General features: G+C 72.4%; 97 protein-coding genes, 3 pseudogenes and 1 riboswitch (2 of these 101 cut by a window edge). Of the genes and pseudogenes, 45 read left to right on the top strand and 55 right to left on the bottom strand.

Translation table 11 applies throughout. The annotated features are described in order from the left end of the window. Together ACNF49_RS26155 and ACNF49_RS26150 are read left to right on the top strand one after the other, a co-directional pair. A protein-coding gene (locus ACNF49_RS26155) for an MFS transporter (protein WP_482945326.1) crosses the window boundary here: on the top strand, positions 1 to 16 show its 3' portion. Its footprint begins 542 nt before the window's first position; only the last 16 of its 558 coding nucleotides appear in the window; its start codon lies beyond the left edge, outside the window; the stop codon is at positions 14 to 16. Next, positions 13 to 765, top strand: a complete 753-nt coding sequence (locus tag ACNF49_RS26150; protein ID WP_482945325.1) for a methyltransferase domain-containing protein — start codon at positions 13 to 15, stop codon at positions 763 to 765. The genes ACNF49_RS26155 and ACNF49_RS26150 overlap by 4 nt, the downstream gene beginning before the upstream one ends. Positions 766 to 779: 14 nt before the next feature. Here the strand turns inward: ACNF49_RS26150 and ACNF49_RS26145 are convergent, their stop codons facing one another. Then, positions 780 to 1487, bottom strand: a complete 708-nt coding sequence (locus ACNF49_RS26145; protein ID WP_482945324.1) for a TetR/AcrR family transcriptional regulator — start codon at positions 1485 to 1487, stop codon at positions 780 to 782. A gap of 100 nt (positions 1488 to 1587) precedes the next feature. Here ACNF49_RS26145 and ACNF49_RS26140 point away from each other — a divergent pair, with 100 nt between their 5' ends. Both ACNF49_RS26140 and ACNF49_RS26135 read left to right on the top strand, forming a co-directional pair. Next, positions 1588 to 2526: an NADP-dependent oxidoreductase gene (locus tag ACNF49_RS26140; protein ID WP_482945323.1), complete on the top strand. Its 939-nt coding sequence runs from the start codon at positions 1588 to 1590 to the stop codon at positions 2524 to 2526. A 99-nt stretch (positions 2527 to 2625) separates the two neighbouring features. Then, the gene (locus ACNF49_RS26135; protein WP_357982320.1) at positions 2626 to 2997 is read left to right on the top strand and encodes a DoxX family protein; all 372 of its coding nucleotides are present in this window, start codon (positions 2626 to 2628) and stop codon (positions 2995 to 2997) included. Positions 2998 to 3003: 6 nt separating this feature from the next. Here the strand turns inward: ACNF49_RS26135 and ACNF49_RS26130 are convergent, their stop codons facing one another. Next, positions 3004 to 4287, bottom strand: a complete 1284-nt coding sequence (locus tag ACNF49_RS26130) for an acyltransferase family protein (protein ID WP_482945322.1) — start codon at positions 4285 to 4287, stop codon at positions 3004 to 3006. A 239-nt stretch (positions 4288 to 4526) separates the two neighbouring features. Between ACNF49_RS26130 and ACNF49_RS26125 the strand changes: the two genes are divergently transcribed. From ACNF49_RS26125 to ACNF49_RS26115, 3 genes are read left to right on the top strand one after another with little or no spacing between them, the layout of a single operon-like run. Beyond that, positions 4527 to 5312, top strand: coding sequence for a tryptophan 2,3-dioxygenase (locus ACNF49_RS26125; RefSeq protein WP_357982326.1), 786 nt, complete (start codon positions 4527 to 4529; stop codon positions 5310 to 5312). Continuing rightward, positions 5309 to 6019, top strand: a complete 711-nt coding sequence (locus ACNF49_RS26120; RefSeq protein WP_482945321.1) for a hypothetical protein — start codon at positions 5309 to 5311, stop codon at positions 6017 to 6019. Before ACNF49_RS26125 ends, ACNF49_RS26120 begins: the two co-directional genes overlap by 4 nt. Next, positions 5974 to 6567 (top strand): hypothetical protein, encoded by a 594-nt coding sequence (locus tag ACNF49_RS26115; protein ID WP_482945320.1) that lies wholly within the window; start codon positions 5974 to 5976, stop codon positions 6565 to 6567. Before ACNF49_RS26120 ends, ACNF49_RS26115 begins: the two co-directional genes overlap by 46 nt. Positions 6568 to 6782: 215 nt before the next feature. On the opposite strand, the gene ACNF49_RS26110 is transcribed toward ACNF49_RS26115, so the two are convergent. From ACNF49_RS26110 to ACNF49_RS26100, 3 genes and pseudogenes are all read right to left on the bottom strand, one after another. Continuing rightward, a complete protein-coding gene (locus tag ACNF49_RS26110; protein ID WP_482945319.1) occupies positions 6783 to 8390 on the bottom strand; it encodes a CoA-transferase in 1608 nt (535 codons plus the stop codon). Next, complete coding sequence (locus ACNF49_RS26105; RefSeq protein ID WP_358000931.1) at positions 8387 to 9151, bottom strand: enoyl-CoA hydratase/isomerase family protein; 765 nt, start codon at positions 9149 to 9151, stop codon at positions 8387 to 8389. The genes ACNF49_RS26110 and ACNF49_RS26105 overlap by 4 nt, the downstream gene beginning before the upstream one ends. A gap of 94 nt (positions 9152 to 9245) precedes the next feature. Then, a pseudogene (locus ACNF49_RS26100) lies at positions 9246 to 9827 on the bottom strand (FkbM family methyltransferase); the annotation flags it as partial. Positions 9828 to 10037: 210 nt separating this feature from the next. Between ACNF49_RS26100 and ACNF49_RS26095 the strand changes: the two are divergent. Continuing rightward, complete coding sequence (locus ACNF49_RS26095) at positions 10038 to 10907, top strand: arylamine N-acetyltransferase family protein (protein WP_357982341.1); 870 nt, start codon at positions 10038 to 10040, stop codon at positions 10905 to 10907. A gap of 9 nt (positions 10908 to 10916) precedes the next feature. Here ACNF49_RS26095 and ACNF49_RS26090 read toward each other — a convergent pair whose 3' ends face one another. Then, on the bottom strand, positions 10917 to 11315 hold the full coding sequence (locus ACNF49_RS26090; RefSeq protein ID WP_482945318.1) for a VOC family protein: 399 nt from the start codon (positions 11313 to 11315) through the stop codon (positions 10917 to 10919). Between the two features lie 95 nt (positions 11316 to 11410). Here ACNF49_RS26090 and ACNF49_RS26085 point away from each other — a divergent pair, with 95 nt between their 5' ends. Then, positions 11411 to 12463: a helix-turn-helix transcriptional regulator gene (locus ACNF49_RS26085; RefSeq protein WP_482945317.1), complete on the top strand. Its 1053-nt coding sequence runs from the start codon at positions 11411 to 11413 to the stop codon at positions 12461 to 12463. Between the two features lie 10 nt (positions 12464 to 12473). On the opposite strand, the gene ACNF49_RS26080 is transcribed toward ACNF49_RS26085, so the two are convergent. From ACNF49_RS26080 to ACNF49_RS26055, 6 genes are all read right to left on the bottom strand, one after another. Next, a complete protein-coding gene (locus tag ACNF49_RS26080; protein WP_357982350.1) occupies positions 12474 to 13139 on the bottom strand; it encodes a nitroreductase in 666 nt (221 codons plus the stop codon). Positions 13140 to 13157: 18 nt separating this feature from the next. After that, a complete protein-coding gene (locus ACNF49_RS26075) occupies positions 13158 to 14561 on the bottom strand; it encodes a serine hydrolase domain-containing protein (protein ID WP_482945316.1) in 1404 nt (467 codons plus the stop codon). Positions 14562 to 14712: 151 nt separating this feature from the next. Next, entirely contained in the window at positions 14713 to 15984 is a 1272-nt protein-coding gene (locus ACNF49_RS26070; RefSeq protein ID WP_357982359.1) for an extracellular solute-binding protein, read from the bottom strand. A 22-nt stretch (positions 15985 to 16006) separates the two neighbouring features. Then, positions 16007 to 16699, bottom strand: a complete 693-nt coding sequence (locus tag ACNF49_RS26065) for a carbohydrate ABC transporter permease (protein WP_482945590.1) — start codon at positions 16697 to 16699, stop codon at positions 16007 to 16009. Next, entirely contained in the window at positions 16618 to 17868 is a 1251-nt protein-coding gene (locus ACNF49_RS26060; protein ID WP_482945315.1) for a carbohydrate ABC transporter permease, read from the bottom strand. The genes ACNF49_RS26065 and ACNF49_RS26060 overlap by 82 nt, the downstream gene beginning before the upstream one ends. Positions 17869 to 17876: 8 nt before the next feature. Then, positions 17877 to 19487 carry a beta-N-acetylhexosaminidase gene (locus tag ACNF49_RS26055; RefSeq protein WP_482945314.1) on the bottom strand — a complete coding sequence of 537 codons (1611 nt, stop codon included), beginning with the start codon at positions 19485 to 19487 and terminating at the stop codon, positions 17877 to 17879. A gap of 251 nt (positions 19488 to 19738) precedes the next feature. On the opposite strand from ACNF49_RS26055, the gene ACNF49_RS26050 reads away from it, so the two are divergent. Both ACNF49_RS26050 and ACNF49_RS26045 read left to right on the top strand, forming a co-directional pair. Next, positions 19739 to 20998, top strand: coding sequence for an ROK family protein (locus tag ACNF49_RS26050; RefSeq protein ID WP_482945313.1), 1260 nt, complete (start codon positions 19739 to 19741; stop codon positions 20996 to 20998). After that, positions 20986 to 21861, top strand: a complete 876-nt coding sequence (locus ACNF49_RS26045) for an alpha/beta fold hydrolase (protein ID WP_482945312.1) — start codon at positions 20986 to 20988, stop codon at positions 21859 to 21861. The genes ACNF49_RS26050 and ACNF49_RS26045 overlap by 13 nt, the downstream gene beginning before the upstream one ends. 24 nt (positions 21862 to 21885) lie before the next feature. On the opposite strand, the gene hemC is transcribed toward ACNF49_RS26045, so the two are convergent. Beyond that, positions 21886 to 22821, bottom strand: a complete 936-nt coding sequence (gene hemC / locus ACNF49_RS26040; RefSeq protein ID WP_358000956.1) for a hydroxymethylbilane synthase — start codon at positions 22819 to 22821, stop codon at positions 21886 to 21888. Positions 22822 to 22952: 131 nt separating this feature from the next. On the opposite strand from hemC, the gene ACNF49_RS26035 reads away from it, so the two are divergent. From ACNF49_RS26035 to ACNF49_RS26025, 3 genes are all read left to right on the top strand, one after another. Further along, a complete protein-coding gene (locus tag ACNF49_RS26035) occupies positions 22953 to 24185 on the top strand; it encodes a hypothetical protein (RefSeq protein ID WP_482945311.1) in 1233 nt (410 codons plus the stop codon). Between the two features lie 134 nt (positions 24186 to 24319). Then, positions 24320 to 24763, top strand: coding sequence for a hypothetical protein (locus ACNF49_RS26030; protein WP_357982380.1), 444 nt, complete (start codon positions 24320 to 24322; stop codon positions 24761 to 24763). Beyond that, positions 24760 to 26805, top strand: a complete 2046-nt coding sequence (locus tag ACNF49_RS26025; protein WP_482945310.1) for a M48 family metalloprotease — start codon at positions 24760 to 24762, stop codon at positions 26803 to 26805. The genes ACNF49_RS26030 and ACNF49_RS26025 overlap by 4 nt, the downstream gene beginning before the upstream one ends. A 19-nt stretch (positions 26806 to 26824) precedes the next feature. Here ACNF49_RS26025 and ACNF49_RS26020 read toward each other — a convergent pair whose 3' ends face one another. Next, on the bottom strand, positions 26825 to 27367 hold the full coding sequence (locus ACNF49_RS26020; RefSeq protein WP_482945309.1) for an SMI1/KNR4 family protein: 543 nt from the start codon (positions 27365 to 27367) through the stop codon (positions 26825 to 26827). A gap of 64 nt (positions 27368 to 27431) precedes the next feature. Between ACNF49_RS26020 and catA the strand changes: the two genes are divergently transcribed. Further along, a complete protein-coding gene (gene catA / locus ACNF49_RS26015) occupies positions 27432 to 28100 on the top strand; it encodes a type A chloramphenicol O-acetyltransferase (protein ID WP_482945308.1) in 669 nt (222 codons plus the stop codon). 141 nt (positions 28101 to 28241) lie between these two features. On the opposite strand, the gene ACNF49_RS26010 is transcribed toward catA, so the two are convergent. Then, the gene (locus tag ACNF49_RS26010; protein WP_482945307.1) at positions 28242 to 29849 is read right to left on the bottom strand and encodes a PucR family transcriptional regulator; all 1608 of its coding nucleotides are present in this window, start codon (positions 29847 to 29849) and stop codon (positions 28242 to 28244) included. 215 nt (positions 29850 to 30064) lie between these two features. On the opposite strand from ACNF49_RS26010, the gene ACNF49_RS26005 reads away from it, so the two are divergent. The 5 genes from ACNF49_RS26005 (at position 30065) to ACNF49_RS25985 (ending at position 34262) form a co-directional block, all read left to right on the top strand. Continuing rightward, on the top strand, positions 30065 to 31174 hold the full coding sequence (locus tag ACNF49_RS26005) for a serine hydrolase domain-containing protein (RefSeq protein WP_482945306.1): 1110 nt from the start codon (positions 30065 to 30067) through the stop codon (positions 31172 to 31174). A gap of 126 nt (positions 31175 to 31300) precedes the next feature. Beyond that, a complete protein-coding gene (locus ACNF49_RS26000; protein WP_482945305.1) occupies positions 31301 to 31855 on the top strand; it encodes a hypothetical protein in 555 nt (184 codons plus the stop codon). A gap of 128 nt (positions 31856 to 31983) precedes the next feature. After that, a complete protein-coding gene (locus ACNF49_RS25995) occupies positions 31984 to 32673 on the top strand; it encodes a DUF4097 family beta strand repeat-containing protein (RefSeq protein WP_482945304.1) in 690 nt (229 codons plus the stop codon). A gap of 393 nt (positions 32674 to 33066) precedes the next feature. After that, the gene (locus tag ACNF49_RS25990) at positions 33067 to 33888 is read left to right on the top strand and encodes a hypothetical protein (protein WP_482945303.1); all 822 of its coding nucleotides are present in this window, start codon (positions 33067 to 33069) and stop codon (positions 33886 to 33888) included. Then, complete coding sequence (locus tag ACNF49_RS25985) at positions 33885 to 34262, top strand: GntR family transcriptional regulator (RefSeq protein ID WP_357982425.1); 378 nt, start codon at positions 33885 to 33887, stop codon at positions 34260 to 34262. The genes ACNF49_RS25990 and ACNF49_RS25985 overlap by 4 nt, the downstream gene beginning before the upstream one ends. 38 nt (positions 34263 to 34300) lie before the next feature. Here the strand turns inward: ACNF49_RS25985 and ACNF49_RS25980 are convergent, their stop codons facing one another. From ACNF49_RS25980 to sbnB, 17 genes are all read right to left on the bottom strand, one after another. Then, positions 34301 to 34912, bottom strand: a complete 612-nt coding sequence (locus tag ACNF49_RS25980) for a hypothetical protein (RefSeq protein ID WP_482945302.1) — start codon at positions 34910 to 34912, stop codon at positions 34301 to 34303. 88 nt (positions 34913 to 35000) lie between these two features. Beyond that, a complete protein-coding gene (locus tag ACNF49_RS25975; RefSeq protein ID WP_482945301.1) occupies positions 35001 to 36329 on the bottom strand; it encodes a hypothetical protein in 1329 nt (442 codons plus the stop codon). 3 nt (positions 36330 to 36332) lie between these two features. Then, on the bottom strand, positions 36333 to 37331 hold the full coding sequence (locus ACNF49_RS25970) for a hypothetical protein (protein WP_482945300.1): 999 nt from the start codon (positions 37329 to 37331) through the stop codon (positions 36333 to 36335). Positions 37332 to 37703: 372 nt separating this feature from the next. After that, a complete protein-coding gene (locus ACNF49_RS25965; RefSeq protein ID WP_482945299.1) occupies positions 37704 to 38945 on the bottom strand; it encodes an MFS transporter in 1242 nt (413 codons plus the stop codon). Then, positions 38938 to 40320, bottom strand: coding sequence for a hypothetical protein (locus tag ACNF49_RS25960; RefSeq protein WP_482945298.1), 1383 nt, complete (start codon positions 40318 to 40320; stop codon positions 38938 to 38940). Before ACNF49_RS25960 ends, ACNF49_RS25965 begins: the two co-directional genes overlap by 8 nt. After that, complete coding sequence (locus ACNF49_RS25955; protein WP_482945297.1) at positions 40320 to 45236, bottom strand: non-ribosomal peptide synthetase; 4917 nt, start codon at positions 45234 to 45236, stop codon at positions 40320 to 40322. The genes ACNF49_RS25960 and ACNF49_RS25955 overlap by 1 nt, the downstream gene beginning before the upstream one ends. Continuing rightward, positions 45220 to 50274, bottom strand: a complete 5055-nt coding sequence (locus ACNF49_RS25950) for an SDR family NAD(P)-dependent oxidoreductase (protein WP_482945296.1) — start codon at positions 50272 to 50274, stop codon at positions 45220 to 45222. Before ACNF49_RS25950 ends, ACNF49_RS25955 begins: the two co-directional genes overlap by 17 nt. Before the next feature lie 17 nt (positions 50275 to 50291). Continuing rightward, positions 50292 to 51104: a thioesterase domain-containing protein gene (locus ACNF49_RS25945; RefSeq protein ID WP_482945295.1), complete on the bottom strand. Its 813-nt coding sequence runs from the start codon at positions 51102 to 51104 to the stop codon at positions 50292 to 50294. Continuing rightward, positions 51101 to 54025, bottom strand: a complete 2925-nt coding sequence (locus ACNF49_RS25940) for an AMP-binding protein (RefSeq protein WP_482945294.1) — start codon at positions 54023 to 54025, stop codon at positions 51101 to 51103. The genes ACNF49_RS25945 and ACNF49_RS25940 overlap by 4 nt, the downstream gene beginning before the upstream one ends. Next, positions 54018 to 55031, bottom strand: a complete 1014-nt coding sequence (locus ACNF49_RS25935; RefSeq protein WP_357982455.1) for a TauD/TfdA family dioxygenase — start codon at positions 55029 to 55031, stop codon at positions 54018 to 54020. Before ACNF49_RS25935 ends, ACNF49_RS25940 begins: the two co-directional genes overlap by 8 nt. Before the next feature lie 50 nt (positions 55032 to 55081). Beyond that, positions 55082 to 55339, bottom strand: a complete 258-nt coding sequence (locus tag ACNF49_RS25930; RefSeq protein ID WP_357982459.1) for an acyl carrier protein — start codon at positions 55337 to 55339, stop codon at positions 55082 to 55084. Between the two features lie 12 nt (positions 55340 to 55351). Further along, positions 55352 to 56215: a 3-hydroxyacyl-CoA dehydrogenase family protein gene (locus ACNF49_RS25925; protein WP_357982462.1), complete on the bottom strand. Its 864-nt coding sequence runs from the start codon at positions 56213 to 56215 to the stop codon at positions 55352 to 55354. Continuing rightward, positions 56212 to 57084, bottom strand: coding sequence for a class-II aminoacyl-tRNA synthetase family protein (locus ACNF49_RS25920; RefSeq protein WP_482945293.1), 873 nt, complete (start codon positions 57082 to 57084; stop codon positions 56212 to 56214). The genes ACNF49_RS25925 and ACNF49_RS25920 overlap by 4 nt, the downstream gene beginning before the upstream one ends. An 8-nt stretch (positions 57085 to 57092) precedes the next feature. Beyond that, positions 57093 to 57413, bottom strand: a complete 321-nt coding sequence (locus ACNF49_RS25915) for a hypothetical protein (RefSeq protein ID WP_482945292.1) — start codon at positions 57411 to 57413, stop codon at positions 57093 to 57095. After that, a complete protein-coding gene (locus ACNF49_RS25910; RefSeq protein WP_498703010.1) occupies positions 57410 to 58570 on the bottom strand; it encodes an acyl-CoA dehydrogenase family protein in 1161 nt (386 codons plus the stop codon). Before ACNF49_RS25910 ends, ACNF49_RS25915 begins: the two co-directional genes overlap by 4 nt. A 32-nt stretch (positions 58571 to 58602) precedes the next feature. After that, positions 58603 to 59574: a 3-oxoacyl-[acyl-carrier-protein] synthase III C-terminal domain-containing protein gene (locus ACNF49_RS25905; protein ID WP_357982472.1), complete on the bottom strand. Its 972-nt coding sequence runs from the start codon at positions 59572 to 59574 to the stop codon at positions 58603 to 58605. A 63-nt stretch (positions 59575 to 59637) separates the two neighbouring features. Further along, the gene (gene sbnB / locus ACNF49_RS25900; RefSeq protein WP_482945291.1) at positions 59638 to 60666 is read right to left on the bottom strand and encodes a 2,3-diaminopropionate biosynthesis protein SbnB; all 1029 of its coding nucleotides are present in this window, start codon (positions 60664 to 60666) and stop codon (positions 59638 to 59640) included. 645 nt (positions 60667 to 61311) lie between these two features. On the opposite strand from sbnB, the gene sbnA reads away from it, so the two are divergent. The 4 genes from sbnA (at position 61312) to ACNF49_RS25880 (ending at position 65813) form a co-directional block, all read left to right on the top strand. Then, positions 61312 to 62268 (top strand): 2,3-diaminopropionate biosynthesis protein SbnA, encoded by a 957-nt coding sequence (sbnA, locus tag ACNF49_RS25895; protein ID WP_482945290.1) that lies wholly within the window; start codon positions 61312 to 61314, stop codon positions 62266 to 62268. Between the two features lie 102 nt (positions 62269 to 62370). Further along, positions 62371 to 63216 (top strand): formyltransferase family protein, encoded by an 846-nt coding sequence (locus ACNF49_RS25890; RefSeq protein WP_357982481.1) that lies wholly within the window; start codon positions 62371 to 62373, stop codon positions 63214 to 63216. After that, a complete protein-coding gene (locus ACNF49_RS25885; protein ID WP_357982484.1) occupies positions 63213 to 64487 on the top strand; it encodes a Zn-dependent hydrolase in 1275 nt (424 codons plus the stop codon). The genes ACNF49_RS25890 and ACNF49_RS25885 overlap by 4 nt, the downstream gene beginning before the upstream one ends. Before the next feature lie 60 nt (positions 64488 to 64547). Continuing rightward, on the top strand, positions 64548 to 65813 hold the full coding sequence (locus ACNF49_RS25880; RefSeq protein WP_482945289.1) for a valine--pyruvate transaminase: 1266 nt from the start codon (positions 64548 to 64550) through the stop codon (positions 65811 to 65813). A 106-nt stretch (positions 65814 to 65919) separates the two neighbouring features. Here ACNF49_RS25880 and ACNF49_RS25875 read toward each other — a convergent pair whose 3' ends face one another. From ACNF49_RS25875 to ACNF49_RS25865, 3 genes are all read right to left on the bottom strand, one after another. Beyond that, complete coding sequence (locus tag ACNF49_RS25875; protein ID WP_482945288.1) at positions 65920 to 67224, bottom strand: MFS transporter; 1305 nt, start codon at positions 67222 to 67224, stop codon at positions 65920 to 65922. 354 nt (positions 67225 to 67578) lie between these two features. Then, a complete protein-coding gene (locus ACNF49_RS25870; RefSeq protein WP_482945287.1) occupies positions 67579 to 68475 on the bottom strand; it encodes a hypothetical protein in 897 nt (298 codons plus the stop codon). Then, positions 68472 to 68783: a PadR family transcriptional regulator gene (locus tag ACNF49_RS25865; RefSeq protein ID WP_357982112.1), complete on the bottom strand. Its 312-nt coding sequence runs from the start codon at positions 68781 to 68783 to the stop codon at positions 68472 to 68474. The genes ACNF49_RS25870 and ACNF49_RS25865 overlap by 4 nt, the downstream gene beginning before the upstream one ends. Positions 68784 to 69178: 395 nt before the next feature. Between ACNF49_RS25865 and ACNF49_RS25860 the strand changes: the two genes are divergently transcribed. Next, positions 69179 to 69973 (top strand): integrase, encoded by a 795-nt coding sequence (locus tag ACNF49_RS25860; RefSeq protein WP_482945286.1) that lies wholly within the window; start codon positions 69179 to 69181, stop codon positions 69971 to 69973. A gap of 348 nt (positions 69974 to 70321) precedes the next feature. Here ACNF49_RS25860 and ACNF49_RS25855 read toward each other — a convergent pair whose 3' ends face one another. Both ACNF49_RS25855 and ACNF49_RS25850 read right to left on the bottom strand, forming a co-directional pair. Next, a complete protein-coding gene (locus tag ACNF49_RS25855) occupies positions 70322 to 71263 on the bottom strand; it encodes a pentapeptide repeat-containing protein (RefSeq protein WP_482945285.1) in 942 nt (313 codons plus the stop codon). Between the two features lie 790 nt (positions 71264 to 72053). Then, entirely contained in the window at positions 72054 to 72512 is a 459-nt protein-coding gene (locus tag ACNF49_RS25850) for a hypothetical protein (protein ID WP_357981766.1), read from the bottom strand. Between the two features lie 471 nt (positions 72513 to 72983). Between ACNF49_RS25850 and ACNF49_RS25845 the strand changes: the two genes are divergently transcribed. The 3 genes from ACNF49_RS25845 to ACNF49_RS25835 all read left to right on the top strand — a co-directional run bounded on the left by ACNF49_RS25845 (position 72984) and on the right by ACNF49_RS25835 (position 75407). Beyond that, complete coding sequence (locus ACNF49_RS25845; RefSeq protein ID WP_482945284.1) at positions 72984 to 73625, top strand: TetR/AcrR family transcriptional regulator; 642 nt, start codon at positions 72984 to 72986, stop codon at positions 73623 to 73625. Further along, positions 73622 to 74992 carry a phenylacetate--CoA ligase family protein gene (locus ACNF49_RS25840; protein WP_357981772.1) on the top strand — a complete coding sequence of 457 codons (1371 nt, stop codon included), beginning with the start codon at positions 73622 to 73624 and terminating at the stop codon, positions 74990 to 74992. The genes ACNF49_RS25845 and ACNF49_RS25840 overlap by 4 nt, the downstream gene beginning before the upstream one ends. A 181-nt stretch (positions 74993 to 75173) precedes the next feature. Continuing rightward, entirely contained in the window at positions 75174 to 75407 is a 234-nt protein-coding gene (locus tag ACNF49_RS25835) for a hypothetical protein (RefSeq protein ID WP_482945283.1), read from the top strand. Positions 75408 to 75656: 249 nt separating this feature from the next. Here ACNF49_RS25835 and ACNF49_RS25830 read toward each other — a convergent pair whose 3' ends face one another. Next, on the bottom strand, positions 75657 to 78839 hold the full coding sequence (locus ACNF49_RS25830) for an ATP-binding protein (protein WP_482945282.1): 3183 nt from the start codon (positions 78837 to 78839) through the stop codon (positions 75657 to 75659). Positions 78840 to 78944: 105 nt separating this feature from the next. Between ACNF49_RS25830 and ACNF49_RS25825 the strand changes: the two genes are divergently transcribed. Next, positions 78945 to 80252: an FAD-binding oxidoreductase gene (locus tag ACNF49_RS25825; protein ID WP_482945281.1), complete on the top strand. Its 1308-nt coding sequence runs from the start codon at positions 78945 to 78947 to the stop codon at positions 80250 to 80252. A gap of 84 nt (positions 80253 to 80336) precedes the next feature. On the opposite strand, the gene ACNF49_RS25820 is transcribed toward ACNF49_RS25825, so the two are convergent. Together ACNF49_RS25820 and ACNF49_RS25815 are read right to left on the bottom strand one after the other, a co-directional pair. Beyond that, positions 80337 to 81188: a methyltransferase gene (locus ACNF49_RS25820; protein ID WP_482945280.1), complete on the bottom strand. Its 852-nt coding sequence runs from the start codon at positions 81186 to 81188 to the stop codon at positions 80337 to 80339. 76 nt (positions 81189 to 81264) lie between these two features. Beyond that, complete coding sequence (locus tag ACNF49_RS25815; RefSeq protein ID WP_482945279.1) at positions 81265 to 81669, bottom strand: M20/M25/M40 family metallo-hydrolase; 405 nt, start codon at positions 81667 to 81669, stop codon at positions 81265 to 81267. A gap of 28 nt (positions 81670 to 81697) precedes the next feature. Here ACNF49_RS25815 and ACNF49_RS25810 point away from each other — a divergent pair, with 28 nt between their 5' ends. Then, positions 81698 to 81979, top strand: coding sequence for a hypothetical protein (locus ACNF49_RS25810; protein ID WP_482945278.1), 282 nt, complete (start codon positions 81698 to 81700; stop codon positions 81977 to 81979). Between the two features lie 215 nt (positions 81980 to 82194). Here the strand turns inward: ACNF49_RS25810 and ACNF49_RS25805 are convergent, their stop codons facing one another. The 3 genes from ACNF49_RS25805 to ACNF49_RS25795 all read right to left on the bottom strand — a co-directional run bounded on the left by ACNF49_RS25805 (position 82195) and on the right by ACNF49_RS25795 (position 84298). Then, positions 82195 to 83184 (bottom strand): CU044_5270 family protein, encoded by a 990-nt coding sequence (locus ACNF49_RS25805; RefSeq protein ID WP_482945277.1) that lies wholly within the window; start codon positions 83182 to 83184, stop codon positions 82195 to 82197. Next, positions 83181 to 83747 carry an RNA polymerase sigma factor gene (locus ACNF49_RS25800; protein ID WP_482945276.1) on the bottom strand — a complete coding sequence of 189 codons (567 nt, stop codon included), beginning with the start codon at positions 83745 to 83747 and terminating at the stop codon, positions 83181 to 83183. Before ACNF49_RS25800 ends, ACNF49_RS25805 begins: the two co-directional genes overlap by 4 nt. A gap of 161 nt (positions 83748 to 83908) precedes the next feature. Then, positions 83909 to 84298 carry a MerR family transcriptional regulator gene (locus ACNF49_RS25795; RefSeq protein WP_482945275.1) on the bottom strand — a complete coding sequence of 130 codons (390 nt, stop codon included), beginning with the start codon at positions 84296 to 84298 and terminating at the stop codon, positions 83909 to 83911. A gap of 57 nt (positions 84299 to 84355) precedes the next feature. Between ACNF49_RS25795 and ACNF49_RS25790 the strand changes: the two genes are divergently transcribed. Further along, the gene (locus ACNF49_RS25790; RefSeq protein WP_482945274.1) at positions 84356 to 85588 is read left to right on the top strand and encodes an MFS transporter; all 1233 of its coding nucleotides are present in this window, start codon (positions 84356 to 84358) and stop codon (positions 85586 to 85588) included. A gap of 40 nt (positions 85589 to 85628) precedes the next feature. Next, positions 85629 to 86048, top strand: a pseudogene (locus ACNF49_RS25785) (MmyB family transcriptional regulator); the annotation flags it as partial. A gap of 237 nt (positions 86049 to 86285) precedes the next feature. Here ACNF49_RS25785 and ACNF49_RS25780 read toward each other — a convergent pair. Further along, positions 86286 to 87290 (bottom strand): annotated as a pseudogene (locus ACNF49_RS25780) (MFS transporter); the annotation flags it as partial. 154 nt (positions 87291 to 87444) lie between these two features. Beyond that, positions 87445 to 87909: an ester cyclase gene (locus ACNF49_RS25775; RefSeq protein WP_357981806.1), complete on the bottom strand. Its 465-nt coding sequence runs from the start codon at positions 87907 to 87909 to the stop codon at positions 87445 to 87447. Between the two features lie 313 nt (positions 87910 to 88222). Here ACNF49_RS25775 and ACNF49_RS25770 point away from each other — a divergent pair, with 313 nt between their 5' ends. The 6 genes from ACNF49_RS25770 to ACNF49_RS25745 are packed head-to-tail and all read left to right on the top strand — an operon-like array spanning position 88223 to position 93808. Then, entirely contained in the window at positions 88223 to 88414 is a 192-nt protein-coding gene (locus ACNF49_RS25770) for a CbtB domain-containing protein (protein WP_357981809.1), read from the top strand. Between the two features lie 9 nt (positions 88415 to 88423). Beyond that, positions 88424 to 89197, top strand: coding sequence for a CbtA family protein (locus ACNF49_RS25765; RefSeq protein ID WP_482945273.1), 774 nt, complete (start codon positions 88424 to 88426; stop codon positions 89195 to 89197). Between the two features lie 5 nt (positions 89198 to 89202). Then, positions 89203 to 89748, top strand: coding sequence for a histidine phosphatase family protein (locus ACNF49_RS25760; RefSeq protein WP_482945272.1), 546 nt, complete (start codon positions 89203 to 89205; stop codon positions 89746 to 89748). A 3-nt stretch (positions 89749 to 89751) separates the two neighbouring features. Then, a complete protein-coding gene (locus ACNF49_RS25755; RefSeq protein WP_482945271.1) occupies positions 89752 to 91848 on the top strand; it encodes a VWA domain-containing protein in 2097 nt (698 codons plus the stop codon). Positions 91849 to 91850: 2 nt separating this feature from the next. Continuing rightward, positions 91851 to 92453, top strand: coding sequence for a cob(I)yrinic acid a,c-diamide adenosyltransferase (gene cobO / locus ACNF49_RS25750; protein ID WP_482945270.1), 603 nt, complete (start codon positions 91851 to 91853; stop codon positions 92451 to 92453). An 8-nt stretch (positions 92454 to 92461) separates the two neighbouring features. Further along, a complete protein-coding gene (locus ACNF49_RS25745) occupies positions 92462 to 93808 on the top strand; it encodes a cobyrinic acid a,c-diamide synthase CobB (protein ID WP_482945587.1) in 1347 nt (448 codons plus the stop codon). On the opposite strand, the gene cobN is transcribed toward ACNF49_RS25745, so the two are convergent. Then, positions 93763 to 97395 carry a cobaltochelatase subunit CobN gene (gene cobN / locus ACNF49_RS25740; RefSeq protein WP_482945269.1) on the bottom strand — a complete coding sequence of 1211 codons (3633 nt, stop codon included), beginning with the start codon at positions 97393 to 97395 and terminating at the stop codon, positions 93763 to 93765. The genes ACNF49_RS25745 and cobN overlap by 46 nt on opposite strands. 38 nt (positions 97396 to 97433) lie before the next feature. Then, a riboswitch (cobalamin riboswitch) is annotated at positions 97434 to 97615 on the bottom strand. 31 nt (positions 97616 to 97646) lie between these two features. Here cobN and cobG point away from each other — a divergent pair. The 3 genes from cobG to ACNF49_RS25725 are packed head-to-tail and all read left to right on the top strand — an operon-like array spanning position 97647 to position 100905. Next, on the top strand, positions 97647 to 98804 hold the full coding sequence (cobG, locus tag ACNF49_RS25735; protein WP_482945268.1) for a precorrin-3B synthase: 1158 nt from the start codon (positions 97647 to 97649) through the stop codon (positions 98802 to 98804). Then, positions 98801 to 99421 carry a precorrin-8X methylmutase gene (locus ACNF49_RS25730; protein ID WP_482945267.1) on the top strand — a complete coding sequence of 207 codons (621 nt, stop codon included), beginning with the start codon at positions 98801 to 98803 and terminating at the stop codon, positions 99419 to 99421. The genes cobG and ACNF49_RS25730 overlap by 4 nt, the downstream gene beginning before the upstream one ends. Positions 99422 to 99426: 5 nt before the next feature. Beyond that, on the top strand, positions 99427 to 100905 hold the full coding sequence (locus ACNF49_RS25725; RefSeq protein WP_482945266.1) for a precorrin-2 C(20)-methyltransferase: 1479 nt from the start codon (positions 99427 to 99429) through the stop codon (positions 100903 to 100905). Here the strand turns inward: ACNF49_RS25725 and ACNF49_RS25720 are convergent. From ACNF49_RS25720 to cbiE, 3 genes are read right to left on the bottom strand one after another with little or no spacing between them, the layout of a single operon-like run. Continuing rightward, complete coding sequence (locus tag ACNF49_RS25720; protein ID WP_482945265.1) at positions 100896 to 101651, bottom strand: cobalt-precorrin-6A reductase; 756 nt, start codon at positions 101649 to 101651, stop codon at positions 100896 to 100898. The genes ACNF49_RS25725 and ACNF49_RS25720 overlap by 10 nt on opposite strands. Beyond that, positions 101636 to 102391, bottom strand: a complete 756-nt coding sequence (gene cobM, locus ACNF49_RS25715; RefSeq protein ID WP_357981836.1) for a precorrin-4 C(11)-methyltransferase — start codon at positions 102389 to 102391, stop codon at positions 101636 to 101638. The genes ACNF49_RS25720 and cobM overlap by 16 nt, the downstream gene beginning before the upstream one ends. 31 nt (positions 102392 to 102422) lie before the next feature. Then, the gene (gene cbiE, locus ACNF49_RS25710) at positions 102423 to 103631 is read right to left on the bottom strand and encodes a precorrin-6y C5,15-methyltransferase (decarboxylating) subunit CbiE (protein ID WP_482945264.1); all 1209 of its coding nucleotides are present in this window, start codon (positions 103629 to 103631) and stop codon (positions 102423 to 102425) included. 150 nt (positions 103632 to 103781) lie between these two features. Between cbiE and cobF the strand changes: the two genes are divergently transcribed. Next, complete coding sequence (cobF, locus tag ACNF49_RS25705) at positions 103782 to 104540, top strand: precorrin-6A synthase (deacetylating) (RefSeq protein ID WP_482945263.1); 759 nt, start codon at positions 103782 to 103784, stop codon at positions 104538 to 104540. A 39-nt stretch (positions 104541 to 104579) separates the two neighbouring features. Here the strand turns inward: cobF and ACNF49_RS25700 are convergent, their stop codons facing one another. The 5 genes from ACNF49_RS25700 to ACNF49_RS25680 form a co-directional block, all read right to left on the bottom strand. Next, positions 104580 to 105791, bottom strand: coding sequence for a Dyp-type peroxidase (locus tag ACNF49_RS25700; protein ID WP_482945262.1), 1212 nt, complete (start codon positions 105789 to 105791; stop codon positions 104580 to 104582). Continuing rightward, positions 105791 to 106303 carry a copper chaperone PCu(A)C gene (locus ACNF49_RS25695; protein ID WP_482945261.1) on the bottom strand — a complete coding sequence of 171 codons (513 nt, stop codon included), beginning with the start codon at positions 106301 to 106303 and terminating at the stop codon, positions 105791 to 105793. The genes ACNF49_RS25700 and ACNF49_RS25695 overlap by 1 nt, the downstream gene beginning before the upstream one ends. A 207-nt stretch (positions 106304 to 106510) precedes the next feature. Further along, positions 106511 to 107074 (bottom strand): MFS transporter, encoded by a 564-nt coding sequence (locus ACNF49_RS25690; protein WP_482945260.1) that lies wholly within the window; start codon positions 107072 to 107074, stop codon positions 106511 to 106513. 236 nt (positions 107075 to 107310) lie between these two features. Continuing rightward, positions 107311 to 108786: a trypsin-like serine protease gene (locus ACNF49_RS25685; protein WP_482945259.1), complete on the bottom strand. Its 1476-nt coding sequence runs from the start codon at positions 108784 to 108786 to the stop codon at positions 107311 to 107313. 104 nt (positions 108787 to 108890) lie between these two features. Next, positions 108891 to 111701, bottom strand: a complete 2811-nt coding sequence (locus ACNF49_RS25680; protein WP_482945258.1) for an ATP-binding protein — start codon at positions 111699 to 111701, stop codon at positions 108891 to 108893. A 152-nt stretch (positions 111702 to 111853) separates the two neighbouring features. On the opposite strand from ACNF49_RS25680, the gene ACNF49_RS25675 reads away from it, so the two are divergent. Then, positions 111854 to 112375 carry a protease inhibitor I9 family protein gene (locus ACNF49_RS25675; protein ID WP_482945257.1) on the top strand — a complete coding sequence of 174 codons (522 nt, stop codon included), beginning with the start codon at positions 111854 to 111856 and terminating at the stop codon, positions 112373 to 112375. Positions 112376 to 112393: 18 nt separating this feature from the next. Then, complete coding sequence (locus tag ACNF49_RS25670) at positions 112394 to 113500, top strand: S8 family serine peptidase (RefSeq protein ID WP_482945256.1); 1107 nt, start codon at positions 112394 to 112396, stop codon at positions 113498 to 113500. A 64-nt stretch (positions 113501 to 113564) separates the two neighbouring features. Here ACNF49_RS25670 and ACNF49_RS25665 read toward each other — a convergent pair whose 3' ends face one another. Then, a complete protein-coding gene (locus tag ACNF49_RS25665) occupies positions 113565 to 115160 on the bottom strand; it encodes a DUF1349 domain-containing protein (RefSeq protein ID WP_482945255.1) in 1596 nt (531 codons plus the stop codon). Between the two features lie 172 nt (positions 115161 to 115332). Between ACNF49_RS25665 and ACNF49_RS25660 the strand changes: the two genes are divergently transcribed. Continuing rightward, positions 115333 to 115343, top strand: the 5' portion of a protein-coding gene (locus tag ACNF49_RS25660; RefSeq protein WP_357981866.1) for a response regulator transcription factor. It continues 652 nt past the right edge of the window; only the first 11 of its 663 coding nucleotides appear in the window; its start codon is at positions 115333 to 115335; its stop codon lies off the right edge, out of view.

Below are 115343 nucleotides of genomic sequence, written 5' to 3'. Positions count from 1 at the left end.
GGCGGTCCTGCGATGACCTCCGACGTCGAGCGCTACACGCCCGGCCATGACGCCTTCGCCGTCGGCTTCATGGCCGCCAGGCGAGCCGCGACGCACGCGGGCTTCTTCCTGCCGTACCTGGCGCCGGGGATGTCGGTGCTGGATCTGGGCTGCGGGCCCGGCACCATCACCACCGACCTCGCCGCCGTCGTCGCGCCGGGGCACGTGCTGGGCCTGGACCAGCACGCCGCCCAGCTCACGGCCGCCCGCGCGGCGGCCTGGCAGCGGGACCTGGCGAACGTCGAGTTCCGGCAGGGATCGTGCTACGCCATCCCGCTGGAGGACCGATCGGTGGACCGCGTCTTCTCCCACGCCCTGCTGGAACACCTGGCCCACCCGGCCCGCGCGCTGGCCGAGATCCGCCGGGTCCTGCGGCCCGGCGGGACGGTCGGCCTGTGCAGCCCCGACTGGGGCGGCTTCCTGCTGACCCCTCCCCTGGACGACGCCCTCGGCGCCTACACCCGCCTGCAGCAGGCCAACGGCGGCGACCCGTACGCCGGCCGCAAACTCGGCCGGTACCTGCGCGCGGCGGGCTTCACCGACATCCGTCTGGACGTGCGCCACGAGCGTCATGCCGACCCGTCCCGCATCGCCGGCTACCTCGCGATCCAGCTCGACCGGGCCGAACAGCCCGCCCACGCCGGCCGGCTGCGCGCCTGGGCCACCGACCCGGACGCGCTGTTCGACCAGGCGTGGGTCTCCGCCACCGCCACCCGCCCCGGCTGACGCCGGTCGCCTGCTCACTCCGGGTCGCCGTCAGGCCCGGCGGCGGGGCGGGTGAGGCGGACCATGGCCCGGTACAGGGCGGTGGGCGCGGGGGTCGACTCCAGCGGGGGCAGGTCGGCGCCGGGGGCGGCGTAGGCGCGCAGCATCTGGCCGACGAGGCGGCGCCAGGTGTCCGGAGCGGCGTCCCCGGTGGCGGCGATGACACCGGCGTTGGCCATCAGCAGGATGACCATGTCCTGGTCGGTGAAGTCCGCCCGGAGCCGGCCGGTGGCCTTGGCGCGGGCGATGAGGTCGAGGAAGCCGTGATAGGCCGCGGCGCGGCGCTTCTCCAGCGCCTTGGCCGCGGGGAAGGTCATGGCCAGCACGTCGGCGAAGCCGCGGTCGGCGGCCTGCATGGCGCAGACGGCCTGGACGTAGCCGACGAAGCCGTGCCAGGGGTCGGGGTCGGCCAGCGCCTCGGCGACGGCGGCCGCGTAGGCGTCCATGCGGTCGGCGAAGACGGCGTTGATGAGTTCTTCGCGGGTGGCGAAGCGGCGCGACAGGGTGGCCTTGCCGACGCCGGCGGCACGGGCGATGCAGGCCATGGAGACGCCGAGGCCGTGGCTGGCGTACAGGCGGCGGGCGGTGGCCACGATGCGTTCGCGGTTGCGCTCGGCGTCGGCGCGCAGGCCCGGCCCGGGCTGCTCGCCGGAAGGTTCGGAGGCGTCGGCGGGATGATCCATGCCTCCATCCTACCCAAGTGGAACGACCTACCCATTTTTCTTGTTACGCTGGGCAGCACGAAACGGGTAGCCCGTTCCACTTTTCTGAGAGGTGCAGCTCATGCGTGCTGTCATGCTGAACTCCGTCCCCGCCGACCCCGCTCCGGCCGACCTTCCCGTCCCGCGGCCGGCGGCCGGCGAGGTGCTGGTGAAGGTCACCGGCTCCTCGGTCAACGGCTTCGACCTGGCCGTGGCCGCCGGTTACCTGCAGCAGATGATGGAGCACCGTTTCCCGCTGGTGGTGGGCAAGGACTTCGCCGGCACCGTCGAGGCGCTCGGCGAGGGCGCCGAGAGCTTCACCGTCGGGCAGCCGGTCTTCGGCGTGGTGATGAAGCCGTTCCTCGGCCCCGGCTCGATGGCCGAGTACGTGACCGTGCCCGCCGGCTACGGCATCGCCCCCCTTCCCGAGGGGCTGTCCGCGGCGGAGGCGGGCGCGCTGGGTCTGGCCGGCACCGCGGCGCTGGACAGCCTCGACGCCGTGGCCCCGGCCGAGGGCGAGACGGTGCTGATCTCCGGCGCCACCGGCGGCGTGGGCGCGCTGGCCGTGCAGCTGGCCGCCGCCCGCGGCGCCCGGGTGATCGCCACCGCCCGTCCCGGCGCCGAGGCCGACTTCGTCACCGGGCTCACCGCCACCAAGGTCGAGCTCGTCGACCACGGCGGCGACCTGCCCGCCCAGGTCCGCGCGCTGGCCCCGGCGGGCGTGGACGCCGTGCTGCACCTGGCGGGTGACGGCGCCGAGCTGGCGGGGCTGCTGCGCGGCGGCGGCCGGCTCGCCTCGACCCTCGGGCTGACCCCGGACGCCGTCCAGAACTCCACGGTCACCGTGCACACCGTCATGGCCGACCCGGACCCGCGGACCCTGAGCGAGCTGGCCGCCCGGGTCGCCACCGGTGCGCTGCGCGTCCCGGTCACCGCCACCTATCCGCTGGAGCAGGCCCCCGAGGCGTTCGCCGCCTTCCGCGCGGGCACGCTCGGCAAGATCGCCGTCACCTGCTCCTGACGTCCTCGGCCGGAAGGCCCGGGACCGTCCTCATCCGTCGACCAGCCGGTGCCGAGGCCCCTCGCCCCGGCCACACCCCCAATCCGCGAAGGAATCCTGATGAACATCGCCCTGTGGATCGTGCAGGCCGCGCTGGCCCTCCTGTTCGGCCTCGCCGGACTGGCCAAGTCCACCCAGCCCAAGGAGAGGCTGGAGCCCAGATTGCCCTGGGCCGCGGACTTCTCCGCGGGCGCCGTCCGCCTCATCGGCCTCACCGAGCTGGCCGGCGCGCTGGGGCTGATCCTGCCGGCGGTCACCGGCGTCGCGCCCGCCCTGACCCCGCTGGCCGCGGCCGGCCTGGCCGTGGTGATGGTGCTGGCCGCGCTCGCCCACGTCCGCCGGAAGGAGCCCGGCGCGATCGCCTTCAACGCGATCCTGTTCCTGCTGGCGGCGTTCGTCGCCTGGGGCCGCTTCGGCCCTCATCCTCTCTGAGCACCCCTAGACCGGGACGCGCGGGCTCTCGGCCGGCCGGCGCGGCTCGGTCTCGGCCCGCCGGGCCACCAGGCGCTCGCGCAGCCGCATCGCGGGCAGCTCGACCAGGTAGTAGCTGACCGTCGCGACGGCGACCGTGCCCACGAGCACGACCGCCAGCAGCTCCCAGAAGCCGGACTTGCCCATCACCACCGGCATCGGCACCGGAGGCGCGCCGAAGACGCTGCCGTTCTGCAACCAGAGGTACTGCAGGATGAAGTGCCACAGGTAGACGCCGTAGGAGATGCGGCCGAAGAAGCGCATCGGACGGTTGGTGAGCACGGCGTCGATGACCTTCGAGTGCACGCCGGGCACCACCACCGGGGCGATGATCAGCAGCGCGAAGATCAGGAACAGCACCATCTCGGCCATCGCCTCGGGCACCGTGGCGTAGTCGGCCATGCCGGGCTTGCCGAACGGCCGGATGCAGTTGATCACGTAGACGACCGCCGCGCCCAGCCAGAACAGCAGCGGCCGGCGGGCCACCAGGCGGTAGAAGGCGGGCGTGGTGTCCTTGGCCTCCGCGTACGCCGACAGGATCGCCAGGCCCATGCCGATGGCCAGGAAGCCGGTGAAGCCGATCACCCAGAAGTACTCGTACGGGAAGGGGCCCATCGACTCCAGGTGCGTGTACGCGGTCCAGGCCAGGCCGACGAGCACGAAGACGCCCAGCGGGACCAGCAGGCGGCGGGCCTTGGCGCCGGGGTCGGCGGCCTTCCTGGCGTACCGGTCGAAGATCCAGGCCAGGATGGGCAGCGCCAGGTAGAAGGTGACCTCGGCGGGCACGGTCCAGGTGGGCTCCAGCCCGGCGTAGCCCGCCTCGGGGCCCGGCACGTAGTAGTGCATGAGCAGCAGGGGGCTGAGCACGTACCAGAGGCCGTCGACGCTCTTGAGGTTGAGCAGCAGCAGCGCCGCCACGGCCACCAGCCAGTACGCGGGCAGGATCCGCAGCATGCGCTTGATCAGGTAGCCCTTCAGCTCAGGACGCGGCGTGCCGACGATCGTCGCCCTGGCGAACGGCCGGTACAACAGCAGGCCGGACATCACGAAGAAGGGCGGCAGCAGCACGTTGAGGCCCTGGATCAGCACGGGCCAGATGCCGACGGACGGTTTGTCGTAGAAGCCGATGACGCCGGCGGCGAAGGCGACGTGCACCACGATCACGCCCAGTGCCAGATATCCGCGCAGCCCGTCGAGCCGAGGGGCACGTTTGCCGGGGCCGCCCCTCTTGATGATCTCCGGTGAGGTCATGGCATGTTTCCTCGCAGTTCGCTCGCTGATGGGGCTCGGCGCCCCCTCGGCGCCATCGTCACGCGGGGCCGCGGGCGGCCGCATCTCGTGTCGTGCTGAATTCCCCGTGCCGCCGGACGGCCATTTCCACATCTTCCGAAATGCGTTTCCGGCGAATTGCAGGAAGCGGTCCCGGCGGGGCAGGTAGCTGCCCGGGAACGGCCTGTTCCGCGTTCCCGGTGGCGCGCATCGTTGAGGCCATGAGAGAAGACACCGTCCTGACGTACTCGTCCTACCTGGCGCTGGAGGAGATCCTCACGGCGCAGCGACCGGTTTCGGAGAGCCATGACGAGACCCTGTTCATCATCGTCCACCAGGTGTACGAGCTGTGGTTCAAACAATTGCTGCACGAATTCGCCGAGCTGCAGCTCGAACTCGCCGGCGGATTCACCGCGCACGCCATGCGGACTTTGCACCGGTCCTTGAAGCTGATGCGGCTCGCGGTCTCCCAGATGGACGTCATGGAGACGATGACGCCGTTCCAGTTCGCCGCCTTCCGCGGCAAGCTGGGCACCAGCAGCGGCTTCCAGTCGGCGCAGTTCCGCGAGATCGAGGCGGTGCTGGGCCGGCGCGACGAGCGCATGCTGCTCGGCCAGGCCGAGGGCACCCCGGCCCGCGCCCGGATCGAGGCGGCGATGGCCAGGCCGACGCTGTACGACTCGCTGCTGACGTACCTGTACCTGCGCGGCTACGAGGTGCCGCAGGACCGGCTGCACCGCGACGTACGGCTGCCGCTGGAACCGTCGGAGTCGGTGCAGGACCTGCTGCTGCGGGTCTACCGGGACGACACCGGCGCGGCCCAGCTCTGCGAGCGGCTGGTGGACCTGGACGAATGCCTCCAGGAGTGGCGCTACCGGCACCTGAAGATGGTCGAGCGCACCATCGGCGCCCGTCCGGGCACCGGCGGCTCCAGCGGTGGGGCGTACCTGCGTGCCTCGCTGACGCCGGCGTTCCCCGACCTGTGGGCGGTCAGGAGCATGGCATGAACGACATCTCGGGACGCCTGGCGCCGCACTACTCGGCCTTCCGGGCCCCGGACCGGCTGCTGCTCACCGGCCACTCCCACCAGGCCTGGCCGGACGTGGCGCTGGCCGGGCAGATCGAGGCGTTCGACGACGCCGCCAGGGACGTGGACGACAAGTGGGCCGCCGCGTTCAAGAAGGCCGACCGGGTCAGGGAGGGGTTCCGCCTCTTCCTCGGCGACCCGTACGCCGAGCTGGCCCTCGGGGCCAGCACGCACGAGCTGGTGCTGCGCTTCCTGTCGGCGCTGGACCTGCGCGGCCGGCCCCGGCTGGTCACCTCCGGCGGCGAGTTCCACACGCTGCGGCGCCAGCTCGCCCGCCTGGCCGAGGAGGACGTGGAGGTGGTCGTCGTCCCGCCGGAGCCGGTGGGCACGCTGGCCGCGCGGCTGGCGGACGCGGCCGACGGGCGCACGGCCGCCGTCCTCGTCTCGGCGGTGCTGTTCGAGACGGCCAGGATCGTGCCGGAGCTGGACGCGCTCGCCGCCGTCTGCCGTTCTCGGGGGCCGAGCTGCTGGTGGACGCCTACCACGCGCTGGGCGTGGTGCCGTTCTCGACGGCGGGCCTGGACTCGGCCTGGGTGGTGGCGGGCGGCTACAAGTACCTGCAGCTCGGGGAGGGCAACTGCGTGCTGCGGCTGCCGGCGCACGCCGACCGGCTGCGGCCCGTGGTGACCGGGTGGTACTCGGAGTTCGCCGAGCTGGCCGAGGACCCGCGGGCGGGCGGCCGGGTCGGTTACCCGTCGGGGGCGGCCCGGTTCGCGGGGGCGACCTACGACCCGGTGAGCCACTACCGGGCGGCCCGGGTGTTCGACTTCTTCGCCGCGCAGGGGCTGACGCCGCAGGTGCTGCGGGCGGTGTCGCTGCGGCAGCGCGGGCTGCTGGCGGCGCGCTTCGACGAGATCGGCGCGCCCGCGCACGTGGTCAGCCGGGACCTGGACGCCGCGCCCGAGGAGTTCGGCGGGTTCCTGGCGCTGCGCTCGCCGTACGCGGGGCGGCTGCGGGCGGGGCTGGCGGCGCGGGGGGTACAGGCCGACAGCCGGGGCGAGTACCTGCGGCTCGGGCCGGCGCCGTACCTGTCGGACGCGCGGCTGCACGCGGCCATGGACCGGCTCGCCGCGGAGGTCCGCTCACTGACGTCCGGCGGAGCGGCCGGCGGGGCGGCCCGCGGGGTGACCGGCGGCACGACCGGCGGAGCGGCCGGGGCGAGGCGGGCGGCGTGAACCGGAGGGGGCGGCGCGCGGCCGGGCACCCGCCCCCGGACCCGAATCCGGCCTTGGACCCGACCTTCGACCCTGCCTTCGCCCCGACCTTCGACCCTGCCTTCGACCCTGTCTTAGACCCGGGCCTGGTCCCGGGCTCGTTCCCGGTCCCGGGCTCGGTCCCGGTCCCGGTCCCGGGACCGGCCGCGGTCGCCCCGTGTGCTGCCCAGGCCCCGTCAGGGGCGGAAGAGCGCCGGGTCCATGGGGACGAGCGACGGCGAGACGCGGACCGGGAAGCCGATCTGGTCGAGCACGTCGCGGCGCAGGTCCACGCCGGCCGCGAGCTCCACGAGCTCCAGGCCGGCGGCGGTGACGTCGAAGACGGCCCGCTCGGTGACCACGCGCGCCCACTGCCCGCGCCGCACGCCCTCGCCCAGCTGATACGTGACGTGTCCGGCCCGCGGCACCAGCTTGCGCACCCGCCCTTCGGCCTGGATCCGCAGCCCGCCGTCGGCGCAGCTCACCTGGAGGCCGTCGGTGGTCAGCGTGCCGGCGAAGACCAGCCGCGTGGCGTTGTGCGCGATGTCCACGAACCCGCCGGCGCCGGGGTTGGCCGCGCCGAACCGGCTGACGTTCACGTTGCCCTCGGCGTCGATCTGGGCGAAGGCGAGCGCGGCGAACGGGCAGCCGCCGCCGTCGATGAAGTCGAACTGCGAGGGCCCGTCGAGCAGCGCGCGCGGCGAGTAGTTCGCCGAGAACTGCCAGCCGCTCATCACGATGCCGCCGAAGGAGCCGTGCTCGGTGGTGAACAGGTGCTCGTCCAGGCGGCCGTCGTCCAGCATGCCGTCCTCGGCCATGGCCAGGACGGCGTCGGAGGAGGCGCCGAACCCGAAGATCGAGGTCTCCCCCGGCCTGACCTCCCTGGCGACCCGGCGGGCGATCACCTTGTCGGGGCCGGACGGCAGCCGCGGCACCCGCGCGACGGCGTCGGGGACGTACCCGAGATAGCCGGGATCGTGCCGTACGCCGGTGGTCATGGGCGCGTCCGGAACCACGACGACCCGGTCGACGAGCGCCCCTGGCACGCGCATCTCCCGCGCGGGCGACGAGCCGGCGGGCACGATCCGCGACACCTGCGCGATCACGGTGCCGCCGCACGCCTTCACCGCGAGGGCGATCGCCAGCGCGCTGGAGAACAGCGGCTGGTCCTCGAAGGACAGGTTGCCGTCGGGGTCGGCGGCGCTCGCCCGGACCAGTCCGGCGTGCAGCGGCCAGGACGGGTAGAACAGGTACTCCTCGCCGCCCAGCTCGACCAGCTGCACCAGGTCCTCCTGGGCCAGGCCGGTGAACCTGCCGCCGCCGTGCCGGGGGTCGGCGTACGTGCCGAGGCCGACGCGGGTCAGGTAGCCGGGGCCGCGCCGGGCCACCTCGCGCAGCCAGTGCATGGCGGCGCCCATCGGCCAGCTGTACGCCTCGACGAGGTCGTTCTGGATCAGCTCGGTCAGGGCGGGGCGGGCGCCGGTCACCGGGTGGCGGGGGTTGATGAACGAGGCGGACACGATGCGGCGCATCAGGCCCTTCCTGGCCACGTGGTCCATGCCGCCGATGCCGACGGCGTCCCCGGTGGCGCAGGGGAAGTAGAAGGTCAGCTCGCGCGGGGCGCCGGTGGCGGCGAAGCGCTCGCCGAGCGCGGCCAGCAGGGCGTCGGGGGTGAGCCAGCCGATGACGCCGGTGCTGGCGACGGCCTGGTGGTCCTCGATGAGCGCGACGGCCTCGGCCACCCCGCACACCTTGCCCGTCCGGCCGCCCGCGACCGCCCCCGGGACCTGGTCCGGGGCGGTCATGGGCGGGCTCCGAAGCGGGCCAGGCTCTCGCGGGCCGCGGCGGAGGCGCAGTCGGCGCCGAACATCCAGGCCGTACGCGCGTCGAGCGTCTCGGCGGGCCCGCTCACCGCGTCGGTCAGCGCCCGCTTGGCGGAGGCGACCGCGTGCGGGGGCAGCGCGGCGAGCCCCGCCGCCACCTCCAGCGCGCACGCCAGGGCCTGGCCCGGCGCGGTCAGCTCGTCGGCGCCGCCGATCCCGTGCAGCTCGCGCCCGGTCAGCGGGCGGTCGCCCCAGACCAGCCGCCGCGCGGCGACGGGCCCGACCCGGGCGGCCAGGCTCTGGATGCCCCAGGGCGGCACCCAGCCGAGCCGCACCTCCGGCAGGTGCCAGCGGGCGTCCTCGGCGGTGACCACCACGTCGCAGCCGGTGGCCAGCAGGAAGCCGCCGCCGAGCGCGAAGCCCTCGACGGCGGCCACCACGGGGATGCCGAGATGCTGTACGGCCCTGGCCACGCGCCCGGTGTCGGCCTCGTGCCGCACCATGCCCTCACGCGTCATCCCGGACAGCTCCTTCAGGTCCGAACCCGCGCAGAACCCCGGCGGCGCGCCCGTCAGCACGGCGGCGCGCACCCCGGGATCGTCGTCCAGCTCGGCCAGCGCGGAGCCGAGCGCCGCGACCAGCCCGGACCCGAGCGCGTTGCGCACGCGGGGCCGGTCGAGCCGCAGGACGGCCACCGCCCCGCGGCGCTCGCAGGCCAGGCCCCCGTCCGACGGCCGGTCCATCAGAACGGCGTGGGCCGGGGGCCAGCCAGGCGACGTCCACGACGCCGGGACGCAGGTGCGGCCAGGCGGCCACCTCCCGCCAGCCGTGCGCCGTCATGTGCTCGGCGATGCTGTCGAGGGTCGAGCCGCCGCTGTAGCGGGCCGTCACGCTGCCCTCGACGACGGCGAGCCGCAGCCGGCTCAGGTCGGTCCCGGCCAGCACCTCCAGCTCGGCGCCCTGGGCGTCCACCACCAGCACGTTGCAGCCGTGCTGCACCTCGCTGACGGGGATCACCGGGACGACGTCCTGCCGGACGACGGCCATGGGCAGCAGCGGCGGCAGCATGCTCGACTGCTTGTCGTAGGGGGTGACGTTGAGGGTGGCCTGGCCGCGTTCCCGGCCGGCGCACGCCGCCACGACCTCGCGGGCCGGGTGGCCGTGCTCGGGCTCGGGCAGCCCGGCGGCCAGGTGGTGCAGCCGGAGCTGCTCGCGCAGCGCGGGCAGGTGGTCGCCGTTGGGCTCCATCATGACCAGGCGGCGGAACCCGCACCTGGTGAGTGCCTCCACCTCCTGGCCCCGGTGCGCGCCCACCTGGATCGCCCCTTCGGCCGGCAATCCCAGCTTGTCCAGCAGGTCGGGCAGGTGATCCTCCCATCGGGTGCTCACCCGCTCCGGTGCGACAGTCTGGTTGCGCATCTGGTCGTCTCCTCCCGGTGAACCGCTCAGGGCAGCGTCATCGTGGTCATCGTCGGTCGCGGCCGCGCGCCACCGCATCTCGTGGATTGCGCGGTACGGCCACCCGCCGCCCCGCTTCGTCGCCCGCATCGCCGCCGGGCGAGCAATCCGCGAGGTGCGGGCCGGCCGCGTGGCGGACCACGATGGACGCGGCGACCGAAGGGAGGGCCCATGCGGCGAACTCGTGACCGTGACCTGAACGCCTACCTCGACCGGCTGGACGTCGGCGACCCCGGCGAGCCGTCGCTCCCGGCGCTGCGCGCGCTGCACCGCGCGCACGTGGAGCGGGTGCCGTACGAGACCTTGGAGGTCCAGCTGGGCCGGCGGATCACCGTGGACCCGCGCGAGTCGGTCGAGCGGGTGCTGCGTGGGCGCGGCGGCTACTGCGTGCAGCTCAACGGGGCGTTCGCCACGCTGCTGACCGCGCTCGGCTATGACGTCACCTGGCATCGGGCCGGGGTGCAGGCCGCCGTCCGGGCGCCCGCCTCGCCGGCGTCGTTCGCGCCGCATCTCGCGCTCACCGTCGCCCTCGACGGGCAGGACTGGCTGGTGGACATCGGGCTCGGCGACGGGCTGCACGAGCCGCTGCCGCTGCGGGCGGGGACGTACCGGCAGGGGCCGTTCGAGTTCCGGCTGTCGGCCTCGGACGTGGAGCCCGGCGGCTGGCGGTTCGACCACGACCCGCGCGGGTCCATCGCCGGGCTGGACGTCGAGCGGGCGCCCGCCGAGCCGGGGGACTTCGTGGAGTGGCATCCGTACCTGTGCACGTCCCCCGAGTCCCGCCTGGTGCGGGCCGCCGTCGTGCTGCGGCGCGACGCGACGGGGGCCGACTGCCTGGTGGGCTGCATGCTGCGCCGGATCGGCGCGGACGGCAGGACCGAGCGGGAGCTGTCCACCCGGCGGGAGTGGTTCGGGGCCCTGGAGGAGGTGTTCGGGCTGCGCCTCGACGACGTCAACGGCGCCGAACGCGAGGCCCTGTGGACCAAGGTGCACGACGCCCACCTGTCCTGGCAGTCCCGCCGCCGCACCCCCGCCGCCTGACCCCGCTGGTCAGCGGGCGGACCTGGCCGCTGCGGCCGGGGTGACCGGGGTGAAGAAGTTGACGAGATTGCCGTCGGGGTCGCGGAACAGCAGCGACCGGTTGCCCCAGGGCATCGTGGTGGGCTCGTTGACGAAGTCGGTGACGAGGCCGGTCAGGTTCTCGTACACGCGGTCCACGTCGTCCACCAGGAACTCGACGATCACGCTGTGGTTGTCGGCCGGGCGAGCGGATCCCGGGGCGAACAGCGGGACGGTGCGGGTGCTCGCGATCGCCAGGGTGGCGGTACCGGTCCTGATCTCGGCGAAGTCCTCGGTGGACCAGGCCGCCGGCGTCCCGGTGGCCTTCTCGTAGAACCCGGCGAGGCGGGCGACGTCACCGGTGATGATGCGGATCGATACGAAGTTCATGGCGTTCCTCCGGTGTTCGTGCAGCTCTTGGCACCCCGCACGTTACGACGAATACTGGACAGATTCGGTCCACTATTCGCCATAGGCTTGACCTCATGTCGCCACCCACCGGTCGTGTGCTCACGCTCCTGGAGTTGCTGCAGTCGGGCGGCGTCCGGACGATGGCCGAGCTGGCCGACCGGCTCGGCGTCGACGGCCGTACCGTGCGGCGGTACGTCGGTCAGCTCATCGATCTCGGCCTGCCGGTCGAGTCGGTGCGCGGCCGCTACGGCGGCTATCGCCTGGCCCGCGGCTACCGCCTGCCGCCGCTCATGCTCGACGACGACGAGGCGCTGGCCGTGCTGCTCGGCCTGGTCGCCAACCGGCGTACGGCCGGCGACGCGGGCGACACGGCGAGCGTGACGGCGGCCGCGAAGATCCGCCGGGTGCTGCCCGAACGGCTCGTCCGCAGGCTCGACGCGCTCCTGGAATCCCTCGCCTTCACCAGCCCGCCCGGCGGGCCCGCCGGCCCGGACGCCGCCACCCTGCTCACGATCGCCGACGCCGTACGCCACCGCCGGCCCGTCTCGATCCGGTACGCCGACCGCGCCGGCCGGCGCAGTGACCGCACGCTGCACCCGTACGGGATCGTCAGCCACGCGGGCCGCTGGTACGTCACCGGCGAGGACCCCGGCCTCGGCGAGAACCGGACCTTCCGCCTCGACCGCGTCGCGGACGCCCGGGCCCTGCCCGGCTCGTTCGAGGCGCCGGCCGGGCCGGATCCGGCGCAGCGCGTCCTGTCGGGGTTCGCCACCGCGCCCTACCGGCACGAGGTGACCCTGCGGATCCACGGGACGGCCGAGCAGATCCGCACCCGCCTGCCCGCCGCCGTCGCCACCGTGGAGGAGATCACCGACGAGCCCGCCGAGGAGCCCGCTGCCGACACCGCTGCCGAGCCCGCCGTCGAGCCCGCCGTCGAGCCCGCCGGGGAGGCGGGGCCGGCGGGCGAGCGCTGGTTCCGCGTCGAGCTGCGGGCCGAACGGCTCGACTGGCTGCCCGCCGTGCTCGCCGCGCTCGACCGGCCGTTCGTCATCGAGCGTCCCGACGAACTGCGTGACCTCGTCCTCGCCGTCGCCGACCGCCTCGCGTCCCGCGCCCGCCGAGCCTGACCGCCCGGCGTCACACCCCGACGAAGCTCACCGTCTCCGCCAGGTCCGCCCGCCCGGTACGCAGCCGCGGCACGCCCTCCCTCTCGAAGCCCACCGCGACACCACAGAACAGGACAAGCCCGTCATGGGCGCCGACGGTCCGGCTGACGGTCTCGCGGTACATCGTCCACATCACCTGGGGGCAGCTGTGCAGCCCTTCCGCCCTCAGCAACAACATGACCGTCTGCAGGTACATCCCCGCGTCCCCCCACTGCCCGGGGCCCATGGCCTGGTCGAGGTAGCAGAACAGGACGACCGGCGCCCCGAACGCCGCCGAGTTCAGGGCGGCGATCTTCCTGGGCCGGTCGGGGTCGTCACGCTCGATGCCCAGCGCCTGGTACCGCTGGGCGGCCGCGGCGGCGAAACGGTCCAGGTACGGCGAGGTCAGCTCGGCCGGGTACATCGGATACTCCCGCTCGTCACCCGGGTCCCCCGCCCGCGCCCTGGCGGTCGCCCGCCGTTTCAGCTCGGCCAGCGGCTCCCCTGCCACGACGTACAGCCGCCACGGCTGGAGGTTCCCGCTCGACGGAGCCCGCGTCGCGGCGGTCAGCACACGTTCGAGCACCTCTTTGGGGACCGGCTCGTCGCTGAACGTTCGCACCGCCCGGCGGCTGTCCACGGCTTCGTACACGTCCATGCCTTCTCGCCCTCCCACTCAGCGGCCCGTGCGGGCCGCGGCGTAGAGCCGTGCGGCCGTCACCGCCGCGCCCGCGACCGCGGCCGTCACCAAGCAGATCATGAACGTCGGATAGAGATAGACCACCTGGATCCACATGATGTCGCCACCCCGGAGGAGCACCCGCATGATCGGGACGATCGTGACGCACAGCGCGAGCGGGGCCAGATACGGCAGCAGCGGCCACCGCCGCCACCCCCGGCGCACGACGGCCCAGCGCCGGGAGCGGGCCACGCCCCGTACGGCCAGCCCGGCGGTCGCCAGGGTCAGCAGGACGAACAGGATGTCGGTGACGAGGTGGGGCGGCGCGGAGGGGATCTCGGGTGTGCCGCCCTCGATCAGGGCGACCAGGCCGTCCATGAGGGCGCCGGCGTCGCCGAAGGCCGTCCCGGTGTTCGCCATGACCGCGACGCCGTACCCCGACTCCGGCATCAGCAGCTGGGCGGCCGTGGAGGTGAACAGGTCGCCGTCGTGCCGGACGACGGGGGTGCCGCGGGCGGTTTCGCCGATCTCCCAGCCGAGGGCGTACTCCCCGTCCTGCTCGGACGGCGTGCGCATCTCCTTGACACTGCGAGGGGAGAGGACGCCGTTGTTCTGCGCGATCAGCCACCGGCCCATGTCGCCGGCGGTGCTGAGGATCCCGCCCGAGCCGTTGCCGAACCCGGACGGCTCCGGCACGGCCACGGCCCGGCCGAGGACGACCAGATGGCCGCGGGCACTGCCGGGCAGGTCGCGGTCGGTGTCGACCGTCCTGCTGTCGCGCATGCCGAGGGGCGTGAAGACGTGCGCGTGCAGGTACGCCGCGAACGGCTGCCCGCTCACCACCTCGACCAGCCGCGCGGCGACCTGGTAGTTGGTGTTGTGGTAGCTGAAGGCGGTGCCCGGTTCCGTGGCGAGCCTCGCCGTCCTCAGCCGTGCCACGGCGCCTTCGAGCGTGCGGGGCTGGGGCAGGCTCTTCTCGTGGAAGGCCGAGTCGGCCATGCCGGACGTCTGGTTGAGCAACTGCCGCACCGTGATCCGGGCGGCCCTGGGATCGGCCATGGTGAACTCGGGCAGGTAGCCGCGCACCGGCCTGTCCAGCTCGACCTGGCCCTTCTCCACCAGTTGCAGGACGGCGAGCGAGGTGAAGGACTTGCTGACCGATGCCACGGCCATGGGCGTGTCCGTCGTCACCGGCTCGCCGGAGGCGGTCCGGCCGTACCCGGCGGCGTGCACGACCCGCCCGCCCTTGGTGATCGCGACCGCGACCCCGGGGAGCCCGGTCGCCTCGCGGTAGCCGGTGACGAAGGCGTCCACCGACGAGGGGGTGAGGTCCTGGGGCGGCGCCGGGCCGGACGCGAGGGGCAGGGCGAGGCAGAGCACGGCGACGATGTTTCTGAGCACCCGCCCAACGCTATGGATCACCCGCGTTCCGCGACCATGGCGAAGTCCCTCCGCTTTTCCTACGGAAAACCGCTATTCCTTCGCGGAAGCCGTGCGGGCCCGTAGGGCCGTCGTCCCGTCGCGCGGCGGGATGACGGCCCGGGTGCGGCGGTCAGGAGTGGTCGGTGATCTGCTGGAACTTGGTCAGCACGGCGCGCGGGTCGCTGCCGGGCGCCAGCGCGCCGCCCAGCTCGGCGGCCAGCGTGCCGCGCAGCTCCGCCCAGACCGGCTCGGACGTCGGGTCGAAGCGGGCCTTGGCCACCATGTCCACGATGGGGCTCACCTTCGGGTCCTGCCGCATGAGCGCCGAGGCGGACGCGGTCGTCGGCAGCAGGCCCTCCACCTTGAGGTACTTGGTGTAGTTGTCGGCCTGGTAGAAGTAGTCGAGGAACTCGCGGACGAGCTGCTGGTTGCCGTCCTTCTTGAAGGCCATCAGGTAGTCCTGGATGCCGTGCGTGGCCGGTTCGGCGCCGTGGTTGGTGGGGAACGGCGCGGTGCCGTACTCGATGCCCGCCTTGTCCACCTGCTCCAGGAAGGCCCGGGTGCCGAAGGACGCGTACACCATGGCGGCCTTGCCCTGGGCGAACAGCGGCCAGGTGCCGTCGGGGCGGTTGGTCTGGCCCGGGTTCGGCTGGGTGTACCCGTCCGCGGCCAGCGACTTGAGGAACTGCAGCGTCTCGACGGCGCGCTCGCCGTTGACGGTCCACTTGCCGTCGGTACGCCAGTCGGCGCCGTCGGCCCGCAGCCAGGCGCCGAACTCGTAGCCGCCGGCCTCGGCGCCGAGTGCCAGCGCGTACGGCACGTACCCGCCGGGCAGCGCCTTGATCGCCTTGGCCGCCGCGCGCAGCTCGTCCCAGGTGGCCGGCGGCTTGTCGAGGCCGGCCTCCTTGAGGATCTTCTTGTTGTAGTACATGCCGTTGACGGTGGCGACGAACGGCAGCCCGTACTGGACGCGGTCGTAGGAGGCGTTCTCGGCGAAGGACGGCAGGAAGTCCGACAGCACCTCCTTCGACACCACCTCCTCGGCCCGGTACAGCAGGCCGGCCTCGGCGTAGTCGGCGAAGACGTTGCCGTTCAGGATGTCGGGGAACTGCTTGGTCTGGACCATGGTGTTGACCTGGCTCTGCAGGTTGCCCCAGTCGATGACCTGCAGCTCGACGTTCTTGCCGGGGTGCCCGGCCTCGAAGGAGGCGATCAGCTCGTCCCAGTAGGGCCGGGTGCCCTCGGTGTACTGGGCCACGACCAGCTTGATCGAGTTCTGGCCGGCACCGTCCGAGCCGCCGCCCGAGCCGCCGTCCGAGCCGCCGCCGCACGCGGTCAGCGCGAGCACGAGACCGGTGAACGCGGCCAGGCCGCCGAGCCGTCGTCGTCTTGTGGGGGTCATCTCACACCGATCTTTCTCGTGGTCACTTGGTGCTGCCCGCGGTGAGGCCGCTCACCAGGTGCTTCTCGATGAGCGCGAACAGGATCACCGCGGGCACGATCGCCATGAGCGCCGCGGCGAACAGGTACTGGTAGTTGGTCTCGTACAGGCCGACGAACTGCTGGACGCCGACCGTGAGCGGCACGCGGCCGCCCGCCGGGTCGTTGAAGAGCGTCAGCGCGATGACGAACTCGTTCCACACCTGGATGAAGGTGAAGATCATCACGGTGACGAGGCCGGGGGCGGCCAGCGGCAGGATCATGCGCAGCATGATCCGGAACCTGCCGAGACCGTCCATCATGGCGGCCTCGTCGATCTCCACCGGGATCGCGCCGAAGTGGGCGTGCAGGATCCAGACGGCGAAGGCGAGGTTGAAGGCGGAGTTGATGGCGATGATCACGAAGTAGCTGTTCACGCCGTCCACGAACACCGCCTGCCGGTACAGGCCGATGAGCAGCGCGACGGCGGGGAACATCTGGGTCACCAGGATCACGCTGAGGAACGCCGTACGCCCCCTGAACCTGGAGCGGGCCAGCACGTAGGCCGCGGGCGCGGCGACGAGCAGCACCAGCGCCGTCGAGGCGAGCGCGACGGTCAGGCTGACCCGGAAGTAGTCGGCCAGCGGGATGCGCCGCCACACGTCGGCGTAGTTGGACCACGCCCAGCTCCTGGGCAGGTAGTCGGCCGGGACGGCGAACAGCTCGGCGTCGGTCTTGAGCGATCCCAGCAACATCGCGGCGTACGGGGCGAGGAAGAACAGCGCCACCGCGAACCCGATGACCGGCAGCGCGACGGGACGGATCCGCGCCCACCCCCGGCCCGCCCGCGCCAGCACCGGCCTGCCGCGCCGGACGGGAACCGGACCGCGCGGCGCGGCCACGGGCGCCCCGGAGGCCCCGGGAGCCTCCTCGGCGGCACCTTCCGCCGCCGGCGCGGGAGTCTCCTCGCTCGCCGCCGGGTTGCGGTGCGGCCGCAGGACCAGCACGAAGGCCAGGATGAGCAGCAGCAGGAAGGCCACGTTGAGCACGCCGAGCGCGGCCGCCTCCCCGAGTCGAGCTGCGCGGTGAAGGCGATCTTGTACAGCCAGGTCACGGTCGTGTCGGCGTGGGTGCCCGCCGTCTTGCCCATGATCACCCAGATGACCGTGAACGCGTTGAAGACGTGCAACATGTTGAGCACGAACGCGATCATGAGCGACGGCCGCAGGATCGGCAGCGTCACCCGCCGCCAGGTCGCCCACGCGCTCGCGCCGTCCATCCGGGCGGCCTCCAGCACGTCGTGCGGCACCGTCTGCAGCCCGGACAGCAGCACGTAGGTGGTGAACGGCATCGAGGTGATGATCCCGACCGCCATGATCGAGTACAGCGCGGTGGCCGGGTCCTTGTACCAGTCGACCGGTGCGGAGATGATCGACAGGTCCATCAGCAGCCGGTTGAGCAGCCCGTTGCCGCCCTCGTAGATGAAGCGCCACACGGTGGCGGTCATCACCAGCGAGGTCGCCCACGGCACCACCAGCGCGAGCCGGACGAACTTGCGGCCGTAGAACGGCTTGGACAGGAACTGCGCCAGCGCCAGCGAGAGCAGCATGGTCAGGCCGACGACGATCACCAGCCACAGCAGCGTGTTGCCGACCACCGGGCCGAGCGCGTCCTCCTTGAGCAGCCGGGCGTAGTTGTCCAGCCCCGCCATGCCCCTGACCAGCCCGATCCTGCTGATGTCGAGGAAGGACATGTAGACCATGTACAGCGCGGGGAAGCCGACCACACCGGCGATGAGCAGCGTGCTCGGCGTCAGCCAGCGCCAGGGCACGGTGCGCTCCCACAGGTCGGCGAGCCGGCCTGTCATGGACGTCCTCACGGCGCGTCCCTGAGGTTGGCGGTCCAGGAGTCGAGCGTCGCCTGCCACTCGTCGCGCTCCTCCGGCATGCCGGGCACCCCCGGCCGTCTCTGCCAGGGCAGCGGGCCGGACTCGCGCCGGTACTCGACGCCGATCGCGTCCAGGCGCGGCAGGTGGGCGGCCAGGCGGCGGCGGAAGTCGGCCAGGTCCCGCTCGGGGCCCGACCAGACGGTCTCGGCGAAGGCCGCCAGCCGGGGGAAGGCCATGTAGTCGACGTGCCGGGTGGAGTCGATCAGCTCCGTCCAGACCCCGCACTGGGCGCCGAGCACCCGTTCGGCGGCCGGTTCGCCGCGCAGCTCCGGCGGGACGGGTTCGAAGGCGTAGACGTCCTCAAGGGTGAGCACGGTCCGGAACGGCATCGGCTCGTCGTCGCGCTCGCTCTGCCGGTAGTCCAGGTAGACGGCGGTGTTGGAGCAGTTGACGACGTCGTGCCCGGCGCGCGCGGCGGCCACGGCGCCCAGGTCGGCCCGCCAGGAGGCGACCACCGCGCCGGGGGCGAGGCCGCCCTCCAGGATCTCGTCCCAGCCGACCAGGCGCCGCCCCCGCTCGGTCAGGTAGTCGTCGAACTGGCGGATGAACCAGCTCTGCAGCTCCTCCTCGTCGCGCAGGCCCAGTTCCCTGATCCGGCGCTGGGCCGACGGGCTGCGCCGCCACTGCTCCTTGGGGCACTCGTCGCCGCCGACGCACACGTACGGGCCGGGGAACAGCTCCAGCACCTCGTCCAGCACGTTCTTGAAGAAGGCGATCGTGGCGTCCTCGACGTTGAGCACGTTGTGCCCGACGCCCCAGGTCGTGCCCACGCCGAGCGGGGTGTCGAGGTTGCCCAGCTCGGGGTGGGCGGCGATGGCCGACTGGGTGTGGCCGGGCAGGTCGATCTCCGGCACGACCGAGATGTGGCGGCGGGCGGCGTAGGCGACGATCTCGCGGAGGTCGTCCTGGGTGTAGAAGCCGCCGTGCGGCCGGCCGTCCATCTCCCCCAGCCAGCCGACCTGGCTCTCCTTGCGCCAGGAGCCGATCTCGGTCAGGCGCGGGTAACGCTTGATCTCGATGCGCCAGCCCTGGTCGTCGGTGAGGTGCAGGTGCAGGACGTTCAGCTTGTGCAGGGCCATCAGGTCGATGAAGCGCAGCACGTCCGCCTTGGTCATGAAGTGCCGGGCCACGTCGAGGATCGCGCCGCGCCAGGCGAAGCGGGGACGGTCCGCCACGTGGACGGCGGGCAGTTCCAGCGACCCGCGCGTGCCCGCCCGGCGGAAGGCGGCGGGCGGCAGCAGCTGACGCAGCGTCTGCGCGCCGTGGAAGGCGCCGGTCGCCGATCCGGCGTCGAGCGTGACCTCGCCGGGGGTGACGGTCAGCCGGTAGGCGTCGGGAGGCAGGTCGTCCAGGCCGAGCCTGATCGTCGCCGGTCCCGGGCTGCCGGGCAGCAGCTCGCCGCCGGTGACCTGGCTGAGCTCGCCGCGCAGCCACGCGGCGACCTCGCCGAGCGCGGGATCGGCGGTGAGCGCGGTGCTCCGGTCGATGACGAAGCGGCCCGGTCCGGCCTCGTAGGTCAGGGGCTTGGGGACGATCATTAAGCGGCCTCTCGGAGCTGACGGGGGAGACTCTTCGCCCTGGGCGCGTTCCCGGGCATGACCGACGGTGCCCGTCGGCGGGAGGTCCGTGCCGACCTCCTTTACGAAGGAGCGCTTCATTACTAGCACCGGCCCGAAGCAGGGGTCAATGCTCATTTCTGCGCGAATCCGCCTCCCTTGCTCACCTTTGAGCCTCCGCGGGCTGGCATACTGGAGCCCGAGTTATTGAGGAGACCTGCGTTAGGAGGACGATGGCCCGGACACTTCGCGGCGGCGACCTGTCACGACTCAGGCAGCTCAACACCCTGACCGCGATCGCGGCACTGCGCGCCGCCGGGCCTCTGACGCTGACGACCCTGGCCGAGCGGACCGGCCTGTCGCGCCCCTCGACCAAGGAGGTCGTGGACGAGCTGATGACGCTCGGCTGGGTGGAGGAGACCCCGCCCGCACAGGGCACGGTCGGCCGGCCGGCCCGCCGCTACCGGTTCCGCGCCGGGAGCGGCCATCTGGTCGGGCTGGACATAGGCGGCCACAACATCCGGGCCGCCCTGGCGGACCTCAACGGCGTGATCCTCTCCGAGACCCGCCAGCCCGTGGAGCCGGACACCCCCCTTCCCGAGCGGCTGGCCGCGATCGAACGGGCGGTCGCGGGCTGCCTGGCGCTGGGCGGCAAGACCATCGAGGACGTGTGGATCCTCGCTGCGGGCACGATCGGCGTGATCACCCCCGAGGGGCGCATCCTGTACTGCGCCGCCATTCCCGCCTGGACCGGCTTCGACCTGGCCGGGCACCTGCGCCGGTTGTTCCCCTGCGAGGTGCTCGTCGAGAACGACAGCCGTCTGGCCGCCCGGGCCGAGGCGGCGCGCGGGGCCGCGCGCGACGTCGATCACGCGGTGTTCCTGCACGTCGGCCGCCGGATGGGCGCGGCGCTCATCATCGACGGCAAGGTGCACCGCGGGTTCGGCGCGGCGTCCGGCGAGATCGCCATGCTGCCGCAGGCGCGCTGGTTCGACGCGTCCGAGCACCTGCAGCGCTGCGCGATCATCCCCGAGGGCGTCCCACCCGCGGACGCCGCCGGCTACACCCTGGCCGCCGCCCGCGCGGGCGACCCGGTGGCGCTGGCGGCGGTCGACCGGTACGTCGACGACCTGGCCGTCGGCACCAGCGCGATGGTGCTCCTGCTCGACCCGCAGGTCGTCGTGCTGGGCGGCGGGTTCTCGCGGTCGGCCGACGTGCTGCTGCCGCCTCTGCGCGACCGCCTGGCACGCGCCTGCATGCGCCTGCCCGACCTGCGCGCCTCTGCCCTGGGTGACGAGTGCGTGGTCACCGGCGCCATCGACCATGCCGTCGCACACCTCGACGACCAGCACTTCACCCCGGACGCCCCCTTGCCCGCCCCCGCTGACCCGGGACGTTTCCGCCCCGGCTGGCGATTGGTCTGTTTCGCCGGGAATGAAACCACTGATACCCGGGTGTCGCTGATGGCTACCGTGGCGGAGTGCACACAGTGATCACGCGAGACGGCCGCGCCCTTGCCGTGGAGCAGTGGGGCGTCCCCGACGGGACGCCCGTCTTCTACCTGCACGGCAGCCCCATGGGACGCCTGGCCCGCCACCCCGACGACTCCTTGTTCACCAGGCTCGGCATCCGATTGATCACCTTCGACCGCCCCGGTTTCGGGAGCTCGACGCCGCTGCCGGGACGGCGCGTGGTGGACGGCGCGGAAGACGTCGCCGCCGTGGCCGACGCGCTCGGCCTCGACGAGGTCGCCGTCTACGGGGTCTCCGGCGGCGGGCCGCACGCGCTGGCGTTCGCCGCCCGCCACCCCGGCCGGGCCGTCCGGGTCGCCTCGCTGGCGGCGCTGGCCCCGCGCGACGCCGAAGGGCTGGACTGGACGGCCGGGATGATGGAGGGCAACCGGCGCAGCGCCGCGGTCGCCCTCCAGGATCGCGAGGCCATGATCGCCCACCTGGGGGCGGACTCGTCCGGGCCGCCGCAGTTGCCGCCGTTCGAGGCCGCCGTCCTGACGCGTCCCGAGGTCAGCGCCATGTTGTCGGCCGCGTACGCCGAGGCGGTCCGTCCCGGCCTCGGCGGCTGGGCCGACGACGTCATCGCCCTCTTCGGCAGCCCCTGGGGGCTGGACCCCGCCGCCATCACCGTCCCGGTCCGGCTGTGGCACGGCGAGCTGGACGGGGTCGTGCCGGTCGCGCACGCCCGCTGGCTCGCCGCCCGCATCCCCACCGCCACCCTCACCGTCCAGCCCGACGCCGGGCACGCCGGGCACTTCGACGCCACCCCCGCCACGCTGGAGTGGCTGCTGCACGGCGACGAACCCCTCGGCGACAAGGAGGCGGCGGCGGCCGTCACGACCTAGGCGGCACGCCGGCCGGCCTGCCGTTCAGTGGGGGATGGTGTCGATCAGTTCGCGGGCGCCCTGGCGGAGCAGCGCGACCGCGACGGAGGTGCCGAGCGTCGCCGGGTCGAGCGGGCCGGCCCACTCGTGCGCGTCGAGCACCCGCTTGCCGTCGGGGGAGAAGACCCGGGCGCGCAACGACAACCGGCCGTCGCGCTCGGCGCGGGCGTGACCGGCGATGGGCGAGTTGCAGTGGCCCTGGAGCACGTGCAGCAGCATGCGCTCCGCCGTGATCTCCCGCCACGTGTCGGCATGTCCCAGACCGGCGACCGCGTCGACGGTCGCCGTGTCGTCCTCCCGGCACTGCAGGGCCAGCACGCCCGCGCCGATCGGCGGGCACATCGTCTCCAGCGACAGCGCCTCGGTGATGCGGTCCGGCCGGCCGATGCGCTCCAGCCCGGCCACCGCCAGCAGCAGCGCGTCGGCCTCGCCCGCGTCCAGCTTGTCCAGGCGCCGGTTGGCGTTGCCGCGCATCGGCACGCACCGCAGATGCGGGTGGGACGCGGCCAGCTGGGCCACGCGCCGGACCGACGACGTGCCGATCCGGGTGCCCTCGGGCAGCGCGTCCAGCTTCAGGCCGCCGGGGTGCACGAGCGCGTCGCGCAGGTCGTCACGCTTGAGGAAGGCCGCGAACACCGTGCCGGCCGGCAGCGGGCGGTCGGCGGGCACGTCCTTCATGCAGTGGACCGCCAGGTCGGCCTGACCGGCCAGGAGCGCCTCGTCGACCTCCTTGGTGAACGCGCCCTTGCCGCCCAGCGCCGACAGGGCCCCCTGCCACCGGTCGCCGGACGTGGTGACCGGGACGACCTCGGTGCGGATGCCGGGATGCCGGTCGGCCAGCTCCCGCCGGACGCGCTCGACCTGGGCGAGCGCCATCGGAGAGGAACGCGTCACGATGCGGATCAGCTCGGGGACGGCCATCCCCCGATCGTAGGGCGTCACCTCCGTGCCGCGCGGGCCAATCCCGGAGCTCGCCATGGATGGCCCGCCGAGGGGACGGCGGCTTAGGGTACGGATCATCAATCGCCACGGGGAAGAGGACGGGGACGTACATGATGGCCAATGATCCGGCGCGGCCGACGCTGATGACGCGGATGGTCGCGGCGTACAAGGGCGAGGTGCGCGCGGACGAGCTGGAGGCGTACCGGCGGGCCGGGGGGCTGGTCTACACCGAGCTGGAGCGCGCCGAGGAGCTGCGGTTACGCCTGGTCCAGGAAGGCGTCAACCTCTGGCACGACCCGCGGTCCGCCTCAGGGCAGCTGCTGTGCACCTGGAACGCGTTCGTCCTGCAGACCATCGGCGAGCAGCTGCTCGACTCCGACTACAGCGCCGACCCGCGCACCGCGGGCTACGTGCCGCCGGTCACCAGCCGGCAGGTGGCCGCCTGCTTCGCCCAGGTGGAAGGCTGGGTGTCGCGCGCGAGGCAGGCGGCCGGCAACACCCGCTATCTGGTCGAGACAGAGCTCCAGCTGCCCGCCGACCTGCCCGAATGGGCCGAGGCGGACCCGTGCCCGCTGCCGCATCTGCACGGCATGCTGGCCGCCACCCGCGCGATCCGCCGGCACGCCGAGGTGGCCTTCGGCGTGTTCGAGCAGACCGTCGCCGACGACCACGACCACCAGGCCGACCTGCAGCGGCTGCGCCAGCTCGTGGCCGAGGCCGCCACCGCCGCCGACTACGCCGAGGGGCTGCTCAAGGCCGATCCGCAGCCGAGCCTGCACGAGGCGATCGAGCAACGGCTCCAGCGGTCGCTGGAGCTCTACTACCACGTGGGCCAGCTCATCGCGATGCCCAGGCACATCGCCACCTACCAGAGCACCGCCACCAGGCCCGCGGCGACGTACCAGTCCCTCGACGCGAGCCTGCGCGACCTCGACCCCTGGTGCCTGACCGACCCGCAACGGCGGGACTACTGGCAGGCCGACCCCAAGGCCCGGCAGGCCGTCAAGGAGATGTGGGAGTACGACCCCGACCCGGCCGCCACCCTCCACATCCAGGCGCAGATCGACGCCGCCTTCCGGGACGGCGCCATCGCCTACGCCGTCGACGCGGCGGGCAAGCCGCTCGGGAGCTACTACTGCTGCCCGTTCCCCGCCATCTATTCGGTGCGCAGGCCGGTGGTCATCTCCGGCAGGCTGCTGCGCCCCATGCAGCGGTTCACCTTCGAGGCGTCGGCCGAGGAGATGGAGAGCGGCGGCCCGTTCCGGCGCGAGATCATCGTGACCGACTTCAAGCCGACGAACGAGATCGACTACTGCGACCCCGACGGGCTGCACGGCGACTAGGACGGCGTCCGGTCATCGGGCGGGTCACGGAAGGAAATGCGGCGCGAGACGGGCCGGACCGTGATTATCCACGGACATCCGGCCTCGGGGCTGCCTATATTTCAGGCAACGGAATCTCCCTGTTGGAGGGCCAGGTGTCCGATGTGTTCGCCAAGGATCTCAGCCGCCGGGTCGTGACGAGGATCGCTCCCGCCGAACTCCCGCTGTTCGACCAGACCTGGGACGCGCTCGGCGGCAGGACCAGGTCGAGGTCCCATCGGGATCCGCTCGGATTCGGGCTGCCGGGAGTGGACGAGCTGCTGGTGACGGCGATCGTCTCCGGCGTCGTGACCACGGTGCTCGCGGACGTGGGAAAGGACGTCGGCTCGTGGACCGGCCGGCTGATCGGCCGGTTGCGCCGTCGTCCGCGGGAGCTGCCCGAGGCGCAGCCGGCGGGCCCGCCGCCGTTGCCGCCGGCCCGGCTGACCGAGATCCGTAAGGTCGCCTACCAGAAGGCGCGCCGGATGGGCATGTCGCAGGCGCAGGCCGACGCGCTGGCCGACGCGGTGGTGAGCGAGCTGGCCCGCAACCCGTCATGACAGGCCGTCTGCCGTCGGCCACCACGTCCGCGTTCGTCCTGCTGATCAGCCTGGCGTTCGCGACGACCGCGATCTACCGGCCGGGGATCTTCGACCTGCTGTCGACGCAGGGGGCGGAGGTCCCGGCGAAGGTCAGGGAGGCGTGTCAGCTGGCGGCGCTGAAGGGCCTGGACGATCCCGCCTGCGACGTGATGAGCCGCGGGGCTCACCAGGATCTCCGGCTCGGCGTGTTGCTCTGTTTCGCGACGCTCATCCTGCTCACCGGGCTGCAGTACTGGTTCGGCCCGGCCTGGCGGATCCGCCGCCGGCGGCTGCGTCCGGTCACCGGCGAGGTCGGTGAGGAGTTGGGGCGGATGGCGGCGGAGGTGCTCGGCGGCCGCCGGGTCGTCTTCCTGCTCGACGTGCTCAACCCCGCGGTGGCCGGGCTGGCCTTCGGCCGGGCCGGGCGCAGGTACGTGGTGATCAGCCGGGGCACCTGGCTGTCGTTCGAGCGCGACCGGCCGCTGTTCCGGGCGGTGGTGCTGCACGAGCTGGCGCACGTGCGCAACAGGGACCTGAACATCACGGCGGTGACGCTGGCGATGTGGCGGTCCTACGCCGCGGTGATCCTGGTGCCGGGCCTGCTCGCCGCCGTGAACGGGGTGGTGTCGGGGCAGGCGCCGTTCCTGCGGTCCGAGCAGATGCCGTTCGGGGCGCGCGCGGCGCTGTCGTGGTTGTTCGCCGCCCAGATCGCCGGGCTGGCGGTGTTGTCGTGGCTGACCCGTTCGGTGGTGCTGCAGTCGCGTGAGCTGCTGGCCGACGCCCGCGTCCTGTCGTGGGAGCGGGACGCGACGCCGCTGCGCCGCGTGTTCGAGGAGGCGCCGGCGCCGCGCCGGTGGCCGGTGTCGCTGCGGGTGCGCACCCACCCGCATCTCGCCGTCCGCCGGGCCGCGCTGGAGGACCAGGAGCCGCTGGTACGCCAGGGTTTCGTCTTCCCGCTGGCCCTGGGCGGCTGCTTCTCCCTGACCATGGATCCGGCCACGTCGCTGACCGCGCAGGGACGCACCAACACCTTGCCGTGGCCGGCGGAGGTGTTCGCCCTGCTGCTGGCCGTCGCGCTGGGGCTGCGGGCGTTGCGTGCCGTGGAGGCGCGTAGCGACGCCGTGCACGTGCCGCTGGGCCTGGCCGTGGGGCTGGCGGGCGGCTGGGTCCTGGCCCCGAGCAGGATGACCGACCACGCGCTGGCGCCGTTCCCCGTGTCGGTGCAGCTCGCCGGGCTGGTGGTGCTGGCGGTGGCGGGCCTGCTGCTGGGGATGTGGGTGCGGTGGGTGGCGCGGGTGTGGGCGCCGCGGGTGCACGGGCTGCGGTCGGCGCTCGGGCCGCTGGTGCTGATCGCGGCGGTCGTGACGCTGGGCGCGCGGGCGTTCTACGACCTCCAGGCCGACATCATCATTGCCCACGTCCAGAAATATCCCGCTGTTTCCGATCCGCTGGCGCAGGTCCTGATCAGCGCGCAGATCATGCTGGACACCCGCCTGTCGGCGGGCATCCTCCTGCTGCTCGCCGTCGCCCTGCTCATGCTGACCCCGATGGCGGTACGTTTCGTCACCCTCGGCGAACGCCGCCCGCCCGCGCCCCGGCGCACCGGCCGCATCGCCCTGGCGGTGGGCTGCGCGGCCGCCGCGGCGCTGGTCACGGCGATGGTGTCGGGCACGGTCAACAGCTACGTCTTCCAGAGCTCCGGCACCGCGTTGTCGGGCGTCATCGCGACCGGAGCCGCCGCCGGCGCCGCCCTCGCGGCCTGCGTGGCCGGGTTGTCCGGGACGTCGCCGGTCGCGAAGGGCATGGTGACGGGGCTGGCCGCGGCGGTGCTCTACGCCCTCGCGCTGGAGCTGGTGTGGCTGCCCCTGCGGACGGCGCTGCCGTGGCTGATCCACATGATCATCCTGGAGCGCATGCTGGCGGCCGCGCTGATCGCCGCGCTGGCCACGGCCCTGCTGGCCCGCCTGCTGCCCGTCCGCCGGGAGCCGGCCCCGGTCGCCGGCGTGCCCGCGCAGGGGTGAGGCGGGGGCGCATCGGAAGCTACTGGGCTCTCATCAGGTCCCAGAAGGATCTGTGACGGTCGGCGCCCGGCAGCCAGGGCGCGAGGAACCAGGCCTCCCACTCGCCGTCGGCGGTCCTGACGTGGGGGTTGAGGAGGAACTCGCCGTCGTCCCCGTAGCCGACCAGCAGGGTGTCGCGCACGTACTCCTCCCTCAGGTTGATGCAGTCCTGCTCGGCCCCGTAGACGAAGTAGAGCGCGTCGGGGACGCTCCATGAGACCGGTTCGCCGGGCGACGGCCACAGCCCGGCGACCTCGGGCTCGAGGTCACGGAACCAGCCGACCCTCGCGGCCGGCAGCACGGTGTGGCCGAGCTCGTCGTCGCCCCAGCCGTCGGCGAACAGCAGGAACTGCCGGTAGCTCGGCGGCAGGGCCGTGCCCAGCCGGTCTTCGAGCCGGCCGACCTCCGCCTCACTGGCCGGGGGGTGCAGGCCGTTGCCCGGCGCGGGCGGCGGGCCGTCGGGGGCCTGAGGGGTCAGGCCCTTCACCGCGAAGAGGCCGGACCAGCCGTACTGGGTGCTCATGGCAGGTGACCGTATCCGTCGCGGCCGACATTCCGTCCGGCCCGGCGGTTGGGATGATGTACGCATGGACACCCCCACCCCGATCGACATCGATGCCTGGCCGCGCCGGCAGCACTTCGAGCACTACCGCCGGGCCGTCCCGTGCACGTACTCGATGACGGTGGAGATCGACGTCACCGCGTTCGCCGCGGCGCTCAGCCGGTCGCGGCGCAAGTCCTACCTGGCGCAGGTCTGGGCGATCGCCACGGTCGTCAACCGGCACGACGAGTTCAGGATGTGCCTCACCGCCTCGGGCGAGCCGGCCGTCTGGCCCGTCGTGCACCCGGCCTTCACGGTCTTCAACCCCGAACGCGAGACGTTCGCGTGCGTGTGGGCGCCCTACGACCCCGACTTCGGCGCCTTCCACGACGTCGCCGCTCCCCTGCTCGCCGAGCACGCCCGCGCCACCGAGTTCTTCCCGCAGGGGTCGCCGCCGTCCAACGCGTTCGACGTGTCGAGCCTGCCGTGGACGTCCTTCACCGGGTTCAACCTCAACATCGGCGGCGACTGGGACCACCTCGCCCCCATCTTCACCCTCGGCCGGTACACCGAGCGCGACGGCCGGGTGCTGCTCCCCCTCGCACTCCAGGTGCACCACGCCGCCGCGGACGGGTTCCACTCCGCCCGGCTCGTGAACGAGCTCCAGACCCTCGTCGCGGACCCGTCCTGGGTCGACCGGAGCCCGGCCTCCTGAACCCGCGCTGACCTCCGTCGCCGCCACCGGCGCCGTCTCGGTGGATGCGCTGCACGGTGCGCGGCCCGAGCACGTTCCGCCCCCGCTGGCCGCGTTCCCGCTCACCGAGCCGGCGTCCGTCGGCTCAGAGCGCGACGGGCGTCACCAGCCGACCTGGGCTCCCAGGCGGAGGCGCAGCCACAGCACCAGGCGTTCGTCCGGGTCGGCGAGGTCGAAGCCGAAGATCTCCTCCGCGCGCGCGAGCCGGTACCGGATCGTGTTCGGGTGCACGGACAGGCGATGGGAGGCGGCCGCGATGTCGCCGTTGGCGTCGAGGTAGGCGAGGATCGTGGAGGCGTACGTGGTGCCGTGGTCGAGGTCGTGGGCCCGCACCGCCGGCCCGAGCGCGCGCGGCAGCGCCTCGTGCGAGGCCAGGATGCGGGCCAGCGCCGACAGCGTCGCCCCCGCCCACACCTCGTCGATCGTGGCCACCTGGCACGGCCCCGGAGCACCCGGCCGGTCGGCGAGCGCGCGGAGCACGAGGTCGGCGTCGGCGCGCGAGCTCGCCACCGACCGCAACCCCTGGACGAGCGAGCCCACCCCGGCCTGGACGGGCACGCGCAGCGCGCCGTGGGCCCGGCGGGCGATGTCGGCGACCAGTTCGCGGTGGGCGTTCGGCGAAGGGCCGCTCGGGAGCAGGGCGTAGACCGTCCCGTCGATCAGCGCGCAGCCGTGCCGGCCGTAGTGGGTCTCGCAGTGCAGGCTCACCAGGTCGGCGAGCCGGGTGGCCGCGTGCGCGGCGAGCACCTCCTCGGCCTCGTCCGGGACGACGGCGAACGCGGCCACCGCGACGGGCAGGCCCGGATCGAGCCCGAGCTGGGGGGCCACCGCGGTGACGCTGCTCGGGTCGGCGAGCAGCCGCCGCAACAGGTCGGCCCGCCTGCGCCGCACGGCGTCGTCCGCGGTGCGGGCCGCGAGCAGGTGCAGCGAGACGATGTCGGCCACGTCGGAGAGCGCCTGCTCGGCGGCGGAGTCGAGGGAGTCGCCGGCGTCGACGACCCAGATCGAGCCCAGCTCCTCGCTCCCCGCGCGGACCGCGACGCCGAGCCGCGGCAGCCCGCCGGGGATGGCCGGGAACCGGCAGGTCCGCACCACCTGGGCGATCGTGCGGTACTGCGCGTCGTAGTCGGGGCCGTCCGGCACCTGGAGGCCGAGGATGCCCTGGCGGCGGCCCTCGTCGATGGCCTGGCCGGGCAGCGTCGAGTAGGCGAGGATGCGCCGGTTCCGGTCTTCGATCACGGTGGCGCCGCCCGCCATCGCGGCGATGGCGTTGGCCAGGGCGAACAGGTCGCCGAGCGCGGGGGCGCCGGTGGCGTGCGCGAACCGGGTGGTGGAGGCGAGGGCCGAGGAGATCATGGCGTCGAGGTGGTGCCAGGCGACGGCCTCGTCGGCGGCCAGCAGCACGACGCCCGACCGCTGGGCGGCCGCCGCCAGCTCGGCCACGGGCTCGCCGAAGCTCTTGACCACCAGGCAGGCGTACCCTGCCTCGGCCGCCGCGCCGACCAGCTCCCGCGCCCGCGGCTCGGACGTGCCCAGCCCGACGGCGAGCAGGACGGCGCCCCTGACGGGCGAGAGCGGGGCGCGCCGCTCGAAGACGAGCACCCCCGAGACCGGCACCGGCCGCTCCGGCAGCGGGGTCAGCGGCCGCAGCAGCGACGGCCCCAGGGCGTCGAGGACCTGTCCGAGCTCGGATACGCCGGTTTCGAGCATCCTCACCTCTTTGGCCAGACGCACAAGACATTCGCGAAATCCCTGGAGGGAGACCGCATGCACCCGCTCGGCACGGACGCGACGCTGTCTGCATGCGCACACCGGCAGGCGCGCCGCGGTCGGCCCCAGCGACTGTACCGGTCCCCGCCGGGGCGGGCGCAACCGCTGTTCACGTCCGGTCGGACCGTGGGCGAGACGAGTGTGAAGGGGAGATCATGCGAGCTGGGACGAGTGCCGTCGCGGCCCTGGCGGTCACCGCCGCCCTGGTGACCGCGCCCGCGGCGGCGGCCGCGCCGCAGTGTGACACCGGACCCATCCGGACGGCCCTGGAGTCGCTGAAGGACGTCGGCGCGCCGGGGATCGTCGTGACGGTCAAGAGCCCGGGCTGCGGCCTCTGGAGCGGAGGCGTCGGCGTGGCCGACCGCAGGACGGGCCGCAAGGTCACCGGCGACGAGCACAGCCGGATCGGCAGCGACACCAAGGCGTGGACCGCCACCGTCGTGCTCCAGCTCGTCGGCGAGGGCCGGATCCGGCTGGACGACACCGTCGACCGCTACCTGCCGGGCCTCGTCCGCACCAGACGCTACGACGGGCGCAGGATCACGATCAGACAGCTCCTGCAGCACACCAGCGGCCTGCCCGAGTACCTGGAGGCGCCGTTCTGGGCCGACGAGGAGGCGCACCGCTGGGACCACATCGAGCCCCTGCGCACGGTCCGGCAGGCGCTCGCCCTGCCACCGCCCGACAGGACCCCTGACGGCTTCGCCTACGCCAACACCAACTACAACCTGGCCGGGCTGATCGTCGCCAAGGTCACCGGCCGCGACATCGGCACCGAGATCGACCGGCGGATCATCAAACGCCTCGGGCTGCGCGGCACCTCCTGGCCCGGCGACCGCACCACGATCGCCGAGCCCGACCTGCGCAGCTACGTCAAGCGCGGCGGGTCCCTGGTGGACCGGACCGAATGGAACACCACCGAGGCCGACGCCTCCGGCGAGCTGATCTCCACCGGCGCCGACGCGACCGCCTTCTGGACCGCGCTGGTGACCGGCAGGCTGCTGGCCCCGGCCCAGCTCGCCGAGATGAAGCGGACCATTCCCGACGACGCCGGCCAGGGCTACGGCCTGGGCGTCGAGCGCTACCAGCTCATTCCGGGACAGGACGCCTGGGGGCACGCGGGCAGCATGGCGGGCGGCCACACGTTCAGGAACGCCGTCACCGACGACGGCGAGCGCGCCGTGACCCTCCTGATCGGCACGGACGACTTCGACTCCGACCGCGTCGACGCCGTCATCGGCACCCTCATCCGCGACCTCCGCTGACCTCTCCCGGACGGCCGGTCACGTTGACCGGATGACCGGTGCGGCGGACCGGTCTCCCCCAGGTGGGGGAGACCGCTCACCCGCCCAGGTGATCTTCCGGGAGCACGGCCCGGACACAGTGGAAGCATGCCGATCAAACTCCTGCGCACGGCTCCCGCCACGAGCGACACCGAGCGGCATGTCCCGCGCTGGGCGCTACGTGCGGCCTACGCGCTTCCGCTGCTGGTGCTGCCCTCCTGCCTGTGGCGGCTGCCGTTCGTGCTCGATTTCGAGATGGGCCAGATCCACGCCACGGACATGCCGGCGCTGTGGATCAGAATTCCGTACATCCTCGGGCTCAGTACGCTGTCGGAGCTGGCGGCGTTGCTGAGCATCGGCCTGGTACGCCGGTGGGGGGAGGTCGTCCCGGCCTGGGTCCCTCTTCTCGGGGGCCGGCTCATCCCGCCGCTGGCCGCGCTGGTTCCCGCGACGGCCGGGGGTGTGATCCTGTCGGTGCTGCCGGTGCAGACGGTGCTCCAGTGGATGGGGGCCGTTGACGAGATCGCCTACGAGAACGTCTGGTGGGAGATTCTGGCCAAGGTGTGCATCAGCCCGCTCAACCTGTGGGGGCCCACGGTGCTCGCCCTGACCTTCGCGTATTACCTGCGCCGGTGCCGTCCTGGCCTGAAGGTGGCCGCCTGACGGCGTGGCGGCGACTGCCTCACGACTCCCGCGGACGGACGGTGTCGTCCGCGGTGAGGGTTCTCCCGGGGACCTGTCGGGGGCATCCCTGATGCAGGGCGAGGGGATGGCCGGACAGGATTGACGGCATGAAGATCACTGCGATCACGGGCGGCCTGCTGGCCTCCGCGGTGCTCCTGACCGGGTGCGGCCTGGACGCCATCGGCAAACCGAAGAACGAGGAGACCAGCACGTACCAGGTCAAGGAGAAGGTGCAGCGGCTTCACCTCAGAAGCGGCAGCGGGAACGTGACCGTCACCGAGTCGGACGCGCCTTCCGTCCGCGTGACCGAGAGGCTCTACTGGAGCAGCGACAAGCCGCAGGCGGCACACAAGGTGGAGGGCGGCACGCTGTCCGTCTCCTACGACTGCGAGAAGTCGTGGGGCACCTGCGGGGTCGAGTACCAGGTGGAGATCCCCAAGGGGATGCCGGTCAACCTGGACACCGGCTCGGGCGATCTGACGCTGAGGTCGCTCACCGGCCCTCTGGACCTGGAGGCCGGCTCCGGCGACATCAAGGGTGAGGGCCTGGGCGGCAAGAAGCTCCTGGTCAAGGGGGGATCCGGCAAGGTCACCCTGAGGTACGCGGCCGCGCCGGAAAACGTCGAGCTGTCGGTCGGCTCGGGCGACGTCGTGCTCACCGTCCCCGACGAGACCTTCGACGTGAAGGCCCGCACGACCTCCGGTGACGCCAACGTCTCGGTCAAGAAGGACAGCTCCTCGCCGCGCAAGATGTCGCTGACCACGGGGTCCGGAGACGTCACCGTCTCCGCCGGGTGACCGGCGCCCCCCGCGCACGTCCCGGTCGCCCGCCGCGCGGGCGTTCCCGTGTTCCGGCCCGCAGGACGGGACGCGCCCGTCGCCGTCCCCGTCGGCCGGTGCCGGGGGGCGGACGCCGGGCGCGAAACGGCGGATCGCAGCGGCCGCCCAGGCTGCCAGATCTTCGACGTCCGGGAGTGTCCTGAACGCGGCCCGATGGCAGCGACGTAGCTACCAGGAGTGCTGATGGCGCTCCCACGGGCTGCACTCCCTTGGCGAACTCGGGCCCGCCTCCTGAGGCGGTCGCCGCAGAGCCGGGCTTGCAGCCGCGGACAACGAGCGTCCCGGGCGTTGACTTTGTCGCAAGATATGACGCACCATGTTGCTACAAAGCTTGCGACAAAAGGAGGAAGCATGACGAACGCTTCCATGTCCGACGCCGGACCGCCGTCGGCCGACATCCGGTGCGCCGAGACCTGGCTGCGGCGGCACGGCCTGAACGACGGCCCGCCGACGCCACTGCTGGCCACGCGCCTGGCGGTGCGGCGGCGAGTGCGGCTGCTGGGCAGCGTCCTTCTGGCCGTGCTGATCGTCGCGGCCTCCCTGGCGCAGGTCGCCGCCCTGCCAGGAGCCTCCGGCGGGTCCGGGCCGAACCGGCTGGTGCCGATGCTGGCGCTGAGCGGGTCGATCGCCGCGCTGCTGCTGACCCAGGTGCTGCTGGACGCCTGGGTGCGGCGCGTCGACCGGCGCGCCGGGGCGGCACTGCCGCGACGGGTGACCCATCCGGTGCAGCTCGGCTGGGCCGCCCTGCTCGGACGGCCCTACGCCGTCATGGCGGGCGCCGCCTTCGCCTGCGCGTTCGCGCTGGGGGCGAGCGCGCTGGTCGTCACCGAGGGCACCGCACGGCACGCCGCCGTCGTGCTGCTGGTCGCCGTGACCGGAGTCGCCCTCGGCGCCGTCCTGCAACTGCGGGAGATGCTGGCCCGGCCCGTCGTGGCCGAGGACGAGGTCTCGCTGACGGCCGATGTCGTCATGCGCATCGAGGACGCGCGCGAGAGCTCCGCGCCGGCTGTTCTGTGGTCGCTGCCGGTGGTGCTGCTGTCCGGGTTCGCGCCCGGGTGGTGGAGCGCCGCCTCGGTGGGTTTCCTGGTGCTGGGGATGCTCGCCCTGGTCGCCGTCCATGTCAGAGCGCCGTCGTACGCGGCCACGGCGCGGCGCGCGGTGGGCCTGCGATGATCGTCATCGATGCGGGCTCACCGGTCCCGCCGTTCGAGCAGTTGCGGGCCCAGCTCGCCCGGCAGATCCAGAACCGCACGCTGGCCGTGGGCGCCCGGCTGCCGACCATCCGCCACATGGCGGCCGACCTCGGCCTGGCCGTCAACACGGTCGGCCGGGCCTACCGGGAGCTGGAGGAGGCGGGGCTGATCGAGACGCGCGGGCGGGCGGGCTCGTTCGTGTCGGCCGCCGGCGAGGAAGGCCGGGAACGGGCCCGCCGGGCCGCCGCCGACTACGCCGCCGTGATCGCCAGCGTCGGCCTCGACGCCACCGAAGCGCTCCGCATCGTACAGGCGGCTCTGACCTCCGGCGCGGTGGCGCCGGCCTCGTCATGACCGCGATCCGCCGCCGCCCCGACGCCTCCTCGGCGGACCTAGCCGAAGTCGACCTCCTTGTAGTTGCCCGCCTTGCGCTTGGTGAACAGGTAGGTGCCGCCGGCGGGCACGTTGCGCTCCTCGACGACCCCGGCGTCGTTGAGCTCGGCCAGCGCCTGCAGCTGCTTGGCGGTGTCGCCGCTCTGGGTGCCGAACCCGACGGGCAGGAACGGATGGCGCCAGCCCTGCTGGGAGGCGGCGTCGGTCACGGTCTCGCCCTCGCGCTGCGCGGGCCGGAAGCTGTAGGGGATCTTGTGGTGGTCGAGGACCACCTTGCAGAAGTCGCAGACGGGCGCGCAGCACTTCAGGTACTTGATGGACGACAGGTTCTTCTCGCCCACCGCGGCCAGGATGCACATCTCGGCGTGGTTGCTGACGTTGTCGCAGAACGCGCCGGCGATGCACACCAGCCGGCCGCTGTTGAGACCCCGGGACTCGATCTCGCCGACGATGGCGGCCGGGCCCTCCCCCGTGACGCCGCCGAGGCCGTTGGACTTGGTGAACCACAGGTTGTCGTCGACGATGGCGAGCGTGTAGTTGGTGGCCTTGCCGAACTTCTTGCCGGCGATCCAGTCGACCAGGGAGTCGATGTCGGACTTCTGCAGCGTCATGAGGCCCCTCCTCGTCGTGGCTGTCCACCCGGGTCGGAGGACGTACGGGCGCGGAAAATACCCCCGGATCCGCGACGGTCTCCCCCAGTCAGAGCGTCAGGTTGATCGCGGCTCCCCGAGCGTGATTCACGACCCCGTCCTCGGACGAGATGGCGTGCCGGACGGAGCAGCCCGCGCTCATGCCGTCCACGACGTAGGGGCCGAGCACGTACGAGATCGGCCTGCGGATGACAGCCCCGGTCGAGGCGTCGTAGAAGTCCATCTCCAAGTCATCCGCCTGCACATGTTCCTGGACGATGTGCGTCCCGTCCGACATGACCCGTCTTACTGCGTCCGTCCACACGTCCGCGGGCGTGGCTCTGCCCACGAGCACCCCCTGACCCGCGCACGACGTCGCGGGCTTGACCACCAGATGGGCCTGGAAGCGGGTGAGGAGTTCCTCGGGTCCGGCCTTGGTGCCCATGAATTCGAGCGGAGTCCCGTCCAGCACCCGTGTCCACGGGATGTGCTCACGCACGAAGGCCCTGTCGTCCACGTCGAGCTGGTCGCAGTTGGCGCTCAGCCAGGCCAGCACCAGCTTGCTCGACAGCGAGAGCCCGGAGTCGGGGACGAGCCAGACCATGTTCCGGTGGGCCTCCCTGAGGTCCTTCCACGCGATGTCGAAGCCGAGGTCCAGCCATTCCTCGGGCAGGAAGTGCTTCAGGACGATGCCGCCGCTCCTGGCCACCTCGCGGCCGCGCGCCGCGCTGAAGAACTCGGGCTCCACGTACTCGCTCTCGAAACCGGCAGAAGCCATGAAATCCGCTTCGGACTGCAGGTACCTCACTGACCCCACGTCCGGCTCGCGTACCGTTCCGACGATGAGAATGCGCCTTTCGAGCCGCAGTTCGGCACACAGGCGCCCATACAGCCGCGCGCGAGCGGCGAACGGCTCGCGCAGCTCGGAGTCGCCGACCTTCGGCACGCACCCGTAGAGCTCCTCGTAGACGGGGAGAAGCGCGTTCGTGGTGATGGGGCTGCTGTTGGCGGCGCCGAAGTTGGCCTCCAGGAAGACGGGGGTGCCGTTGCGGAGCAGCGCGTCCGGCCGGGCGTTGCAGCTGGACAGGGCCCTCTCGAGTGCGGGGTCCAGCGCGCCGAGGAAGGGCTGCTGGCGTGGTTCCATCCCGCAGAGCTTCGCCAGTTCCCGCGGGTTCCCGGTCAGGGCCCAGCAGTAGCGGTGGATCACGTTCACCAGGCGGCGGGCCGCCCAGGCCAGCCGCTCGCGCACCTCGGGCGCCAACTCGACGGGCCGCAGGGCGGTCAGGCCGTCCGACGAGGCGAACCTGAGCCCGGCGAGCCTGGTGTTGATCAGGTCGGCGGCCGCTGCGGCCGCGGCCGGCGGCAGGGCCTGATGGGTTGCGTCCCAGACGTCGAGCATCGCTCAGCTCTCCTCTGCGGCCCAGACGGAGTTCATCAGACCCCCCGAGACCGCGTTGACGATTGATCTGTCCCTGTCCGGCACGATCCGGGCCAGCATGCCGCCCAGCCGCAGGCCGAAGAGCATCGGGCTGAACACCGCCGTCCCGTGGAGCATGGTCGGCGTGGCGTCGGCCTCGTACAGGACGGGCAGTTCCACCGGGTCGGGGCGGCAGAACTCCTGCGCCACATAGGTCTTCGACCGTTCGGCGTGTGACAGCGCACGTTCCCACTCCTCCGGAGTGACATCGCGGCCCATCACGACGCCGGCGGCCCCGTACCTGTTCGACGGCTTGAGCACGAACCGGTGCTGTTCCTGCCGCAACAGCGTCAGCAGGTCGTGCGAACGGCCTGCCCAGCGGACGGAGGAGTCGCGGACCTCACGGGTCCACGGCAGGTGGCGCGCCACGAACTCACCGTCCCGCGCGGACAGGCGCTGCTCGTCGGCGTCCGTGCTCAGCCAGGCCAGCGCGAGCTTGGACGCGAAGAGCGACCCTGCCTCGGGCGACAGGACGAGGACGCGGTCGGCGGCCAGGGCCTCGCGCACCGGCGACAGGTCCAGGCCCTCTTCCTCCGCGTCCGCGGTGACGAACATACGCAGCACCGTGCCGACGGGACCGCGGTGGGAGTGCAGCCGGCCGGCATGGGCCGCGAACTGTCCCGGGAGCGCGAAATACGCGTCCAGCCCTGCTCTGTTCAGGTCGTCGAGGACGTCGGCGAAGTACTCCTCCGCCCCGAACCCCTTCTCGGCCCAGCCCATGACCGCGACCGGCCCTGGATCGCCGTGGAAGGCCGCGGACGCCGCCGCCACCGCCCGGCTGCGCGGCGGCAACGGCTCCAGCACCTCGGCGCGCGGCAGGAGTCCGGCGGTCTCGGCGTTGCCGAGCAGGTGCCGCCGGTAGAGCCGGTTGAGCGCCGCCACCTGTTCCGGCCCCGCGATGGCGGAGTTGATGTTGAACTCCACGAATCTGGGTGTGCCCGAACTGATCACGATGTCGGGACGTACCGAGTCTGCCGCGAACCTGTTCTGCCACTCGCTCTCCGTGAGCAGGGACTCCGCGGGGCGCTCATAGCGCAGCAGCCTCTCCAGTTCGGCGACGCCGCCGGCTCTGGCCTCGCACGTCCTGATGAGCAGCCGTACGAACCGCGCGGTGATCTGCGCCAGGTGCGTGACCTCCGCCGCGGGCAGGTACAGGGGGCGAAGGGGGGATCGGCGCGGCAGGGTGCCGATACGGACCGATCTTCATGACCTCCTCGACGCGGTCGGCGAGCCACCGCCCCCAGGAGCCGCCGTCCCGGCTGTCCAGCAGGTACGCGTCCAGTTTCGCTGCGACCATCACACCTTCTCCGGCTGTTGGGCGTCGAGCATGGCCCGACGGGCGAGGACTGCGGGAAGCAGCACCAGAGCCACGGCGCTCAGCCCGCCCATGGACAACAGGCCGATCGCCGGACCCCCGGCCTGGCTGACCAGTCCGGCGACGGCCGGGCCCAGCGGCAGCAGCCCCCACGCCACGGTGCGGTAGGCGGCGTTGCTGCGTCCGAGGACCGAGGACGGCAGGCTGCGCTGCCGGTAGGAGACCGTCACCACGTTCCACACGATGACGGCGATGCTGTAACCGGTGATCGCCACGGAACAACCGAGAAACGTGCGGAAGAAGAAGGGCAGCACCAGGCTGACCGACGCGAGCACACGGGCGAAGACGATCAGCGCGGCGCGCGACATCCGCGACACGAGGGCCGGCATGCAGGCGGCGGCCAGCACGCCGCCGACGGAGCCGATCGAGTAGACGAGGCCGAACTCGAAGCTGGTGAGGTGCACCGGTCCTGGACCGAGCGCGAAGAGGCTGAGCATGGCCTGCCAGCCGGCGAAGGAGACCGCACCGAACCCCGTCATGACCAGGAAGACCCGCAACAGCGGCTCGGACCAGACCGTGCGCACGCCTTTGAGGAACTCTGCCCGCAGCCGGCCGTGCGATGTGGTGTCGGGACGGAGGGGTGGCAACCGCAGGCCGAGCAGGCTCGCGACGAGATAGCACGCGGCGGCTCCGGTCAGCGCGACAGCCGGGCCGACACCCGCGATCAGACCGCCGAGAGCCGGACCGGCCATGCCGTGCAGGGACTCCGCGAGCAGCGTCTGGCGCGAGTTCGCCTTCTCCAGCGCTTCGCGCTGCACCAGCCTCGGCAGGGCGGTCTGCGCGGCGATGTCGTAGTACACCTCGCAGACGCCGATCAGCCCGGCGGCGACGATGACCAAGGCGAGCGGCAGGTGATCCAGGACGAGCAGGCCGGCGAGCACAACCATGATCGCGCAGCGGACGGCGTTGGCGCTGATCATCAGCACCCGTAACGGACTCCGGTCGGCGTGCACGCCGACCGGGGTCGCGAGCAGGGACCATGGCAGGGTCCTGGCCAGCGCCACGGCGCCCAGGGCGATCGGCGAGTGCGTCAGCGAGACCGTGACGATGGGCAGCAGGACGAGGCTGACGCCGTCGGCGACATTCGCGAACCCGAACGCGACCAGCAGCCGGGACAGCCAGGAGCCGCCGGCCCGCGACGGCTCCACGGCCGTGTCACTCACCGGCCGCCACGACGCATCCGAATGACAACCCGTCCCGGCTCCTGACCAGCCGGCCCGCGTCGTTGACCCCGGGCTGCTTGGTGTAGCAGCCGCCGCTGCGCTCCATGACCTGGAAGGGGCCGAGGAGCACGGGCGCGAGAACGTCGCGGATCTCCTCGCGCTCCAGGTCCCAGTAGGTCAGCGGCCAAGGGTCGGGATCGACGGCCTCCTGCACGACGTAGTCGCCCGCCCGTACGGCCTCCTTCACCACGCGCTCCCATTCGCCTGCCGGAGTACGGTCTCCGAGGACCACTCCGCGCGAGCCGAAGGCGTTGCTCGGCTTGAGCACGGCCCGCTCCCGATGGTTGGCGGTCCATTCGGCGACGTCCACGACCTCTCCGCCGCGGCGGGCGGGCTCCTCCGCGAGCCTCGCCGTCCAGGGCACGAAGTCGAGGAGACGCTCCTGGTCCGGCGGCAGGTCGGTCCGCTGGAACAGGTCGGCGACGAGAACCTTGCTGGTGAACAGCGCGGCGGGCTGGCCTCCGAAGAGGGCCACGCCGCTGCGTTCGAGCGCGGCCAGCTTGTCGGCGTGCTCGAGGACCACCCGCTCGGAGGCCATGAAGTACTTGACGGCGGCAGGGTAGGTGGTGCCCCGCCAGTGCAGGGCGTCGTCGCCGACCTCTGCCTCGTCGAAGGGGACGAAGTCGCAGCTCAGCCCGTTCGCCGAGTGGTGGGCCGCCTCAAGCTCGAAGGCCCGCAGCGAGCCCTCGTCCCCGTCCCGCGCGAACCCCAGCAGGGCCAGCCTGGCCGTGCCGGGCGGCAGGTGGTCCTTGACCCAGGCCAGCCGCGCGGCGAACACCGACTGCGTCGTGATGCCGTGCGCGCGGCGCGTGTCGATCCCCGGAGCCGATTCCATCAGGGCGCGGGTCAGGACCGGCGTGGACGTGGCGCCGTTGAGGCACGCCCCGAAGTTGAACTCCAGAAACCGCGGACGGCCGTCCTCGACCAGCACGTCCGCGCGCGAGCAGCCGAGCACCCGGTTCAGCGGCTGGCGGCCGGGCAGGAACCAGCGCGCCTCCGGGGGCACCCCGACGTGATCGGCGAGCCGGTTCAGGTCTTCCCCCGCGACATGCGTGGCCTGCGCCACCACCAGCCGTTCCAACTGGCCCGTCAGCGTGTCCAGCAGCCGCCCGGCGGCGGCCTCGATCACGAACGGCTGCAGGGGGACCAGGCCGGTGTGCTGCCAGATGCCCAGCTCGCGGCAGGACTCCTCGATGTCCCGCGCGAGCTTGCGCAGGTCGTCGGCGGGCAGGGCGTGGATCCGCCGTCTCCAGTCGTCGTGCGCCTGGCAGGGGCGCAGCGGAGAGGGCGAGTGGTGAGGTGGTGAATGTTCCATCAAGGTCGCCGATCGGTGCTCGAGTGGTTGTTGTTTCCTTGTTCCACGCGCAGGCGGGCCGTGCGGGCCACGCGTTGCCGCACGCGAGTGTGATCGTAGGACGGCACGCCCTCGCGCTGCGCGTCGAAACCGGCAGCCAGGGCCCGCACCGTGCGTGTCTCGTAGACCAGGTGCGCCGGGAGCGGGGCCGCGAGCATCTGGGACGCCCGCGCCGAGACGGTCAGGATGGACAGGGAATGCGCCCCGAGTTCGAACAGGTCCGCCTCGACGTCCAGACTCTCCAGGGCCAGGACGTCCTGCCACAGTTCGAGCAGAACGTCCTCGGTACGCGTCGTCGGCCCGCCGCGCGCGCTGTGCATGGCGGCGGCCATGCTCCTGAGCGCCTCGAAGTCCGTCTTCCCCTGGGGCGTCGCCGGCACCGCGGCCACCGAGAGGATGCGTGCGGGCACCATGTAGTCGGGAACCCTGCCGGCCACGAACTGTCGCAGCGCGGCACCGTCGAGGCCGGCGGGTTCGACCGCCGCGCAGAGCAGCGGGCCGTTCGCGGTCCTGACGTCGAAGGCGACCGCCTGCCGTACGTCCGGATGCTGGCGGAGCACGCTCTCCACGTCGCTCGGTTCGAGCCTGAAGCCCCTGACCTTGAGCTGGCGGTCGAGCCTGCCCAGGTAGTCGAAGTCGCCCGACGGCAGCAGCCGGGCCCCGTCACCCGTGCGATATCCACGGCGGCCGTACTCCTGGGGCAGCGAGATGAAACGCGCAGAGGTCAGTGTCTCGTCCCCGACATACCCGTCGGCGAGCCCGCTCCCCGTGACGATGAGCTCGCCGGGCATCCCCGGCGCCACCGGGTGCAGCCCGTCGGCCAGGACCACCGCACCTGAGCCGTCACGAGGCGGGCCGATGGGCAGCTTCCGCTCGTACCCGTGGGCCGGGTCGTACCGGTAGCAGCACGAGTAGACCGTGTTCTCGGTCGGACCATAGCCGTTGACCAGGCTCTCCGGCGGCACGGACGCCGCCGCCCGCCTGAAGTGCTGAGCCGGCACGGCCTCACCGCCGACGACGAGATGCCGCATGAGCTTCAGCTTGGGCAGACCCGCGGAGAGCAACTGGGCGAACAACGTCGTGGCGATGAAGCCCACGGTGATCTCGTGGTCGAGCAGCGCGCGGCCCAGCGCCTCCGGGGTGGCGAGCTCCTGCTCGGTGGGAGCGACGAGGGTGGCGCCGTTCGCCAGCGCGCCCCACAGCTCCCACGCGGCGGGGTCGAAGGACGAGTTGGTCACCAGCATCAGACGGTCGTGCTCGTCGATGGGCAACGTACGTCGTCCCAGCACGAGAGCGCAGATGGCGGCCTGCGACACCTGCACGAGCTTGGCCGGACCGGTGCTGCCCGACGTCGGCATGATGTACGCCGGCGCGTCGTCGGAGCGTGCGCGGCCGGGATCGGCGGCTCCGGCGGGAGAACCCGGCGCGATGTCGTCGACGATGACGACCTCACAACCGTCGAGATCCAGGTCGCGCGCCAGCGCGGCGGACGTGACGCACATCCGGATCCCGTTGTTGCGGACCAGCGCGGGCAGCCGCGTCGTCGCGTGCTCCGGCGTCAACGGCAGGTACGCGTGCCTGGCCAGGAGACAGGCGAGAAACGTCGCGACCAGGTCCGGGCTCTTGGCGAGCACCACGGCGATCCCCGGAGTCGGCGGGACCGGCTGCAGCGTCACGGCGATGTCCTGCGCTCGCTGCCAGAGTTCGGCGTAGGTCGTCGCCCGGCCGTCATGTTCGACCGCCGTCTTCCCGGGCCGCCGGCCGACCCAGCCTGCGACCGCCTCGACCAGGCTCCGCGTGCCCGTCGGCTCGGCGCTCTGTGCCGATGCGAGCACCAGGGCGCGTTCCGCCGGGGTCAGGTAGGGCAGGGCGTCGATGGGCTCGTCGGGCTCTTCCAGGGCCGATCGCAGGAACGCGGACAAGGCGTCGGCGAAGGTCCTCACCGCACCGTCCAGGCAGGCACTGGAGTCGCCCACCACCGTGACCTCCCAGCCGGCCGCCGTACCGGGCGCACGGCGCACGAACACGGTCAGGTCGTACATCGTGTTCGTGGGATACCGCTCGGCACAAGGGAGGAATCGGATCTCGCCGGTGTCGACCGGCTCCGGCGTCACCTCTTCCACCAGGACGATCCCGGGCGATCCATTCTGGGTGCGGCCCGGCAGCGTATGCAGGATCTCCTCGTAGCCGAGCGTGGCGTGATCAAGCGCTTCGGCGGTCGTCGCCGCCACCTGCTCCACGTAGGACCTGAACGTCAGCTGTTTCAGGCCGGACAGGGGAAGCTCGTCGTTGATCGGCAGCAGGGTCACGTACAGTCCCATCCCGTCCACCGCGCCTGCTTCCTCGCGCCGTGACCGGGCCAGGCACACGGTGTTGGCCGGGGTGCCGGCCCGCAGCCGGGACAGGGCCTTGAGCCCCGACAGGAACACGGTCATCGGTGTCGCGCCCGTCGTGCGCGACAGCTCCCTGAGGCCGGTGAGCGCCTCGGCCGCGATGGTGAAGGAGAAGGACTCCTGGCGTACGGGCCGGCTCTGCGTGACGTCGGCGTCGAATCGGCCGGGAAGCGCGGAACGCGTCAGGTCGGCGGCCGACAGCCGCTCCCGCCAATACGCCTCCGTCTCGGCCCGCGCCTGCCCGCCGCCGTCCCGGCCGGGTCGCAGGACCGCCGGACCTGGCACCTCTTCGCGCGGCAGGCTGCCGTCGTAGGCGCGGGCCAGCTCTGACTGGAGAATGGCCGCCGACTCGCCGTCGAAGACGGTGTGATCGGCGGCGAACGCGAAGACGGCCGTGTCGGGGCCCTGGAGCAGTTCCGCCGCCCAGCACTCCGTCCTGAGGTCGAAGCGACGCTCGCCGAGCCGCGCGACCCGCAGGCTCGCCGACTCGCGGCTCTCGACCCGGCGAAGCGAGAGAGCGCCGCACGCCGCCTCGGCGACCCGCTGCCCGAGCCGACCGGTGTCGTCCATGAAGAACGTGGTGCGCAGCGACGCGTGACGTGCCACCACCACCGAGAGGGCCTCCGCGAAGCGAGCGCCGTCGACCGGGCCCTCGATCTCCATGGTGAAGAGCACGGTGGTCAGCGACGACGACGGATGCAGCTCACGCCAGGCCCACACACCCGCCTGCTCCATCGTGGCCGGGTGCTCGCCCGAGACGCGTTCGGACGGTGTGCCGGCCGAGGCCCGCACGGGCTCGGCCAGGAGTGCGCGGATAGTCCTGCGTCGCAGGATCGCCCCGCCGGTGACGGGAACGCCCATGCTCCGCAGCCGCGTGGCCAGCTGCACCGCGTCGGTGGACGTGCCGCCGAGCCGCTGGAACTCGTCGTCGACGCCGATCCGGTCCACGTCGAGCTGTTCGGCCCACACCGCGGCCACCTGCCTGGCCTCCGGTGTCTCCGGCGGCGTGTACGGCAGATCGGCGGGACGGGTTCCGACCAGCGAAGAGAGCGCCGCGACATCGACCTTGCCGTTCGCGGACAGCGGCCATGCGGAGACGACGAGCACCCGGCTGGGCGACAGATGCCGCGGCAGCCGCTCGCTGACGAATGCGAGCAGCGCGGCCTCGTCGACGGGTCCCGAGGCTTCCACGGCGCAGACGAGCCTGTGCTTGCCGCCGGCGGTCTCCGTCGTGAAGGCCACGGCACGCCGGACGAGCGGGTGCTCCGTCATCGCGAGTTCGGTCTCGGCAGGCTCGACGCGGAACCCGTCGATCTTGACCTGCTGATCACGGCGGCCCACGAACTCCAGCAGGCCCTGCTCGGCCAGCCTGCCGTAGTCGCCCGTCCGATACGTTCTCATCCCGTGCAGCACGGTGAAGCCGCCTTGGTCGGCTCCCAGGTAGCCCCGGGCGACCGCGGCTCCTGACACGACGATCTCGCCGATCTCCCCCGGGGCGACCTCCGCCCCGCTCTCGTCGAGCAGCCGGACGACGGTGCCGGCGACCGGCCGTCCGATGGGCACGCGCCGGTGGGAGCCGGACCGCTCGACCAGGTGGAGCGTCGCCGTGACGGTCGTCTCCGTGGGGCCGTAGCCGTTCACGATCCGCAGCCGGGGCTGGGTGTCGAGCAGGCGGCCCAGCAGCCGCCGGGGAATCGGCTCCACACCCACCAGCATTCTCTCCAGCGCCGCCGGCTGCCGCTCGGCCTCCGCGACCAGGCCGGTCAACAGGGCCGGTGGCACATAGGCGCTGTGCACGCGTTCGCGGACCAGGAATCTCCACAGTTCCCCCGCGTCGAGGACGGCCGTCTCGGGCGGCACCACGAGGGTGCCCCCGTAGGCAAGGGCCGAGAAGACCTCCCACATGGACACGTCGAAACTCAGCGGAGCCAGCAGTGAGCCTCTGAAGCCTTCGTCGCACGGAGCCAGGTCGTGGAAGGAGGCCAGCATGTTGAGCAGGCTGTCCTCGTCGACGAGTACGCCCTTGGGCCGGCCCGTGGATCCCGAGGTGAACATCGCGTACACGAGTGCGGCGCCGGAGTCGGCGTCCGGTGCGGCGGCGCGGGGCTTGGGGGCCACCTGAGGGCAGGGGATCAACCGACCCTGATCCGCGTCCAGGACCACTGGGCTGCCGAGTTCTTGCAGCATGAGATCGCGCCGGCGGGCGGACAGCGAAGGGTCGATCCTGCAGAAACCGGCGCCCGCCGCCAGAACCCCGATCATGGAGACGACCGTGGTGCCGTGCTGTCCGCCGAGGATGCCCAGCAGATCGCCGGGGCGGATCCCCGCGGTCGCGAGCCGGTCCGCCAGAGCGTGGGCATCGCGTTCGAGTTCGCGGTACGTCCAGGAGCGGGCCGGCGTGACCAGCGCCTGCGCGGCCGGCCGGGTTCGCGAGTGGTCGAGGATCGTTTCCAGCAGCCTCTGCCGCCTACGGGGAGTGTTCACAGGGGATCCCTCGCTGTCTGCTCGCCTTCGTCGCCGACGGGGAGGTCAGCCGTGCTGCGAGACGTTCACCGGTGGACGCGACGTTGCGGGGAACCGTTCCGCCGGGCCCCGCCGCCGCGAAAGTGTTGAGATATCGCGTCATGTCCTCCAGGACGGTCACGATGGTCGTCTCCCGATACGACCCGCGGTCGAAGAGGGCCCGGATCCGGAGTTCGCCGTCTGCCACCTGGAACTCCACGGCGAGGGGAAACTTCGCCGTGGCAGGCGGCCGGAGGTCGAGCGGCTCCAGCAGCGCGTCACCGTCCTGGCCGTCGAACATGGTCGCGATGACGCTGAAGGCCGCGGAACGCGCGTCCGGGTGGCGTTGCACGACCGGAAGTACGTCCAGGAACGGGATGTCGGCGTTGCCCATCGCGTCCACCAGCCGTTGCCGCGTCTCCGCCAGGTTCTCCCCGAACGAGATCCGCTGCCGCGACCTCAGCCGGAGCAGCACCGGGTCCACCAGCAGCCCGACGATGCTCTCATGCTGCGGAAGCGGGCGCTTGGAGACGTTGGTGGCGATCACCACCTCGTCGGTGCGGCACCAGCGGCACAGTGCGGCGGCGAGTGCGGACAGGGCGGCGGCGAACAGCGTCGCCCCTTCGATCGCGAGAATCTCCTGAAGGCCGACCAGGGCGGCCGGCCGCACGGAACGGGTGACCTGGCCGACGCCGTCCCGTGTGTCGTCGTCCCCCTCGTCGGCGGGCGGCAGGGTGGGGACGGCCGCACGAAGGGTCTCGCGCCAGAAGCCCAGCTGCCGCGCATGGTCACCGCTGCGGCGGAACGCCTGTTCCCAGGCGACGTAGTCACCGTAGTCGCCCGCGGCGGGGGTGCCGTGCCCGCCTGAGAGCCGCGCCGAGAGTGATCCGGCGATGAGATCGGTGGACCATGCGTCGACGGAGATGTGGTGGCAGACGAAGACGACTCGCCAGCGTTCGCCGTCGCCCCGGAGCAGGACCCGGGTCGAGGCCGCCGCCAGGTCGAACGGCCGGGAGACGAACTCCTGGACGAGATCGCCCGGCTCGCCGTCCGCCACGTGCACGGTGACGGGCACGGCGGACACCGGGATCGTGGTTCGCCGGGTGATGCCCGCCCGGTCGGTGCGGAAGGCCGCGCGAAGCGAGGCATGCTCGTCCAGGACGGCCTCCACGGCCGCCCGCAGGTCCTGCTCCGAGACCGTCCGGTGCACCGTCCAGCCGAACGGCACGTTGTAGGCGTCGGTGCCGCCGCCGAGCTGGTTCTCGTAGAACAGGCGCTCCTGCATCGTGGACAGAGCGCCGCGGTCGAGGTCGGCGCCCGACGGCCCGCCGGAGCCCGGCGTGGGCTGCGCGGCCGTCAGCAGGGCGCTGGCCTGCCGGGGCGTACGGCAGGCCACGAGCTGCGCCAGCGTGACCTCCTCCCGCAGACGCGGACGCAGCCGGGCCGCGAGCCGCATCATCTGCAAAGAGTCCATCCCGATGGCGAGGAAGGTCTCATCGGCCGTCACGCCGGCGTGCCCGGTGACAGCCCGGGTCGCGGCCAGCGTCGCCTCGAGCGCATCAGAGTGGTCCGGGCCGCCGTCGTGCTCGACGAGACTGCTCGCCACGGCGAGCAGGTCCCGGCGGATGGTCCGGAGACGGTCCTCGACCCGCTCGGTGGCCGGCGCGACCACGCTCGACCGCGTGCACAGGCTGGCCTGCAGCAGCCGCGCTCCTTCCTCCCTGCTCAGCCCGCGAGCGCTCGGCCGGCCGTCGTGCGACCAGCCATCCCACTGGATCGAGATCCACGGGCGGGCCGTCCGGGCGGTCTCCACCTGGGCCAGCGCGTCCAGGAAGGCGTTCGCGCTGACGTACGGGGCGAAGGCGCGAGCGCCGGTGACCACGGACAGGGACGAGTACATGGCCACGAAGTCGTGGTCGACGTGCACGAGTTCATCGGCGAGGTACCGGGCGCCGAGCACCTTCGCCTCGACGGTGGCCAGGGCGGCCTCGGCGGACACCGTGGCCAGGTCCTGGAAACTCTCCCTGTGCGTGTCCCCCGCCAGGTGGAAGATGCCGTCGATGCGGCCTTCGCCGTCGGCGACCTCCTTGAGCAGCCGCTTGAGGTCCTCTCGGTCCGTGCAGTCCGCCGTGACCCACTCGACGCGTGAGCCGGACTCCTGGATGCGCCGTTCGGCGGCCACCACGGCCGGCGCCTTGGGCGCGCGCGCACTCCGCCCCGCCAGCACGACACGCGCCCGGGTCTGCTCGCAGATCGCCTCGGCGAGGCCGATCCCGAGGTTTCCCGTGCCGCCGAGCACGAGATACGTGCCGCCACGGCGCAGCAGACTCGGATTCACGGCCTGCACGGACCGGAAGGTGCGTTGATACGCCGATCTCCCGCGCCAGGCCCGGTCCTCCTGGTGGCGAGCCGCCAGGTGCCGGAGGATCCGGTCGGCCTCGGCCTGGACGCTCGCCCCGCCGTGCGGGTCCAGGTCGAGAATCGACGACTGGAGGCCGAGGATCTCATGAGGGGCGCATCTGGCCACTCCGAGCAGGCCGCAGGCGTACGGATCGGGCAGTTCGCCGGGCAGCACCGCGAAGGCGCCCCGGGTGACCAGCACGAGGGCAGAGGTGTCGGCGCGTAGCGCTCGCGCGGGGTCGAGCAGCGTGTCCCGCAGCCACGAGGACAAGGCGAAGTCCTCCCGCTCCGCGGGATCCGCCTGCACCACGACCACCGCGTTTCCCGACGTGTCCCGTCCGGTGACGTCGATCGCGGCGACGTGGTCCCGCAGGGCCCGCGCGAGCGGGCCGTCGCCGACCACCCGCACCTCCGCCGGTATGAGGGGGCGGTCCGCTCGGGTCTCCGGTCTCGGCACCCAATGCGCCTCCTCCAGGACACAGCGGCCGAACCTGGCACGGGGCGCGTCGTCCTCGTCGAGGTCGTGCACCCAGTACGACTGCCGTTCGAAGGGGTAGGCGGGCAGGACGGCGATCGCCCCTTCCGCCGACCCGTTCACCGCGTCCCAGTCGACGTCGTGCCCGGCGACCCACAAGGTCGCGACGTCCGCGAGCAACCCCGGCAGGCAGCCGCCGGGATGCGACATGGTGGCCGTCAGCGTGAGTTCCCCGGTCGTCTCCGCACCGCTGCCGAGGTCGAGGACGTAGCCCTCGCCGTAGGGCTGATCCGCGACGCGGGCGGCGGCCGTGCCCGGCGTGCCGAGGACGGCGTCCACGCATCGATCGAGGTCGATGTCACCGCGAAGCAGCAGCGGCAGCGGGTCACCCGGCAGACCGCGGAAGGAGGTGACGTGGATGCCGAACGACTCCAGCAGCCTGGCGAAGGCGAGGCCGATCCCGAGGCGTGCGACGGCCCGCAGCCGGGGGGTGTCCGCGTCGCGTGTCATGGCGTCCGGGGCGACCCGCGCGGCCTCGGCGACCTTCTCCCAGGCCGCGCGGGCGACCGGGTAGCGGTCGAGGAGCTCGCCGAAGTCCCGTCGCAGAGGTTCTCCCATCGCCGGAAGGGCCACGGTGAGCTCTCCGCGCACCTGGTCAGGTGCGCCGGACACACGCAGGTTCACGCCGCCGTCCTGGACGATCACCGACCGCCAGGGGTGGTGACGCCTCCCCCGAGCGAGCGTGTGCAGCACGTCGAGGTCGGGACCGGCGGCGCCGATGTGATCGAGAACGCGTCTCTCCAGCGGCGGGAGTGCCGACGCCTTGGGTGCTGACAGGGGAAGAGCCGCCGGTGCACCGGCGGCCGGCCGCCGCACCGGCCTCGTGGCGGGCGCCTGCTCGACGACGACGTGGGCGTTCGTCCCGCCGACACCGAACGAGCTGACGCCCGCGCGGCGAACGGCGGCGGTCCACGGCCGGGCGTTGACCGGGAACGTGAAGGCGGACGTGTGCGCGGGAAAGTCGGGGGGCGGCGCGACGAAGTTCCGTAGCGGCGGCTGGACCCCTCGCTGCACGCACAACGCGGCCTTGATCAGGCCGACGATGCCTGCCGCCCGGTCGAGGTGACCGAAGTTGGCCTTCAGCGACCCGATCGCGCAGAACCCGGTCGCGCGGGTGAGCGCGCCGAAGGCGTCCTGAGCCGCGGCCAGCTCGATGGCGTCGCCCAGCCGGGTGCCGGTGCCATGGGTCTCCAGATAGCCGATGCTCTCGGCCGGCACCTGTGCTCGCGCCATGGCCGTGAGCAGGGCGTCGGCCTGTCCCCGGCGGCTGGGGGCGAGAAAGCTGGACTTGCCGGCTCCGTCGTTGTTGACCGCCGACGCGCGGATGACGGCGTGGATGATCCGGCGCTGCTCCCAGGCGTCCTGGAGCCGCTGCAGGACGACGACACCCGCGCCGTTGCCGGGAACCGCGCCGTTGGCGGCAACGTCGAAGGGCCGGCAGACGCCGTCGGGTGCGGAGATCATTCCTTCTTCGAAGACGTACCCGTTCTCCAGGTCCAGGTTGACCGTCACGCCGCCGGCGAGGGCGACGTCGACGTTGCCCGCCAGCAGGCTCTCGACGGCGAGGTGCACGGCGACGAGCGAAGAGGAACAGCCGGTCTGCACGTTGATCGCTTCGCCCTGCAGGTTCAGCAGGTAACTGACGCGAGTGGCCAGGAAGTCGGGCTCGTTGCTGGTCAGCACCTGGTAGCGGGCGGCCTCGGACCCGGCGGGCCGCACCCGGTAGCTGCTGGGCGCCGCGGCGGCGTACACGCCGGCCAGCAGGTCGGGGTCGGGTGCCACTCCGGCCTGGTCGAGCGCCTGCCAGCACAGTTCGAGGAAGACGCGGTGCTGGGGATCGAGGATCTCCGCCTCCGCGGGGCTCAGTCCGAACGCCGCGGCGTCGAAGAGGTCGACGTCGGGAAGCAGTCCGGCTGTGGTGACCCGCGACGGTTGCCCCGCCGCGGGCGCCCATGACGTCGTCGCCTCCCCACCGGCCTCACAGACGGCCCAGAAGGACTCGAGATCCGGCGCCGACGGGGCTCTCACCGCCATGCCGACGATGGCCACACTGTTCGGAGGAAAGCTGGAAAGAATGGGATCCATGATGTCGTCCTCGGGGCTCACTTCGGCCAATCCAGACGTTTCAGGCAGGTCATCAACACGCGTGCGAAGAAGGGGACGTTCTCCGCGCTGAGCAGGTTGTAGTGATCGCCCGGAGTCCCGGCGACGTGAACCGTGCCGTTCAGCGTCTCCGCCCACCCCAGGTCGCCCGGCAGGTTCCCCCAGCCGGTCTCGTCCTCCGCCCGTATCTGGACGACCGGGCACCCCAGCCGGGCAGGCGGCGACCAAGGAGCCCGGATCGCTGCCAGATGCCAGGAGTAGGCGGAAAGGAACGGCTGGAGATCGTCCATGGTCAGCGACGGGAGCCGATGCCGCTCGCGCAGGACGCGCAGCACCAGGTCCCACGACTCCTCAGGAGAGGAAGCCGACGCGATGGCCCGCTCGTCCTCCGCCGAGAGCTCGAAGAGCCCTGCCAGCTCCTTGCTCCGCGTCCGCTCCGTACGCGCCAGCACCTCGGGAGGAGCGGAGTCGATCAGGATGACCCCTGACACGGTGCGGCCCGCCGCCTCCAGTCGCACGGCCAGCTCCACCGCGACGGTGCCGCCGAAGGACCACCCGGCCAGGACGACGTCGCCGAACGGCTGCCGCAGCAACTGATCGGCGTACACCTCCGACAGGGCCGCCACCGAACAGGGCGTGTCGTCGTCCGGCTGGGCGTTCTCGAAGGCCAGCAGGGAAAAGCCGCCCGGCAGGTACGGCGGCAGCCGCCGGAACGCCGAGGCCATTCCGCTCGCGGGGTGGACGAACGCCAGCGCCGCAGGGCCGTCGCAGACCAGGGTGTGGAGGTTCCCCTCCTGCTCGCCGAAGGTCATGACCCGGGCGTGTCGAGGAGCCGGGCCATCGCCTTGATGGTGGGATCGCGCACGGCGGCCTTGAGCGTGAGCCGGTCATGACCCTCCGCGCGCAGAATGCTCACCACCCGCGCCAGCGCCAGCGAGTGACCCCCCACGGTGAAGAAGTCGGCCTCCGGGCTGGGCCAGTCCGTTCCCAGCAGTTCCAGCCAGACGCGTGCCACCACGCGCTCTGCCGGCGAATAGTCCCGCTCAGGGTCGACCTGGGCGGCGTGCTCCATCATGGTCAGCAGCCGCTGCTCGTCGAGCTTGCCCGTGGGCGTATGGGGGAAGGCCGCCACCCGCGTCACCGTCGGCATGAAGGCCGCCGGCAGTTCTCGCCGCAGATGGGCGGTCATCTCCTCGCTCGCGATCGCGCCGGTGTAGAACAGGTGCAGCGCCGCCTCACCGCGGTCGCTCACCAGCACCGTGGCACGGGTGCCGGTGAGCCTCTCGGCGACCATCTCGAGCTCCTGCGGGTCCACCCGCCACCCGCGGATCTTGACCTGCCGGTCCTTCCTGCCGCTGAGACGAAGGCGTCCACCGGAAAGCAATCCCAGGTCACCCGTACGATAGGCGGGAATCTCCCGGCCGCCCACGCTCATGGTCCCGAACGGGACGACGACGCCGTCCTCCAGGTAGCCCCGGGCGACACCGGGCCCTGCCAGCCACACTTCACCGGGAAACCCCTCGGGCAACGGGGACGCCCACCGATCCGCGACGACCACGTGGGCGCCCGCCACGCCCGCCCCGACGTCGATCGCGCGGTCCGGAGCCACCCGGCCCGCGGTGGCGGTGGCGGTGGCCTCCGTCGGCCCGTACAGGTTCCACACCTCGGTGTGGGGGAACCGCTCGGCGGTCCGCTCGAGGAGCCGCGGCGAGACCGGCTCGCCGCCGAGCAGCAGCCGGGCGAGGGGCGGCTCCGCCTCTGCCGCGAATTCGTCGAGCAGGGCGGACCAGTAGCTCGGCACGCAGTTGAGATCGAAGGCCGTCTCGTAGGCGGCGAGTTCCTCGGCGACGCCGCCCAGATCCGTACGCTGCACGTCCAGGAGCGTTGTCGTGCCGCCGGCGTACTGGGGGCCGAGGAACTGCTTGAGCCCGGCGTCGAAGATGGGGGCCGCCACCCAGGGCATGACCCGCTCGCCGATGTGCAGGTCCCGGGCGATCCCGTCAAGGTAGTTGTCGAGATTGCCGCGGGTGACCGCGACGATCTTCGGCGTGCCCGTCGAGCCCGACGTACGCATGAGGTACGCCAGGTCGTCCGGCCGGCAGCGCTCCGGCGGCCTCGCGGAACCGTCCGGCCCCTGCGAGAGGTCGATCGCACGGGGGTGGAGCGCCGCGGCGATCTCGGCGAGGCCACCCTGGTGCAGGAGGATTGCCGCCTTCGTGTTCTCCAGGGCGTCCTTGAGTCTCTTCCGCGGTTCCTCGGGCGACAACGGCAGGACCGTCGCGTTGAGCCACAACACCGACAACCAGCCCACGAGCAGGTCCAGGCTGTTGTCCGCGAGCACGCCGACGACCGATCCGGGCGGTGTGTCGCCCAGTGCCGTGACGGTGCGCGCGATGCGCTGCCGGAGCTCCCGCCGGGTGACGCGCCGGGTCCCGGCGGCGAACGCGACCTTCTCCGGCCCCTGCGCGGCGTGCTCGTGCACCAGTGCGCAGAGGTCGCCGGGCTTGCCGCTCACGGGAACGTCGAGCGTCTCTCGCAGCACGGCGGTCCGCGCGGGAGAGAGCAGGGTGGTCTGGCCGCACGTGCCGTCCGGGTCGGCGAGGATCGCCGTCAGAGCGTTGTGCCAGGCCTCGAGGAGTGCTTGGAGTCGCTCCCCCGTCCGGGCGTGCAGGGATCCGGCTTCCAGGACGGGGCGGCCGTCGCGGGATGCGAGCCGCAGCGTGACCGCCTGATGAACGCCCAGGCACCACTCCTCCGAGCGCCATCCCGGAGGGAGCCGCCAGCCGTCACCGGGCTCGAAGACGAGCGCCGGGCGCGGGCCCGCGGAGTGCAGGGCGGCGCCTCCGGCCATCGCCACGTGTCCGGCCAGCCGTTCGGACTGGCTGCGGATGGCATCCCGCAGCGGCTGCTCGGGGGCGAGCTCGGGCACGTCCGGCAGGATCTGGCTGAACGCGCCGATGTGACCTTCCAGGCCGAGGGTCGGCCGCGCGTCGCACACGCGGCCGAGCAGCGGTTCCGCGGAGAGCCGGCAGAGCACCGCCGACAGCGCGAGATAGGCGACGTCGTCCGCGGCGACCTCCCACTTCTGGGCGACCGAGGACAGACTCGACCCGATGTCCGAATCGAGTTCCAGGACGGCGATGCGCGGTCGGGACGCACCGTCCGCAGCCTCAGCCAGGTGGAGCGGGTCGTGTCCGGAACGGCTGGGCACCCGCCGCCAGTAGGCGTCCTCCTCCGTGAGTTCACCCTCCTTGGCCATCTGCGCGTAGGCGGTGACGATGGCGGCGAACCGCTCGGATTGATCGGCGTCCGGTGCCTGCCCACCGGCCGCCGCCGCGACGAGCGCCCGCAGGGAGATCGGGTCGACCATCCCCCAGTCTCCGGTCAGGCGCAGCCGGGAGCCGGAGCTCGACGGCTCCAGCCCGAGCGTGAGCGCGCCCGAGGCGATCTCGACGACGTCCTGGGGACCGTTGTGCATGCGGACCGTGTCCGGCGCCTGCCGCGGCGCGCGCATCCCTGGCACCTCGCGCAGCCTCATGCGCAGGGCGGGCACGTCCTCCAGAACACGTCGCAGCCGGTCCGCGATGGCCGATGGGCGCTCGGGGGCCTCCAGAGTGAGCAGGAACGGCCGCTCGGCGTAGTGCAGGAGGGATTGCTGCGTGGGCACGAGCGGCAGCAGCGTGGCTGTTCCGTCCCGGTCGTCCGCCTCTGGCCGGTCCTGGTCCTCACGCATCGGCCGTCCTCCCCTGCAGGAACGAGTCCGCCATCTTGAGCAGGATCCTGCGCTCACCGGAGTACGGGCGCCGCCCGTGGCCACAGATCATGTTGTCGACCACGAGGAGATCCCCCTCCTGCCAGTCGAACTGCACGGCCTGCTCCTCGACGATCTCGTTGACCGTGGCGATCACGTCTCCGTCGATCTCCTCGCCGTCGCCCCAGTAGACGTTGTTCGGCCACAGCGCCTCGTCCGAGTCGTCGTCCGAGGTGGACAGCGCGGCGCGGATGTCGTCGTCCATGCGGGAGATGTGAAAGCCGTGCGCGAAGTTGAACCACACCTCCTCGCCCGTGCCGGGGTGTCGCGCGACGGCCTCCCGGCGCTCGAAGGTGCGCAGTTGGTCGTTCTCCCGCCACTCGCAGCGCCGGCCCTCGCGGGCACAGATCTCCTCCACCTCGGCCCTGCTGTCGGTCTCGTAGGAGCGCTGCCAGGTGCGGTTGTAGCCGTACCCGCGCATGTAGAGGAGCCCGCGCTCGCGGAACTGGCGGACGACGTCGTCCGGCAGCAGCCGCATGACCTTCCGGTTGTCGACGATGGGCGTCTGACCACGGTCGCGGGGAGCGATGTCGCAGAAGAAGAACAGCAACATCGGCCAGTCGTTGGAGTAGCAGAACTCGCTGTGCAGGCGAATGTCCAGGGATTCCGGATATTCGCTCGCCGTGTAGGTTCCCGAGTCGACCCGGCTCCGGATCGCGGCGCCACCGCGATAGTCCACCGCCTGATCCGCGAGCCCGGTGAAGACCTTCTCGAACGACGACCGCTTCAGGCCGCGGAACAGGAGCGCGCCGTACTCGGACAGTTGCCGCCTGAGACGCGGTTTGTGCTGGGTCACCCAGTGGCCCAGATCCAGGTCTGGATCCACTTCCACGACCAGTGGCAGCCTCGCGTCGTTCAGGAAGAACTCGCGGTGCTCGGCTGCCTGAACAACGGCCTGGGCCTGTGACAAGCGGTCGAATTTGCTCACGTGTGTTCACCTCCTGGTGGCCATGAATGCTGGTCTTCGCGCCGACGGCCTTACTCGGCCTCGCCGCCCGTGCCGCTCAGGGACGGTGTGTGCCGCTCGATGTAGGAGCAGATGGCGTCGATGGTGCGGAAATTGCCCAGATGGAGATCTGCGGCCTTGATCACGATGTCGAAGGTGTCCTCGATCCATGCCACGATCTGCAGTGCCGCCATCGAGCTCAGCCCGCCGACGTCGAACAGGTCGTCGTCGTCCCGTAGCTCGGGCGCCGCGCCGCGTTCGCGCAGGAAGCTCTTCACGGTGTCCCTCATGGCCGCCCCTTTCTAGGAGGTGTAGGAGTAGAAGCCTTCTCCGGACTTGCGTCCGAGCCGTCCGGACGCCACGTATTCGCGCAGCAGCCGGGCCGGCGCGAATTTGTCTTCGTCGCGATGGGCCGACAGCACCTCGAGGGAATACAGCACCGTGTCCAGGCCGATGAGATCCGCGGTTTCAAGAGGGCCCATCTGGTGGCCCAGGCAGCCCCGCATGAGCCTGTCGATGCTCGCGGGGTCGGCGACGCCCTCGGCCAGCAAGTGCACCGCTTCGTTCACCATCAGCATCGCGATGCGGTTCGTCACGAAGCCGGGCGAGTCGTTGACCGTCACGGTCGTCTTGCCCGCCCGGCCCAGGCACTCCCTCATGAGGGTGAGCGTCGCCGCCGAGGTGTGGACGCTCGGGATGACCTCCACGACGTTCTTGAGCGGCACCGGGTTCATCAGGTGCACCCCGATGACGCGCTCCGGGTGCTCGGTGTACGAGGCCAGCACGCCGATGGGGATCGCCGACGTGTTGGCGCCGATGGGCACCCCGGGCCTGCAGACGCCGTCGAGGAGACCCAGAACCTCCCTCTTGACATCGTGGTTCTCGGTGACGTTCTCGATCAGCCAGTCGCTGTCGCGTGCCTCGGCGAGATCGGTGCCGACCCTGACGCGGTCCAGCACCTCCGCGCCGGCGCTGAGCCGCGGGTCGATCAACCCGTACAGGCGCACGTTGGTGTTGATCTGGCGGAGCGCCGTGTCGAGTGCCTGCGTGCTCTTGTCCAGAAGAAGAACGTCCATCCCGGCGAGGGCGAAGGCGTGCGCGGCCCCTATTCCCATGGTCCCGGCACCGACGACAGCCACCCGATGACCGGTCGACGTGCTCGTCATACGTGTTCCCTTCCGGCGGCCCGGAGGGGGCCGGGCCACCTTCGCTCATCCGGTCCGTACTGGCTCAGCACGGCATAGACCAGCCGTTCCAGGCCGACGCCCACGCAGGCGGAGTGCACGGGCTCGTCGAGGCCGTGACCGCGGATCCCGAACGCGTCCGTGAAGTGGGTCTTGTGCACGTTGAAGGACGCGACGGCCAGCGAGTCCGTCGCGGTGACGTTGACCCTGAGCTCGTGCTTCAGGTCGAGCATGAGCTGCGTGTCAGCACGATTCGCGTCGGCCCCCGAGGCGAAGAAGGGGTCGTGGGCCTGCTCGCACCAGCCTGCGAGCCCGAGCTCTTCGGCCAGCGCCAGCAGGTCGGCACGCAGGACGGCCAGCGCCTGTTCGACCCGCTCCGGCGCGCCCAGGAAGACGGTCTCCCTGATGGTGAAGTCGCTCAGCCGCTCGGCCGTGCGGTGGTAGCGGGATTCGTGGCGGAAGGCCGAGCCCCGGCTGGTGACACACGTCAGCGTGCTCGGAACGCTGGAGTCGGCGAACCTGGCGAAGGTGTGGTAGCACATCGTGGGCGGCAGCACCTTCTCGACGGTGGCGGCGCTGCCGAGCAGCAACCGGCCGAGGTCGGGGCTTCCGCTCGCACGTGCCAGGCCCTCGTAGACAGGCAGCTCGCCCTTCAGCCGGGAGGCGAAGTAGACGTGCTGCGGAAACGACCCGAAGTACCCGCTGCGCTGCAGCACGGTGAGCGGCAAGGTCACCGGATACTGGTGCTCCACCGCCTCGAACGACGATGTGACCCGCGACACCACGGCCTCGTCCAGAGCGCGGTACAGGCGGATCGCGCCGTCGGCGAGGACGACCTGGCCGGGCTGCACCTCCGTGATCAGACCAGCGCGGGCGAGCGCGTCGAACCGGTGGTAGCGCAGGGTGGCCGGATCCCGGGGGAGACCCAGAGCCGGTTCTTCGGCAGTCCCCGGAGGGGCCGGATCTCCCGGTCCACGAATGCGTCGACGAGCCCCTGGAGCCGGACCGGGTCGCATTCCTCCGGCGTCTCGACGGTCAGTGCGACAGCGGCGTGTCCGTCCTCGTACCGGATGGTGAAATCGTGGATCTGCTCGGAGATGAAGAACGTCTGCCGCCGTAGTTCCTCGATCTGCGCCTGCTCGGTGAGCGGGGGTTCGAGGCGCAGCTCGTGCGCCGTCATGAGAGGGTCCCGTCCAGGACGAGCCCGGACATCGCGGCGATCGCCGATCGCTGGATCTCCGAGGTTCCCGCGTAGATGCTGGTCGCCAGGCTGTCGCGGACCTGCCGCTCCGCCGCCGACCCCGCGAGGAAACCGGCCGCTCCCTGAAACTGCAGCAGGTCGAGTGAGGCACTCTTCAGCGCCTCGCTCACCAGGAGTTTGAGCATGCACGCCTCTTTGATCGGCACGTGTTCCTCCTTGACGCGCCAGGCCAGCTTGTACAGCAGCAGACGGGCGAGTTCCGCGTGGAGCTGGGCATCGGCGATCCGGTGACTCACCGCCTGGTTGGCAGCGATCGGCCGGCCGAACTGGCGGCGCCGGTTGCAGTGCGACACTGTCTGATCGAGCAGCCGGCGCAGCGCGCCCACCTGGGTGGCGAACATGAATCCGCGCTCCCAGACAAGCCCGGTCTGGAAGATCTGGTACGCCTTGCCGAGAGGGCCGAGCAGCGCACTGCCGGGCAGGACACAGCCGGAGAAGGTCACTTCGCCCATCGGCGTACCACCGAGCCCCATTTTCGCCAGCGGGCGCACCGACAGCCCCGGCTGGTCTCCCGGGACCAGGAAGGCGCTGATGCCGTCCGAGGCGCCCGCCTCGCCGTCCGTGCGGGCGAAGACGACGAACAGATCGGCGATGGGGGCGTTGCTGATGTAGGTCTTGCGGCCGTCGAGGACGAAGTGGTCGTCCTCGCGGCGCGCTCGTGTGGTCAGCGCGAGAATGTCCGAGCCGGCCTCTGTCTCGGTGAGGGCGTGGGCTCCGATGGCCGTGCCCTTCGCCAGGCGCGGCAGCCACTCGGCCCGCTGCTGCGCCGAGCCGTGGTCGATGACGTACGTGGTGCAGGAGAACAGGTGGTTGTTGACCGCGAACAGCAGCCCGCTGTCCGAGCAGCCCAGCCCCAGAGCCTCCAGCATCAGGGCCACGGAGACCGGATCGTGCCCGGCGCCGCCGTGGTCGGTGGGGGTCAGCCAGCCCAGCACGCCGTGAGCCGCGCACGTCTCCCACGCCGCCTTGTTGAAGACTCCCTCATCGCGAGCGTCCGAGAGCTCCTCCAACCTGTCGGCGAAGGAGCGGGTCTCCCCTACCAGGCGTCGCTGTTCTGGAGTGACAGAGAAGTCCAAGACAACCTCATTGCTCGATGTCGGAACGGGGTTCAGACGCGCCAGAGGGAGACGGACCAGGCCGCCGAAGCGCTGTTGTTCAGCACGAGTACCCGGTCGCCCGTGCTGACGTCGGGCGACTTGAGCAGGGCATCCAGGTTGGCCACCACGTCCATCGCGCCCAGGTGGCCGTATCGCTCGAACATCGCCCGACATACCGGGTGAACGGGAACACCGAGCAGATCGCTGTAGAAGTCGAAGGCCCGCACGGAGACGTTCTGCATGAGGACCGCCTTGACGTCCTGAAGGGTGACGGACGCCGCCTGAAGCACCCTTTCCGTCAAGCCGGACAGGCGCCTTCTGCTCTCCAGCGCGAGTTCGAAGGTGTACCGGGCCGGATCCGCGCATTCCTCGACCCAGCCGTGCCAGGCCACTCGTTTGTAGTCCACCCTGAACAGATCGTGGTAGCTGCCGTCGGTCTCCAGGGCATGCGACTCGAGGTACGGCCGGCCACCCCGGACCAGAGTCATGGCGAAGGCACCGTCTCCCACCACGGTCACCGGCGGCCTCACCCGGAGCCGGCCCGTCGGCTTGCTGCCGTGCGTGACCAGGATGCGCTCGCGCCCCGGGTCCGCGAGCAGCAGGTCACGGGCGAGCCCCCAGGCCGCGCTCGATCCGACACAGCCGAGCCCGTCCACCGTCAGCGCCATCCGGGCCGGCATCTTGGCTTCATGCTGGATCTTCGTCGCGTCGCTGCCGAGCAGCGTGTCGGGTGCCCGGCCCGCGACATGGAGCAGCACGTCGATCGGCCGGTCGTCGGCTGACAGCAGTCGCCTGCAGCTTTCGGCAGCCAGGTCGCCCTGCGAGAGACCAGGGATGACGCCCACCGTCTGCGCACCGCACGCCCGGAGGAAATCCTCGTCCGCCTCCGGGTCGACCTCGCCGACCGGCAACAACCGCTCCGGGAACAGGCAGTGGAGCGCGCCCAGGCCGATGTGTCCGGCGGCCGGCCGGTGTTCGTCCAACGTTACGACCCCTTCCTCATTGCTCAGCGTCCGTTCAGGACGTATAGGGCGCTCCGCGTGCTGCTAGCTGGGCGGCGCGTAGAAATCGCGCACCTCGATCGCCGTTCCCGCGCGTACCGCGTGGTCGTACACGAACCCCGCGACGGCGAGGTCGAGCACGCCGAGCCCGAACGGCGAGAAGATGCGGGGGCGGTGTGGATCGGCCGGGACCTCGGCGCTGATGACCTGCGCCAGAGTGCCGGCGATGAGCTCAGCGCCGTACCGTTCGACCGCCAGGCCGAGCGACGTGCTCTCCCGGATGGCGTGTGCCGGGTCGTCGACGATGTTCTGGGCCCGGTGCAGGACGCCGACTCCCAGGTCACGCAGTGACAGATGGAGAATCGTGTGCCTCGGGTGAACCCCGTCGGCGTCCAGGAAATGCGGCTCGGCGGCGGTGGTGGCGAACAGCATGAGGTCAGCGGCGTCGAGCGCGTCCTGGACGCTCGGCACGATCCGAACGTCCTCCTCCAGGCCGGCGCGGAAGGCCTCCGCCCGGGCCGGCACGAGATCGACGAGCACGATCTCCCGGAAGGACCAGCCGTCCGCCCGGAGATGCTGGTGGACGGCCCTCGCGATGGGTCCGCAGCCCACGATCCCGAGCACCTGTCCCTCCGTGGTCGGGTGCAGCACCCGTGCCGCGAGGGCGGCGGAGGCCGCGGTGCGCGCCGCGGAAATGGCTGACGCCTCAAGGCACGCGATGGGGAATCCGGTCCCCATGTCGTTCAGGATGATGACGGCGGAGGCACGCGGGAGTCCTGCCTCGACATTCCCGGGAAAGCTCGATATCCATTTGATCCCGGCCCGGTCCGCGCGCTCGTTCCGATCTCTGGCGGGCAACGCGATGATGCGATCTCGCGGATGATCGGGAAATCTCAGGAAGTGACTGGCCGGATTGACCGAGAAGCCGGCGGCGTACCGCAGGTAGGCAGCACGCACCACTTGCTGAACATCAGCCAGATGCGCGTCGAATACTTCCTGGACGGAGGCGCTGTGCAACACCCGAAATACGGGTGGATGACCGTTCGTACTGACTTCGGGCAGCGGACTGAGCATTGGTGGCTCGAGATGCAAATGGTGCCTCCGAAATGGGACGCAAACGTCAAGGACGGTAACTCGGCTGCTGAGAGACCGTCAAGGCTGACGCGAAGTTCCTGTTGAGCGGTCCACGTCCGCACTTACCGGGCACCGTGCGATCACATACAGTAATCTTGACTCCTTGTAATGGAGAAGCGCCTTGCCGTACCCGGCAAGGCCGGTCATGAACACGACAGTGACCATTCAGAATTGGCCGTTGACTCGCGTGGCCGTCTCGGCGATCCTGGCTGAGGCTGTGCCGGGGCCGCGCCGCCATGACATGTGGTAACCCTTGAGGGGAGGGGTTCCATCGGTTCATCGAGTAATTGAGCCGCTCGGCCGGTACGACGAGAACCTGTTCACGGGAAACCGTCGGTGCTGCGCCGTCTCCATACCCCTTCGGCAAAGCAGCCATTGGCCAAAGGAGACCTGCGTTCCGTGCTGGACATTCTGAATGACAATGTGAATCGGCTGTCATCGCGCGCGGCGGCGCACGATGCGCGGGCCTGACTCCCCTGGCCCGCCCGGCGATCCCGACGACGACAAGGGTGAGGCGGTGCCGGCCCTCGAACGCCCTGCGTCCACCGCAACCGGCCTTGGGAAGGGTCAGCGTCAGGAGCAGCAATGACCATTGTGCGCCACCCATTCGAAATCACCTCTCCTGACCTTTTCCTCGACCTGAAGGGGCTGTTCGGACGCGCGCTCTACCTGAAGATGGAGGGGCACAACGCCGCCGGCTCGATCAAGCTGCGGACGGCGCTCGCCCTGGTACAGCACGCCGAACGATCAGGACGGCTCGTCCCGAGCTCCACGATCATCGAGTCGTCCTCGGGAAACCTCGGCGTCGCGCTGGGGGTCATCGCGGCCGGCAAGGGCTACCGCTTCGTCTGCGTCACCGACGTACGCTGCAACCGCTCCACGCTCAACCTCCTGCGGGCCCTCGGGGCCGAGGTGATCCTCATCAAGGACCCCGACCCCGTCCAGGGATACCTGCTCGCACGTCTTGACTACGTGCGCTCCCGATGCGCGGCCGATCCCCGGCTCGTCTGGCTCAACCAGTACGAGAACGCCGCGAACCGCCTGGCCCACTACGAGGGCACCGCTCCGGCGATCGCGAAGGCCGTACCCGACCTCGACGTGCTGTTCGTCGGCGTGGGCACCGGCGGCACCGCGATGGGCTGCGCCCAGTACTTCAGGGAGCACCAGCCCTGGGTGCGCGTCGTCGCCGTCGACGCGGAAGGCTCCGTGACGTTCGGCGGCCCTCCCGGCTCCCGGTTCATCCCCGGTCTGGGGGCCGGCCTCACACCGCCCCTGGTGGATCGCGCGATGTTCGACGACATCGTGCACGTCTCCGAACGCGACAGCGTCGGCTGCTGCCGCCGCCTGGCCGCCAGGGGACTGCTGACAGGCGGTTCCACGGGCACGGTGGTCAGCGGGGCGCTCTCCTGGCTGGAGAACGCGGACCCCGACCGTGAGCTCGTCTCCGTGACCATCTCCCCGGATCTGGCCGACCGCTACGCCGACACGGTGTACGACGACGCCTGGGTCGAGCAGCTGCCCGACCTGAAAGCACCCTTGTGAGACGTACGTGGCTTGGAGCGTAAGGAAAGGGGCGGTGTGCGGCATGACCGACTACGACAAGGTCGACGAGAACCGCCCGCGATTTCGACGAGAGGATCCACGGTGACACGGCCCCTGCTGACCGAGGCCACCCTTCATGCTTCGTTCCTCATCGACGCGTGGGACGCCGTTCCCGAGCGCGGGGCGCCCAACGCCGTCTACGTTCGGGAGCCGGCCGACGAGACCCTCCTGGACGAGCGGCTGCGCGTCCATGCCGACCTGCACGGGAGCCGCATCGACAACAGCCGCGACCGGGCCCGGCTGGAGAAGGTCTACGGGGAGCTGAGCCGTACGGACCTGGCCATGGTCCGCATGTACGGCCTTCCCGCGCTGTCGGCCCACCGCGAGACACCGTACAGGCAGGTCGGGGCCACGTTCAACGACCCCAAGGTGCGGCATCTGGTCCAGACCGAGTGGCCGGCCGGCGGCCAGATCCTCGTCTTCCTCGACGAACTGCTCGGCAAGGACTGGCTCGAGCCGCACGAGGCCGACATCATCAACGGGCACTCCGCCGTGCTGCCGCACGCGCGCGGCATGCACGCGCTCGAACAGGTGGCGGCGGCCGGCGACCGCGCGCGGTTCCTGCGCGCGGTCGGCGGCACGGTGCACTACATCGACGGTGGAGTCGACACCGGACCGGTCATCTATGCCGAGCGGCTGCCCCGGCCGCTCGCGTTCGAGTCGTTGTGGGCGTGCAAGGCGGCGTCGTTCAAGCTGACCTTCGACCTGCTGGTCCGCCTGTGCGAACGGCTCGGCGAGGCGGACGCAGGCACGCCGGCCGGAGCCGTACAGGCCCCGCCCGCCGAACCGGCGTTCCGGCGCAGGACGTTCGACGAGGAGACCGCACGCCGTGCCGCCGCGCAGTTCCTGGAGTGGCGTGCCGAGGAGAATCTGGACCAGGTGCCATGAGGCCAGCGCCCGCCCACGTACATCAGGACAGGCTGTGGTCCTCGCTGACCGAGCTCGCAGGCTTCGGGCGATTCCACGATTCCGCCTCAGATCTGTACGGGGTGTCCAGACCGGCGCTCACGCCGCCCGACGTCGAGGCGCGGCAATGGCTGCTGCGGCAGATGACCGACGTCGGTCTCGACGTGTGGACGGACGCCGTCGGCAACCTCTTCGGACGGTACGACGGCACGGACCCTGGGATTCCCCCGCTGATGATCGGGTCTCACGTGGACAGCGTTCCGCAGGGCGGCATGTTCGACGGAGCGCTGGGTGTTCTCGCGGCGATGGAGGTCATCAGGGCCCTGCGTGAGGCCGGGCACTCCCTTCGGCGGTCCGTCGTCGTCGCCGTCTTCACCGAAGAGGAGGGCTCACGCTTCGGCACGGACATGCTCGGCAGCGCGGTGGCGGCCGGACGCATACCGCTGGAGCAGGCGCTGGCCCTGCGCGACGCCGACGGAGTGACGCTGGGCGAAGCGCTGGAGAAGACGGGCTTCGCCGGACACGGCTCGGTTCTCGCACCGCCGTACGCCTATCTGGAGGTCCACATCGAGCAGGGCCCCATCCTGAGTTCGGCGGGCGTGGACATCGGCCTGCCCACAGGCGTCCAGGCCATCTCGTGGCACGAACTGACCGTCACCGGCAAGGCCGCCCACGCCGGGGCAACGCCGGCACATCTGCGGGTGGACGCCGCGAAGACAGCCACCCGGCTGATGGCCGCGCTGTTCGAGTACGCCGCCGCCCGGCAGGACGGCGGGCTCATGATGACCGTGGGACGCATGCGCCTCGAACCCGGTGTGACGAACATCGTGCCGCGGCTGGCCAGTTTCACGGTGGACCTGCGGGCGCCGGACGACGGGCTGGTCACCGACGCGGAGGCTCACCTGTCCGGACTCGTCGAGCGGGAGGGACAGGACGGGCCCGCGGCCGCTCTGCGGCGGCTCGCGCGTACACAGCCGGTCCCGTTCTCCGAGCCCCTGCGGCGTCTGGTCGCCGACGTCGCCGGCACCCTCGGGTACTCCCGTCGTTCCCTGATCTCCGGGGCGGGTCACGACGCTCAGGAGATGGCCGCACTCTGCCCGTCCGCCATGATCTTCGTGCCTGGTCTGTACGACGGGATCAGCCACACCCCGCGGGAGTACTCCGATCCGGCCGCCTGCCACAAGGCCACGAACCTGCTGGCGCACGTCGTGACCGCCCTGTGCGGCGACGACGATCGCAGCGCTCTCGCCTGACCACGAGACATCGCGGATGTGTGCCGGCGGCGGGCCAGATCCGAGAAGGGACACGCAACAATGAAGTTATCGCGGAGCGGCCAGAAGATGTCCGACATGTCGGGCCTGCGCAGCATCATGGAAGACGTCGCGACCTCCACCGCCTCAGGCGCCTCCGACTGGCTGAACCTGAGCATCGGCAACCCCGCCCAGATCAAAGAGGTCATCGACGCCTGGAGAGACCTGACCGCAACCGTCGTGGCCGAGGACTTCACCACCACCAGCAGCCGCTACGGCCCCTCCCGCGGCATGCCCACCCTGATCGAGGAGATCGTCACCTCCTTCAACACCCGCTACGGCTGGGACATCACCGCCGACAACGTCGTGGTGGGACCAGGCAGCCAGATGCTCTTCTTCATCGCCACCGCCCTGTTCGCCGGCCAGACCACCGACGGCTCCCCCCAGCGCGTCGTCCTGCCCATGACCCCCGACTACCCCGGCTACCTGGGCCTGTCCATGGACCCCCACGGCGTGACCGGCATCGCCCCCCGGATCGAACTGACCGGCGACAGATCCTTCCACTACGCCTTCGACTTCGAAGCCGTGCAACGATGCCCCGACATCGGCATGCTCCTGCTGTCCAGCCCCAGCAACCCCACCGGCCGCAGCATCGACGGCGACGAACTCACCCAACTGATCGACGTGGCCCGCCGCCACGACGTGCCCCTCATCGTCGACCACGCCTACGGCACCCCCTTCCCCCGCGTCGCCGCCTCCCGCGCGGCCCCGCAATGGGACGACCACCTGATCAACTGCTTCACCCTGTCCAAGGCCGGCCTGCCCGCCGAACGCGTCGGATTCGCCATCGGGCCCGCCCGCTACATCCGCGCGATGGTGTCGTTCATGGCCAACTCCGTCCTGCACGCCCCCCAGCTCATGCAACGGGTGGCGGCCAGAGCACTGTCCTCAGGGCTGCTGGACCGGCTCGCCACCACGGCGATCAACCCCTTCTACCAGGCCCGCCGCCTGTACGCCGAACGCCTGCTGGCCGACCTCCTGCCCGAAACCGTCACCTGGCGACTGCACACCGGCCAGGGCGGCATGTTCTGCTGGCTGTGGATCGACCACGACTGGTTCGACGACATGGCCCTGTACCGGCTGATGAAGACCAAGAAGGTCTTCGTCGTCCCCGGCCGCCACTTCTTCCCAACCCCGACACCAGACGCCTCAGCGGCACACCACGCCAGGCGATGCTTCCGGATCAGCCTCACCGCCGACGAACACGTGATCGCCGAAGGCATCGGAAGGATCGCCGAAGGCCTCCTGGAACTGCGCCGCGGCTCCTGAACGGCCGGGGTCGGCGGTGGCTCGACGATGACGCCTGTGCGGCCCACGACGACTCCGCGACTGCTACGAGCCGGCATGACCGGAGGGTAACCGTCCTGAATTGCCACTAGGCGGGCGCGCGCGAGGCCTTGCCATCGGTTGGAGTGTCGTCTTCGGCCGTGGAGGCTTCTCCGGTGAAGCGGCGCAGCTCCGGGCTGAGCGCGGCGACAGCGGCGGTCAGGCCGAGCAGCCCGCCCAGCACGATGAGTGCCGCCGCACCGCCCAGTGTCGCAGCCAGTGCCCCGCCGAGGACCGGCCCGAGGGGCTTGAGCGCCATCGCGCTCATGCTCAGGATCGCGCCCATCCGGCCGAGCATCGCTTCGGGCACCATTCGTGCGACCACCACGTTCATCACCACGTTCAGTGAGGGCGTCGACAAGGTGATGAACACCAGCGGGATCATCGGCCACCACGCCCCCCAGGGCAGTGCCGTGGCCGCCAGCGCGGCACCGAAGACCGTCACGACGGCCAGCAGGAGCCTGCCGGGAGGCAGGAGCTTGCTGATGCGGCCCGACAGCAGCGCGCCGGTCAGTCCGCCGATTCCGAGGCCGGCCAGGACCGTGCCGGTGATGCGGGCATCACCGCCGCGTTCGCCGACGAGCACGATCAGCGGGATGAGGAACGCTCCGCCGAGCAGGTTGAGGATCATCACCGCTGCGGTGACCTCCCGCAGGCCATGCCGGCGCCACAGCCATGTGATGGCCTCGGCCGCTTCCCGGCGCATGCTCCGCCGGATCGGCCGCTGCTCCTCGCCATGATCTCGGGCAGAGGGTCGCGGCTCGTCCGCCGGGCGGCGTGGCACCTTGGCGAGAGCGTAGAAGAGCGTGGCGGCGAGGAAGGTGATGGTGTCGACGACGAAGGGCACTGCCCGGCCCAGGCCGTACAGCAGGCCGCCGAGCGGTGGGCCGATCAGCCCGGCCGCGTGGGTGCGGGCCTCCTCCTGCGCGTAGGCGCTGTGCAGCTGGCCCAAGGGGACGATGCCGCGGAGCGCCGTCTCCTGGACGGGACCGATGAACGCGACGCACAGCCCGTCCAGCACTGCCAGCGTGACGAACTGCCAGACCTGTACATGACCGGTGATGATCAGCGCCGTCAGCAGCGCGGAGACAACGGTCTGGAGGCCCTGGGCCGTGATGAGGGTACGGCGGCGGTCCCACCGGTCCACCCAGACGCCGGCCGGCATCTGGACCGCCAGGAAGGCGACGGTACGAGCTCCGGCGACGACGCCCGCCAGCCCGGGCGAGCCGGTGATCGCCAGCACCAGAAGCGGCATGGCGAGCCTGGTGAGCTCCGACCCCAGCTCAGAGACCGCGCTACCAACCCACAGCAGTTGAAAACGCACGTTCTTCCGCAGCGGCACGATGTCGGTCACGAAGCGTCTTCCTTGCGTACGGGGCGCGGTCACCTGGCCTGACGCGTACTTCGGAGGCGAAGGCTGCGCCGGTTCCGGCTCCGGACAGGTCGGGCGGGACCCGGAGAAGATACCTACCGGAGATGGCACTGTCTACCGAATAGAACCGGCTGGGGGCACATGCGTGCTCCAAGCCGAGACGGCCGCCCGAGCAGAGGAGATCTTGTCCCTGCACGTGAAGGACCTGGACCTGGAGTTCCGCCACGCCCGCATCACCACCGAGCACGACCCGGCCCGCCTTCGACCCGACGTGCCTGTTCCCCGGCGAGCGGACGAAGCCGGTGACCTACCGCTGGAGTCCGCGGCAGGCGACGGTCACGCCCTGGCGCGCACCCGCCGGGCCGCCACCAAGGAGGCCACCACGAGAACGGTGAGCACGCTCCAGTACAGGAATCCGCGCGCGCTCGTCATCAGCAGGTTCTCAGCCAGGTAGACCAGGCCGGGAACCAGATAGACGGCGGCGGCCAGCGCCCAGCGTCCGTCCCGGACGGCCAGCGTTGCGGCCAGCACCAGCAACAGGGCCACCACCTCGACGCCGGCCCGCCAGACGCCCCAGACGGATTCCCACATCGGCACCTGCGTGAGCTGCAGCGCCCAGCCGGCCGGCGGCACGAGCAGCCACCACGGCGACCGGGCGGGCATCGTCGCGCCCCACCATCGAGCCTGCCCCGACGTGCGGCCCGCCCCGGTCCGCCGAACGGCCAGGACCGCCGACGCGGCCGCGACCACCCAGTAGGGCGCGACCGGCGCGAGGTCACCGTACAGCGGGCCGAGGTCGAGCATCGGGACATGGAACCCTCCCCCGACGATGGGCCGGCTCGTCCACACCGCGGCGAACGCCGCGACAGGAGCCGCGACCCGCATCCATCCCCGCACGAGCGCCACCGACAGAACGACCCCGAGCGCCGTCCACACTTTGTGGTTGAAGTACGGCAGGACAGGAAACTGCGCGAAGGTGAGCACCGCCACGACCAGCGCGCCGAGGTGCAGGCCGTCGGCCCACCCCGGCACGCCGGCCGCCCGGGTGGCCCGCACGCGCACGGTGAACCCGCCGGCCAGGAGAGGCAGGGTCTCGCGGAGCGACGGCCGCCGGGCCCCGGGCCGGGCCGCCTCCAGCAGCGTGCCGATCAGCTCCTCGCCGTGCTCGGCGCGGTAGTCCTCGGGGTAGGCGCGCAGAAGGCGGCGGTACCGCTTTTCGAGAACGTGGCTCATGCGCTCGTCACCCCGCCCGGCCGCAGGACGAGTGCGGCGGCGCGCTGCAACCGGGCCGCCTGCGCACGGACGGCGCGCGCGCCGTCGTCGGTGATCCGGTAGTAACGCCGCGGACGCCCGTTGACGGTCTCCTCGCGGTCCAGCCGCACCCAGCCGGTCTCAGAGAGCCGGTCGAGCGCGCTGTACAGGGTGCCGACAGCGAGATCGACCTCGCCGAGCGACTGGGTCCGGGCCTGCTTGATGATCCCGTATCCGTGGAGTGGCTCCTGCATCAGGGCGACGAGGATGAAGTACGTCGCCTCCGTCATGCCGATCACGGCCCGACTATATATCGACCGTCGAAGTATGGGGAAGGTCGCCTGCCTTGGCCGTCGGCCAGGGAAGGTCAGATCCAGGAGCGCTCCTTGCCCGTGACCGCGGGTGGTTCGACGGCGTCCGGCCGCACGGCGGGACCGGCCGGCTCAGCGCGCGCCGCTCAGATCGGCGCCACCGCGGACGCCGGTCTCCGCCCGGTCGCCCCAGCCGTCCGAGTCGCGAGGGTGACGAGCTCCGCCTGGATCGGCTCGCGGTGAATCCCAATACCGATCAAGGTCAAGGACCGGACCATGGGCCCGACGCGTCTGCCCAGCGGCAGACGTGTGCTCCAGGTAGGGCGGCCGCTGTAAGGTCGACGCCTTGATCGACGGGAGGGCGGCGACAGAACATGCGGGTGACGACGACGAGTGCTGCGAAACGGACTGACCGTGCGAACGAGGATTTCACCGGCGCCGTACCAACGGCAGCGGTGCTGCTCGACGGCGCCGGCATCCCCGGCACCGAATCGATCTGCCGGCACGGCGTGGCCTGGTATGCCGCTCGCTTGGGAGGCTGCCTCCTCAGCCTCTTGTCGCTCGTACCGGACCGCGGCCTTTCTGCGCTGCTCGCCGAGGCCATCGAGCAGGTCACGGACGATCACCGGGACACCTGCGACGTCGCCGACCCCATCAGTCCGTCGGCGACCGTAGCCATCCTGCGCCTGTCCGGCGGCTTCATCGAGTACCTGGTGCTCGGCGACTCGTTCCTCGTGCTCGACAGAGCAGACGATGCGCCGCTCGTCATCTCCGACCCCCGGGAGGTGATCATCAGCCGGTCTTACCAGCCCGCGATCGAGGCCGCCGCCAAGGGGAGCGACGAGTACCACCGACTCCTGCGGGACTTGCGCGCCAACCGCAACCAGCCGGGCGGCTTCTGGCTGGCCAAGGACGACCCTCGGGCGGCGGGCGAGGCGATCACCGGAAGCTGCCCGATCTCCGAGCTGATCGGTGCCGTCCTGCTCAGCAACGGAGCCAGCCGCATCGTGGACCAGTTCCAGCTCGCCGACTGGCCAGAGGTCATGGCCGTCATGGCGTCGAGCGGGCCCGCCGAAATCATCCGTCGTGTCCGGCAGGCGGAGGCGCGCCACGCGGTGGCGGCGGACGATGCGACGATCACACACTGCACCGACCTCGGCGAGACCTGACCCTCACCGGCGGAGCCTGGCCGTTGGTCAGGTCTGCTGGGCTGCGCGGGTGTGGGTGAGGTGGTAGAAGTCGGTGCCGGCCTCGATGATGTTGCCGCCGAAGGTGAGGCGCGGGGAACGCCACTGTCGATCAAACCCCCGCACGCAGGGTGCGGGGCGGGCTTGCGGCCGCCCGGGACGCCCTCACCACCGATCACCGAGCATGGCACGGGTTTCACCAATGGCGGCGGTCAAAGGCAACGAGACCCACGATGAGGCGTTACCGCCCCGTTTCCGCGAGCCCGCGCACTGTCACTCTCGTCACGCAGAGTCACTCTCCCCTGGTGGCCTCGCCCCGAGTACCGGGCCCTATCCGGGGTGGAGGGGCTCGGGGTTCTGGTCGAGTGGGCCGCCGAGCTTGTTGGGCGGTCCGCATGATTGTGGTTTGACCCGTTTCTCTCCGAACCGGGTCGCGGAGTCCGTGCTGGCGACGGCCCGGATCTGATCCGAGGTCATCCCGTTCACGCCCCGCAGATCGGCGCCGCGCAGATCGGCCCCGGACAGGTTCGCTCCGGTCAGATCGGCTCCGGACAGTTCGGCAAGTCTCAGATTCGCCCTGCTCAGGTCTGCGCCGCGTAGCCGTGCGTAGGTGAGGCACGCCTCCGGCGCGTTCAGACTGCTCAGGTCCGCGTTCCACAACCCGGCCCACGTCAGATCGGCCCCTTGCAGGTCCGTACGGCTCAGCCGGATGCCCTTGAGCGCCGCGCGGGGGAAGCGGACCTGGGAGAAATCGGTGAGCGGGTCTCCCGGAACAGTCAGGCCGACGGCGATGGTGAGGGCCGCGTGGACGTCTGGCGGCAGGTCTGCGATGGTCCGGACCACGGCGAGTTCGGCGATCGAAGCGGTGCACTGTGGCGCGGGCCGTGGCGTGCACAGGTCATGGTTGCGGACGAACGCCGCCAGCACGCTGCGTACGGTGAGGCGGTCCTTGGGAGAGTCGGCGGCGATCCGCTGCAAGGCATAGATCGCGCCGAACCGCACGTCGGTCGCGGGTGAAGCGAGTTGTTCGACCGCTTTGGTGTACCGGTCGGTGATTTGTCCCTCGCGTGCGGTTCGCAGCTCCTCCTGCCCGTTCCGCAACGTCGCCGCGGTCATGATCAGGCTGCCGGCGGTGAAGAGGGCACCCAGCAGGATCCCTACGCTGTTGAACCACTGGTGGCGGTTCAGGCGTCGGCGTTCGCGCGCCTGGTCATCGCGCTGCCGTTGAGCCTCCAGTAGTTCCAGGCGCTTCTCGACCGACAGCCCGTCCACTTCGTCCTGGGTCGGTGCCGCGATGCGGGGAGGTGACGCGCCGGTCGCCGCCGGACCCGGGGATGACCTGGCGGAGCCGACAGGGTCATGGGGTGCGTTCAATCAGATTCCTCCCGACCGTTCGCGTGTGTCGCCGGGTGTGACCGCCACCGCCCACTTGGAGGGCTTCTAAGCAAAGATGGTGCACCAGAGCTGATACGGCAGGGAATAGCCGGCTTCGACCGTGCCGATGAGCAGGGCACGGCCCGTACGCCGGAGAGCCGGGCCACCCGGCGAGACTGCTCCCGTCCGACGGCCTCCCCCTGGAGGGGCACCTGCCGGCGCTCGGACTGGACATCGCCGGCGACGTCGCCTACAACAACGTGCATCAGTATCTCGCCGACGGCGGCATCGACGCCTCGCTCCGCGCCATCGACACGGGTGCGCGCGCTGCGGCCGTCCGCCATGGCCGCCGGTCACAAGGACGTCACCCGCACGGACGATCCGAGCATCCTCGACGAAACCACCGAATACCTGCGAACCGCCCGCCAGGTGCTCGCCGAGAACGCTCACACAGCGTCACGAGAGCCATGCCCAGACCGACGGGCATGGCTCTCATCGTCACCAACACTCCCAAGCAGTTGATCAGCAAGTGGCTCTCGAACCGACCGACAGATGGCTCTCGGATCCACCTGTGATCACGACAGCGAGGGCGGCCCCCTCCGACCGTCCCCTCCACCTGAGCCCGACGGCCGGCCGACGCGGGAGCGGCCTCCGCTCACATCCCCAGCGGTGATTCGCCGGAGTCACGTCACTGCCAGCCGGTACACCACGAGGCGCTCGACCCCGCGGTCTTGCCGCATGCCCGGAAGACGAGGTTGGGATCTGAACTGGTGTAATGCGCCGGTGTGAAGTTCCTGGGGTCGCCGCCGCCGTCACCCGTGTAGGTGAAGGGGCCGCACTGGATCCAGCCATTTCCTCTGGTGCTGGAAACGTCCAGCCAGTATTGGTCGCCGTTGTTGAAGGCGCCGGCGAGCCGGGCCCAGCCGGCCTGCCGTCCGTTGATGTTCCCGAAGCGTAGTTCGGCTCGTGCGCGGCTGAAGCTCACCGAGGCGACCGTGTATGTGCTGGTGGCGTTGACCGGGTTCGGCCAGGACGAGCAGTTGGCGGGATCCGCCGAAGCGGCGCCCGGAAGGGCCAGTTGTACGGCGACAAGCCCGACGGCGGCCGTCAGACCGATGAGGCATTTCCTGAGCATGTCCATCTCCATGTGAAGTCGAGCCCCTGCCGGACACGGCCGTCGGCGCACAAGGCGGTGCCGGCGCCTTCGCCCTGTTCCGGCCCGAGCAGGAACACGCCCGCCGTGGTCGTCGGCGGGATGGTTCTTGCTCGTGCCGGGTGATCAATCGCGGTGTCCGACCGGATGGGGCGATGACTCACTATGTGCTGCCCCGCTTTGGATCCGATGTAGATCCGCTATGGACGGGGGCGAGGAAGAAGTCCGCGGGAATCAGCGGTAGCGCACCACGCCGGAGCTCATTCGGTGGCGCCTCGCTTCCGGCGGCGTAGGGGATCGCGGTCGGCGACGTGAGCGACTGCGACTGCCGACCGACTGCGTGATCTACTCCACCGCCTGCGACATCACCGACGCCGCCGCCGCCGAAGGCCACCCGGTCCACCCCGACGACCCTGGCCCATTTTTCCAGTGTCTGGAAAGTTCTATGTAATGTATATTTTACGCATGGAGGAATCGCGCCGTGATCGCAAGAAGCGGCTGACCAGGCAGCGGATCATCGCCGCGGCGATGAGGCTGTTCGCCGAGCAGGGGTACGAGCAGACCACGGTGGCGCAGATCGCCGTGGCGGCGGACGTCGACCCCAAGACGTTCTTCAACTACTTCCGCGCCAAGGACGAGGCCGTGTTCGCCGACGCCGAGCACATCTTCGGCCTGCTGCTCGGCGCCCTGGCAGCGCCGCGGCCGCAGGAGGGGCCGGGCGAGCTGCTGGTCAGGGCGGTGCAGGAGTACGCCGCCCGGCGCCGCCCCGAGGTACCCCGTAAGGAGCCCGAGGAGCTGTCGGCGGGGGTCCGCCTGATGATGACGACGCCGGCGCTGCAGGCCAAGGGGTTGTACCTGATGCTGAACCTGCAGCGCAGGATGGCCGGCGAACTGCTGAAGGCGTTCCCGGACCAGTTGGATCCGATCACCGCCGCCGCGATGACCGGCGCCCTGATCGGCGCCGTCCAGCAGGCGAGCCTGGCGAGCGTCGAGCTCGGCCGGTCACAGGACGAACTGTGGCGGGCCGCGCGGCACGGCCTCGACGTCGCCGCGCGCGGCCTGCTCTCGATCCACGCGGACGCTTCAGAAGGGAACGACCCGTCATGACAGAGAACGAACGGAGCCTCGCCCGCGACGCGCGGCGGGCGCTGCGCGAGGGCGCCGAGGGGATCGCGCGGCGGCAACGCGCCCGCCTGGCAGAGGCGGTGGCCTATGCCCGCGACCACTCGCCCTACTACCGCGAGCTGTACCGGGCGCTGCCCGACGAGATCGACGACCCGGCGCGGCTCCCGGTCACCGACAAGAAGGCGCTCATGGCGCGCTTCGACGACTGGGTCACCGACCGGGACGTGACGCTGGCCAAGGCCCGGGAGTTCGTCGCCGACCCCGCCCTCGTGGGCGAGCGCTTCCAGGGGCGGTACCTCGTGGCCACCACGTCCGGCACCAGCGGGCTGCGCGGCATCTTCCTGCAGGACGAAAGGAGCGTGGCCGTGGGCAACGCGGTCGGGCAGCGCGCGCGAGCCGGGCTGGGGTTAGGCGCCCTCGTGCGCCTCATGCGCGGCGCCGGCCGCACCGCCATCGTCTCCGCGCCGGCCGGCCATTTCTCCACCGTCGCCGGGGCCGCACGGTTCCGGCGCGACCACCCGCGGCTGGGCTGGATGCTGCGGGAGTTCTCCATCCACAAGCCGCTGCCGGAACTGGCCGTCGGGCTGAACCGATACAACCCCGGCTCGCTCGCCGGCTTCTCCGGCATGCTCGGGCTGCTTGCCGGCGAGCAGGAGGCCGGTCGCCTTCGCATCCACCCGGGGATGGTCATCGCCGGCGGCGAGGCGCTCACCGCGGAGAACCGCGCCCGGATCGCCGCCGCGTTCCAAGCCGAGGTCCGCTCCGCCTACGCCGCCACCGAGTGCGGCTTCCTCGCCTACGGCTGCGCGCACAACTGGCTGCACGTCAACACCGACTGGGCGGTGCTGGAGCCGGTCGACGCCGACCACCGGCCCATCCCGCCGGGTCAGCCGTCGCACACCGTCCTGCTGAGCAACCTCGCCAACCGGGTCCAGCCGATCCTCCGCTACGACCTGGGCGACAACGTCCTGGTGCGGCCCGACGCCTGCCCGTGCGGCAGTCCGCTGCCCGCCGTCCAGGTGCAGGGCCGCGCGGCGGAGATGCTCGCGTTCCCCGCCGGTGACGGCGGACACGTCAACATCTCCCCCATGGCGTTCGGCACGCTGCTGGACCGCGTCCCCGGCATCGCACAGTTCCAGGTCGTGCAGAGCGCGCCGGCCACGTTGCGGGTGCGGCTGAAGCAGGCGGACGGCGCCGACCCCGATCACGTGTGGCGGACCGTGCGCGAGGAGATCTCGCGCCTGCTGGCCGAACACAGGGCCGAGCACGTCACGTTGGAACGAGCCGAGGAGCCGCCGGAGCAGTCGGCCGGCGGCAAGTTCCGCAGGGTCATCCCCCTGGCCCGCTGATCCCCTGGCCCGCTGCCTGCGGCGCGGGCCGGCCTCACCCCCGAACCGCGCTCACCGTAGCGGCGATCCAACGTACCCGCCCGTAAGCGGCTGTTTCGATTCTTGTGCCGCCGGAGGTTCGCCGATCGTGGAGCTTGCTCCACTTGGGCGTCTCAGCCATCCCTCAACCAGGTGGCAGCCAATGGCCGACTGGCAAGCATCGGCCAGATGGATGCCACCGCACCTCCTCTGCGCGGCCGACGGACTGATCGTGATGGACATGGACGAGCTGCTCGCCGAACGCTGCGCCAAGCTGGCCGGCCTACGACAGGATGTGGCAGCGCATCTGACCATGGGGCGTCGGGCTGGTCATCCCGTGCTGCCGCTGTGTCCTGTCCCGAGTATTCGGCAAAATATCTGCGCATCGCCCGGATGAGCGTTTCTCTCGATGACACATCGGCCGGCGGGGCCGAGGCGTCATCGGGTGACATCGCTTCGTCGAGATGCTCGCTGATCGTCGAGGCGAGCGTCCGGGCGGCGGCGCTGAACGATTCACTGCTGAAACACTTCGGATCACGCATGACGTAATTCACCAGCTCTTCTCTTGCGCGGATGCTGTCTCTGGCTTGTTCCGGAGGCGAACTCAGCTCGCTTTTCTCACGGAACAGTTGAAGAAAAAAGCGACCTAGCTTGTCGGAGGCGTGACACCGGCGGCGGCGTGGGCGCGGGCGGTGTCCTCGTCCCCGAGGCGGCGGGCCAGCTCGGCCAGCACGAGATGGGTGGAACCCCAGCAGGCGGTGCCCATGCCGGCCACCACCAACAGGTCCGCGTACGGAAGCAGCCGGTCGTAGAGCGCACGCGGATCGGGCACGCCCAGGCGGGCGGCGACCAGGCCCCAGACAGGCACGAGGAAGTCGGCCACCCAGTCGTCGGGGACGTCGGTCCCCCAGCGCGCCACCAGCTCGTGCGCCAGCTCGAGGCGGCCGGACTCGACGGCGGCGAGCACGGCGACGGGCCGGAGCGGCACGAACCGCGGCTCTTCCGCGGCGGCCACCAGCTCCTCCAGGACCTCGGCCACCCGTCCCTGGCCGCGCCGGCAGGTGAACGTGGTCACCAGCCGGTGGAACCGGCGGCCCCACACGGTCGGGGCGAACCGCATGTCGCCGTACCGGGCGAGCAGGTCCTCGGCCTCCTCCCACCGGCCGTCGAGGGTGGCACGGGGGGTCTGGGCGATGCGCACCATCGACTCCAGCTCCGGGCTCGGCGACCTGGCCAGCAGTGCCTCGCAGCGGGCCAGCTCGCGGTCCCAGCCGGGCAGGTCGCCGTCGCGCAGCAGGCAGGACATGAGGGAGACCCGCGCCAGCACCTCGCCGCTCACCGGCAGGCCGGGCAGACCGGCCAGCTCCTCGGCCATCGCGCGCCGCGCGGCGTTGCGTCCGGGGCGGAACGCGGCGAGCAGGTAGTTGTTCATCGTGCGGGCCAGGAGCGGCATGTCGCCCGTCCGTCTGGCCAGGGCGACCGCCTCGGTGGCGTGGCGTTCGCCCTCGGCGCCGCGGGGACCGTAGTGCAGCTCAAGGGCGAGGGTGCCCAGAAGGCCGGCGCGGTCGGCGTCCGGCAGCGGGCCGTCGAGCAGCTCTTCGATGACGGCGACCAGGTCGGAGTCGACGACGCCGTACGGGCGCCAGTTCCACAGGGCCGGGCCGCCGATGGCGGTGACCGCGGAGATGAGCGCCTCCCGGTCGCCGACGGCTCTCGCCAGGCCGATCGCCTCCGCCCAGTCGTGGTGCGCGTCCTGGGGCCGACCGGCGGCGCGGTGGGCGTGGCCGAGCTCGGTGAGCAGGCGGGCGCGTTCGGCGTCGCGGCCGGGTTCGAGCGCCGACAGGGCCAGCGTCCAGAAACCGGCCGCCTCGGTGTGGGCGAGCTGCGCGCCGGCGTGCCGGGCGGCGCGGGTGGCGTGCCTGAGGGTCCTGCCCGTGACGTCCAGGCGGCCCGCCTGGGAGAAGTGGTGGGCGAGCGTGGCCGACCGCGACTCGGGCAGGACGCCTTCCAGCGCCTCGCCCGTACGCAGGTGCAGGCGCGAACGGTCGAGCTTGCCGAGCCCGGCGTACAGGGCCTCCTGGACGAGGGCGTGCGAGAAGCGGTAGTCGGGGCCGGCGGGCGGCTCGACCAGCAGGCCGGTGGCGACGGCGGGCTCCAGAGCGGCCATCACCTGCTCGGCGGTGCTGCCGGTGACGCTTTCGAGCAGGCCGGCGTCCACGTCACGGCCGGCCACGGCGGCGGCGGCGAGCAGGACACCGGTCTCCTTGGGCAGGCGCGCGACGCGCCGCTCGATCACGTCGCGGGCGCCGCTGGGGACCGTACGCTCGCCGCGCGGCATGCGCAACACCTCGCCCAGGTAGAAGGGGTTGCCGCCGGTCCTGTCGAGCAGGTCGCCGACCAGGCCCGGCTCGTCGGTGACCTGCTTGGCCCGCAGGAAGGCGGCCACGTCGCCGGAGGTGAACGGCGGCAGCTCCAGGCGCTCGCCCGACCGCGTCAGCGCCGCCAGCGTCCCGCGCAGCTCATCGGGGTGGTCGCCGGGCTCGGGACGGCAGGTGACCAGTACGAGCAGCGGACGCCGCAACGCGGACTCGGCGACGAACTCCAACAGCCGCAGCGAGGACACATCGGCCCAGTGGAGGTCTTCAAAGACGACGGCCAGCGGCGCCGGCGGCCGGGCCAGGACGTCCAGGACCTGCTCGTACAGGCCGAACAGATCCTGATCGGGGTCACGGGTGCGGCCGGACAGCAACCCGGTGGCATCACCCGCCTCGCGCAGGATCTGCGTCCAGGGCCAGAAGGCCGAGGCGGCGCGATCGGCGCAACGCCCCCACGCGACTCGGAACCCACGCGCGGCGGCCAGGTCGGCGGCGGCCCGGACGAACCGGGTCTTGCCGATGCCCGCCTCCCCCATGACCAGCACGGCCCCGCCGTCGCCGCGCCGCGCCGCGCCCAGCCGCCGCGCCACCAGCTCCAGCTCGGCCGAGCGGGCGATGAGCAGCTCGCCCTCCGGTTCGGGGGCGGCCGGGACGAACGGCGCCACCGGCTCGGGCACCGGCGGACGCAGCTCGGGCGCCTGGTCGAACACCGCGCGTTCCAGCTCCCGCAGGTCGGGGCCGGGACTCAGCCCGAGGTCGGCCGACAACCGCTCACGCACCCGGCGCAGCGCGGCCAGCGCGTCGGCCTGCCGTCCGGCCCGGTAGAGCGCGCGCACGAGCAGCGACCAGGCCCGCTCCCGGTACGGCTCCGCCCCGACCAGCGCCTCCAGCCCGGGGATCAAGGGCGCGTCCTCCCCCAGAGCCAGGCGGGCGTCGAAACGGTCCTCCAGAGCGGTCACGCGTATCTCGGCGAGCCGCGCGGCGACCGACTGGGCGAACTCCTGACCGGCGAACTCCCCCAGCGGTTCGCCCCGCCACAGCCCGAGCGCCCGGTCGAGCAACTCGACGGCCCGGCCGGGCGCGCCACCCGCCAGCGCCGTGCGGCCCTCACCGGCCCAGGCGGCGAAACGCCACAGGTCCACCTGACCGGGCGCGACGGCGAGCAGATAGCCCGGCTCACGGGTGAGCAGGACCCGCGGCGGGGTACGCGGCGGCCGGCCGGGCTCCAGCACCCGGCGCAGGTGGGCGATGTACGCCTGAAGAGTGCGGGTCGCCCCGGCGGGCGGCTCCCCCGCCCACAGCTCGTCGATGAGCCGATCGAGCGACACCACCCGGCCAGGCTCCAGGGCCAGCATCGTGACCAGGGCACGCTGCTTACGCGTACCGAGATCCAGCGCACCCTGCTCGCCGGTGACCTCAAGCGGCCCGAACAGCCGAAACTCCAACCCTGCCATGTCCGTCCCCACCCTACGGCACCTCAACTCGATCCCAGCTCGACCCCAGCCCCCGCCCGGCAAAGTGGAGCCATCGACCAGGAAACAGCTGCGAAAGGCATGAACATGAACATCGGGGACGAACTGCGCGGAGTGGTCCGCGGCACGGTGCTCGCAGCCGGCGACGAAGGGTTCGAGCAGGCCAGGCGCCCCTGGAACCTGGCGATCGACCAGCCCGTGCAGGCCGTGGTCGAAGCCGCCGACGCCGAGGACGTGGCCGCGCTCGTCCGGCACGCCCACCTGGCAGGGCTGACCATCACCACCCAGCCGAGCGGCCACGGAGCCACCGGCGACACCGGCGAGGCGATCCTGCTGCGCACCACCCGCCTCGACCACCTGCACGTGAACCCCGCCGAACGCGTCGCCCGCGCAGGGGCCGGCGTGAAATGGGGCCGCGTCCAGGAGGCCGCGAGCGAGCACGGGCTGACCGGACTCGCCGGCAGCAGCCCGGCGGTGACCGTCACCGGCTACACCCTGGGCGGCGGCCTGAGCTGGTTCGGCCGCGCACACGGCTGGGCGGCCGGCAGCGTACGCGCCCTCGACATCGTGGACGCCACAGGCACGCGCGCCCGGATCACCGCCGACAACGACCCCGAACTGTTCTGGGCCCTGCGCGGCGGCGGCGGCGACTTCGCCATCGTCACCGCGATCGAGTTCGACCTGCACCCGGCCCCCGACCTCTACGGCGGCCGCATGTTGTGGCCCGCCGCGATGGCGCCCGCCGTCCTGGAGGTCTATCGGGAGATCACCGCCACCGCACCCGACGAGCTGACCCTCTGGTACGACCTGCTGCAGTTCCCCGGCGCCGCCCCGCTGGTGGCCGTGGACGCCACCTACCTCGGCGCGGGCGGCGACGCCGAGACGCTGATGCGGCCGCTGGAGAAGGTCGCGGGGCGGCTGTCCGACTCCCGCGCCGTGCTGCCGGTCGCCGGACTGGGCGGCATCACCGCCGAACCCACCGACCCCGGCCCCGGCATGTCCCGCGCCGAGCTCCTGACCGGGCTGACCGACGAAGTGGCCGCGGCACTGCTGGAGCAGCCCATCGACCCGCTCCTCAGCGTCCAGCTCCGGCACCTGGGCGGCGCGCTGGCCCGGCCCTCCGGCCTCCCTGCCGGGCACCTGGCGGAGCCGTACGCGCTGTACCTGTTCGGCATCCCCGGGCAGGACGGGGGCGCCGCCGTGCGCGAGCGCATGGACCGGCTGACGGGGGCGCTGGTGCCCTGCACGTCGGGGCGCAAACCGTTCACCTTCCTCGCGCCGGGCGAGCGTGCCGCCGCCGCCTTCGCCCCGGACGACCTGGCCCGCCTCCGGGACGTCAAGCGGTCCCGCGACCCCCGCGGCACCTTCCGCAGCAACTTTCCCGTCCTCGCCTGACGACCACCGGGGAGCCGCCGGGAGGAGAGCACGTCAGCGGCGTCGTCCCCGTCCCGCCCGGCGGCGTGTTCAGCGGCCTGCGGCTCAGCGGGGTCCGGGCGCCGCGGGCTGTTCCGGGCGGCGTCCCCATGCCGAGATCAGCGGCGCGAGGGTGAGGTCGAGCTCGCCGGCCTCGACGGCGGCCAGGTGTGCGTCGATCTCGGCGTCGTCGGCCAGACCGGCGGCGAGCAACTCGGCGCGGACCATGCGCACCGTCGCGGCCTCCAGCCGGTCGCAGGCCACCCCGCCGACCGGGAAGCAGCCGGCCGCCGCGACGTCGACCAGGCTGGCCGCGCGCAGCGCCCGCGGCAGCGTACGGCCGAAGCGCAGATCGGCGCCGCGGCGGGTCATCAACTCCCGGACGGCGCGCCGCAGCCGGTTGGCGCGCCGCTGTGCCGGGCCGGCCTCGTCGAGGCAGGCCAGCGGCTGCAGCTCGGTGTCGGCGTCCTCGATCAACAGCCAGCCACCGGGGCGCAGCGCCGCCACCATCGTGGCCAGCGCCCGGGCACGGTCGGGCAGGTGGACCAGCACGAGCCGGGCGTGTACCAGGTCGAACGTGCCCGGCTGCGGCGGCGGGTCCCCGACGACGTCGTGCCGCAGCACCTCGTACCCGCCGTGCGGGTCCAGCCAGGCCGGATCGATGTCCGTGGCCAGCACGTGACCGGTCGGCCCGACGGCCGTGGCGAGTGCCTCGGGAATGCTGGGGCCGCCGGCGCCGACTTCCCAGCAACGCCGGCCCGCCTTCACCCCGAGCCGGTCGAAGTGCCCCAGCGTGACACCGTCGAACAGCTCGGCCAGCCAGGTGAACCGCTCGCCCGCCTCCACCCGGGCGTTGTCGAGCAGGTAGCGGTGATCCGGGGCGGAGCCGGGGCCGGCGAAGGGCTGCGATGCACTCATGCGTACATCTTCACGATCTTCCGCGTGCCGTGTCAGCACGACATCGGCTGAAATCAGGCACGACGCCCTGGGTTCGCTACATCGCTGCGTTCGTCGCGTACGCGGTCAGTCGCCGTACCGCGAGTTCGGCCGGCAGCCGTGCGCCGTCGTCCAGCACCACGTCGTCGAACTCCGCGCGTGGCGAGTGGTTCTCCTCCGCCTCGTCCCGGCTCAGACGCGCCGGGCGGGCGCCCAGGAACACGAAGGCCCCGGGCACCCGAGCCAGCACGCGGGAGAAGTCCTCGGAGGCGGGATGCGGGTGGAGCATCGCGGCCAGCCGTTGCGCGCCCCACAGCTGTTCGATCGTGTCGCTCGCGAAGGCGGTCTCCGCGGGGTCGGTGACGGTGACCGGCAGCTCGGCGTCGTAGTCGATCTCCGCTGTGGTGCCGTGCGCCGCCGCTATTCCTGTGACGAGCTCGCACAGAAGGCGGCGGGCGGACACGCGACTGCGTTCGACGTAGCTGCGGATCGTGGCCTCGAAGAAGGCCGAGGCGGGGATGGCGGTGCCGCGGCACGGCGCCGTGGCCGCCCTTGCCGTGCACGGTGACGCGCATCCGCGCCGTGCCCGACAGCACGGTTCCGGAACGGGTGGCGAACACGCCGGCCCGCCGTACGGACTGCACGTGCAGCGCGTACGCCGCGAGCGGCGGAGCGCCGGCCGCATCGAGCACCCCCTCGGAGATCATCGCGGCGGCTCCGTCGTGCCCCTCCTCACCCGGCTGGAAATGAGGATCACCTCGTGGGCGCGCTGACGCTGGCGTTCCTCGGCCGGTACGTCGAGGGCAGAGCCTCCGGGGCGCTGCCGCTCGGAGACGGGAGCCGAACTCCTCGACGTCTCGCACGTGCGCGCATGGACCAGACGGGAGACGCCCTGACGCGCGTCTCCCGTGTGCGCCCGCGGTGGTGCGGTTGATCGCGGCGACGGCCTCCGAGGTGGTGGTGTCGGGGCTGTCCAGGCCCAGGAGGGTCATGGCCGCTCCCCGGCCCGGTCCACGACGCCGATCGCGACGCGGGTGGAGATCGACCAGGTTGTTCCCTTCTCGATGCTCCACTCCAGATGAGGAGGAACGGGGACCTGCTTGCCGTCCTTGAAGGTGAACATCAGGACGCCGTTCGGCTTGGGATAACGCTCCTCATGGTCGACGATCGCCGTCTCCCGCCGCGCCCGGTAGGCGTAGGTCACGGGGTCCAGGAGGATTTCGACCTTGCGCCAGCCTTCGGCGACTTGAGAGACCGACAGCGCCGGGCGTCCCTCGGTGTCGGTCGCCGTCTCGTCCACCGTCACTCCGGGCAGCTTGGCTATCGCTTGGAAGATCGCGGCCTCGTGCTCCGGTGAGACGAGGTTCTGGCTGAGGGTCACGGCGAAGCGCAGGAAGATCCACTCGTCGCCGGCAGGGACCTGCCTCTGGTAGAGCTCACGGTATTTGGCCAGGAGCGCGTCAGGGTCGGTCGGCAGCGAGGCCAGCAACGCGTAGGTGTTCTCCGGCTCCCTCTCACCGGGATCGGAGGTCTGCAGCTTGCCGTTCACCAGATAGCCCACCCGCTTGCCGTCGGCCCGGGTCCAGAACGGTTCGAGCGTCTCCGGCAGCGGTGTCCGCGGGGTGAGCCGTTCGCCCTGGTCGATCCCCTTGTCCCAGCCCACGTCACGGTTCTCGGTGTAGATCCACTGGTCGCCGCGGGGCGGCGCGAACTCCTTCTCCTGTACGGCCGCCGCGATCCTGGTCAGCACCACCTGAGCGTTGGCGGCGGGCAGCGTGCGCTCTCCCTGGACCACGCTCACCCCGGTCGTGATGGTCACGGCGGCGGCGGCCACCGCCAGCGCCCGGATCGCCCATCCGCGCTTGGAGCGTGGACGGCCGGCGCGGGCCAGGAGAGCCGCCCGCGCTGCGGCTTGGACGTCGGGGGCCGGCGGCGCCGGGCGCGCCCAGTCCTCGCGCAGCCTCTCGAGGTCGTTCATGATCCGTCCCTTTCCAGTGCGGCTTGGATTCTTCTGCGCGCCCGGTGCAGTCGTGAGCGGGCCGTTCCGGCCGGGATGCCGAGCGCGCTGCCCGCTTCCTCCGAGGTCAGCTCCGCCCAGGCGACCAGGAGCAGCACGTCCCGATCGCGATCGGCGATCTCGGCGAGCGCCTCGGCCAGCCGGGACGTGCGGGCTCCCGCGTCGACGGCCCCGGCGACCTGGTCGGCGTGGTCCTCCACGGGGCTGTCGGCGCCCGCCTTGGCCAGGGCCCGGTACTGGCGTACTTCGGCGCGATGATGGCGGGCGATGAGGTTGGAGGCGATGCCGTACAACCAGGGCCGCGCGTCGGCGCGGGAGACGTCGTAGCCCGCCCGTTTGTCGAAGGCGATGAGGAACGTCTCCGCGGCGACGTCGTCGGCCGGGCCCGCGCCTAACCTGCGCGCGGCATAGCCGTGGATCTCGGGGTAGTAGCGGTCAAATATGGCGGCGAAGCGCTCCGGCTCCCGCCTGGACTGTTCGATGATCACGGCGTCCGCTGCCTGGGCCGGCAGCGCGCGTGACATCGAGGTCACCTCTCGATCCCTGGGTTCACACCGGTTCTTCACCGATCACGGGACAAGTGTTCACGACGTCCACTCACCACAGCCTGCGGGGAGCCGGAACTCATCGGCAGGGGCCGAGCCACCCCTGGGGGCCACGCCGCGGCCGGTGTGGTGGGCGCCGTTCAGGCGTCGAGTGCGGCCAGGGCCCGGCGGGTGACGTCGGCCGGGGCCGCGGCGATGACGTCGTTGAGCGCGTCCATGGAGGTCTGGAGGTCGCTGATGGCCTGGGCGATGCGGTCGCGCTCCCGGTGGAGGTCGGCGAGCAGGTCCGCGCAGGTGGGGACGAGGCGGTCGCCGGTGTCCCGCAGGCACGGCAGGACCGTGGTGATGGTCGAGGTGTTCAGGCCGGCGGCCAGCAGGCTGCGGATGCGGCGGACGACGGCGACGTCCTCCTCGACGTATTCCCGGTAGCCGCTGGGGCGCCGCTGGGGGTGGAGCAGACCTTGTTCACCGTAGTAGCGCAGCAGGTGTACGGCCACGCCGGTCCGCCGGGACAGCTCACCGATGCGCACGACGACACCCCGCTCGCCTTGACTCTCATACCGATGTGAGACTTTAGCGTCTACGGCATGAAGATGGACAAGGGTTTCGCGACGCTCGTGGCATTGTGCTCAAGCGTCTTCGTCGTGGGCACCTCGGAGTACCTGATCGCCGGGTTGCTGCCCCAGGTCGGAGCTGATCTTGATGTCTCCGTGGGCACCGCCGGTCAGGCGGTGACCGCATATGCGCTCGGAGTGGTGGCCGGAGGGCCGCTCATGGCCCTGCTGACCTCGCGGCTGCCGCGCAAGGGGCTCGCCGTCGGCCTGATGCTGCTGTTCGCGGTGGGCAGCGCGATCAGCGCGGTGGCGCCGTCGTTCGGCCTGCTCCTGGTGGGCCGCGTGGTGTCCTCGCTCAGCCACGCCGCCTTCCTGGCTCTGGCGCTGGTGACGGCGACCCGGGTGGTCCCGGCCGAGCGGACGGGCTCGGCCATCGCCACCGTGGCCTCCGGCTTCACCGTGGCCACGCTGCTCGGGGTGCCCCTGGGGGCACTGCTCGGGGAGGGCGCCGGTTGGCGGGCTCCCTTCGCCGTGCTGACCGTTCTGTCCCTGGTGGGCACCATGCTTCTGGCCGCCGTCCTGCCCCGGCAGGAGGCGCCGTCCACGCGACTGCGTGACGAGGTACGCGTGGTGACGCGCCGGCCGGTCATGCTCGCCATCGCCACCACCGCGGTGGGCTTCTCCGGGGTCGCCACGGTGTTCACCTACATCGCCCCGCTGCTGATCCGCGTCTCCGGCTTCTCCGCCGCGGCGGTCTCCGGCCTGCTGCTCGCCTACGGCGCGGGCAGTTTCATCGGCAACCTCACTGCCGGGAGGCTGACCGACAGGTCGATGAGCGCGACCGTACGCGGGGTCTTCGGCGGGTTGGCGGGGACGCTCCTGCTCGTCCCGTTCGCCGTGGTGTGGCAGCCCACCGCCGTGGCCGCGGTCCTGGTGCTCGGCCTGCTGGCCACCGCGACCATCGCCCCGCTGCAGGGACTGATCCTGCACCACGCGGGCGCCGCCCCGAACCTGGCGGTCTCCGCCAACGTCGGCGCCTTCAACCTCGGGGCCGCGGCCGGCTCGGTCATCGGCGGCACGATCGTCGCCGCGGGCGCCCTGCGGTGGACCGGCCTGGCGGGCGCAGTACTGAGCCTGATCGGCCTGGCCCTCACCTGTCTCGTCCTCCCCCGGACACGGACGTCGCCGAAGGACGCCGAAACCCCGATCGCCGGCCGTACCACGGCGACCGTGCGCATTCGCACCCGGCTCAGGGGCGTTCGGTGAGCAGTTCGCGGCATCCGTGGGGTTTGGCAGTCTTGGTGCCATGTATCCCGGTTCTGCACTTGGCGAGTTCCTGCGGTCCCGACGGGCCCGGCTGCGGCCCCGCCTGGAGCAGGGGCAGAGCCCCAACGTCTCGGACGACGTCCTGGACGCCGTGGCCCGCGTCCTGCGGCTGGACGACGACGAGCTGGCCCACCTGCACCGGCTGGCCAGGGCCGCTCGGGCCGGGGCGAAGGCCAGGCCCGAGCAGCTGCGTCCCGGCATCAGGCTGATGGTCGACGCCATCACCGACAGGCCCGCGATCGCGGTCGGCCGGCGGGGCGACATCCTGGCCTGGAACCGTCCGGCGCACGCGCTGCTCGCCCCGCACCGGCCCTTCGAGGGGGCGGAGAAGCCGAATTTCGTCCGCCTCGACTTCCTGGAGCCGGAGTTCTCCCGCGGGCTGTATGTCGACTGGGCGCAGAAGGCCCGCGACGACATCGCCTACCGGCGTCATGACCCTCACCGCCGAGCTGCTGCGCACGCCCGACGACGAAGGGCAGGGCGTGACGGTCTTCCAGGCCGAGGCGGGTTCGCCGTCGGAGGAACGGCTGCGGCGGCTGGCCGAGCTGGCCGCCGCCTCGGTGGTGGCGGAGGCGAGCGTTTCCGTACGGGCCGCGGCGATCGCGGTGAGCCCCGCCACGCCCACGGCGCCGACGAAGGTGGGCATCTGGGCGAGGCTTCCCGCCACCCCCTGGTCGGCCTCCCCCAGACCGGACGTGATGGTCGTGACGGCGGCCACCACCGTCAGGACGTGCCCGAACCCCATGACGGCCGACGTCGCCAGCAGCAGGACCAGGCCGCCCTGGGCCGGCAGGAACACCATGGCGGCGGTGCCGGCGGCCTGCACGGTCAGGCCGGTGACGACGGTCGCCGCCGTCCCCCGGGCGCTGATCATCCTGGCCGCGAAACTGCCCGCGACCAGGGCCGCGACGCCCTCCCCGAGGAAGCCGAGCCCGGTCTGCAGCGGCGTGTAGCCCAGGACGTCCTGCATGTGGATGCTGAGCAGCAGGGTCGCGCCGCCGCACATCCCGAAGGTGACCAGCCCGACCGTCATGCCCCACTTGACCGTCCTGCGCAGCAGCCGCAGCGGTACGAGCGGGGCCGCGTGCCGCGCCTCGACGGCCAGGAACGCGCCGAGCAGCAGGGCCGCCGCCGTCAGCGTCGCCAGGCTGCCCCAGCCCGCCGCCCCGGCGGTCGAGATGCCGTAGACCAGGGTGAACAGGCCGCCGCTCGCCAGGAGCGCGCCGGGCACGTCGAGCCTGGCGCGGCCGCGTACGGCCGTCTCACGCACCACCGTCACCGCGCCCGTCATGACCACGACGCCGATGCCGAACAGGATGAGCATCGTCCAGCGCCAGTTCAGGCCGCTGGTGATGAGGCCGCCGCCGATCGTCCCGATGACGAAGCCCAGTGACAGCAGGGCGCCGTTGACGCCGAGCGCCCTGGTGCGCTGCGGCCCTTCCGGGAACGTGCCGGTCATCAGCGCCAGCGCGGTCGGGCCGATCATGGCCGCCGCCACGCCCTGTCCCGCGCGCGCCGCCACCAGCAGCCCCGGGGTCGGCGCCAGCCCGGCCAGCAGCGAGAACACCGAGAACGCCGCCACCCCGATGACGAACAACCGGCGCCTGCCCACCATGTCGGACGCTCGTCCGAACAGCGGCATCAACAGCCGCGGCGTCGGGTCAGGGGCGGTCGCGTCCCGAGCCGTCGTGTCATGAGTTTCCGTCGTCATGCGGCCAGAGTGCGGCCGGCCACGAAGATCAACCAGAGCCCTGCTGAAGGTACATCTGTCAGGTAGGACGAGCGGCCGCGATCCGCTATGGACGGCGCAGAGTCACAGAACCGGAGAGCTGGGTGAGCAGCTCCAATTGATCGAAATAGAGGCGCAAACTCGTGATGAGTTCGTCTTCCACCGTGCAGACATAACAGCATCGCAAACGAACAGGGCGACCCGTCGCGGTAAGCACCTGGCCGTCGGGCATGGTGTACGGCCCTCGGTGGGTGCCCACCATGAGAAGCTCGTCGACGGTTGTGGCCTCACCTTCGGAGGACTCCGTGATCACGGCCCGGACGTCGGGAAATGCCGCCCAGAACTCCTCCAGATAGGAGGCCAGCTCGCTGTGTCCCTGAGATACGCCTTCGGGGCTGATGGACACCCCGGTCGGGCTGAAAGTGCGAAGCAACGCCTGCATATCGTGAGCGTTGAACGCGTCCGTATAGCGGTCGCGCACCTCGCGGGCAACATTCATGGCACCGGCCCCTCCCAATCGCTCGATGCCCACCCTGGCTGCCGATATGCGGTCGAATTACCAACGCATGCTAGATCCGTGGTCCTGACTGCCTTGGCACGGAGCGGGGTGGCGGTGAACCCGGGACGGGGCGCACCCGGCCGGTGACCCGGGGGCCATCGTTCGCATATTGACGCGAACGTGAGGAAAGGATACGTTCCGGTAGATTTCACGGTTGTCCAAGGGAAATCCGGTGAGATGCCGGTGCGGACGCGCCACTGTATCCGGGACGTAGATCCCGGGAGCCAGGTCGCTTGGCAGCCGTGACCTCGTGACATGGGACGCGTGACCCCTGAGGAGGCTTGACATGAGTGGGTTGTCCACCCCTTCGACGATTCCCTTTCCGCGCCTGCGCCCTTGGCTGCTGCTGGCCGTGCCCGTGCTGCTGCTGGTGGCCTACCTGGTTCTGATGGACAACGGCGCCATCTCCCAGACCGGCACCTTCCTGCACGAGCTGATGCACGACGGGCGCCACCTGCTCGGCGTGCCCTGCCACTGAGGGCCGGGCATGATTCGCACCTTCCTGGCCAGAGGTCTGCTCATCGGACTCCTGGCCGGACTGATCGCGGGCGGCTTCGCCTTCGCCTTCGGTGAACCTCGCGTGGACCACGCGATCGCCCTGGAGGAGGCCGCCGCCCAGGCCGAGGGACCCGAGCACGGCCACGCCGAGACAGCCGAGACAGCCGGGCACAGCCACGGCGAGGAGGCCGCGGTCGGCAGGCCCGTGCAGAAGGCGGGGCTGTTCCTGGCCACCGGGCTCTACGGGCTCGCCGTGGGCGGGGTGTTCGCCCTGGTGTTCGCCGGGCTGCGCGGGCGGGTCGGCCCGCGTTCCGACGGGCGGCTGGCAGTGGCCGCGGCCGGTACGGCGTTCGCCGCGATCATCCTTGTGCCTTTCGTGAAATATCCGGCCAACCCGCCTGCGGTGGGTGATCCGGACACCATCGACAGCCGCACGCTGCTCTACGTGGTGATGGTCCTCGTCGGGCTGGCGGCGACGGCGATCGCGGTGGCGACGGCCCGCCGGGTCGACGGCGACCCGTGGGCGCGCTGGACGGCGGCGGCGGTCGCGTTCCTCGTGCCCGTCGTCGCCGCGTGGTGGTTGCTGCCGGCGGTCGACGAGGTGCCCGAGGGCTTCCCCGCCACGCTGCTGTGGGAGTTCCGGCTCGCCTCGATCGGCACGCAGCTCGTCTTCTGGGCGGCGTTCGGCGTGCTGTTCGGCTGGGCGAGCGACCGGGCGGAGCGACGCGCGGCGGCTCATCCGCTGGTCGCGGCGCCGAGCTGAGCAAGGTGCTGTTCGTCCGGCATGCCACGACACCGGGGATGCGGGCCGGCTGCTTTCCCGCCGATGAGGACGCCGACGCGGCGAGCCTGACCAGGGCCGCCGCGTCACGGCCCGTCGAGGCGTCGGCGGCCTGGGCCGCTCCCGGCAGGGCCGCGCGGCAGACGGCCGCCGCCATGGGGCTGGCGGCACGCGAGACCTCCGCCCTGGCGGAGGCGGACTGCGGCCGGTGGCGGGGCCTGCCGTACGGGCGGGTCGCGCTGGAGGAGCCGGACGCGCTGGCGAGCTGGCTGGCCGACCCGCACGCCGCTCCGCACGGCGGTGAGTCACTGAGCGCGCTCGCCGCCAGGGTGGCCCGCTGGCTCGATTCGGTACGGGACGAGCCGCGAGCCGTCGTGGTCTGCGACGCGGGCGCCATCAGAGCGGCGCTCGGCCATGTCCTGGGGCTGGATCCGCTGCGCGCGGCCCGTTTCGACCTGGCTCCACTGTCCACCACCGAGCTGACCGTCGCGCGGGACGGCTGGCGGGTGGTCCACGTCAACCGGAAGGCCTGAGTCTTGATCGTCACCTATCCGTTCAGCGCCGTCGTCGGGCTCGACGACCTGAAACTGGCGCTGGTGCTGAACGCGGTGTCGCCCCGCGTGGGCGGGGTGCTCGTACGCGGCGAGAAGGGTACGGCGAAGTCCACGATCGTGCGGGCGCTGGCGGCCCAGTTGCCGACGGTGGCCGTGGTGCCCGGCTGCCGGTTCGCCTGCGATCCCGCCGTACCCGATCCGGAGTGTCCGGACGGGCCGCACGAGCCCGGCGGCGAGGGGGCGGAACGGCCGGCCGCCCTGGTGGAGCTGCCGGTGGGCGCGTCGGAGGACCGGCTGGCCGGCTCCCTCGACGTGGAGCGGGCGCTGACGGAGGGGGTGAAGGCGTTCGAGCCGGGGCTGCTGGCGGCCGCCCACCGCGGCGTCCTGTACGTGGACGAGGTGAACCTCCTGCACGACCACCTCGTGGACCTGCTGCTCGACGCGGCCGCGCTGGGCACGTGTTACGTCGAGCGCGAGTCGGTGTCGGTGCGCCACGCCGCCCGCTTCCTGCTGGTGGGCACCATGAACCCGGAGGAGGGCGAGCTGCGTCCGCAACTTCTGGACAGGTTCGGGCTGACGGTCGAGGTCAGGGCGTCGCGCGACCCCGGGGAGCGCGCCGAGGTGGTGCGGCGGCGGCTGGCCTTCGAGGCGGACGCGACGGCGTTCGCGGATCGATGGGCCGGGGAGGAATCGGCGCTGTCGGCCCGGATCGCCGCCACGCGGTCCCGGGTTCCGGGCGTGCGGTTGCCGGACGCCCGGCTGCGGCAGATCGCGACGGTGTGCGCGGCCTTCGAGGTGGACGGCCTGCGTGCCGACCTGGTGACGGCGAACGCGGCGATCGCCCACGCCGCCTGGCAGGGCCGCGACACGGTGACGACCGAGGACGTGCGGGCCGCGGCCCGGCTGTCGCTGCCGCATCGCAGGCGGCGGGATCCGTTCGACGCTCCTGGGCTGGACGAGGCGCTGCTCGATGAGCTGCTGGAACGCACGTCCGGCGACGACGACCCGGACGGCGGTCCCGACGGCGGTCCCGACGCCCCCGGGCCCGGCGGTGCCGGCGGACCTGCGGGAACGCCGCCACCGGGCGACGGCTCCGGACCGGGCACGCGGGACCGGCCGACCGGCGCCGAGCCCCATGCCGATGGCCGGACGGCCGCCGCCGACCCGCCGTCGTCCGCCGCCGGTGCGGACGCGCCACCGGTGGCCGGGGAGCCCGCTCCGGACACGGCGCCGGCCATGGGCGCGGCGGCCTCCCAGGCGGCGGGGCCCCAGGCGGCCTCGCAGGTGGCGGGCGTGGCTGCGCCGTACCGGGTGCCACTGCTGGAGGTGCCGGGGGTCGGCGAGGGAGCGGTGGGACGGCGGTCGCGGTCCCGGACCCGGCGCGGCCGGAGCGCCGGCGCGCGCCGGCCGCACGGCCCCGTACGCGACCTCCATGTGCCCGCGACGCTGCTGGCAGCGGCGCCCCACCAGCGGGAACGCGGCCGCAGGGGCCCCGGGCTGGTGCTGCGCGGCGACGACCTGCGCGAGGTGGTGCGCGAGGGCAGGGAGGGCAACCTCGTGCTCTTCGTGGTGGACGCGAGCGGCTCGATGGCGGCGCGCAAGCGCATGACCGCGGTCAAGACGGCCGTGCTCAGCCTGCTCCTCGACGCCTACCAGCGGCGGGACAAGGTAGGACTGATCACCTTCCGGGGTGCCGGCGCTGAGGTGGCGCTGCCGCCCACCTCGTCGGTGGAGGCGGGCGCGGCCCGGCTGCGCTCCCTGCCCACCGGCGGGCGCACGCCGCTGGCGGCGGGGCTGGTGCGCGCGGCGGAGGTGCTGCGCGTGGAACGGCTGCGCGACCCCGCCAGGCGTCCGCTGCTGGTGCTGGTCACCGACGGACGGGCCACGGCCGGTGGTGAGGTGGACAGGGCCGCCGCGCTGCTGGCCGGCACCGCGTCGGTGGTCGTGGACTGCGAGAGCGGGCCGGTCAGGCTCGGCCTGGCCGTCCGGCTGGCCGCCCGGCTGCGCGCGCGGCTCGTGCCTCTCGACTCTCTGGCCGATCTCGGTTCGGTCGTCCGTGACCACAGGAAGGCGGTCTGAACATGCCTCAGGGAAAACCGGCTGTCGTGCCCGATGACGGCCTGACCACGCGCCAGCGGCGGACTCGTCCGCTGCTGATGGTGCACACCGGACCGGGCAAGGGCAAGTCCACGGCCGCCTTCGGGATGGCGTTGCGGGCCTGGAACCAGGGCTGGCCGGTCGGGGTGTTCCAGTTCGTGAAGTCGGCCAAGTGGCGCATCGGCGAGGAACGGGCGCTCAAGGTGCTCGGCGAGACGGGCGAGGGCGGCCCGGTGGCCTGGCACAAGATGGGCGAGGGCTGGTCGTGGATCCAGCGGCCCGGCAGCGAGGAGGACCACGCGGCCGACGCCCGTGAGGGCTGGGAGCAGATCAAGCGCGACCTGGCGGCGCAGACGTACCGGTTCTATGTGCTGGACGAGTTCACGTACCCGCTGAAGTGGGGGTGGCTGGATCTGGACGACGTGCTGGAGGCGCTGACGAACCGGCCGGGCAGCCAGCACGTCGTGATCACCGGCAGGGACGCGCCCGGACGGCTGATCGAGGTCGCCGACCTGGTGACGGAGATGGGCAAGGTACGCCACCCCATGGATGCCGGACAGAAGGGACAGAAGGGCATCGAGTGGTAGTTCCCCGGCTGGTGATCGCCGCGCCGTCGTCGGGCAGCGGCAAGACGACGGTGGCCACGGGGCTCATGGCGGCGTTGCGGGCGCGCGGGCTGCGGGTCTCGCCGCACAAGGTGGGGCCGGACTACATCGACCCGGGCTATCACGCGCTGGCCGCCGGCCGTCCCGGTCGCAATCTGGATCCGTGGCTCGTCGGGGAGGAGCTCGTCGCCCCGCTGTTCCTGCACGGCGCGGCGGGGTGCGACGTGGCGGTGGTCGAGGGCGTGATGGGCCTGTTCGACGGCAGGGGGGACACCGGCTTCGCCTCGACCGCGCACGTCGCGACGCTGCTGGACGCGCCGGTGGTGCTGGTCGTGGACGCGGCCCGGCAGAGCAGGTCGGTGGCGGCGGTGGTGCACGGGTTCGCCACCTTCGACCCGGACGTGCGGGTGGGCGGGGTGGTGCTCAACCAGGTGGGCTCCGACCGGCACGAGGAGCTGTGCCGGTCGGCGCTGGCGGCGGCGGGCGTGCCGGTGCTGGGGGCGATCCGCCGCGACGACGCCGTGGCCACGCCCTCCCGGCATCTGGGGCTGGTGCCGGCCGCCGAGCGCCGGACCGAGGCGGTCGCCGCCGTGGACCGGCTGGCCGCCTTGGTGGCGCGTTCCTGCGACCTCGACGCGTTGCTGCGGCTGGCACGCTCCGCTCCCCCGCTGGACGGCCCCTCCTGGACGCCGCCGGCGCCCGGCGCGACGGGCGGCCGGCCGGAGACGGCCGGTGGGGCGCGCGGCCGGCCGGTGGTGGCCGTGGCCGGTGGGGCGGCGTTCACCTTCGGCTACGCCGAGCAGGTCGAGCTGCTGCGGGCGGCGGGGGCGGAGGTGGCCGTCTTCGACCCGCTGCGCGACGCGCGGCTGCCGGACGGGACCGGCGCGATCGTGATCGGCGGCGGCTTCCCGGAGGTGTACGCCGCCGAGCTGGCCGCCAACGAGCCCCTGCGGCAGCAGGTCGCCGCCTTCCCCGGCCCGATCGCCGCCGAGTGCGCGGGCCTGCTGTACCTGTGCGACGAGCTGGACGGTCAGCGCATGTGCGGGCGCGTCCCCGGGCGGGCGCGGATGACGTCCCGGCTGACGCTCGGCTACCGGGACGCCGTCGCGCTGCGGCGCTCGCCGCTCACCAGGGCGGGCGAGCGGCTGCGCGGGCACGAGTTCCACCGGACGGCCGTCACGTACGCGGGTGAGCCGCTGTTCCGCTGGGACGGCGGCCACGACGGGTACGGCGACTCCGGCGTGACCGCGTCCTACCTGCATCTTCACTGGGCGGGCGCGCCGCGCCTGGCTCAGCGGCTGGTGTCGTCCTCCAGGTCGCCCTCGGTCTTGAGGTAGACCTCCTGCAGGCCGCGCAGGATCTCCGGGTCGGGGTGCTGCCACATGCCGCGCTCGGCGGCCTCCAGGAGGCGTTCGGCGATGCCGTGCAGCGCCCAGGGGTTCGAGCGGGCCATGAACGCCTGGTTCTCGGGGTCGAGCACGTACGTCTCGGTGAGCTTGTCGTACATCCAGTCGGCGACCACGCCGGTGGTGGCGTCGTAGCCGAACAGGTAGTCGACGGTGGCGGCCAGCTCGAAGGCGCCCTTGTAGCCGTGGCGGCGCATGGCGGCCAGCCAGCGCGGGTTGACCACCCTGGCGCGGAAGATCCGTGAGGTCTCCTCCGACAGGGTGCGGGTGCGCACGGCGTCCGGACGGGTGCTGTCGCCGACGTAGGCGGCCGGGGCCTTGCCGGTGAGCGCGCGCACGGTGGCGATCATGCCGCCGTGGTACTGGAAGTAGTCGTCGGAGTCGGCGATGTCGTGCTCGCGGGTGTCGACGTTCTTGGCGGCGACGGCGATGCGGCGGTAGGCGTCCTCCATCTGGGGACGGGCGGCGACGCCGTCGAGGTCGCGGCCGTAGGCGTAGCCGCCCCACACGGCGTACACCTCGGCCAGGTCGGCGTCGTCGCGCCAGTTGCGGCTGTCGATGAGCGGCAGCAGCCCGGCCCCGTACGCGCCGGGTGCGGAGCCGAAGACGCGCATCGTGGCCAGCCGCTCGTCGCCGCCCGTCGCGGCCACGTGGGCGCGGACGTAATTGTCCCCGGCCGGCTCCGCCAGCGACGCGACCAGCCGTACGGCGTCGTCGAGCATGCCGACCACGTGCGGGAAGGCGTCGCGGAAGAAGCCGCTGATGCGGACCGTCACGTCGATGCGCGGGCGGCCCAGCTCGGCGAGCGGGATCGGCTCCAGGCGGATGACGCGACGCGACGCCTCGTCCCATTCGGGGCGGACGCCGAGCAGGGCCAGCACCTCGGCGACGTCGTCGCCCGCCGTGCGCATGGCGCTGGTCCCCCACACCGACAGCCCGACCGAGCGCGGCCACTCGCCGGTGTCGGCGCGGTAGCGCTCCAGCAGCGACTCCGCCATCGCCTGGCCGGTCTCCCAGGCCAGGCGGCTGGGCACCGCCCGCGGGTCCACGGAGTAGAAGTTGCGGCCGGTCGGCAGCACGTTGACCAGGCCGCGCAGCGGGGAGCCGCTGGGGCCGGCGGGCACGTAGCCGCCGTCCAGGGCGTGCAGGACGTGGTCGAGCTCGTCGGTGGTGCGGGCCAGGCGCGGCACCATCTCGGTGGCGGCGAAGCCCAGCACGCGCGCCACGAGCTCCACCCGTTCCCCGGCCGCGCGGCCCGACGAGGTGGCAGCGACACCGGGCGTCCCGTCCAGCACCGCGCGGGCGACCCCCGGGGCGGCCTCCGGGGCCCAGGCGTGCTCTTCCATGGCCTCGACCAGGGCGCGGGCGGTCGTCTCCGCGCGGTTCACGTCACCCAGCCCCGCCGTCCCGTCCTCGGCCAGGCCGAGCGCCTCACGCAGGCCGGGCAGCGTCTCCCTGCCGCCCCACATCTGCCGGGCGCGCAACATGGCCAGCACCAGGTCCACCCGCACCTGGCCGGTGGGCGCCTGGCCGAGGACGTGCAGGCCGTCGCGGATCTGCGCGTCCTTCACCTCGCACAGCCAGCCGTCCACGTGCAGGATGAGGTCGTCGAACTCGCTGTCGTGCGGCCGGTCGGCCAGCCCGAGGTCGTGGTCCAGCCGGGCGGCCTGGATCAGCGTCCAGATCTGCGCCCGGATCGCGGGCAGCTTGGCGGGGTCCATGGCGGCGATCGTGGCGTGCTCGTCCAGCAGCTGCTCCAGCCGGGCGATGTCGCCGTAGGTGTCGGCGCGGGCCATCGGCGGCACCAGGTGGTCCACCAGCACGGCGTGCGCGCGCCGCTTGGCCTGCGTGCCCTCGCCCGGGTCGTTGACGAGGAAGGGGTAGATCAGCGGCAGGTCGCCGATGGCCGCGTCGGTGCCGCACGCGGCGGACATCCCCGCCGACTTGCCGGGCAGCCACTCCAGATTGCCGTGCTTGCCGACGTGCACCATCGCGTGCGCGCCGAACTCGGCCGACAGCCAGCGGTAGGCGGCCAGGTAGTGGTGGCTGGGCGGCAGGTCGGGGTCGTGGTAGATGGCGATCGGGTTCTCCCCGAAGCCGCGCGGCGGCTGCACCATCACCACGAGGTTCCCGGCCCGCAGCGCGGCCAGCACGATGTCGCCCTCGTGCACGAACAACTCTCCGGGCGGCGGCCCCCAGTGGCGCTCCATCCCCTCGCGCAGGGCCGCGGGCAGCGTCCGGTACCACCGCTCGTAGGAGGCGGCGGAGATGCGGACCGGGTTGCCCGCCAGGTGCTCCTCGGTCAGCCAGTCCTGGTCCTGGCCGCCGGCGGCGATCAGCGCGTGGATGAGCGCGTCGCCGTCCTGGTCGGCCACGCCGGGGAAGCCGTCGCCCAGGTCGTAACCCGCCTCGGCGAGGCGGGCCAGCAGCCGGACGGTGCTCGCGGGGGTGTCCAGCCCGACCGCGTTGCCGACGCGGGAGTGCTTGGTCGGGTACGCCGACAACATCACCACCAGCCGCCGTTCGGCGGGAGGGGTGTGCCGCAGCAGGCCGTGGCGCACCGCGATGCCCGCCACCCGGGCGGCCCGCTCGGGATCGGCGACGTAGACGGTCAGCCCGTCGGGGTCGATCTCCTTGAACGAGAACGGCACCGTGATGATCCGCCCGTCGAACTCCGGGATCGCCACCTGGGAGGCGGCGTCCAGCGGCGACAGCCCGTCGTCGTTCTCCTCCCATGCCTGCCGGGTGGTGGTCAGGCAGAGTCCCTGCAGGATCGGCACGTCGAGCTCGGCCAGCGCGCCGACGTCCCATGCCTCGTCGTCGCCGCCCGCTCCGGCGGTGGCCGGACGGGAGCCACCTGCCGCCAGCACCGTGACGACCAGCGCGTCCGCCGCGCGCAGCGTGTCCAGCAGCTCCGGCTCGGCCGCGCGCAGGGACGAGCAGAAGACCGGCAGCGCCTGCCCGCCCGCGTCCTCGACGGCGTCGCACAACGCCTCGACGAAGGCGGTGTTGCCGGCCATGTGGTGGGCCCGGTAGTAGAGCACCCCCACCACGGGACCGCCGGCGGTCCTGGCAGGGCGGTCCAGCCTTCCCCAGGTGGGGGCCGGGGCGGGCGGCTCGAACCCGTGCCCGGTCAGCAGGACGGTGTCGGACAGGAACGCGTGCAGCTGGGCCAGGTTGGCCGGGCCGCCATAGGCCAGGTAGGCGTGCGCCTCGGCGCACACCCCGCCGCTGACCGTGGACAGCTCCATCAGCTCGGCGTCGGGAGCCTGCTCCCCGCCCAGCACCACCACCGGGCGCGGCCCGGCCAGCAGCGCGTCGAGCCCTTCGGCCCAGGCCCGCCGCCCGCCCAGCAGGCGCACCACGACGAGGTCGGTCCCCTCCGTCAGGCCGGGGACGTCCTCGGCGGTCAGCCGGGCGGGATTGCCCAGACGGTAGCCCGCGCCGCAGGCGCGAGCGCTCAGCAGGTCGGTGTCGGAGGTGGAGAGCAGCAGAACGGTACGGCTGTCGCCAGGCACGGCGCATTCCTCCCTCGGGGTCCTCGCCCCGGTCGCGGGTGACACGACGGCAGGAGTCTCCTGGCTCCCGGATCGACGCTCACCCCGGCCTTCCCGCCCGTCTCCGGGCAGTGGCCTCGTGGTGGGGTTCGCTCCCCGGTCACAGTGGCGGGACCGCGCCGGTTTCGCACCGGCTTCCTCCCATTGCCATCGCCTACGCCGAAGCTTACGACAGGAGCGCCCCGTCCCAGAAGTGGCGTTACGATCCCTTCGTGCCCGTAGGTGAATCTTCTGGACGTACGCGTCCCGATGCCTGTCCGGGGGCGCTCCAGGTGCACGAGGCCGCCGACGGCCCGCTCGCCCGTGTGCGCCTGCCCGGCGGCGCGGTGTCGGCCGCGCGGCTCCGCGTGCTCGCCGGGTGCGCGGCCGAGCTGGGAACGGGTGTGATCGAGCTGACGTCGCGGGCGAACGTCCAGGTGCGGGGGCTGCGCTCGCCCGAGGTCTTCGCCGGGCGGATCGCGGCGGCCGGGCTGCTGCCGTCGCCCGCGCACGAGCGGGTGCGCAACATCCTGGCCTCGCCGCTGAGCGGGCGCGGGCCGGACGGGCTGCTGGACGTGCTGGCGATGGCGGACGCCCTGGACCGGGCGCTGTGCGCGCGGCCCCGGCTGGCCGCCCTGCCGGGGCGCTTCCTGTTCGCCCTGGACGACGGCACGCGGGACGTCGCCGGGCTCGGCGCGGACGTCACCTACGTGGCGACCGGGCGGCTGCTGCTCGCCGGCGCCGACACCGGGCTGACCGTCGCCCCGGACGCGGCCGTCCCGCTCATGATCGACGCCGCCGAGGCGTTCCTGGACGAGCTGTCCCCCGACGGCCCGCGCGCCTGGCGCATCCGCGAGCTGCCGGACGGCCCCGTCAGGATCGCCGCCCGCCTGCGCGACGGCCAACCAGGCCGGACGGACGCACCGCCCGCCCCGGCCGCCGCGCGCCGCCCGTCCGCGGGCAGGATCGCGCAGCGGGACGGCCGCGTGGCGATCGAGGCCCTCGTGCCGCTCGGCCGTCTGACGTCCGCCCAGGCCGGAGCCCTCGCGGACATCGGGCGGCCGGTGCGCCTGACACCCTGGCGGACCGTCGTCCTGCCGGACCTCTCCCCCGGCGAGGCGGACCGGGTCGAGCGGGCGCTGGCCGCCATCGGGCTCGACACCGACCCGGACTCCCCCTGGGCCGGGGTCACCGCCTGCACCGGCCGTCCCGGCTGCGCGAAGGCGCTCGCCGACGTGCGGGCGGATGCCCGGCTATGGGTGCGCGGCCTCGGCCGCGCGCCCGCCACGCCCGTCCATTGGGCCGGTTGCGAGCGGCGCTGCGGCCTGCCTCGCGGCCCGGTCCGCCAGATGATCGCGACGATCAAGGGATACGAGGAACGCCAGGAGTGAGCGACTACATCCGCGACGGTGCCGAGATCTACCGGCGCTCGTTCGCGACCATCCGCGCCGAGAGCGACCTCACGGGCCTGCCGCCCGAGGTCGCCCAGGTGGCGGTGCGCATGATCCACGCGTGCGGCATGACCGACCTCGTGACCGACCTGGCCTGGTCCCCGCGGGTGGTCGCGCGGGCCAGGGAGGCGCTGCGCGGCGGCGCGCCGGTGTTGTGCGACGCCATGATGGTCGCCTCCGGCGTGACCCGGCGCAGGCTGCCGGCGGGCAACGAGGTGCTGTGCACGCTGGGCGATCCGCGCGTGCCCGAGCTGGCCGAACGCCTCGGCACCACCCGCAGCGCCGCGGCCCTGGAGCTGTGGCGCGACCGCCTGGAGGGCGCGGTGGTGGCGATCGGCAACGCGCCGACCGCCCTGTTCCGGCTGCTGGAGCTGGTGGCCGAGGGCGCGGGACGCCCCGCGGCCGTGCTCGGCATCCCGGTCGGCTTCATCGGCGCGGCCGAGTCCAAGCAGGCGCTGGCCGACAGCGACCTGGAGTACCTGGTGGTGCACGGCCGCCGCGGCGGCAGTGCGATGACGGCGGCCGCGATCAACGCCATCGCGAACGAGACGGAGTGAGGACGATGACAGGACGCCTGTACGGGGTCGGCCTCGGTCCCGGCGACCCCGAGCTGGTCACGGTCAGGACGGCCCGGCTGATCGGCGAGGCGGACGTGATCGCGTACCACGCCGCCCGGCACGGCCGCAGCATCGCCCGTTCGATCGCGCTGCCGTACATGCGCGAAGGCCAGATCGAGGAGCTGCTGCTCTACCCGCTGACCACGGAGACCACCGACCACCCCGGCGGCTACCAGGGGGCGCTCGACGACTTCTACGCCGACTGCGCCGAACGCCTGGCCGCCCACCTGGACGCGGGCCGCACCGTGGTCGTGCTGGCCGAGGGCGACCCGCTGTTCTACGGCTCCTACATGCACATGCACAAGCGGCTCGCCCACCGCTACCCGACCGAGGTGGTGCCCGGCGTGACCTCGGTCAGCGCCGCCGCCGCCGTGCTGGGACGGCCGCTGGTCGAGCGGGACGAGGTGCTGACCGTGCTGCCCGGCACGCTGCCCGCGCAGGTGCTGGCCGAGCGGCTGCGCGACACCGACTCGGCCGCCGTGCTCAAGCTGGGCCGCACCTTCGGGAAGGTCCGCGACGCGCTGGCCGAGGCGGGCCGCCTCGACGACGCCTGGTACGTCGAGCGTGCCACCATGGGCGCCGAGCGGGTCGCCCCGCTCAAGGACGTGGACCCGGACGGCGTCCCGTACTTCTCGCTGGCCCTGCTCGCCAGTCCGGCCGAGCGCACCTTCGTCCCCGAGCGCCCGATGGACGAGGGGCGGGGCGAGGTGGCCGTGGTCGGCCTGGGCCCGGCGGGGCGGCCGTGGCTGACGCCGGAGGCGCAGGAGGCGCTGGCCGCTGCCACCGACCTCGTCGGCTACGGCCCGTACGTGGACCGGGTGGCCCCGAACCCGCGCCAGCGCCGCCACCGCACCGACAACCGGGTGGAGGCCGAACGCGCCAGGCACGCCCTTGAGCTGGCCCGGGACGGGGCCCGCGTGGCGGTCGTGTCGTCCGGCGACCCGGGCGTGTTCGCCATGGCCAGCGCCGTGCTCGAAGCCGCCGCCGACTTCCCGGACGTGCCGGTGCGGGTCGTGCCGGGACTGACCGCCGCCCAGGCGGTGGCGGCCAGGGCGGGCGCGCCGCTCGGTCATGACTACTGCGTGCTGTCGCTGTCCGACCTGCTCAAGCCGTGGGAGGTGGTGGCCGAGCGGCTGTCCGCCGCCGCGCGGGCCGACCTGGTGCTGGCGATCTACAACCCGGCCTCGCGGAGCCGTACGTGGCAGGTCGCCGCCGCCCGGGACCTGCTGCTGGAGCACCGCGCGCCGGACACCCCCGTGGTGATCGGCCGCGACGTCGGCGGCCCGCAGGAGAGCGTCACGGTCACCACGCTCGGCGAGCTGGACCCCGGCCAGGTGGACATGCGCTGCCTGCTGATCATCGGCTCGTCCACGACCCGGGCCACCGAAGGCGGCGTCGTCTACACCCCGCGCCGCTACCCCTGAACCCAGGCCACCGCCGCCGCCACGCTGTCCGTCGCCCGGACGCCCGCCGGCAGCGGCGGCCGGTCCACCATGATCACTGGCAGGCCGAGCTCACGCGCCGCGTCGAGCTTGGCCGTGGTCATGCTCCCGCCGCTGTCCTTGGTCACCAGCACGTCCAGACGGTGCTCCAGGATCAGGGCGCGCTCGCCCTCGACGGTGTACGGTCCACGGTCGAGCAGGACGTGCACGTTCGCCGGCACGGGCCCCTCCGGCGGGTCAACCGACCTGGCCAGCAGCCACACGCCGGGCAGCGGCGCGAACACCGGCAGGCTCCGGCGCCCGGTCGTGAGGAAGATCCGGCTCTCCCGGCCGGCCGCTCCCCACCGGGCCGTGGTCAGCAGCCCGGCCGCCGCCGAGAGGGAGCCGACCCGCAGCCACGCGTCGCCCGGCCCCTCCCGCCACCCCGGACGCCGCAGCACCAGCAGCGGCACCCCGGTCGCCGACGAGGCCGCGACCCCCGAGGCGGTCATCCGCTCCGCGAACGGATGCGTGGCGTCGACCAGCACGTCGATGCGTTCCTTCAGCAGCCAGGCGGCCAGGCCCGCCGGCCCGCCGAACCCGCCTTCCCGCACCTCGCCCACGGGAAGCCGCGGGTTGTTCACCCGCCCCGCCAGCGAGGACACCACGTGCAGCCCGGGATCGGCGGCCAGCTCGGCGGCAAGGGCACGCGCCTCGGCCGTGCCGCCCAGGATCAGGACCCGTCGCACGCCCTGTCCCTGGCATCGCTGTAGAGATGGCTGTCGGGGAACTGCGTCGCCGACAGCACCCGGCCCACGACGATCACGGCCGTCCGCCGGATCCCGGCCTGGCGGACCTGCCCGGCGATGTCGGCCAGCGTCCCGCGCAGGATCACCTCGTCGGCCCGGCTCGCCCGCGCCACCACGGCCACCGGGCAGTCCGGGCCGTAGGAGGGCAGCAGCTCGGCGACCACCGCGTCGATCCGCTGCACGGCCAGGTGCAGCACCATCGTGGCCCGGCTCGCGCCGAGCGTCCCGAGGTCCTCGCCGTCCGGCATGGGGGTGGCGCGGGCGGAGGTGCGCGTCAGGATGACCGTCTGGCCGACGCCGGGCACGGTCAGCTCCCGGCCCAGCGCGGCCGCCGCCGCCGCGAACGCCGGAACCCCCGGCACCACCTCGTACGGCACGCCGAGGGCGTCCAGCCTGCGCATCTGCTCGGCCACGGCGCTGAACACCGACGGGTCGCCCGAGTGCAGCCGCGTCACGTCGAGACCGTCGCGGTGCGCGGCGACCAGCTCGGCGACGATCTCGTCGAGCGTCAGGTCCGCCGTGTTCACCAGCCTGACCCCCAGCGGGCAGGCGTCGAGCAGCTCGCGCGGCACCAGCGACCCGGCGTACAGGCAGACCGGCGAGGTCTGCAGCCGCCGCAGGCCGCGCAGCGTGATCAGGTCGGCGGCGCCGGGACCGGCTCCGACGAAGTACACGGTCACGGCCGGTCCTCTCCCGTCATCGACCACCCGGTCACGGCTGGTCCTTCCTCGTGATCGACCACACGGTCACCGGCATCGCCGCCCGCCAGCCGGTGAACCCGCCGACCGGCGACGCCCGCTGGACGCCCAGGCGCACCAGGTCGCCGCCGAGCCTGCCGTACCAGTGGGCGAGGACGGCCTCGGACTCCAGGGTCACGGCGTTCACCACCAGCCGGCCGCCGGGGCGCAGCGCCGACCAGCAGCGTTCCAGCAGGCCGGGGGCGGTCGCGCCGCCGCCGACGAACACCGCGTCCGGCTCGGGCAGCCCGTCCAGCGCCCCGGGGGCCCTGCCCTCGACCACGCGCATCGACGGCACGCCGAGCCGCTCGGCGTTGCGCCGGACGGCGGCGGCCCGGTCGGTCCTGCTCTCGATCGCCACGGCCGCGCACGACGGGTGGCTGCGCATCCACTCGACGGCGATGCTGCCCGCCCCCGCGCCGACGTCCCACAGCAGCTCGCCGGGCATCGGGGCCAGGCGGGACAGGCTGACGGCGCGGACCTCCCGCTTGGTGAGCTGCCCGTCGTGCTCGTACCCGCCGTCGGGCAGCCCCGGCACCCTGGCCAGGGGCTCGGCGTCCTGGGCGAGGACGCACTCGACGGCGATCACGTGGAGCGGGGACGTCTGGCCCTCCGTCCAGCTCTCCGCCGTACCCCGCCGCTCGGACTCCCGCGGGCCGCCCAGGTCCGACAGCACCGTCATCGGGCTCGGGCCGTACCCGTGCCGGACGAGCAAACCGGCGACCACCGACGGCGAGTCAGGCCCCGCGCCGAGCACGACGACCCGGCGGCCCGGCTGGAGCGCGGCGGCCGACGCCGCGGGCGGGCGGCCCACCAGGCTGACGACGTCGACCTGCTCGACCGGCCAGCCCAGCCGGGCGCAGGCCAGCGACAACGACGACACGTGCGGCAGCACCAGGACGCGCTCGGCGCCCAGCAGCCGGACCAGCGTCGAACCGATGCCGTAGAACATCGGATCGCCGCTGGCCAGCACGCACACCTCGCGGCCCGCGTACCGGTCCATGAGCGCGGGCAGAGCGGGCAGCAGCGGCGACGGCCACGGCACGCGCGCGGCGGCCGTCGCGGGCACGAGGTCGAGCTGCCGCACGCTGCCCATGAGCACGTCGGCGGCCTCCACCGCCCGGCGCGAGCCCGGGGCCAGCCCGTCCCAGCCGTCGGCACCGATCCCGACGACCGTGATCACGCGTTACCCCGTGTCAGCCGGGTCTCCTCGGCGACCCGCTCCTGCCGGAAAGCGGCGAAGGCGTCGCCCCGCTCGGCCAGCTTCACGATCCTCCTCTATGGCGAAGTGCGAGGGATATCGTATATCTGCCTATCTGGCAGACTTTGGCGGGTGAAACGGCTTCTCGTCATCGGGATCGGCGCCGGCGATCCCGACCATCTCACCCTGCAGGCGGTCAAGGCCATCGCCGCCACGGACGTCTTCTTCATCGTCGACAAGGGCGAGACCAAGCACGAGCTGGTCCAACTCCGCCTCGACCTGATCGCCCAGCACGGCCGCGAGCCGTACCGGATCGCCGAGGCCCGCGACCCGGAACGCGACCGCACCGCTCCCGCCTACACCGCCGCCGTCGAGGACTGGCGCTCGCGCCGCTCGCTCGCCTGCGAAGAGCTCATCCGCGACGAACTGGGCGCCGGCGAGACCGGCGCGTTCCTGGTGTGGGGCGACCCGGCCGTCTACGACAGCACGCTCGCCATCCTCGACGAGATCCAGCGACGCGGGAGCGTCACCTTCGACGTCGAGGTCGTCCCCGGCATCAGCAGCGTGGCCGCCCTCACCGCCCGCCACCGCATCGGCCTGACCCAGGTCGGCCGGCCCACGCACCTCACCACCGGCCGCCGCCTGGCGGAGCGGGGCCCCACCGCCGACGACGTGGTGGTCATGCTCGACGCCCACTCCTCCTTCACCGGTCTCGACGACTTCCACATCTACTGGGGCGCCTACCTCGGGACGCCGGACGAGATCCTGGTGTCGGGACCGGTGTCCGAGGTCGGTGAGCGCATCCGGCGGCTGCGCGCGGAGGCCCGTGACCGCAAGGGCTGGATCATGGACACGTACCTGCTGCGCCGCCTGTCACCGGAGGACCGCTGACCTGACACCCAGGTCGCACCAGGTCAGCGGTCCCTCGCGTCATGCCAGCAGACCCTGCCCGATCCAGCCGCCGGGCAGGCAGCCCGGCGGGATGGCGAACACGGCCGATCCGATCGGCGTGGTCCACTCGTTGAGCAGGTCGGCCTCGGCCAGCCGGCGCTGCATGGGCAGGAACTGGGCGCCGACATCGGCCTGGTAGGAGGCGAAGAGCAGGCCGCTGTCGGAGTGCCCGGCCGCGGTGAGCCCTTCGTCGTAGTTGTAGGGGCGGCGGAAGATGCCCTTGGCCGGGTCGGCGCTGTGCGCCCGCCTGATGTGGGCGTACTCGGAGATGACCGGGAACCCCACGGGCGTGAGCTTGGCGAAGTCGGGCGGATCGTGCTCGGCGGTTCCGGTCAGCGGGGCGCCGGTGTCCAGGCGGCGTCCGACCGTGAACTCCTTGGCGACCCGGTCGGCGGCGTCCCAGGTCTCCAGTTCGGTCCGGATCCGCCGCAGCACCAGCGTGGTGCCTCCGTGCAGCCAGGCGGGCGCGTCCGCACCCGCCCACACCACCCGGTCGAAGACAGGGCTCCCGGGGACGGCGTTGGCGGTCCCGTCGAGCTGCCCCATGATGTTGTGCTGGGTCAGCCCGGACGCCTGCACTCCGGCGGCCCGCCGGAACCCGCGCTGAACCCATCGGACGCGGGTGAAGGCGCGGGCGTCCTTGATGATCATGCGGAGGGCGTGCGCCACCGTCAGCGGGTCGTCGGCGCAGATCTGCACCAGCACGTCGCCGCCGTTCCAGCGGGGCTGCAGCTTGTCGATGGAGAAGCGGGGCAGCGCCTTCAGCGAGGACGGGCGCGCGTCCGCCAGGCCCACCGCGTCGAACAGACCGGGCCCGAACCCGAAGGTGACGGTCAACCGGGCGGGCAGCACCGCTAGCTCCGGTTCGGTGTCGGCCAGGGCGGGACCGCCCGCGCTCAGGCGGCGGGCGTCGTCGGTCAGCAGCCGCATCATCCGGGCCACCGCCTCACGGCCGACGCCGTCGCGCAGGTCCAGGCCGACGAAGACGGCGTGGGCCTGCGGGATGGTGGCGATCCCGGCCTGGTGCGGGCCGTGGAAGGGCTCCACCGCCGAGCCCGGCGGAGCGGCCTGAGCCGCGGCCGGGCCCGTCGAAGCGGCCTGTGCCGCGAGCGCGCCGGCCGCGGCGGCCGCGGTCGAGGCCAGCAGGCCCCGCCGGGTCAGGCGTGACCTGCTGCCGATGTGCGCGTCCATCAGTGCTTGCCCTCGCCGGGCTGGTAGTTCTCCTTGCCACCGGCGAAGTCCTTGCCGATCGCGGTGAACTCGACGGTGGAACCGTCGGCGAGGGTCAGGGTGAAGGGCACCTCGGCTCCTGGCTCCACCTTCCCGGTGACACCCATCAGCATGATGTGATCGCCACCGGGCGCCAGCTGGTGAGAACCGCGAGCAGGAACCACAAATCCGCCCTTCTTGGGGCGCATCACCATCTTGCCCCCGGAGTCCACCACTTCGTGCAGTTCGACCATCGGAGACAGCGGCGAGGTGCCGGAGACGACCGTCAGCTCCGCGTCGGTGTTGTTGACCAGGGTGCCGAAGGCAGCGGTCATCCCCTTCCCGCCGGTCTTGATCCAGGGGTCGGTGATGGTCAGAGCGGGCGAAGGGGTGGCGGTGGCAGTGGCGGCTTCAGTGGCGGCGGCCGCCGGTGACGCCGACGCGGTCGTCGAGGTCGTGCCCGGGCCGCCGCAACCGGACACGAGCACGGCCACGGCCAGCGCCGCGGCGGGAAGAAGCGGGGAACGCGAACGGAGAGAGTGCATGGTGGGCCTTTCCAGGCAGGCCTCGGCGCACGGTGGGGTTTCCCACCGCGCCGAAGGCAGATCAGGCAGGGGCGCTTGACGCGGCCGCGACGTCGGCGGCCACGCGGACCCGGCCGGAGCCGGGCATGACGACGTACTCCAGCCGCACCATGGAGGTCAGCCGGAGAAAGCGGTCACCTGCGTGAACGGTGGGCCGCGCGTGGGCGCGGAATGCGCCTGCACCGCCGAGCGCAGCCGGCCCGGCTCGGGCGCCGCCACCACGACGACCGGCCCGTGCGGCGAATGCGGGAAGAGCGCCAGGAGGACCCGGCACAGCCGCGCGGCCAAGCGGTGCAGCAGCCCCCACAGAGCGGCCTCGCCACGGGCCAGCCACAGGGCGGTCAGCCCGGTGGCCCCGGCATGCGTGACGAGCATGCCGACGCCGGGCACCAGCCCCGAATGGCCGTGGACGAGCGCGGCGTACGCGTCCGGAGCATGGCTGAGCGAGAACAGCACATGCAGCACCACCTGCATGCCGGCCAGCAACGGCAGGATCACCGCCAGCGTGCGCTCCCGCGCCGCGGCCACGACCCCGCCCCCGAACGCCAGCAGCAGCCCGCCGGCCGTCACCGGCCCCGTGACCGATCCCCCGCCGAACAGGTGCGCCAGCACGCTCAGCGCCACGCAGACCACGGCGAACACCGCGGCACGGGCGAGACGGAACGGCAGGGAGGCGGTCATAGCGGGCTCATCATCCCATCTCACCCCCTCGCCCTGGCACCCGCCATCGTGCCCCACCTCCGGCACGGCGCCTGCTCACGCACCCCGAAGCCGCCCTCGCCGAGCACGGCCCATTGGGGCGATCGCCGGTCGGCCGCTCAGGCGACCAGGTAGAAGCCGAGCGGACCGCCCGGTGGCCTCGGCGGTCATGCCGAGGGCCCCGGGATCGCCGGGGCCCTCGGCCGTCGGGGTTCGGGTCAGGAGCCGAACCTGGCGACGGTGAGGAGGAAGGTCGTGGTGCCGACCTTGCCGTCCGCGGAGGTGGCCTTGATGGTGAGCGGGTAGACGCCGGGCGGGGTCTGCAGGCCGGTGAAGAGGAGCGCGGAGCTCGTGGCGCCCTGCCGGATGGTCTGCGGGGTGAGGAACGCCTGCGCGCCGGAGGGCAGACCCGAGATGGTGAGCCTGAGGTCGCCCGTCCCGCCCGTGGCGGTGATCGACGGGGTGGTGGAGAAGCCCTGCCTGACGGTGGCCGCGGCCGGGCTGACGGTGACCTTGACGTCGCCGGACGGGGCGTCGCCCTCGACGGTGAGCGTCACCGTGGCGGTCGCGCTCTCGCCCGCGGAGTCGGTGGCCGTCACGGTGACCCGATGGTCGCCGGGCGGGGTGGTGGCCGAGGTCTGGAAGGTCACCTTGGCGGTCTGGCCGGTCTGGACGGAGGCCGGCTGGAACGTGGCCCCGGCTCCGCCGGGCAGTCCGGACGCCGTCAGGTTCACGCTCTCGGGGGCGCCGGAGGCGGTGGTGGTGACCGTGGCCGAGACGTAGGCGCCGGCGGCCACCTTCAGCGCGGACGGAGTGACGCCGACGCCGAACCGGCCGGGCTGCTGCGGCCCGAGCTGTTCCTTGACCCAGTCACCCATGTCGTTGGTGAGCCTGCTGTAGACGCTGTACCACTTGAAGTCGCTGCGGCTCCACGACGCCAGTCCGATGACCTTGCCGTCCACGACGAGCGGGCCGCCGCTGTCGCCCGGCAGGATCGTGACGTGGCCGTCGGCGTAACCGGCGCAGATCATGGTGGCCGGCTTGAAGCCCGCGCCGACGCCCTGGCACAACTGGCGGCCGTCGACGATGGGCAGGGTGGCCTTGTCCAGGGTGACGTCGCGGGTGGCGTCGTCGAAGTCCTTCTTGCCGTAGCCGAAGCCGAGCCCGTTCCTGCCGGGCGCCTCCAGGCCGGCGTCCGCCGAGGTGGCGAAGGCGGCGTACCTGCCGTCCCGGACCGGGATGTCGTCGGCGACGGTGACGACGGCCACGTCGTACCCCTGGTCGAAGTTCACGTACTTCGGATGCTTCTTGTACTCCACGACGTCGGTCCTGAAGCCGCCCGCGGCGTTGAGGTCGTCCAGGCCGTACAGGAAGGTCTTGCGGCCCTCGGCGTCGGCGCAGTGGGCGGCGATGAGGATCTTGCGCGGGGCGATGACCGAGCCGGTGCAGGACTGGCCCTGCGGACGGCTGCCGCCCTCGCGCAGCCCGGCGACGATCGCGGGGAACTCGGCGACGGTGGCGTCCTGGCCGTTGTAGAAGGCGACGCCGGCACGCGGGTCGCGGGCGGGGACGGTGTCGCCCTCGAAGTTGGCCGCCGGCCGCGTGGGGCCGGCGTCAGCCGTGACCGGGCCGAGCGGCACGAGCAGCGCGGCCAGCACGAGCGGGAGAAGACGCCGTAGGTGTGGGGGGTTCACTGTAGTCCTTTCCCAGGGGGTGTCGCGGACTACTGTCGGTGCTCGCGCCGAGGCCGAACAATAAGGGACGTCATCCGTAGGGGTACGGCATCTTGGCCCCCGGCTCATCCCTCCAGCAGGTCGGCCCTGGTCTCCTTGCCCAGTTTGCGCAGCACGCGCGCCACGTGCTGCTCGACGGTGCGCGGCGACAGGAACAGCACCTCGGCGATCTCCTTGTTGGTGCGGCCCTGGGCCAGCAGCCGGGCGACGTCCTGCTCGCGCGGGGAGAGCAGGTCGCCGTAGCCGCGCCGGCCGCGCCGCGAGTTCTGCGGCACGCCGTAGCCGCGCAGCAGGTGGCGGCAGCGGTCGGCGTCGCGGGTGGCGCCGATGGCGGCGAAGGTGCCGGCCAGCACGGCCAGGTGCTCGGGGTTGCCGCCGCACAGCGCGATCCGCTCCTCGGCCAGGGCCTGGAGGTAGGGGGCCGGCATCCCGGCGTACAGACGGCGGGCCCGCTCGTAGCGGAGCAGCGCCCCCGCCTGGTCGCCGCGGTGCTGCAGGACGTGGGCCCGGCCGAGTTCCAGGGCGGCGGCGGCGAGCGGCGCGTCCCGGTCGGCGAGGCCGCGCTCCAGCTCGTCCAGCAGGCCGGTCGCGTCGTCCATGCGTCCGGCGCCGGTCAGCGCGGCGACGGCCACGGGCACCAGCTCGCCGGTCCAGGCCCACACACCCTTGCCCCTGGCCACGGCCAGCCCTCTGTCGATCTCGGCCAGCGCCTGGGCCGGCTCGCCGCGGGCGAGGCCGAGGCCGGCCAGCGCCGCGTGGCCGCCGAGGACCACCGGGGTGATGGCGTCGTCCGGGTTGTCCACGCCGGTGGCCGCCAGCCGGCGCGCGGCCTCCTCCCAGTCGCCCCTGGCGATCGCGAGCTGGCCGAGGACCAGGGAGAGCTCGCTGGCCACGGGGAACAGGTCGTGGTACTCGTCGAGCAGGTCGGCGGCGCGGGCGGCCAGGCCGTCCCACTCACCGAGGAACCAGCCGAGCCGGACGCCGGTGGAGCGGGCGGTGCTGACCACGAAGGCCGCACCCGCCTCTGCGCCCAGCCGCAGCCCCGCGTCCAGCAGGCTCCTGGCCCGGCGGAAGTGGCCGACGCAGGTGCAGGCGTCGGCCAGGTTGCACAGCGCGCGGGCGTGCTGGCGGCGTTCGGCCCCCGGCTGGGTGGGCGAGAGCGGCAGGGACAGGTCGGCCAGGACCGCCGGATCGCCGGTGTGCAGCAGCGAGGCCAGGTGGTTGGCCAGCAGCGACATGCGCAGTTCACCGCCGGAGGCCCGGACGAGGCCGGCCACGCGCCGCGTCCAGGGGCGCAGCTCACGGACGTGCGTGGTGCCGAAATACGGCTGGGCCAGCACGGCCACCCCCTTGGCCTGCAGGTCGGGCCGCTCCTCGAGCTCGTCGAGCGCCGCCTCGATGGCCGCCCGGCCGGCCGTCAGCCCGTCGCGCTGGCGGATGAGGAGCAGGCCGAGGAACAGTCGTACCTCGCCGCGCACGGCGGTGGACAGCCGCTGGTCGCGCAGGAGCCCCTCCAGGGTGGCGGTGGGGTCGAGCTGGTCGAGGCCCGTGTGGGCGACCTGGCCGAGCTTGATGGCCAGCCGGTCCACGTCCCCGGCGGTGGTCGCGGGTGAACGCAGGAGGCGGCGCAGCAGGTGGGTGGCCGTGCTGGCGTCGCCGACCTCGGTGGCCCGGTCGGCGGCCTCCTCGCCGTAGACCAGGGCCTCCTCCTCCAGGCCGGCTCTGTGGGCGTGGTCGGCCAGCTGCACCAGCGGCCTGGGGTGCTGCTTCTCCAGGACGCGTAAGGCTCGTTCGTGCAGACGGCGGCGTTCGAAGCCGGGCAGGGTGTCGTAGACGGCCCGTTGAGCCAGCGCGTGGCGGAATCCGTAGGTGTATCCGGTCTCGTGCAGGACCCCGGCCGCCAGGGCGGCCGACAGCGCGGTCCTGGCGCGCCCGCCGGTCAGCGCCGCGACCTGCTGCAGGATCTCCGCGGTCGCGGGCAGGGCCAGCACGGCGGCGGCCTGCGCGAGCCGTACGGCGGGCAGCGGCATGGCCGCCAGCCGCTCGGCCATCGACTCGCGCAGCAGGACCGGCACCTCGACGTTCTCCAGCACCTGGCCGGGCGCCGTGCGCAGGACCTCCTCGATGACGAACGGCAGCCCGGCGGTGCGCTCGTGCAACCGGGCGGCGAACTCCGCCGAGACGTGGGAGCGGCCCAGCAGCGCGCCGGCCAGCGCGCGCACCTCGGCCGGCGCCAGCGGCTCCAGGCCGACCAGCACGCTGGCCGCGCCGGGCGGCGGGCGGTAGGCCGTTCCGAGCGGCACGCCGCCGGGGACCTCCTCGCGGCGGTAGGTGAGCACGATGCCGAGGCCGGCGGGCAGGTCGGTCATGAGGAAGCGCAGCAGGTGGCGGGTGCCGTCGTCGGCCCACTGCAGGTCCTCGACGACGAGCAGCGCGGGGCCGCAGGCCGCCAGCAGCTCGCGGACGGCGCGGAACATGCGGTGGCGCTCGGACCGGGGGTCGCCGGTGGGCTCGGGCGGCTCGGGCAGCGCCCCCGACAGCTCGGGCAGCAGGGGACGCAGCACGCCGGTGACCGGGCTCAGCCCGCGCGGGGCGAGGCCGGACAGGTGGCCGAGCGCCTCCAGGAGGGCGCCGTACAGGAAGGGCTCGCGCAGTGGCTGGCAGTGGCCGGTCAGCAGGTGATGGCGGCGCAGCTCGGGACGGGCGGTGAGCTCGCGGACCAGCCGCGTCTTGCCCACGCCGGCCTCGCCCTCGATCATGGCGACGGCCGGCGGGCGGGTCAGGGCGGTGGTCAGCGCCTCCAGCTCGCGTGAGCGGCCGATCAGCAGGGGCGGCGTCGCGTGCGTTGTCTTCCTCGCGGCCCTGGTCAATCGCATGCACCTGCCCATGTCGGACACTCTTCGCGCCCGACATGCTACGCGTGGCTGCGGACGATTCACACGGACGATACCTACCGTTTTCCGGATTGATCCCTAACGGGGAGCGACGGAGGGTTCTGCGGGAACCAGCTCACGAAACGGAGTAACCCGTGACAGATCGACCCCCCACGATCCTCTTCGGATCCCGCAACCCTGCGGCCCGCCAGTGCCGCGGCGCCGCCCCCGCCGCCCGGCCGTACGGCGGATTCCGCGCCGCGCCCGGCTCATGGCGGTATGGCGGTTACCTCGCCGTGCTGGCAGGGGTGCTGGCCGGAACGCTGCTCGGCCCGTTCGCCGCGTTGCCCGCGCGGGCGGCCGCCGGCGCCGGCCCCGCGGGCGGCTACATCGTGGTGCTGCGCGACAGCACGGCCAGGGCGGAGGTGACCAGGGCCAGGACGCGCGACCTGGCCTCGGCCTACCGGGCCGGCGTCACCCGCGTCTACAGCGCCGGCCTGCGCGGCTTCGCCGCCCGGCTGACCTCCCAGGACGCCGCCAGGCTCGCCGCCGACCCCGCCGTGGCGTACGTGACGCCGGACCGCCAGGCCCGCATCGCCGACACCCAGCAGAACCCGACCTGGGGGCTGGACCGCGTCGACCAGGCGAACCTGCCGCTCAGCGCCTCCTACACCTAGTCCGGCAAGGCCCCCGGCGTGACCGCGTACGTCCTGGACACGGGGATCTACCGAACGCACCCCGAGTTCGGCGGCCGGGCCGCCGACGGGTACGACTTCATCGACGACGACCCGGTGGCCAACGACTGCCACGGGCACGGCACGCACGTCTCGGGCACGATCGGCAGCGCCACGTACGGCATGGCCAAGGGCGTGCGCCTGGTGGGCGTCCGCGTGCTGGGCTGCGACGGCTCGGCCCCGAACTCCGACATCATCGCGGGCGTCGACTGGGTGATCCAGAACGCCGCGAAGCCCGCCCTGATCAACATGAGCATCCAGAGCGACCCCGACCCGGCCCTGGACGAAGCGGTGCGGCGCGCGGTCGCGGCCGGCATCACCACCGTGGTGGCCGCGGGCAACTTCAACGGCGCGAACGCGTGCAACTACTCCCCCGCCCGTACCGCGGAGGCGATCACCGTCGGCGCGACCGACAGCTCCGACAACCGCTCCTCCTTCTCCAACCTCGGCGGCTGCCTCGACGTGTTCGCCCCCGGCTCGAACATCACCTCCACCTCCAACTCCGGTGGCACCGCGGTGATGAACGGCACCTCGATGGCCACCCCGCACGTCAGCGGCGCGGCGGCGCTGTACCTGAGCGCCCACGCCGGAGCCGCCCCCGCCGACGTCGCAGCCGCGCTGACCGCGAACGCGACACCCGGCGTCGTCAAGAACGCCGGCACCGGCTCGCCGAACAAGCTGCTGAACATCTCGTTCATGAACGACGGCCAGCCGCCGACCTGCGGAAGCGGCACCAACGGCACGGACGTGCCCATCCCGGACGCGGGAGCAGCGGTCTCCAGCGCCGTCACGATCACCGGCTGCCCCGGCAAGGGCTCCGCCGCCACCTCCGTGCGGGTGGACATCGTGCATCCCTACACCGGCGACCTGGCCATCGACCTGGTGGCCCCAGGAGGGGCCGTCTACAGCCTGAAGCCCGCGGGCGGCATCGGATCGGCTGACGGCGTGCACCAGACCTTCGCGGTGAACACCACTGCAGAGGATCGGAACGGGACCTGGAAGCTTCAGGTGCGCGACGTCTACACCTTCGACACGGGCCTCGTCGACTCCTGGTCGCTGACGTTCTGACCTGGACGCGGGGGCCGGCCCGTGCCCGCTCGACGGCGGGCACGGGCGCGCCCGGCGTACCGGCTCAGCGGGCGAGCGGGAGATCGCCGTGACCGCGGTGTGCGGCGATCGCCACTCTCAAGGCGAACGCGGCATATCCGCAGGTCACGGCCAAGCCTGCCCATGGTGGGAGCGGGTAGTGGCCCCCCAGCAGTGACGGGTCCACGTCCACATGCGCGAACGTCGGGATGCTCTGCGTGATCGCGAACCCGGCAGCCGGGGTGATCATCAGCAGCCATGGCGCCAGCCCCGCGGTCGCCAGCAGGTACGGCACGACGACCAGCACGATCGCCAGCCCGACGGCGACGACGGCCCGCCTGACCAGCGCGGCCAGGCCGAGAGCCAGCACGGCGGCGGCCGCGGTCAGCGCCGCGTAGCCGACGATCATCCGCAGTTCGGTGCCCAGGGTGATCGGCTGGATCGGGTTCTCATGGGCACGCAACAGCGCCAGCCCGGCAGGGATCACGACCCCCGAGGTCACCAGCCCCGCCGCGAACCCGACCGCGCCGACCACCACGGCCTGTGCCGCCGGCAACCACGCCGAATGCGAACCAGCCGTCGGGCCGGTCCCGGCCGGTTCGCGAAGGTGTTCGGTCGGGCTGGTTCCGGCCGGTTCGCGAAGGTGTTCGGTCAGGCCGGCCCCGGCCGGTTTGCGCCGGTGGCCGGTGGTGCGGAACGTGGCCGCCGCCACGAACAGCGGGATCAGCCCCACGGCCCCGCCGATCAGCATGAGGTCGGCGCGCAGACCCCCCTCCACCGTGGCGGGCCCGATGTCGCCTCCCCCGGTCACGATGAGCTTCTCGCCGGACTCGACGACCCCGCCCGGGTGGTGCGGGGTCTTCCCGTCGGACTCCATGGAGACACCGACGTCGTCGCGGCGCCACGAACCGTTCGCCCCTTGCAGCCTGATCTGGTCGAAGGTGGCAGTGGCGTTGGCGAACGCCTTGGCCATGTCCCACAGGACGCCCGGCGAGGTGGCGAACAGCCCGATCTCGACCGTCTCCGGCAGCCCGGCCATCCTGACCGTGCCGACCTCGGTCCACGTCCTGCCGTCGTCCGACTCCTGGCCGGTGACGATGTCGCCGGACCTGGTCAGCCGTAGCCACTGCGGGCCGTTGTGCGGACCGCCGGCCACGTCGTGGACGTAGTTGTACTGCATCCGCACGCCGTGATCTCCGGTGAGCATGACGGCGGCGTACGGTGTGCCCTGCTTGAGGCTCGGCCTGACCAGGAGGCCGGCCTTCGCCCACGGCACCACCCCCTCCTTGACGTTGCGCACCCCGGGGATGGCGTCCGGCAGCCGGATCTGACCGGTCATGTCCGACACGCGGGCGGTGATGCTGCCGTTCCCCCTGAGCGGCTGGTGCACGAAGAAGTACTTGTCCTTCACCGCCGTGCCGTCGGGGCCCACCAGAGGCGCGGGACAGGGGCCCTCGCCCGTCCCGGTCACGCAGGAGGTGCGGACGCCTCCGGCGATCAGCAGTCCGAGCGACACGGTCACCAGCACGCAGGCCGCCACGGCGAGCAGCCGGCCCCGGGCGGAACGGAACCTGGCCCACTCCGCGCGCAGCAACTGAGGGAAGCCGTCCCGCCCGCCCGGCCGGTCGGATCGGTGAGGCATGAATGAACTCATGGCGACGGTTGTACGCCGCCCGCGGTTCCAGCCGGGTCGCGGCCGCCGCGACCTGGCTGCGACCGGGGATCTGGCATCGTTGCCCCATGGTTTCTCGACCCGGCGGCCGGTTCGGCCGCCACGTCCGCCCTCCTCGCACGACGAGCGGCGGTGAGGGGCGGTGAGGGTCCT

Source organism: Actinomadura sp. ATCC 39365 (genome assembly GCF_054392275.1).
This window is presented reverse-complemented; position numbering and strand designations above follow the sequence as displayed.

Coding starts and splice junctions, on each gene's coding strand:
- ACNF49_RS25950 (WP_482945296.1), bottom strand. CDS start 50,274: ATGGATCCCATTCTTTCCAGCTTTCCTCCGAACAGTGTGGCCATCGTC.
- ACNF49_RS25865 (WP_357982112.1), bottom strand. CDS start 68,783: ATGACGGAGGCGACGTACTTCATCCTCGTCGCCCTGATGCAGGAGCCA.
- ACNF49_RS25975 (WP_482945301.1), bottom strand. CDS start 36,329: ATGCTCGACGTCTGGGACGCAACCCATCAGGCCCTGCCGCCGGCCGCG.
- ACNF49_RS25840 (WP_357981772.1), top strand. CDS start 73,622: ATGACAGAGAACGAACGGAGCCTCGCCCGCGACGCGCGGCGGGCGCTG.
- ACNF49_RS25725 (WP_482945266.1), top strand. CDS start 99,427: ATGACAGGACGCCTGTACGGGGTCGGCCTCGGTCCCGGCGACCCCGAG.
- ACNF49_RS25790 (WP_482945274.1), top strand. CDS start 84,356: ATGAAGATGGACAAGGGTTTCGCGACGCTCGTGGCATTGTGCTCAAGC.
- ACNF49_RS25835 (WP_482945283.1), top strand. CDS start 75,174: ATGGCCGACTGGCAAGCATCGGCCAGATGGATGCCACCGCACCTCCTC.
- ACNF49_RS26035 (WP_482945311.1), top strand. CDS start 22,953: ATGATGGCCAATGATCCGGCGCGGCCGACGCTGATGACGCGGATGGTC.
- ACNF49_RS26000 (WP_482945305.1), top strand. CDS start 31,301: ATGCCGATCAAACTCCTGCGCACGGCTCCCGCCACGAGCGACACCGAG.
- ACNF49_RS25860 (WP_482945286.1), top strand. CDS start 69,179: ATGCGGGTGACGACGACGAGTGCTGCGAAACGGACTGACCGTGCGAAC.
- ACNF49_RS25960 (WP_482945298.1), bottom strand. CDS start 40,320: ATGGAACATTCACCACCTCACCACTCGCCCTCTCCGCTGCGCCCCTGC.
- ACNF49_RS26105 (WP_358000931.1), bottom strand. CDS start 9,151: ATGGACCGGCCGTCGGACGGGGGCCTGGCCTGCGAGCGCCGCGGGGCG.
- ACNF49_RS26050 (WP_482945313.1), top strand. CDS start 19,739: ATGGCCCGGACACTTCGCGGCGGCGACCTGTCACGACTCAGGCAGCTC.
- ACNF49_RS25805 (WP_482945277.1), bottom strand. CDS start 83,184: ATGAACGACCTCGAGAGGCTGCGCGAGGACTGGGCGCGCCCGGCGCCG.
- ACNF49_RS26150 (WP_482945325.1), top strand. CDS start 13: ATGACCTCCGACGTCGAGCGCTACACGCCCGGCCATGACGCCTTCGCC.
- sbnA (WP_482945290.1), top strand. CDS start 61,312: ATGACCATTGTGCGCCACCCATTCGAAATCACCTCTCCTGACCTTTTC.
- ACNF49_RS26120 (WP_482945321.1), top strand. CDS start 5,309: ATGAACGACATCTCGGGACGCCTGGCGCCGCACTACTCGGCCTTCCGG.
- ACNF49_RS25825 (WP_482945281.1), top strand. CDS start 78,945: ATGAACATCGGGGACGAACTGCGCGGAGTGGTCCGCGGCACGGTGCTC.
- ACNF49_RS25880 (WP_482945289.1), top strand. CDS start 64,548: ATGAAGTTATCGCGGAGCGGCCAGAAGATGTCCGACATGTCGGGCCTG.
- ACNF49_RS25680 (WP_482945258.1), bottom strand. CDS start 111,701: ATGCGATTGACCAGGGCCGCGAGGAAGACAACGCACGCGACGCCGCCC.
- ACNF49_RS26070 (WP_357982359.1), bottom strand. CDS start 15,984: ATGACCCCCACAAGACGACGACGGCTCGGCGGCCTGGCCGCGTTCACC.
- ACNF49_RS25700 (WP_482945262.1), bottom strand. CDS start 105,791: ATGGACGCGCACATCGGCAGCAGGTCACGCCTGACCCGGCGGGGCCTG.
- ACNF49_RS26005 (WP_482945306.1), top strand. CDS start 30,065: ATGCGAGCTGGGACGAGTGCCGTCGCGGCCCTGGCGGTCACCGCCGCC.
- ACNF49_RS26020 (WP_482945309.1), bottom strand. CDS start 27,367: ATGAGCACCCAGTACGGCTGGTCCGGCCTCTTCGCGGTGAAGGGCCTG.
- ACNF49_RS26060 (WP_482945315.1), bottom strand. CDS start 17,868: ATGACAGGCCGGCTCGCCGACCTGTGGGAGCGCACCGTGCCCTGGCGC.
- ACNF49_RS25995 (WP_482945304.1), top strand. CDS start 31,984: ATGAAGATCACTGCGATCACGGGCGGCCTGCTGGCCTCCGCGGTGCTC.
- ACNF49_RS26025 (WP_482945310.1), top strand. CDS start 24,760: ATGACAGGCCGTCTGCCGTCGGCCACCACGTCCGCGTTCGTCCTGCTG.
- ACNF49_RS25765 (WP_482945273.1), top strand. CDS start 88,424: ATGATTCGCACCTTCCTGGCCAGAGGTCTGCTCATCGGACTCCTGGCC.
- ACNF49_RS25925 (WP_357982462.1), bottom strand. CDS start 56,215: ATGACGAGCACGTCGACCGGTCATCGGGTGGCTGTCGTCGGTGCCGGG.
- hemC (WP_358000956.1), bottom strand. CDS start 22,821: ATGGCCGTCCCCGAGCTGATCCGCATCGTGACGCGTTCCTCTCCGATG.
- ACNF49_RS25980 (WP_482945302.1), bottom strand. CDS start 34,912: ATGACGCTGCAGAAGTCCGACATCGACTCCCTGGTCGACTGGATCGCC.
- ACNF49_RS25915 (WP_482945292.1), bottom strand. CDS start 57,413: ATGACGGCGCACGAGCTGCGCCTCGAACCCCCGCTCACCGAGCAGGCG.
- ACNF49_RS25845 (WP_482945284.1), top strand. CDS start 72,984: ATGGAGGAATCGCGCCGTGATCGCAAGAAGCGGCTGACCAGGCAGCGG.
- ACNF49_RS25770 (WP_357981809.1), top strand. CDS start 88,223: ATGAGTGGGTTGTCCACCCCTTCGACGATTCCCTTTCCGCGCCTGCGC.
- ACNF49_RS25870 (WP_482945287.1), bottom strand. CDS start 68,475: ATGAGCCACGTTCTCGAAAAGCGGTACCGCCGCCTTCTGCGCGCCTAC.
- ACNF49_RS25940 (WP_482945294.1), bottom strand. CDS start 54,025: ATGCGTGAGGACCAGGACCGGCCAGAGGCGGACGACCGGGACGGAACA.
- ACNF49_RS25945 (WP_482945295.1), bottom strand. CDS start 51,104: ATGACCTTCGGCGAGCAGGAGGGGAACCTCCACACCCTGGTCTGCGAC.
- ACNF49_RS25800 (WP_482945276.1), bottom strand. CDS start 83,747: ATGTCACGCGCGCTGCCGGCCCAGGCAGCGGACGCCGTGATCATCGAA.
- ACNF49_RS26055 (WP_482945314.1), bottom strand. CDS start 19,487: ATGATCGTCCCCAAGCCCCTGACCTACGAGGCCGGACCGGGCCGCTTC.
- ACNF49_RS25885 (WP_357982484.1), top strand. CDS start 63,213: ATGAGGCCAGCGCCCGCCCACGTACATCAGGACAGGCTGTGGTCCTCG.
- sbnB (WP_482945291.1), bottom strand. CDS start 60,666: ATGCTCAGTCCGCTGCCCGAAGTCAGTACGAACGGTCATCCACCCGTA.
- ACNF49_RS25990 (WP_482945303.1), top strand. CDS start 33,067: ATGACGAACGCTTCCATGTCCGACGCCGGACCGCCGTCGGCCGACATC.
- ACNF49_RS26080 (WP_357982350.1), bottom strand. CDS start 13,139: ATGGACGTGTACGAAGCCGTGGACAGCCGCCGGGCGGTGCGAACGTTC.
- ACNF49_RS26110 (WP_482945319.1), bottom strand. CDS start 8,390: ATGACCGCCCCGGACCAGGTCCCGGGGGCGGTCGCGGGCGGCCGGACG.
- ACNF49_RS26135 (WP_357982320.1), top strand. CDS start 2,626: ATGAACATCGCCCTGTGGATCGTGCAGGCCGCGCTGGCCCTCCTGTTC.
- ACNF49_RS26090 (WP_482945318.1), bottom strand. CDS start 11,315: ATGAACTTCGTATCGATCCGCATCATCACCGGTGACGTCGCCCGCCTC.
- ACNF49_RS26130 (WP_482945322.1), bottom strand. CDS start 4,287: ATGACCTCACCGGAGATCATCAAGAGGGGCGGCCCCGGCAAACGTGCC.
- ACNF49_RS25850 (WP_357981766.1), bottom strand. CDS start 72,512: ATGGAGATGGACATGCTCAGGAAATGCCTCATCGGTCTGACGGCCGCC.
- ACNF49_RS25820 (WP_482945280.1), bottom strand. CDS start 81,188: ATGAGTGCATCGCAGCCCTTCGCCGGCCCCGGCTCCGCCCCGGATCAC.
- ACNF49_RS25930 (WP_357982459.1), bottom strand. CDS start 55,339: ATGAGGGACACCGTGAAGAGCTTCCTGCGCGAACGCGGCGCGGCGCCC.
- ACNF49_RS25690 (WP_482945260.1), bottom strand. CDS start 107,074: ATGACCGCCTCCCTGCCGTTCCGTCTCGCCCGTGCCGCGGTGTTCGCC.
- ACNF49_RS25830 (WP_482945282.1), bottom strand. CDS start 78,839: ATGGCAGGGTTGGAGTTTCGGCTGTTCGGGCCGCTTGAGGTCACCGGC.
- catA (WP_482945308.1), top strand. CDS start 27,432: ATGGACACCCCCACCCCGATCGACATCGATGCCTGGCCGCGCCGGCAG.
- ACNF49_RS26145 (WP_482945324.1), bottom strand. CDS start 1,487: ATGGATCATCCCGCCGACGCCTCCGAACCTTCCGGCGAGCAGCCCGGG.
- ACNF49_RS26125 (WP_357982326.1), top strand. CDS start 4,527: ATGAGAGAAGACACCGTCCTGACGTACTCGTCCTACCTGGCGCTGGAG.
- ACNF49_RS26085 (WP_482945317.1), top strand. CDS start 11,411: ATGTCGCCACCCACCGGTCGTGTGCTCACGCTCCTGGAGTTGCTGCAG.
- ACNF49_RS26095 (WP_357982341.1), top strand. CDS start 10,038: ATGCGGCGAACTCGTGACCGTGACCTGAACGCCTACCTCGACCGGCTG.
- cobO (WP_482945270.1), top strand. CDS start 91,851: ATGCCTCAGGGAAAACCGGCTGTCGTGCCCGATGACGGCCTGACCACG.
- ACNF49_RS25665 (WP_482945255.1), bottom strand. CDS start 115,160: ATGCCTCACCGATCCGACCGGCCGGGCGGGCGGGACGGCTTCCCTCAG.
- ACNF49_RS26010 (WP_482945307.1), bottom strand. CDS start 29,849: ATGCTCGAAACCGGCGTATCCGAGCTCGGACAGGTCCTCGACGCCCTG.
- ACNF49_RS26140 (WP_482945323.1), top strand. CDS start 1,588: ATGCGTGCTGTCATGCTGAACTCCGTCCCCGCCGACCCCGCTCCGGCC.
- ACNF49_RS25985 (WP_357982425.1), top strand. CDS start 33,885: ATGATCGTCATCGATGCGGGCTCACCGGTCCCGCCGTTCGAGCAGTTG.